The organism is Epibacterium ulvae (assembly GCF_900102795.1).
GTDB classification, from domain to species: domain Bacteria; phylum Pseudomonadota; class Alphaproteobacteria; order Rhodobacterales; family Rhodobacteraceae; genus Epibacterium; species Epibacterium ulvae.
On sequence record NZ_FMWG01000003.1, the window covers coordinates 1 to 115,343 of the forward strand.

Annotated in this window: 105 protein-coding genes, 2 tRNA genes, 2 pseudogenes and 1 riboswitch (1 of these 110 running past the window's edge); of the genes and pseudogenes, 59 read left to right on the forward strand and 50 right to left on the reverse strand. The window is 53.1% G+C overall.

The annotated features are described in order from the left end of the window. Positions 1-876 (forward strand): annotated as a pseudogene (locus tag BLP79_RS04985) (IS3 family transposase); the annotation flags it as partial. Positions 877-924: 48 nt separating this feature from the next. Here BLP79_RS04985 and BLP79_RS04990 read toward each other — a convergent pair. The 5 genes and pseudogenes from BLP79_RS04990 to BLP79_RS05010 all read right to left on the reverse strand — a co-directional run bounded on the left by BLP79_RS04990 (position 925) and on the right by BLP79_RS05010 (position 5,346). Then, positions 925-1,933, reverse strand: a pseudogene (locus tag BLP79_RS04990) (IS3 family transposase). Positions 1,934-2,664: 731 nt separating this feature from the next. Continuing rightward, on the reverse strand, positions 2,665-3,213 hold the full coding sequence (locus BLP79_RS04995) for a DUF1190 domain-containing protein (RefSeq protein ID WP_090216970.1): 549 nt from the start codon (positions 3,211-3,213) through the stop codon (positions 2,665-2,667). 10 nt (positions 3,214-3,223) lie between these two features. Then, on the reverse strand, positions 3,224-3,634 hold the full coding sequence (locus BLP79_RS05000; RefSeq protein ID WP_090216972.1) for a DUF350 domain-containing protein: 411 nt from the start codon (positions 3,632-3,634) through the stop codon (positions 3,224-3,226). 37 nt (positions 3,635-3,671) lie between these two features. Next, on the reverse strand, positions 3,672-4,316 hold the full coding sequence (locus BLP79_RS05005) for a DUF2491 family protein (RefSeq protein WP_090216973.1): 645 nt from the start codon (positions 4,314-4,316) through the stop codon (positions 3,672-3,674). Continuing rightward, positions 4,297-5,346, reverse strand: coding sequence for a potassium channel family protein (locus tag BLP79_RS05010; RefSeq protein WP_090216975.1), 1,050 nt, complete (start codon positions 5,344-5,346; stop codon positions 4,297-4,299). Before BLP79_RS05010 ends, BLP79_RS05005 begins: the two co-directional genes overlap by 20 nt. Before the next feature lie 180 nt (positions 5,347-5,526). On the opposite strand from BLP79_RS05010, the gene BLP79_RS05015 reads away from it, so the two are divergent. From BLP79_RS05015 to BLP79_RS05030, 4 genes are all read left to right on the forward strand, one after another. Then, positions 5,527-5,955: a DUF2170 family protein gene (locus BLP79_RS05015; protein WP_090216977.1), complete on the forward strand. Its 429-nt coding sequence runs from the start codon at positions 5,527-5,529 to the stop codon at positions 5,953-5,955. Then, on the forward strand, positions 5,952-6,623 hold the full coding sequence (locus BLP79_RS05020; RefSeq protein WP_090216979.1) for a PspA/IM30 family protein: 672 nt from the start codon (positions 5,952-5,954) through the stop codon (positions 6,621-6,623). Before BLP79_RS05015 ends, BLP79_RS05020 begins: the two co-directional genes overlap by 4 nt. 9 nt (positions 6,624-6,632) lie before the next feature. Beyond that, positions 6,633-7,796, forward strand: coding sequence for a glutathionylspermidine synthase family protein (locus BLP79_RS05025; RefSeq protein ID WP_090216981.1), 1,164 nt, complete (start codon positions 6,633-6,635; stop codon positions 7,794-7,796). Positions 7,797-8,029: 233 nt separating this feature from the next. Continuing rightward, entirely contained in the window at positions 8,030-8,326 is a 297-nt protein-coding gene (locus BLP79_RS05030; RefSeq protein ID WP_090216982.1) for a hypothetical protein, read from the forward strand. Positions 8,327-8,607: 281 nt separating this feature from the next. Here BLP79_RS05030 and BLP79_RS05040 read toward each other — a convergent pair whose 3' ends face one another. After that, entirely contained in the window at positions 8,608-9,048 is a 441-nt protein-coding gene (locus BLP79_RS05040; RefSeq protein WP_157843947.1) for a potassium channel family protein, read from the reverse strand. A gap of 72 nt (positions 9,049-9,120) precedes the next feature. Here BLP79_RS05040 and BLP79_RS05045 point away from each other — a divergent pair, with 72 nt between their 5' ends. Genes BLP79_RS05045 through BLP79_RS05055 form a run of 4 tightly spaced genes read left to right on the forward strand, consistent with a single transcriptional unit; the run spans position 9,121 to position 13,820 of the window. Next, positions 9,121-10,368: an efflux RND transporter periplasmic adaptor subunit gene (locus BLP79_RS05045; protein WP_090216987.1), complete on the forward strand. Its 1,248-nt coding sequence runs from the start codon at positions 9,121-9,123 to the stop codon at positions 10,366-10,368. Positions 10,369-10,372: 4 nt separating this feature from the next. Next, entirely contained in the window at positions 10,373-13,426 is a 3,054-nt protein-coding gene (locus BLP79_RS05050; protein WP_090216989.1) for an efflux RND transporter permease subunit, read from the forward strand. Positions 13,427-13,456: 30 nt separating this feature from the next. Beyond that, the gene (locus BLP79_RS19465) at positions 13,457-13,606 is read left to right on the forward strand and encodes a sodium/glutamate symporter (protein ID WP_198511970.1); all 150 of its coding nucleotides are present in this window, start codon (positions 13,457-13,459) and stop codon (positions 13,604-13,606) included. 1 nt (position 13,607) lies between these two features. Further along, positions 13,608-13,820 carry a sodium/glutamate symporter gene (locus tag BLP79_RS05055; RefSeq protein WP_090216990.1) on the forward strand — a complete coding sequence of 71 codons (213 nt, stop codon included), beginning with the start codon at positions 13,608-13,610 and terminating at the stop codon, positions 13,818-13,820. Positions 13,821-13,943: 123 nt separating this feature from the next. On the opposite strand, the gene BLP79_RS05060 is transcribed toward BLP79_RS05055, so the two are convergent. Continuing rightward, positions 13,944-15,185 (reverse strand): PfkB family carbohydrate kinase, encoded by a 1,242-nt coding sequence (locus BLP79_RS05060; RefSeq protein ID WP_090216992.1) that lies wholly within the window; start codon positions 15,183-15,185, stop codon positions 13,944-13,946. Further along, positions 15,182-16,054, reverse strand: coding sequence for an amidohydrolase family protein (locus BLP79_RS05065; RefSeq protein WP_090216994.1), 873 nt, complete (start codon positions 16,052-16,054; stop codon positions 15,182-15,184). Before BLP79_RS05065 ends, BLP79_RS05060 begins: the two co-directional genes overlap by 4 nt. A gap of 72 nt (positions 16,055-16,126) precedes the next feature. Here BLP79_RS05065 and BLP79_RS05070 point away from each other — a divergent pair, with 72 nt between their 5' ends. Both BLP79_RS05070 and BLP79_RS05075 read left to right on the forward strand, forming a co-directional pair. Continuing rightward, a complete protein-coding gene (locus BLP79_RS05070) occupies positions 16,127-17,242 on the forward strand; it encodes a mannitol dehydrogenase family protein (RefSeq protein ID WP_090216996.1) in 1,116 nt (371 codons plus the stop codon). A 17-nt stretch (positions 17,243-17,259) separates the two neighbouring features. Then, positions 17,260-18,216 carry an aldo/keto reductase gene (locus BLP79_RS05075; protein ID WP_232716218.1) on the forward strand — a complete coding sequence of 319 codons (957 nt, stop codon included), beginning with the start codon at positions 17,260-17,262 and terminating at the stop codon, positions 18,214-18,216. 1 nt (position 18,217) lies between these two features. Here the strand turns inward: BLP79_RS05075 and BLP79_RS05080 are convergent, their stop codons facing one another. Further along, complete coding sequence (locus BLP79_RS05080; RefSeq protein ID WP_090216997.1) at positions 18,218-19,126, reverse strand: GntR family transcriptional regulator; 909 nt, start codon at positions 19,124-19,126, stop codon at positions 18,218-18,220. Between the two features lie 154 nt (positions 19,127-19,280). On the opposite strand from BLP79_RS05080, the gene BLP79_RS05085 reads away from it, so the two are divergent. The 5 genes from BLP79_RS05085 (at position 19,281) to BLP79_RS05105 (ending at position 24,647) form a co-directional block, all read left to right on the forward strand. After that, positions 19,281-20,294, forward strand: coding sequence for an ABC transporter permease (locus tag BLP79_RS05085; RefSeq protein ID WP_090216999.1), 1,014 nt, complete (start codon positions 19,281-19,283; stop codon positions 20,292-20,294). Positions 20,295-20,324: 30 nt separating this feature from the next. Next, on the forward strand, positions 20,325-21,263 hold the full coding sequence (locus tag BLP79_RS05090; RefSeq protein WP_090217000.1) for an ABC transporter substrate-binding protein: 939 nt from the start codon (positions 20,325-20,327) through the stop codon (positions 21,261-21,263). Positions 21,264-21,343: 80 nt separating this feature from the next. After that, complete coding sequence (locus tag BLP79_RS05095) at positions 21,344-22,141, forward strand: ATP-binding cassette domain-containing protein (RefSeq protein ID WP_090217002.1); 798 nt, start codon at positions 21,344-21,346, stop codon at positions 22,139-22,141. Continuing rightward, positions 22,138-23,148: a zinc-binding alcohol dehydrogenase family protein gene (locus BLP79_RS05100; protein WP_090217004.1), complete on the forward strand. Its 1,011-nt coding sequence runs from the start codon at positions 22,138-22,140 to the stop codon at positions 23,146-23,148. The genes BLP79_RS05095 and BLP79_RS05100 overlap by 4 nt, the downstream gene beginning before the upstream one ends. 5 nt (positions 23,149-23,153) lie before the next feature. Further along, positions 23,154-24,647, forward strand: coding sequence for a UxaA family hydrolase (locus BLP79_RS05105; protein WP_090217005.1), 1,494 nt, complete (start codon positions 23,154-23,156; stop codon positions 24,645-24,647). Positions 24,648-25,660: 1,013 nt separating this feature from the next. Here BLP79_RS05105 and BLP79_RS05115 read toward each other — a convergent pair. The 4 genes from BLP79_RS05115 to BLP79_RS05135 form a co-directional block, all read right to left on the reverse strand. Further along, the gene (locus tag BLP79_RS05115) at positions 25,661-26,650 is read right to left on the reverse strand and encodes a zinc-dependent alcohol dehydrogenase family protein (RefSeq protein WP_090217008.1); all 990 of its coding nucleotides are present in this window, start codon (positions 26,648-26,650) and stop codon (positions 25,661-25,663) included. 81 nt (positions 26,651-26,731) lie between these two features. Next, on the reverse strand, positions 26,732-27,577 hold the full coding sequence (locus BLP79_RS05120; RefSeq protein ID WP_090217010.1) for an enoyl-CoA hydratase/isomerase family protein: 846 nt from the start codon (positions 27,575-27,577) through the stop codon (positions 26,732-26,734). A 93-nt stretch (positions 27,578-27,670) separates the two neighbouring features. Beyond that, positions 27,671-28,459 carry an SDR family NAD(P)-dependent oxidoreductase gene (locus BLP79_RS05125; protein WP_090217012.1) on the reverse strand — a complete coding sequence of 263 codons (789 nt, stop codon included), beginning with the start codon at positions 28,457-28,459 and terminating at the stop codon, positions 27,671-27,673. A gap of 299 nt (positions 28,460-28,758) precedes the next feature. Next, positions 28,759-29,535 carry a CmcJ/NvfI family oxidoreductase gene (locus BLP79_RS05135; protein ID WP_090217015.1) on the reverse strand — a complete coding sequence of 259 codons (777 nt, stop codon included), beginning with the start codon at positions 29,533-29,535 and terminating at the stop codon, positions 28,759-28,761. Between the two features lie 107 nt (positions 29,536-29,642). Between BLP79_RS05135 and BLP79_RS05140 the strand changes: the two genes are divergently transcribed. Next, positions 29,643-30,554 (forward strand): LysR family transcriptional regulator, encoded by a 912-nt coding sequence (locus BLP79_RS05140; protein ID WP_090217017.1) that lies wholly within the window; start codon positions 29,643-29,645, stop codon positions 30,552-30,554. A 192-nt stretch (positions 30,555-30,746) separates the two neighbouring features. Here BLP79_RS05140 and BLP79_RS05145 read toward each other — a convergent pair whose 3' ends face one another. Both BLP79_RS05145 and BLP79_RS05150 read right to left on the reverse strand, forming a co-directional pair. Further along, entirely contained in the window at positions 30,747-31,565 is an 819-nt protein-coding gene (locus tag BLP79_RS05145) for a PP2C family serine/threonine-protein phosphatase (RefSeq protein WP_090217018.1), read from the reverse strand. A 101-nt stretch (positions 31,566-31,666) separates the two neighbouring features. Next, positions 31,667-32,626 (reverse strand): vWA domain-containing protein, encoded by a 960-nt coding sequence (locus BLP79_RS05150; RefSeq protein ID WP_157843946.1) that lies wholly within the window; start codon positions 32,624-32,626, stop codon positions 31,667-31,669. 367 nt (positions 32,627-32,993) lie between these two features. Here BLP79_RS05150 and BLP79_RS05155 point away from each other — a divergent pair, with 367 nt between their 5' ends. Both BLP79_RS05155 and uvrA read left to right on the forward strand, forming a co-directional pair. Continuing rightward, the gene (locus BLP79_RS05155) at positions 32,994-34,181 is read left to right on the forward strand and encodes an MFS transporter (RefSeq protein WP_090217021.1); all 1,188 of its coding nucleotides are present in this window, start codon (positions 32,994-32,996) and stop codon (positions 34,179-34,181) included. A gap of 105 nt (positions 34,182-34,286) precedes the next feature. Beyond that, positions 34,287-37,145: an excinuclease ABC subunit UvrA gene (gene uvrA, locus BLP79_RS05160; protein WP_090217022.1), complete on the forward strand. Its 2,859-nt coding sequence runs from the start codon at positions 34,287-34,289 to the stop codon at positions 37,143-37,145. 56 nt (positions 37,146-37,201) lie between these two features. Here the strand turns inward: uvrA and BLP79_RS05165 are convergent, their stop codons facing one another. The 6 genes from BLP79_RS05165 to BLP79_RS05190 all read right to left on the reverse strand — a co-directional run bounded on the left by BLP79_RS05165 (position 37,202) and on the right by BLP79_RS05190 (position 43,198). Then, positions 37,202-37,558 carry a hypothetical protein gene (locus BLP79_RS05165; RefSeq protein ID WP_090217024.1) on the reverse strand — a complete coding sequence of 119 codons (357 nt, stop codon included), beginning with the start codon at positions 37,556-37,558 and terminating at the stop codon, positions 37,202-37,204. 86 nt (positions 37,559-37,644) lie between these two features. Further along, on the reverse strand, positions 37,645-38,517 hold the full coding sequence (gene mmsB, locus BLP79_RS05170; RefSeq protein ID WP_090217025.1) for a 3-hydroxyisobutyrate dehydrogenase: 873 nt from the start codon (positions 38,515-38,517) through the stop codon (positions 37,645-37,647). After that, on the reverse strand, positions 38,514-39,575 hold the full coding sequence (locus tag BLP79_RS05175; RefSeq protein ID WP_090217593.1) for an enoyl-CoA hydratase/isomerase family protein: 1,062 nt from the start codon (positions 39,573-39,575) through the stop codon (positions 38,514-38,516). The genes mmsB and BLP79_RS05175 overlap by 4 nt, the downstream gene beginning before the upstream one ends. 11 nt (positions 39,576-39,586) lie before the next feature. Next, on the reverse strand, positions 39,587-40,732 hold the full coding sequence (locus BLP79_RS05180) for an acyl-CoA dehydrogenase family protein (protein WP_090217027.1): 1,146 nt from the start codon (positions 40,730-40,732) through the stop codon (positions 39,587-39,589). A gap of 171 nt (positions 40,733-40,903) precedes the next feature. Further along, positions 40,904-41,506 carry a L,D-transpeptidase gene (locus BLP79_RS05185; protein ID WP_090217029.1) on the reverse strand — a complete coding sequence of 201 codons (603 nt, stop codon included), beginning with the start codon at positions 41,504-41,506 and terminating at the stop codon, positions 40,904-40,906. 192 nt (positions 41,507-41,698) lie between these two features. Next, positions 41,699-43,198 (reverse strand): CoA-acylating methylmalonate-semialdehyde dehydrogenase, encoded by a 1,500-nt coding sequence (locus BLP79_RS05190; RefSeq protein ID WP_090217031.1) that lies wholly within the window; start codon positions 43,196-43,198, stop codon positions 41,699-41,701. 144 nt (positions 43,199-43,342) lie between these two features. Here BLP79_RS05190 and BLP79_RS05195 point away from each other — a divergent pair, with 144 nt between their 5' ends. The 3 genes from BLP79_RS05195 (at position 43,343) to coaD (ending at position 45,421) form a co-directional block, all read left to right on the forward strand. Next, a complete protein-coding gene (locus tag BLP79_RS05195) occupies positions 43,343-44,239 on the forward strand; it encodes a LysR family transcriptional regulator (protein WP_090217032.1) in 897 nt (298 codons plus the stop codon). Positions 44,240-44,295: 56 nt separating this feature from the next. Further along, on the forward strand, positions 44,296-44,730 hold the full coding sequence (locus tag BLP79_RS05200; RefSeq protein ID WP_090217034.1) for a CBS domain-containing protein: 435 nt from the start codon (positions 44,296-44,298) through the stop codon (positions 44,728-44,730). A gap of 193 nt (positions 44,731-44,923) precedes the next feature. After that, complete coding sequence (gene coaD, locus BLP79_RS05205) at positions 44,924-45,421, forward strand: pantetheine-phosphate adenylyltransferase (protein WP_090217036.1); 498 nt, start codon at positions 44,924-44,926, stop codon at positions 45,419-45,421. Between the two features lie 18 nt (positions 45,422-45,439). On the opposite strand, the gene BLP79_RS19615 is transcribed toward coaD, so the two are convergent. Both BLP79_RS19615 and gap read right to left on the reverse strand, forming a co-directional pair. Further along, positions 45,440-45,583, reverse strand: coding sequence for a hypothetical protein (locus tag BLP79_RS19615; RefSeq protein WP_170830452.1), 144 nt, complete (start codon positions 45,581-45,583; stop codon positions 45,440-45,442). A 108-nt stretch (positions 45,584-45,691) separates the two neighbouring features. After that, the gene (gene gap, locus BLP79_RS05210) at positions 45,692-46,693 is read right to left on the reverse strand and encodes a type I glyceraldehyde-3-phosphate dehydrogenase (RefSeq protein WP_090217038.1); all 1,002 of its coding nucleotides are present in this window, start codon (positions 46,691-46,693) and stop codon (positions 45,692-45,694) included. 238 nt (positions 46,694-46,931) lie between these two features. Between gap and BLP79_RS05215 the strand changes: the two genes are divergently transcribed. Together BLP79_RS05215 and BLP79_RS05220 are read left to right on the forward strand one after the other, a co-directional pair. Then, the gene (locus tag BLP79_RS05215) at positions 46,932-47,870 is read left to right on the forward strand and encodes a DUF808 domain-containing protein (protein WP_090217039.1); all 939 of its coding nucleotides are present in this window, start codon (positions 46,932-46,934) and stop codon (positions 47,868-47,870) included. Between the two features lie 45 nt (positions 47,871-47,915). Beyond that, complete coding sequence (locus BLP79_RS05220) at positions 47,916-48,353, forward strand: hypothetical protein (RefSeq protein WP_090217041.1); 438 nt, start codon at positions 47,916-47,918, stop codon at positions 48,351-48,353. Between the two features lie 212 nt (positions 48,354-48,565). On the opposite strand, the gene tkt is transcribed toward BLP79_RS05220, so the two are convergent. Further along, positions 48,566-50,587 (reverse strand): transketolase, encoded by a 2,022-nt coding sequence (gene tkt, locus BLP79_RS05225; RefSeq protein ID WP_090217042.1) that lies wholly within the window; start codon positions 50,585-50,587, stop codon positions 48,566-48,568. Positions 50,588-50,833: 246 nt separating this feature from the next. Here tkt and BLP79_RS05230 point away from each other — a divergent pair, with 246 nt between their 5' ends. From BLP79_RS05230 to BLP79_RS05240, 3 genes are all read left to right on the forward strand, one after another. Then, positions 50,834-51,745: a hypothetical protein gene (locus BLP79_RS05230; protein ID WP_090217044.1), complete on the forward strand. Its 912-nt coding sequence runs from the start codon at positions 50,834-50,836 to the stop codon at positions 51,743-51,745. Continuing rightward, positions 51,745-52,227, forward strand: a complete 483-nt coding sequence (locus tag BLP79_RS05235) for a cell division protein ZapA (RefSeq protein WP_090217046.1) — start codon at positions 51,745-51,747, stop codon at positions 52,225-52,227. Before BLP79_RS05230 ends, BLP79_RS05235 begins: the two co-directional genes overlap by 1 nt. Positions 52,228-52,403: 176 nt before the next feature. Then, a complete protein-coding gene (locus BLP79_RS05240; RefSeq protein ID WP_090217048.1) occupies positions 52,404-53,282 on the forward strand; it encodes a calcium-binding protein in 879 nt (292 codons plus the stop codon). Positions 53,283-53,362: 80 nt separating this feature from the next. Here BLP79_RS05240 and grxD read toward each other — a convergent pair whose 3' ends face one another. The 5 genes from grxD to BLP79_RS05265 form a co-directional block, all read right to left on the reverse strand. After that, positions 53,363-53,725: a Grx4 family monothiol glutaredoxin gene (gene grxD, locus BLP79_RS05245; protein ID WP_090217049.1), complete on the reverse strand. Its 363-nt coding sequence runs from the start codon at positions 53,723-53,725 to the stop codon at positions 53,363-53,365. A 130-nt stretch (positions 53,726-53,855) separates the two neighbouring features. After that, on the reverse strand, positions 53,856-54,092 hold the full coding sequence (locus BLP79_RS05250) for a BolA/IbaG family iron-sulfur metabolism protein (RefSeq protein WP_090217051.1): 237 nt from the start codon (positions 54,090-54,092) through the stop codon (positions 53,856-53,858). Between the two features lie 62 nt (positions 54,093-54,154). Next, on the reverse strand, positions 54,155-54,673 hold the full coding sequence (locus BLP79_RS05255) for a hypothetical protein (protein ID WP_232716216.1): 519 nt from the start codon (positions 54,671-54,673) through the stop codon (positions 54,155-54,157). 91 nt (positions 54,674-54,764) lie between these two features. Beyond that, positions 54,765-56,924, reverse strand: coding sequence for a phosphoribosylformylglycinamidine synthase subunit PurL (gene purL, locus BLP79_RS05260; protein WP_090217053.1), 2,160 nt, complete (start codon positions 56,922-56,924; stop codon positions 54,765-54,767). Positions 56,925-57,386: 462 nt separating this feature from the next. Then, positions 57,387-58,292 carry a LysR family transcriptional regulator gene (locus BLP79_RS05265; protein ID WP_090217055.1) on the reverse strand — a complete coding sequence of 302 codons (906 nt, stop codon included), beginning with the start codon at positions 58,290-58,292 and terminating at the stop codon, positions 57,387-57,389. Between the two features lie 167 nt (positions 58,293-58,459). On the opposite strand from BLP79_RS05265, the gene BLP79_RS05270 reads away from it, so the two are divergent. The 11 genes from BLP79_RS05270 (at position 58,460) to BLP79_RS05320 (ending at position 70,932) form a co-directional block, all read left to right on the forward strand. Further along, positions 58,460-61,879: an indolepyruvate ferredoxin oxidoreductase family protein gene (locus BLP79_RS05270; protein ID WP_090217057.1), complete on the forward strand. Its 3,420-nt coding sequence runs from the start codon at positions 58,460-58,462 to the stop codon at positions 61,877-61,879. Between the two features lie 221 nt (positions 61,880-62,100). After that, the gene (locus BLP79_RS05275; RefSeq protein ID WP_090217058.1) at positions 62,101-62,979 is read left to right on the forward strand and encodes a lysophospholipid acyltransferase family protein; all 879 of its coding nucleotides are present in this window, start codon (positions 62,101-62,103) and stop codon (positions 62,977-62,979) included. Positions 62,980-63,024: 45 nt separating this feature from the next. Next, complete coding sequence (murI, locus tag BLP79_RS05280) at positions 63,025-63,834, forward strand: glutamate racemase (RefSeq protein ID WP_090217061.1); 810 nt, start codon at positions 63,025-63,027, stop codon at positions 63,832-63,834. 81 nt (positions 63,835-63,915) lie between these two features. Further along, the gene (gene argC / locus BLP79_RS05285; RefSeq protein ID WP_090217063.1) at positions 63,916-64,944 is read left to right on the forward strand and encodes an N-acetyl-gamma-glutamyl-phosphate reductase; all 1,029 of its coding nucleotides are present in this window, start codon (positions 63,916-63,918) and stop codon (positions 64,942-64,944) included. Positions 64,945-65,001: 57 nt separating this feature from the next. Beyond that, positions 65,002-65,445: a cytochrome c maturation protein CcmE gene (ccmE, locus tag BLP79_RS05290; protein WP_090217064.1), complete on the forward strand. Its 444-nt coding sequence runs from the start codon at positions 65,002-65,004 to the stop codon at positions 65,443-65,445. A 271-nt stretch (positions 65,446-65,716) separates the two neighbouring features. Further along, complete coding sequence (locus tag BLP79_RS05295) at positions 65,717-66,328, forward strand: holin-associated N-acetylmuramidase (RefSeq protein ID WP_090217065.1); 612 nt, start codon at positions 65,717-65,719, stop codon at positions 66,326-66,328. Then, the gene (locus tag BLP79_RS05300) at positions 66,325-66,888 is read left to right on the forward strand and encodes a holin family protein (RefSeq protein ID WP_090217067.1); all 564 of its coding nucleotides are present in this window, start codon (positions 66,325-66,327) and stop codon (positions 66,886-66,888) included. The genes BLP79_RS05295 and BLP79_RS05300 overlap by 4 nt, the downstream gene beginning before the upstream one ends. A gap of 85 nt (positions 66,889-66,973) precedes the next feature. Continuing rightward, a complete protein-coding gene (locus BLP79_RS05305; RefSeq protein WP_090217069.1) occupies positions 66,974-68,929 on the forward strand; it encodes a heme lyase CcmF/NrfE family subunit in 1,956 nt (651 codons plus the stop codon). Next, a complete protein-coding gene (locus BLP79_RS05310; protein ID WP_090217071.1) occupies positions 68,926-69,387 on the forward strand; it encodes a cytochrome c-type biogenesis protein in 462 nt (153 codons plus the stop codon). Before BLP79_RS05305 ends, BLP79_RS05310 begins: the two co-directional genes overlap by 4 nt. A 180-nt stretch (positions 69,388-69,567) precedes the next feature. Next, the gene (locus tag BLP79_RS05315; protein WP_090217073.1) at positions 69,568-70,080 is read left to right on the forward strand and encodes a DUF2087 domain-containing protein; all 513 of its coding nucleotides are present in this window, start codon (positions 69,568-69,570) and stop codon (positions 70,078-70,080) included. Positions 70,081-70,155: 75 nt separating this feature from the next. Further along, positions 70,156-70,932, forward strand: a complete 777-nt coding sequence (locus tag BLP79_RS05320) for an enoyl-CoA hydratase-related protein (RefSeq protein ID WP_090217074.1) — start codon at positions 70,156-70,158, stop codon at positions 70,930-70,932. A gap of 100 nt (positions 70,933-71,032) precedes the next feature. Here the strand turns inward: BLP79_RS05320 and gltA are convergent, their stop codons facing one another. Together gltA and gltX are read right to left on the reverse strand one after the other, a co-directional pair. After that, positions 71,033-72,328, reverse strand: a complete 1,296-nt coding sequence (gltA, locus tag BLP79_RS05325; protein WP_090217076.1) for a citrate synthase — start codon at positions 72,326-72,328, stop codon at positions 71,033-71,035. Between the two features lie 128 nt (positions 72,329-72,456). After that, entirely contained in the window at positions 72,457-73,857 is a 1,401-nt protein-coding gene (gene gltX / locus BLP79_RS05330) for a glutamate--tRNA ligase (protein ID WP_090217078.1), read from the reverse strand. 84 nt (positions 73,858-73,941) lie between these two features. Between gltX and BLP79_RS05335 the strand changes: the two genes are divergently transcribed. Beyond that, the gene (locus BLP79_RS05335; protein WP_090217596.1) at positions 73,942-75,999 is read left to right on the forward strand and encodes a ComEC/Rec2 family competence protein; all 2,058 of its coding nucleotides are present in this window, start codon (positions 73,942-73,944) and stop codon (positions 75,997-75,999) included. Positions 76,000-76,004: 5 nt separating this feature from the next. Here the strand turns inward: BLP79_RS05335 and lexA are convergent, their stop codons facing one another. The 7 genes from lexA to BLP79_RS05370 all read right to left on the reverse strand — a co-directional run bounded on the left by lexA (position 76,005) and on the right by BLP79_RS05370 (position 81,564). Beyond that, positions 76,005-76,691: a transcriptional repressor LexA gene (gene lexA / locus BLP79_RS05340; protein ID WP_090217598.1), complete on the reverse strand. Its 687-nt coding sequence runs from the start codon at positions 76,689-76,691 to the stop codon at positions 76,005-76,007. A gap of 152 nt (positions 76,692-76,843) precedes the next feature. After that, positions 76,844-78,013: a molybdopterin molybdotransferase MoeA gene (locus BLP79_RS05345; protein ID WP_090217080.1), complete on the reverse strand. Its 1,170-nt coding sequence runs from the start codon at positions 78,011-78,013 to the stop codon at positions 76,844-76,846. Further along, entirely contained in the window at positions 78,014-78,484 is a 471-nt protein-coding gene (gene moaC / locus BLP79_RS05350; protein ID WP_090217082.1) for a cyclic pyranopterin monophosphate synthase MoaC, read from the reverse strand. A 6-nt stretch (positions 78,485-78,490) separates the two neighbouring features. After that, positions 78,491-79,300 carry an indole-3-glycerol phosphate synthase TrpC gene (gene trpC, locus BLP79_RS05355; RefSeq protein WP_090217083.1) on the reverse strand — a complete coding sequence of 270 codons (810 nt, stop codon included), beginning with the start codon at positions 79,298-79,300 and terminating at the stop codon, positions 78,491-78,493. A gap of 13 nt (positions 79,301-79,313) precedes the next feature. Next, the gene (locus tag BLP79_RS05360) at positions 79,314-79,967 is read right to left on the reverse strand and encodes a uracil-DNA glycosylase (protein ID WP_090217085.1); all 654 of its coding nucleotides are present in this window, start codon (positions 79,965-79,967) and stop codon (positions 79,314-79,316) included. Continuing rightward, on the reverse strand, positions 79,964-80,986 hold the full coding sequence (gene trpD, locus BLP79_RS05365; protein ID WP_090217087.1) for an anthranilate phosphoribosyltransferase: 1,023 nt from the start codon (positions 80,984-80,986) through the stop codon (positions 79,964-79,966). Before trpD ends, BLP79_RS05360 begins: the two co-directional genes overlap by 4 nt. Beyond that, positions 80,983-81,564 (reverse strand): anthranilate synthase component II, encoded by a 582-nt coding sequence (locus BLP79_RS05370; RefSeq protein ID WP_090217088.1) that lies wholly within the window; start codon positions 81,562-81,564, stop codon positions 80,983-80,985. Before BLP79_RS05370 ends, trpD begins: the two co-directional genes overlap by 4 nt. A 176-nt stretch (positions 81,565-81,740) precedes the next feature. On the opposite strand from BLP79_RS05370, the gene BLP79_RS05375 reads away from it, so the two are divergent. The 6 genes from BLP79_RS05375 to BLP79_RS05400 all read left to right on the forward strand — a co-directional run bounded on the left by BLP79_RS05375 (position 81,741) and on the right by BLP79_RS05400 (position 88,471). Then, complete coding sequence (locus tag BLP79_RS05375) at positions 81,741-83,981, forward strand: divergent polysaccharide deacetylase family protein (protein WP_090217090.1); 2,241 nt, start codon at positions 81,741-81,743, stop codon at positions 83,979-83,981. Positions 83,982-84,276: 295 nt separating this feature from the next. Then, entirely contained in the window at positions 84,277-84,927 is a 651-nt protein-coding gene (locus BLP79_RS05380) for a DUF1826 domain-containing protein (RefSeq protein ID WP_157843945.1), read from the forward strand. Between the two features lie 45 nt (positions 84,928-84,972). Then, positions 84,973-85,182, forward strand: a riboswitch (cobalamin riboswitch). A 105-nt stretch (positions 85,183-85,287) separates the two neighbouring features. Further along, on the forward strand, positions 85,288-85,695 hold the full coding sequence (locus tag BLP79_RS05385; RefSeq protein WP_090217094.1) for a DUF1636 family protein: 408 nt from the start codon (positions 85,288-85,290) through the stop codon (positions 85,693-85,695). Further along, entirely contained in the window at positions 85,692-86,474 is a 783-nt protein-coding gene (locus BLP79_RS05390; RefSeq protein ID WP_090217096.1) for an ABC transporter ATP-binding protein, read from the forward strand. The genes BLP79_RS05385 and BLP79_RS05390 overlap by 4 nt, the downstream gene beginning before the upstream one ends. Before the next feature lie 11 nt (positions 86,475-86,485). Further along, positions 86,486-87,421 (forward strand): ABC transporter substrate-binding protein, encoded by a 936-nt coding sequence (locus BLP79_RS05395; protein ID WP_090217097.1) that lies wholly within the window; start codon positions 86,486-86,488, stop codon positions 87,419-87,421. A 3-nt stretch (positions 87,422-87,424) separates the two neighbouring features. Next, positions 87,425-88,471: a FecCD family ABC transporter permease gene (locus BLP79_RS05400; protein ID WP_090217099.1), complete on the forward strand. Its 1,047-nt coding sequence runs from the start codon at positions 87,425-87,427 to the stop codon at positions 88,469-88,471. 229 nt (positions 88,472-88,700) lie between these two features. Here BLP79_RS05400 and BLP79_RS05405 read toward each other — a convergent pair whose 3' ends face one another. The 7 genes from BLP79_RS05405 to fabI form a co-directional block, all read right to left on the reverse strand. Further along, entirely contained in the window at positions 88,701-89,576 is an 876-nt protein-coding gene (locus BLP79_RS05405) for a metallophosphoesterase (RefSeq protein ID WP_090217101.1), read from the reverse strand. A gap of 105 nt (positions 89,577-89,681) precedes the next feature. Next, a complete protein-coding gene (gene trpE, locus BLP79_RS05410) occupies positions 89,682-91,193 on the reverse strand; it encodes an anthranilate synthase component I (RefSeq protein WP_090217103.1) in 1,512 nt (503 codons plus the stop codon). A 21-nt stretch (positions 91,194-91,214) separates the two neighbouring features. Continuing rightward, complete coding sequence (locus BLP79_RS05415; RefSeq protein WP_090217105.1) at positions 91,215-93,044, reverse strand: peptidylprolyl isomerase; 1,830 nt, start codon at positions 93,042-93,044, stop codon at positions 91,215-91,217. A 164-nt stretch (positions 93,045-93,208) separates the two neighbouring features. After that, positions 93,209-94,390, reverse strand: coding sequence for an aminotransferase (locus tag BLP79_RS05420; RefSeq protein WP_090217107.1), 1,182 nt, complete (start codon positions 94,388-94,390; stop codon positions 93,209-93,211). Positions 94,391-94,497: 107 nt separating this feature from the next. After that, positions 94,498-95,004, reverse strand: coding sequence for a xanthine phosphoribosyltransferase (gene gpt / locus BLP79_RS05425; protein ID WP_090217108.1), 507 nt, complete (start codon positions 95,002-95,004; stop codon positions 94,498-94,500). Positions 95,005-95,026: 22 nt separating this feature from the next. Next, positions 95,027-95,641, reverse strand: a complete 615-nt coding sequence (locus BLP79_RS05430) for a LysE family translocator (RefSeq protein WP_090217110.1) — start codon at positions 95,639-95,641, stop codon at positions 95,027-95,029. A gap of 6 nt (positions 95,642-95,647) precedes the next feature. Beyond that, complete coding sequence (gene fabI, locus BLP79_RS05435; RefSeq protein WP_090217112.1) at positions 95,648-96,454, reverse strand: enoyl-ACP reductase FabI; 807 nt, start codon at positions 96,452-96,454, stop codon at positions 95,648-95,650. Between the two features lie 130 nt (positions 96,455-96,584). Between fabI and pdxH the strand changes: the two genes are divergently transcribed. The 7 genes from pdxH to BLP79_RS05470 all read left to right on the forward strand — a co-directional run bounded on the left by pdxH (position 96,585) and on the right by BLP79_RS05470 (position 103,718). Further along, on the forward strand, positions 96,585-97,190 hold the full coding sequence (gene pdxH, locus BLP79_RS05440) for a pyridoxamine 5'-phosphate oxidase (RefSeq protein ID WP_090217114.1): 606 nt from the start codon (positions 96,585-96,587) through the stop codon (positions 97,188-97,190). Positions 97,191-97,321: 131 nt separating this feature from the next. Next, on the forward strand, positions 97,322-97,834 hold the full coding sequence (locus BLP79_RS05445; protein ID WP_408607920.1) for a cold-shock protein: 513 nt from the start codon (positions 97,322-97,324) through the stop codon (positions 97,832-97,834). A 22-nt stretch (positions 97,835-97,856) separates the two neighbouring features. Then, positions 97,857-98,303, forward strand: coding sequence for a DUF192 domain-containing protein (locus tag BLP79_RS05450; protein WP_090217116.1), 447 nt, complete (start codon positions 97,857-97,859; stop codon positions 98,301-98,303). Positions 98,304-98,347: 44 nt separating this feature from the next. Then, a tRNA-Pro gene (locus tag BLP79_RS05455) sits at positions 98,348-98,424 on the forward strand. A gap of 123 nt (positions 98,425-98,547) precedes the next feature. Further along, positions 98,548-98,624: transfer RNA gene (locus BLP79_RS05460), tRNA-Pro, on the forward strand. A gap of 626 nt (positions 98,625-99,250) precedes the next feature. Next, positions 99,251-102,895: a vitamin B12-dependent ribonucleotide reductase gene (locus tag BLP79_RS05465; RefSeq protein ID WP_090217118.1), complete on the forward strand. Its 3,645-nt coding sequence runs from the start codon at positions 99,251-99,253 to the stop codon at positions 102,893-102,895. 403 nt (positions 102,896-103,298) lie between these two features. Beyond that, positions 103,299-103,718, forward strand: a complete 420-nt coding sequence (locus tag BLP79_RS05470) for a hypothetical protein (RefSeq protein WP_139163171.1) — start codon at positions 103,299-103,301, stop codon at positions 103,716-103,718. Between the two features lie 75 nt (positions 103,719-103,793). Here the strand turns inward: BLP79_RS05470 and BLP79_RS05475 are convergent, their stop codons facing one another. After that, positions 103,794-104,732, reverse strand: a complete 939-nt coding sequence (locus BLP79_RS05475) for an alpha/beta fold hydrolase (protein ID WP_090217122.1) — start codon at positions 104,730-104,732, stop codon at positions 103,794-103,796. A 96-nt stretch (positions 104,733-104,828) separates the two neighbouring features. On the opposite strand from BLP79_RS05475, the gene BLP79_RS05480 reads away from it, so the two are divergent. The 4 genes from BLP79_RS05480 (at position 104,829) to BLP79_RS05495 (ending at position 109,431) form a co-directional block, all read left to right on the forward strand. Then, positions 104,829-105,416, forward strand: a complete 588-nt coding sequence (locus BLP79_RS05480) for a CGNR zinc finger domain-containing protein (protein WP_090217123.1) — start codon at positions 104,829-104,831, stop codon at positions 105,414-105,416. Positions 105,417-105,636: 220 nt separating this feature from the next. Then, entirely contained in the window at positions 105,637-107,037 is a 1,401-nt protein-coding gene (gene cysS / locus BLP79_RS05485) for a cysteine--tRNA ligase (protein ID WP_090217125.1), read from the forward strand. Beyond that, the gene (cimA, locus tag BLP79_RS05490) at positions 107,037-108,653 is read left to right on the forward strand and encodes a citramalate synthase (RefSeq protein WP_090217127.1); all 1,617 of its coding nucleotides are present in this window, start codon (positions 107,037-107,039) and stop codon (positions 108,651-108,653) included. The genes cysS and cimA overlap by 1 nt, the downstream gene beginning before the upstream one ends. A gap of 10 nt (positions 108,654-108,663) precedes the next feature. Further along, complete coding sequence (locus tag BLP79_RS05495; protein ID WP_090217600.1) at positions 108,664-109,431, forward strand: squalene/phytoene synthase family protein; 768 nt, start codon at positions 108,664-108,666, stop codon at positions 109,429-109,431. A gap of 47 nt (positions 109,432-109,478) precedes the next feature. Here BLP79_RS05495 and BLP79_RS05500 read toward each other — a convergent pair whose 3' ends face one another. Both BLP79_RS05500 and BLP79_RS05505 read right to left on the reverse strand, forming a co-directional pair. Further along, entirely contained in the window at positions 109,479-110,024 is a 546-nt protein-coding gene (locus BLP79_RS05500; RefSeq protein WP_157843943.1) for a superoxide dismutase family protein, read from the reverse strand. A gap of 194 nt (positions 110,025-110,218) precedes the next feature. Continuing rightward, positions 110,219-111,436: an MFS transporter gene (locus BLP79_RS05505; protein WP_090217131.1), complete on the reverse strand. Its 1,218-nt coding sequence runs from the start codon at positions 111,434-111,436 to the stop codon at positions 110,219-110,221. 86 nt (positions 111,437-111,522) lie between these two features. On the opposite strand from BLP79_RS05505, the gene BLP79_RS05510 reads away from it, so the two are divergent. Continuing rightward, a complete protein-coding gene (locus tag BLP79_RS05510; protein WP_170830453.1) occupies positions 111,523-112,161 on the forward strand; it encodes a DNA-3-methyladenine glycosylase family protein in 639 nt (212 codons plus the stop codon). Continuing rightward, positions 112,158-112,823 (forward strand): alpha/beta hydrolase, encoded by a 666-nt coding sequence (locus tag BLP79_RS05515; protein ID WP_090217132.1) that lies wholly within the window; start codon positions 112,158-112,160, stop codon positions 112,821-112,823. The genes BLP79_RS05510 and BLP79_RS05515 overlap by 4 nt, the downstream gene beginning before the upstream one ends. Before the next feature lie 11 nt (positions 112,824-112,834). Here the strand turns inward: BLP79_RS05515 and BLP79_RS05520 are convergent, their stop codons facing one another. After that, positions 112,835-113,581, reverse strand: coding sequence for a pseudouridine synthase (locus BLP79_RS05520; protein ID WP_090217134.1), 747 nt, complete (start codon positions 113,579-113,581; stop codon positions 112,835-112,837). A gap of 215 nt (positions 113,582-113,796) precedes the next feature. Here BLP79_RS05520 and BLP79_RS05525 point away from each other — a divergent pair, with 215 nt between their 5' ends. Further along, positions 113,797-114,381: an HNH endonuclease gene (locus BLP79_RS05525; RefSeq protein WP_090217136.1), complete on the forward strand. Its 585-nt coding sequence runs from the start codon at positions 113,797-113,799 to the stop codon at positions 114,379-114,381. A gap of 82 nt (positions 114,382-114,463) precedes the next feature. On the opposite strand, the gene BLP79_RS05530 is transcribed toward BLP79_RS05525, so the two are convergent. After that, positions 114,464-115,343, reverse strand: partial view of an ornithine cyclodeaminase gene (locus BLP79_RS05530; RefSeq protein ID WP_090217137.1) — the 3' portion only. Its footprint extends 167 nt past the window's final position; the window shows 880 of its 1,047 coding nt (coding positions 168-1,047); the start codon falls outside the window, past its right edge; the stop codon is at positions 114,464-114,466.

Here is a 115,343-nt window from a genome sequence, read left to right on the forward strand (position 1 = left end):
TATGGGAACCAAGCAACTGAAGGAACTAAAGGGGCTTCAGAAAGAGAATGATCGGCTGCGTCGAGCCGTGTCGGACCTGACGCTGGACAAGCTCATTCTTTCGGAAGCTGCACGGGAAAACGACTGAGCCCTTCGCGTCGTCGTGCCTGTATCGAGCATGTTTGTAGCCAGTTCAGGGTATCGGAGCGGCGAGCCTGTCGTGTTCTGGGACAGCACCGGTCCACATAACGTCGTGCCGGTTGGCCGTGCTGACGAGGGGCGTCTAGTGGCTGATATGATCGAACTGGCTCGCCAGTATGGTCGGTATGGCTACCGCCGTATGCCAGCTTTGCTCAGAGACGCCGGATGGCTTGTGAACGACAAGCGTGTCGAACGTCTGTGGCGGCGTGAAGGGCTCAAAGTGCCAATGAAGCAGCCGAAGAAAGGGAGGCTCTGGCTCAACGATGGCTCGTGTGTTCGTTTGCGACCGGAGTACCGCAACCATGTATGGTCGTGTGACCCTCGCCATTGTCGCTCGAGCCAACGGCGCTATCAATGGCTCGATGCATCATCGAACCGATGACGGGAAAGCGTTCCGAACGCTCAATATCTTGGATGAACACAGCCGGGAATGCCCCTCTCTCGGCAGATTTGGCTTTGCCAAATCGCCTGCCGGGCAACGGGTCGATCCGGGTGAAACGGCAGCTGAACTCGACAGAGGTTATCGATGCGCTGACGGACTTGTTTATCTTGCGCGGCGTTCCTGCTTTCAGTCGGTCGGACAACGGCCCGCTCGCTATTGTCGCTCGGACCAATGGCGCACAAGCTGGCTTCATTGCTCAGGCCGTCCGCGATTGGATTGCAGCGGTCGGCGCTAAGACCGCCTACATTGAGCCGGTAACGAGGCTGGACCTGTTGCGTTTTAGTGTCGCCCCAAGTGCTCGTTTAGGCGACTTTCTTCTCGAAAGCGACTGGGCTTCTCCATCCCAATGCTGAGTGGTGCCGGCGTGGATTTTAGAACCCGTTTATGTAGTTGAAGATTGCCATCTCCGCTGCCCGTCGCGTTGGCCAGGACTGCCTCCAGATCAGTTCGGCCTTGATCGTTTTGAAGAACGTCTCGACGGCAGAGTTGTCATAACAATTTCCCTTGCCGCGCATCGATACCCTGAAGCCGTGCTGGCGCAGGAGTTTGAGATAATCATGGGAGCAGTATTGGCTTCCACGATCCGTATGATGGATGCAGCCCTTGGGCGGCTGTCGCAACGCGACCGCCATCTTCAACGCACGGATCGCCAGGTCGCGTTTCATGCGATTGCTCACGGCCCAGCCGATCACCCGCCGCGGAATGCAGGTCAAGGATCACGGCAAGGTAGAGCCATCCTTCTCGGGTCCACACATAGCTTATGTCACCGGCCCACTTCTGGTTCGGCTGATCCGAACGGAAGTCCTGGTTCAACAGGCTCGGCGCGATGTTGAAGGCGTGGTTGCTGTCGGTCGTTACCTTGTATTTCTTCGATCTCTCAACCCGTATTCCATTTTCCCGCATCAAACGCCCCGCCCGACGGTGGCCGACGTTCAGGCCAAGCTCCTTCAGCTCTTCGGTCATTCTGGGACGGCCATAGCTGCCCAAGCTGAGCCGGGATTGCTCCTTGATGTGGGCTAGAACAACCATGTCGGCCCGCTGTCTTTGGCGCGCGAAGAAGGCTGTGGCCTTTTTTAGGATGTCCCTCTCCTCCTTGCGAATACGGTTCTCACGACGAAGCCGTTCATTCTCACGGGCAAGGACAAGGTCCTTGTCCGAAACCACATCCGTATGGCGATGAGCCGTAACCCATTTGTTCAGCGTCGATAAGCCTACACCCAAATCCGATGCAACTTGCTTGCGTGTCAGACCGCTGGTCAGTGCAATCCGCACCGCATCAGCGCGGAATTCGTCCGTCCGTTTCGTTCCCATAGTTCGTCTCCTTTGCTGCAATAAATGCTATCAAAGGAGCGGCATCAAACCGCGACAGGTCCAGGCTTTACTTTTCAGAGGGGCGAGCTATCGGATTTAGTGCATCTGAGATGACAGAACATAGCCGGACAGCCAACGGGAGCGCCATGTGCTTAGATCGTGACTGGGTTGGATGTTCTGAGTACATGTCCCGGAATGAAGCAAGGTTGATGCATGAAAATGGGTATAAATTTTACAACATAAATAGCTCTGAAACGGCATCACTGAATAGTTTTAAATCAAAGCTTCGGCCCTACGAAAGAATTCGTCTAAGGACTTTTCGGTTGGCAGGCGCGTGACCAAATCAAAGGAAGTATGTCTACAATGTCTTCAGGTTCGGTCCTTCAGGTCACCCGAAGCATTTTGTAGATTGGGCTCTTTGCAGCCGAATGCTCGCGTTGTACTGCCGGTCCAGCGGGGTGAGTGAGACCGGCCATTCGCCATTCTCATCAACAACATGAATTTACAGCGTCTCTCGCGAGGTGCGGCCGTTCGATGCGAATGAACGAATGTTTAGGATTTAGACGGCGAAAGTTGAGTGTGAGCCCAAATTGACTGATGCTGCAAGGCGAGCGAGCGACCGTAATTTCCGGAAAGCGTACATCGCGGAGCGGTGTTGATCGCTAAAGTAGAAAAATTTGGATCTAAAGCGAGAAAACAGCTCTAAAGTCGCTTTGCAAAAACAAAGCCAATCAACTCCCGAACGAACCTGATCTGCTGCCAAATCCGTTTCGTGAAGCTACTGTGGTGCGCGTCTGAATCTTTGGTACGGCGCGGGGCGCATCTGCATTGAATTTCTTGCGCTCAGACGAACTGTATCTCACCGATCTCCCAGAACCGAAATGGATGTAACTGCCACCGGTCATATAGTAACTACGACGTTTCCTATCAGAATAAACCGGGCGCACGGCGTCGCTAAGCGCCATGTTCGCCAAGGATCCTGCAATCAGGTAACCATAGGGGCGCGGCGAGGCATAGTTCAGGTCGCTTTCACATTGCCCAAAACCGTGTTGATCTTCGCATAGGTTTCGCGTGGCGTACCGGGGCGCGGTGCTTTTGTGAATTTCCTCGCCCTTGGTAAAAAGCGGGGCGCAATCCGCGTCAGGGACAAAATCACCTTGAATACATTGGGCCTCGGATGTGTACACTTCCCCTTCGCTGTCCGGCGCGGGATCACAGGCGCTGAGGCTCACCGCAGCCCCTGCCATGGCGACCAGAGTGACCGATTTTGAACGTTTCATGTCAGCCTCCTCAATAAGTCATGCAAGCTGCATTAAGCAGCCCTACAGTGATAGACAAACCCGCCAGTTTGGTGCTGACAGCCATTTCGCCGCGTGAGATGCGTTCGGCAACCAGCGGATAGAAGCGACGGAAGATTTGATACACAAGAAGCTGAGCAATACCTGCAATAGCGCCCCACAACAGAAAATCGATAAAACTGACGGAGTTTGCCGTGGCACTGGCCAAGGGCAATGCAAAGCCGACAAAAGCCGCGCTGAACACCAGCGAGGCCGCGACATTGTTTTCGCGGATCTGGGTCACCTCATCGACCGGTGTCATGCGCATATAAAGCCACATGAACACCAGCAGCATGACGATGCTCGTCCCAAAGTAGATCAGGAAAGGCACCACACCAGAAAGATAATAAAGAAGGTCGGTCATTGGAAATCAAAGCTCCTTTGGGCCTTGCGAAGAGGTGTCAGGTCAACAGACTGTGTTGCGGCAGGCTGCGGCCAATCATGAAAGAAACGGCACGCTCACCATTTTCGGGCTCTTCCATATTGACTAACAGCATGTCGTCACGCCCATCAGATGCGATGCGCGCAAACAGCATGGCGGATTGGAAAATACGGGTCGGGTCGGATTGATCACGGGCCTCGCGCACATCTTCCCAATAGGTCACAGGAGCCTGGGCGGCAGGGCTGTCGTTGAACCATGCGCGTTCAAATTCAACAGTGCCGGTATCTGTGTGCAAGGGGTACTGCGGCTGGCGTAGGCGGCTCAGGTGATCTTTCCAAGCTTTATCACTGGTTGGGTATTGAACGTCATGAAAATACCACAGCATCAACTCGTCCACGCGGGTATCGGCATGACCGTCGCCGCCTTGCACCTGCAGCAGAAACCGGTCGTCATCCGGGTAAAACCGGTGCAGGAAAGACTGCTCGCCCAGATCACAGGCGCCTTGCGCGGTCACCATCAGATCCGTCTCAGGACCGACAAACAGACTGTCATCGGGAAGCAGGCGAAATTCCATTGTGTCCAACCGGATCACACGGCCAATGGTCAGGCCCAGAACCTCGGGGGTGGCGGGGGCTTTGTCGCGTTTAAGCCACGATCGAAACATCTCCACCTCCTGCGGCTGTCTGTATCACCTTGGCCGTCATCCGGGCTTTGGAAAGGTAATAAAACGCGCCACCCGCCCGCAGAAGTTCGGGATAGGGGCAGAAAGAATAGTCGCTTTCATCGGGTTGCGAGACCGCAATGAGGGTTGCATCTAGCGTCGTCAGCGCCTGCTGCAAGGTCGCAACCTCCAGCGGGTTCTGGGTTTGTGCCGAATAGATAGTCACCCCAACATTGGCGGCGGAGAGGGCCATCAGGATCTGCCCGGCTCCGGGATCTTGCGCGGCACGCACCAGCGCCTCGCTGGTGTTTGCGACCACGGTTTCCACGCCCGCAATCCGCGCCGCACGGTGTGCCGTGTCCCGGTCTTCAAAAAATGCCGCTACATGGACGCTTTCGTTTAACTCGCGAATGGCAAGGCAGGTGTTAAATGTTTCTGCGTCGCTGCCTGCGCACACAAGTGCCTTCTGTGCCTTGGGGATCCCGGCACGTTTCAGCGGTGCGAGCGCATCCAGCCGGTCCGATTTCACCAGATAGACCCCTTCCGGCACATCTGCGTCCGCCACCTTGGTCAGCAGAACGATTTTGTCGTCCCCATCGTCGCCGGCCACGAGGTTTTCGACCATCAGCGGTGTTTGTTCGCGATGATAGCCGACTATGACAGTCGCACCGATCATCCGTTCATAGTTGCCATGCCCGTCGGCCATGCGCCTAATCCTTTCGATCATCGACCCGGCCAGTCGTCCAAGCGCTGCCGAGAAAATCAACAAGGCTCCAGGAAAGAACCAGAAAGCCGCAACCAGTTTGCCTGCGTTTGTCTGCGGCGAGAAATCCCCGTACCCCACCGTCGACGCGGTGGTCGCCGCGAAATAGACATAGGTCACGAAATTAGCTGTCAAGGCTGTTTCCCCAGCCAGCCAGAAGAACCCCCACGACAAAGTAAAAAAGGCCAAGCACAGGAGCACCAATATCCAAACGCTCAGCTCAAGCAGCTCGTGGTAGAGTTTGAAAAACAGCCTAGACAATACCGGCAAAATGCACTTCCAAATAATCTAACAGCCTGGAAAAAGACTGGTTTTCGACGAACTTGCCATAAGGGGATTGCCGTTTCAACACTTGAATTGGACGCGTAGTGTGGCTAGCTGTTCTGGCATATTGCCACGCGCATTTGAGCCAGCCGTTTGGGCCGACGAATATGGAGACAAGAGGATAATATGACGCAGACTTGGACAGTCGACTCGCTGATGGGCGCGCTTCAGGCGGCCGACGGCTTTGAATGCACCCGATCAGAAACAGCCCCGGATGTTCTTGTGGCCACCGTTGAGGCCGAAGGGGATTTCCCGATCCATGTGTCCATTGGCTCCGGGCAGATCCTGTCCGCTGCGATCCTGTGGCCCCGCGACATGCAGGATGACTCGGAAGCGTTTGAAGCCATGATGCTGTGCTCTCACAAGGTTCTGCTGCCCCTATCGGCACTGTCCGTCGACACTATTGACGGCCGTGAATATTACGAGCTGTTTGGCAGCATCGCCCAAGGCAGCAGCCTTGATGATATTCTCACCGAAATAACCACACTTGCCCAAAACGCGCTGGAACTGGCGCGTGAACTCGGCCCCAAATCCTTATCGGGAGATGCACAATGAGTGTCTGGAGCAAACTGGTCACCGCCTTCAAAGGCAAAGCAAACTCTGCTGCCGAGGCCGCAGTGGACTCAAATCTGATGACCATTCTCGATCAGGAAATGCGCGAAGCAAAGCAGGCCATTTCCAAGGCCCGTGACGAAAAATCCCGCATGTCGGCAAACCGGGTTCTGAAGGAAAAATCCGTGGCGGAGCTGATGTCCGAGATCGAGCGCCGCACCGAGGCAGCCCGTAAGGCCAAGGGGCAGGGCGACGAAGCCCTCGCGGTTGAAATCATCGAAAGCGTTCTGAAACTGCGTGACAAAGCCGAAAGCGAACAAGCGCTTGCGGACCAGTATCGTCAGACCGAGGACGGGATGGATCAGGCCCTGCGCCAATCGCAGACGCGGGTTGAGACCCTGCAGCGGAAAATCGAAACGGCTAAGGCAAACGAGGCACTGATTGCCGCGCAGAAGGCCTCTTCGATCAATACCAACAGTTCTGACACAAAGCTCGCCAACGCCATGGACAGCCTCGAACGGCTAGAACAACGTCAGGCGCATCAGCAGGCCATGCTGCAAGCCGCAGACGAAGAGACCCGTCAGCTGGACGGCAGCGACCTAGAAGACAAGATCAAGGCGCTGGAAAACCCCAACCGGAATGATGTGCAAGCCATTTTGTCCAAACTCTGACCCGTCCGTATGAAACGTATCTTTCTGCCGGAGCGGCCGGACTGGAAACAGCAGGCCGAAGCCTTGGGCTTCGGCTTTCATAGCATGTATGGTGCCCCCTATTGGGATGAAAGCCGAGCCTATGCGTTCACCCTCAGAGAGATCGAGGACAACTTAGAAGATCCAAGCGAAGCCCTATGGAAGATGTGCCTGGAGCTCGTTGGGCATGTTGTTGCGGATCCTGCGCTTATGTCTCGCATGTCCATTCCCGAAGCCTATCACGACTGGATTACAGAAAGTTGGCGTCGCGGAGATCCGTCGCTTTATGGCCGGTTTGACTTTCACTACGATGGCACCGGCCCGGCAAAAATGCTAGAGTTCAATGCTGATACACCCACGGCCCTTTACGAAACCGGGTTCTTCCAGTGGCTGTGGCTAGAGCAGCAAATTCAGGCCGGTGTTCTGCCCGCAGACGCAGATCAGTTCAACGCCGTACAGGACCAGTTGATTGCACGCTTTCAGGCCCTATTTTCGCCCGGTTGCGACCTGCATTTTGCGTGCGTCAAAGGCAACGATGAAGAGCGCGCCACCGTACAATATCTTCAGGACTGCGCTCAGCAGGCCGATTTGCACCCTCACTTTGTCGCGGTCGAAGACATCGGTGTCGATGGCAAAGGGCAATTTGCCGACACTAACAATGTGCTGATCCAATCTCTTTTCAAACTGTACCCTTGGGAGGACATGCTGCGGGAACGTTTTGCCGTTCACCTACCGACCGCAGAGATGCAGTTTCTTGAGCCCCCCTGGAAAGCGATTTTGTCCAACAAAGCGTGTTTGCCGCTTTTGTGGGACATGTTTCCCGGGCACCCGAACCTGTTGCCCAGTTGGTTCGAAGAGGACGCCCCGACCGTCGCTCTGGAAGCCCCCCATGTGGTGAAGCCTTTCTTCAGCCGCGAGGGGGCAAATATCAGCCTGCGTGGAATTTCAGATGGCGACGTGACCACGGGTGGGCACTACGGGGCCGAAGGTCGGATTGTCCAGGCTTACACCCCGGCGGCAACGTTCGAAGACGATCACGCGATGATAGGATCATGGATTGTCGGAGACGTTGCCTGCGGAATTTGCATCCGGGAGGACAAAGCGTTGATCACACAGGATCTTTCACGTTTCGTACCTCATTTCATTGCGGAATAACGCATTGTTTTTGAGGTCGCATAGACACCATCAACCACTGTCCGTTTGATGAACTCATTCTTGAAGCTGACAGGAACGTTTTGATTTGGAATGACAGTGGCCTCAGTGTCTGTTTAGGCATAACTGCAGTCATTTATAGTCTAATTATGAAGGGCAGCTTTGTCCGCGCCTGAGTTGTTGAAAAGGGCGCGGCGAAAGTACGATCTCAAATCGAGGCTAGAGCAAATTCGTCAATGGCCGGTCTGATGTCTCACCGCCGCGTGCGCGAACAATTGCTGCGTCAGCAAAAGCCGAGTGTGCACGTGTCCAATTCGTCCGCAACCAAGTTTTACGTTCAGGCCACAGCGAAATTGCCGTTTGGTTTAGCGCTCCAAAACCGATTGGAATTGACCGCTATAGGTACCGTTTATGCCATAAATTGGCAATTATATGATGTGCGGCCTGAAATTTTAAAAATTTTTAAATCAAAATCAGTGCCTTACGGGTTGCTTGATTTGATGCAGATCGTAGTCGGCACTGTTATGCTGTAATGATAGCAAAGTTTGGCACTTTTCCGGACTGCGGACCTTCGTCCCCTGCGCGGCGAAATCTGAATCTGGGCTTAGTCCGTGAATTCGATTTTCTCGCTGCGTGTGCACTCAGCACGAAAATCGCTGCTGATTCTCGGTACAACACGGCAGAGATCGCGGCCATTGGTTCCTCGCGCAGCGATAACTTCGATCGCAATTCACAGGCTGCAGACATTGCGGACGTTGGGGCTCTTCTTATGAATGACCGCACGCTCTTAACCGCTGCCGTTGGCAGCACATTTTCAGTGATCACCAAATTTTTCTGGTAGGACTTTTGACAATACGCCGATCAAAAATGCGGTGCTGATGCCAAACGTCAGCAAACCAGTGATCGCGCAGAACGTTGCTACGATGCGAGAGCCTTCACCTAAGACAATATCCCCATATCCCAACGTCGTATAAGTGACGGTCGCGAAGTAAAAGCTTGTGCCAAAGTCTGGAAGATCAGCAATCAGTAAAAACACAGCTGCCCAAGTCCAGATTTGAACCGTATGTGCTGCGAGGATAACGCCCAGCGTCAGGAGTAAGAACACAATGCCCCGGCGAAGAGGGTGCCTATCATCCGGAATGAGGCCAGCCAACCATTTGAACAGCGGCAAGCTCAGCGCGACAGCCACAACATGGATCACTGCGCTTAAGGCGAGAAGGCCTGAGCCAAAGAGTATCTGTTGTAGGTTGCTCACAATGCGACTTCCAAATGTCCACGATTTCTTGCAGTGTTACTGCAAGTTGAGCCGGTTTGGGGAGCAGTTTCTATGAAGTCGTTTTGCAGTATGTTGGGCTTAGTCATCGCGTCCATGGTCGTTCCAACGGCGAGCAGTGCACAAGAGCAAACAATCCGACCGGCCAAAGTTGTGGATATCAGAGCCAGTGATACGATGGTTTCCAGGCGGTATCCGGCATCAGTTTTACCATCACGGGAGATCGAGCTGACGTTCAAGGTGCCTGGTCAGGTGATTGATTTACCTGTTCGGGCCGCGACCACTGTCAAGACGGGAGATGTCATTGCCCAAATCGACAAACGCGATTACGAAAATCAACTCGCCACGTTGCAAAGCCAGCGAGATCAAGCGAGCGCGGAGCTGGACGCACTGAAAGCAGGTGCCCGTGCGGAAGAAATCATCGCATTGGAAGCTGCAGTCGAGGCGGCTCAGGCACAAGTGGATCAAGCACGGGAAGCGCTCGTGCGGGCTGAGACGCTTCTGGATCGTGGCGTTGCCACACGCGTTCAACTGGAAGGCGCACAGGCAGAGTCTCGCGTTGCCGAAGCAAATCTTCGAGCTCAGCAAGAACAATTGCGTATCGGGAAATCAGGAGGTCGGCCAGAAGAAATCGCAGCGGCGGAAGCTGTCATTCGTGGTATCGATGCTCAGATAAAAGCCGCTCAAGATGCTTTGTCAGATACAACTTTGGTTGCCCCCTTTGACGGAATCATCGCGCGCCGGGACATAGAGAATTTTTCGAATGTTCAGGCCGGTCAGAGTATTGTGCTTGTGCAGGGGCTCGATGTTGTTCACCTTGCCTTTGACATTCCTGGCCCAGATGTGACGCAGCTAACCCGCAACGGACCTGACACCATCTCGAACATGGCTTTCTTCGATGCATTGCCGGGGCAAGAGTTTGAAGCGGAAATCGTTGAGTTTTCTGTTCAGGCAGATAGCGCGACCCAGACTTATCGTGGCCGCGTTGCGGTCGTTGTACCTGAAAATGCGGTGATCTTGCCCGGAATGGTTGCAAGTGTAGTGGCGTCGACTGAAGGCGCAGGCGCCCAAGTATTTGCTCCGTTGTCGTCGATCGCTTCGAAACCAAACGGTGACCCTTTTGTGTGGGTTGTGAATGGTGACGGCCTTGTCTCTGAGCAGACTGTCAAGCTTGGGGAAGCAAGTGGCGCAGATGTGGTGATCACGGATGGTCTGTCTGCAGGCGATGTCGTCATCGCTGCTGGCGTCAGTCAAATTGTTGACGGCATGACTGTTCGTCCCATCCGTCAAGTCGGGAACTAAGACAATGGACCTCGCTCGTTTCGCACTCGAAAAGCGGCTGATTTCTTATGTCGCAACACTCTTGATTCTCTTTGCAGGGTACTTCGCCTATACCGTTCTTCCGCGCTTTGAGGACCCGGAATTTGTGATCCGCCAAGCACAGATAGTTACACCCTATCCTGGTGCTTCAGCTGAAGAAGTGGTGGAAGAAGTCACCGAAGTCGTGGAGAACGCGCTTCAACAGCTACAAGGCGTCCTAGAGGTGCGCTCAGTTTCTTCGCCAGGGCTCAGCACAGTAACGGTCGAATTCACGATTGCCTCGACGCCAGACTACGCTGAACTGAACCAAAAGTTCTCGCAGATGCGCTCGAAGATTTTGGACGCGCAGTCTCAATTGCCGCCGAACGCATTGGCGAGCCAAGTGTATGACGACTTCGGAGATGTTTACGCCCAATATTACGCAATCACTGGCGAAGGCTTCACAATTTCAGACCTGTACGAATACGCAAAAGACTTGCAACGCGAATTGGTCACCGTTGATGGGGTGTCCAAAGTCGTCTTGAACGGGGTGCAGGACGAGGTGATCTATGTTGAGTATTCTCCTGCGAGCTTAACCGAATTGGGCCTTGCATCATCACAAATTCAACAACTGCTAGAGGGGCAAAATCTCGTTACACCTGCTGGGTCGGTAAAAGCTGGATCTGCCCGTTTGTTGGTCCGCCCGGAAACCGCAGTGGGGTCCATTGAAGCCATCGAGGCGCTGCTCATAACAAACGCTCAGACGAGGACGTCCTTCCGGCTTGGTGATATCGCGACGGTCTATCGTGGGCTCAAGGAACCTGCGTCGTCGTTGCTCTACCGTAACGGACAGCAAGCGATAGGATTGGGAATATCAAATACATTGGGCGGCAATGTTGTGAACATGGCCGAAGCTGTGAATGCGCGCATTGCAGAGCTTGAAGCTGAGCGGCCCATCGGTATCGACGTTGCTCCAATCTCGGATCAAGGCTCCAGCGTGAAGGCCTCTGTCGATGATTTTGTGGTCAATGTCGTGGTGGCTTTGGCGATTGTGGTTGGCACTCTGCTCGTCTTCATGGGCTTGCGTTCCGGCATCCTTATGGGCGGCATCCTACTTGTCACTGTGGCAGGCACGCTGTTTGGCATGTACCTTTACGGGCTAGATATGCAGCGCATCTCGCTTGGCGCATTGATCATTGCCCTGGGCATGTTGGTCGACAACGCCATCGTCGTTGTCGAGGGAACCCTTGTACGTGTTCAACGAGGAGAAGATGCATCGGAAGCTTCCCGCGCTGTGGTCAAACAAACAATGTGGCCGCTTCTCGGCGGTACGGTCGTGGGTATTCTTGCCTTCTCACCCATCGGGTTCTCGCCGGATAACACCGGCGAATACGCAGGCAGCTTGTTTTGGACAATTGCCATTGCGCTCTTGTTCTCGTGGCTCATCGCTATCTGGTTGACGCCGTATTACTGCGCGGTTCTGCTCAAGGCGGGCAAGGCCAACACGGATAAATCAGAGAATATCATGCTGCGCGGGTATCGTAGCCTCCTCGTATTCGCCATTCGTGTGCGGTGGCTTACTGTGGGTCTGGTTTTGGCGCTGTTTGCCTCAGCCATTGTGATGTTTAGCGCGGTGCCTGCCGGGTTTTTCCCATCATCAACACGTGCTCAGTTTGTGATTGATTACTTTCTGCCGCAAGGCACTGATATCAGTCGCACGGAAAGTGACGTCCTAGAAATCGCCGAGTTCGCGCGAGGGCTTGAAGGTGTCACAGGCACCAACACCGTCGTCGGTGGCGGGCATTTGCGCTTCATGCTGATCTACGAGTCCGAGAACAACAATGCGGCCTACGGTCAGGTTCTTGTCGACGTCGAAGACTTCTCGGCCATCGATGGGCTGCGGACAACGTTACAATCTCACATTGACGGGAACTATCTGGAATCTAATGCCAAGGTCTGGAAGTTTGTGCTTGGGCCGGGAGGTGGTTCGAAAGTTGAAGCACAGTTTGTTGGTCCAGATGCAGAGGTCCTGAGGGACCTTGCTGGACAAGCTAAAAGCATCATGTCAAATGCTGGTGCAGTTGCGGTCAAAGACGACTGGCGAGAGCAGTTGCAAGTCGTTCGGCCTGTCATCAACAATGAAAATGCGCGCAGGCTTGGGCTGACCCAAGGCGAGATATCCAACGCGATCTATGGTCACCTCACAGGTACAACGCTGGGTGTCTACCGCGAGGGTGATGAGTTGCGCAATGTGGTCATGCGACCCGTGGAGGCTGCGCGAAACGACGTGGCTGAGATGCGCAATATTCAGGTCTTCAGTTCTGCAGCCGGCGGCTATATCCCTATCAGCCAAGTCGTTGACCGCTTCGATATTGTATTCGAGGCCGGAAACCTGAGACGCATCGACCGGGCGCTGACCATCACTGCGCAAGCCGACAATGCACCAGGCGTTCTATCTGGCGATTTGTTCGATGCCGTAAAGGCACCGATCGAAGCGATCCCATTACCACCGGGCTACAGCTTTGAATGGAAGGGAGAGTTCGGCAACAGTGCGGAAGCGAATGCGGGCCTTGCATCCACCATGCCCATTGGGTTTGGAGCTATGTTCTTTGTCGTCCTGTTCCTCTTCAATGCATGGCGTCAGACTATCATCATCTGGCTGGTCGTACCTTTGGCGCTCATCGGCGTGATCTATGGCCTTGCCGGAACGCAAACGCCGTTGGAGTTCATGGCCATTCTTGGTGTGCTGTCATTGACTGGCATGTTGATCAAGAACGCCATTGTGCTGATTGACGAAACGGACAGTCAGATCGAAGCAGGCAAGGCACGCATGTCCGCTGTGGTGGATGCTGCCGTCAGCCGCGTGCGACCAGTCTCTCTGGGTGTTCTGACCACGGTGCTTGGAGTTGTGCCACTACTATGGGACCCGTTTTTTACATCGTTGGCGATCGTCATCATCTGCGGCCTGAGCTTTGCGACCATCCTGACGCTCATCATCGTGCCAACACTCTATTCGATCTTTTTCAATGTGAGGCAGAGCGAGGCCGATACACCTGTTTGAATGCTCATATTTGAATGAAGGCTGGGTTCGGTGAGCGAAATCGCCATACCGGCCTTTATTTTCGTTGCGCTTGGGGTTGTCGTTTTCTTTCTGGGTGCGTTTCTAACCCGCAAAGTGTCTTTCTTGGGCGACTACAATATCCCTGAACCTGTGTCCGGTGGCCTAGGATCACTCTTTTGACTTGGATATTTTTGCCTTGACCGGCACTCAGATTGGGTTCGATTTTGAGGTCCGCGACTATCTCTTGGTCGTACACATCGCGATTCTGACTGGCTATTTTCTGCGCCTCGTCATTCTTGAAGATGGTCTAAAACTGCCGCTCTTTGTGCCTTGCCTTTTGGTTTTAATCGCAATGCCCAATACCGTTCGTTGCCTCTTTCTGTGGATCACATAGCTTGCCCGCACAAAATCCCTTGCGAAAGCAGACCTTGCAAAGTTTGACACATGATCTTCGCGCAGATTTCTAGGAACGACGAACGAAAACCTAACGTTCGCTAAAAGAACTCCGGATTTGCAGCTATTTCATACTGAACACTTGCTTCATTTCGGCCCACCACTCGCCGTCTTTGCGAGTTTCGAACGGGTCTTGCATCGGTCCACAAACTGCCCACCATTTCTGTGTTGTAGGATCTGCAGCGATCGCGGCCATGTCGGTCGCTAAATCTGTTCCGGTGTATTCAAAATATGCAAACATTAGATGCTCGGGTTCTTTAAGGAAAATTGAATAGTTAGAGATATTTGATGCTTTTATACGGTCTAGTACACCCGGCCAGACATCGGCATGTAGTTCAATGTAACGTTGAGCATTTTCCGGTCTTAGGCGGATCGTGCTACCAACGCGTAAAAGTTCATTCGGTGCATTGAACGGTAAAATAGCGCCTTTGTGACCAATAACCTCTCGGGCAATTTCGTGGGCACTTGAGAGACAAGAGCTTTCGGATTCTCCTTTTATATAAGCCGCAAGAAAGCCGCCATTGAAACTATCCCCTGCGCCGGTTGTATCTTTAACAACGTCCGCGGCTGGATACTGGGTCTCGTAGCTCACTCCGCTTAACGGGACTGGGCCAGCTGCTCCCATTTTCAGTGCGCCTTGTTTGACGCCGATACGATTGAGGCGTTCGATCAGAACCTGATGTGACACATCATCAAATAATGCAATCTCATCTTCGATGGTCGGAAGGCCGATATCTGTAATCTCCCAGAATGCTTTGACCCAGCGGCGCGCTGTTTCTGTATCTTCCCACAGTGAGGTACGGAAATTTGAATCGAAAGCGATTTTCCGATTGGTGGATCGTTTGGATTTTAGAGTGTTGAAAAGGCGCGCGCGGCCTTCTTCAGACATGATCGCAAGCGTGATACCCGACAAATAAACGAGGTTTGCTGATGAGATTGCTAAGGCTTCGAGGCGATCTTCTTGATCAAAAAGTAAACGCGCCGCAGCCCTATCGCGCCAATAGTGAAAGCGGCGCTCCCCGTTTGCATCGTTTTGAAGCGCGTATATGCCCATATTGCGACTGGGGTGGTGCCGGACATATTCGGTTGAGATGCCTTCGCGTTGCATCAGGTCCAAGACCCCTTCAGAGGCGGCGTCTTCGCCCAGAACCGTTACGTAATCGACTTGGATATCTTGATCTGTTGTCTCACGTGCCAAGTAAATTGCCGTGTTCAAAGTGTCACCACCGAACGCGATTTGCATGCCTTGTGGTCCGTTTGAAATTTCTGCGAGTGGTTCACCGATGCAGGCGACACGATACGTCATGAGCGTTGTTCCAAACCGTAGAAGTGCTGTGCCGTTCCGCCGAAGATGGCAATTTTTTCGTCAGGTGTAAGTTGGCTGAGCAGCTGTTCAGCAACTGTGTGCCAACCTTCATAGTGGCCCGCTAAATTGAGAACTGGCCAATCGCTGCCCCACATCAACCGGGTTGGTCCAAAGACCTGAAGCACGTGGTCAACCGTAGGTTTGAGTTGACCAACATTCCAATCAGGACCGGCCTCATTTGCAAGGCCCGAGATTTTGCACATGACATTTGGGCATTTTGCCAGTCGCGCCATTTCATTGCGCCAGACGGTTCCCGGTTCCTTTGTGCTCGCAATTTCGGGCTTGGCACAATGATCGATGACTATTGGCAGATCTGGCAACGCTTGCGCAATTTCTGCGACGACATCAAGATGGCGAGGTGTAATGAGGGCATCCAATCTAAGCCCCATTTCAGTAACCTGTTCTAAAGCCTCGATAACTTTTGGTCGTGCAATCCATCGGGTCTCTTCGATGTCCTGCAGCATGGGGCGGATGCCTTTAAACCATGGGTTTTGCGACAGGCGAGATAGCGTTTCAAGGACAGTATCTGCTTCCAAGTCAACCCAACCTACGACGCCTTTGATAAACGGTGTCGCCTCGGCCAAAGACAGCAAAAACTCGGTTTCAGACACCGTATCAGCGGCTTGCACTACGATGGTGCCATCTATGCCTTGAGCTTTTATGAGGGGCGCCAAGTCAGCAGGAAGGGTGTCGTGGCGAATGTCTGCCACCTCTTCAGTCATCCACGCGTAATCCCCGCGCGAAATCTGCCAAAAATGTTGATGCGCATCAATTTTCTGAGTGGATGACAAAGTGGTCTCCTCAAACATCGTGCTTGCTATTTGGTTTTATATAATTAAAAACCATTTTGTAAAGCACCTTCACACAGGGAAGGAAACTTGATGGTGGTGACCCCAATTTTGCAATTCGGCACTAGTCGTTTTTTGCAGGCTCATGCCGATCTATTTGTGTCAGAAGCTCGTGAAAATGGGCAGAAGGCAGGGCCGATCACTGTTGTGCAAAGTTCGGATGACCCGGCAAGGCGCGCGCGTCTTGAGGCGCTGGAAAAAGGATTTCCCGTGCGCATCGAGGGGATCAGTGATCGAGAGCCCGTGCAAGAAACCGTGCAGGTGACGAGCGTCAAGCGGGCTCTATCGACAGCCATCGACTGGTCAGAAGTTACCCGCGTTTTTGTAGACGAGACAGAAATTGTGTTGTCCAACACTGGGGACACAGGTTTTGAACCCTCTGAAGCTGACACTGGCCGTCAGTTTGACCAATCGATGTCTTATCCGGCGAAGCTAAAGTTGTTGCTTCAGTCGAGGTTCGCCGCCTCAAAGTGTGGTATCCAAATCATGCCGATGGAACTGATTATCGACAACGGTCACGTTTTAAGAGATCGCGTTTTGGAGCTGGCACAAAATGACTCCGATGCGTTTCGGACTTACTTGCAAAGAGATGTTGTGTGGGTCAATTCACTGGTTGACCGCATTGTCTCTCAGCCATTGCGGCCAGCAGGTGCGGTGGCAGAACCTTATGCGCTTTGGGCGATCGAAGATCAGCCGGGACTTAAGCTTCCGTGCAGCCATCCATCTGTTCAAGTGGTGCCTTCATTAGCCCAAATCGAAGCTTTGAAGCTCTTTGTTTTGAATCTTGGCCATACTGTATTGGCCGATCATTGGCTGCAGTCTCGGGGATGCAAGGGCACGAAGGTGCGTGAGATGATGGCGGAGCCGAAAACGCGCCATCATCTTGAGCAGGTTTATCAACTCGAAGTGAGGCCCGCGTTTTCCGCAGCAGGTATTGCGCAAGAGTTCGATGACTATGTGCAGACCACGTTCGAGCGATTTGAAAACCCATTTCTGGATCATCGTATTGCCGATATCGCCCAAAACCATAATCAGAAGATTGAGCGGCGGATCAAAGCCATGTTGGACTTCGCGATTGAACACAACGACCGTAGCCCCAAACCGGTATTAACGGGGATCGTGGGCCGTCAAACGCGAGACGCATCATGAAGATGGAATTGAGACCCGTGGGACAAACAGATTTATCCGTAACCTCATTGTCCTTTGGTGCATCAAGTATTGGGAATATGGGGCAAGTGGTGTCAGAGCAAGCGACAACCGATGTGCTGGCGCATGCGTGGCGGGCCGGTATTCGGTATTTTGACACAGCGCCTCATTATGGGAGGGGCTTGTCCGAAACACGTTTAGGCAGATATCTGTCAACGAAACCAAGAGATGAATTTGTGCTGTCTACCAAGGTGGGGCGTGTTTTATTTCCGGGCCCTGCGCTTGAGGAGGCTGATGGGTTTATGAACCCTCTGCCGAATGCAGTGCGATACGACTACTCCGCTGACGGCATCATGGAAAGCTTTGAGGGCAGCTGTAAACGGCTCGGTACCTCAAATGTCGAAATCCTTTTTGTTCACGACATCGGAGATATTACACACGGCGCAGAAGAAGGGCATCGTCATTTCGAAGACCTGATGGGGTCGGGATTTCAAGCCCTAAAAGACCTCAAACAATCCGGACGGGTGCAGGCCATTGGGCTTGGTGTGAATGAAACGCAGGTCTGCTTAGATGTCATGGAGCAGGAAACGCTTGATGTAATTCTGCTCGCAGGCCGATTGACTCTTCTTGATCGGCAGGCTGAGGAGAACTTGCTGGCGAAGTGCAAGGATCAAGGCACCAGCTTGGTCCTAGGTGGAATATTCAATTCCGGCATTCTTGCGACGGGTCCAAAACCGGGAGCTTGGTTCGACTACGCGCCCGCATCTGAGGCGGTGCTGGAGAAAGTTCGGGCGCTCGAAGAACGTGCGCAGAACAGCGGCCTTTCTCTCGCCGAAGCCTCGGTGCAATTTGCGCTCCTTCACCCCGCTGCGTGTTCCGTCTTGCTGGGCACCGGAAAGGTCAGCTCATTACAGCGCAATATGGATGCCGCAGTTCTGGATTTAGATGGCCCAGCACTAGAATTCGTGACGACTTGAATTACCCGTCCGCGTGGTCATGCGCCCTAAGTGAATTCAGCAATGTCTGTGTCGAGGTCGCCAGATGAACTCTTGCGGCGGCCTCTGCTTTGACCGGATCACGGCTGCGGAGTGCGTCCAGATAAGCCAGATGTTCATGTATCGCGCTTTCGTTGCGGATGCGCTCGTCTGATTTGTTCCATTGAAAATGGTAGTGGAAAATCAGCGAGATGATCTTCTGAAATTCTTTCACAAACCGGTTGTCAACCACGGAGTTGATCGCAGTGTGGAAGCGTTGATCCAGCCGAGAGAAGTCATGAAACTTCTCGTCGATCTCCGTTAACAGCGTCCGGTGTTCTGTTTCCAATGTTTGAAGGCGAGCCCAGATCGGGTGTTCTTTGGGAAGTGTTATCAGCTGCCGCACCGCGTTGAGTTCCAGGACGGAACGGAATTCTGAAAGCTCAAGCGCAAAGGACGTTGTGAAACCTTCCAATAGCCACCCTCCTTTTGGGCGGCGCGCAACAATGCCGTAGCGGCTGAGGGATGACAGAAATTCTTGTAGCGTATGAGTTGCTACGCCGAACTCCTTTGCAAGCTGCGCGACGTTCAACACGGTACCGGCGGGAACATCCATGTGCAGAACCCACTCAAAGAATCGGTTCTCCAGTTCATCCAGCCCTTGCGGCGCGGGCGGCCTCTCCATTTTGTCGTCCTCATTGGAGCGCCGTAGGATCGCTTTGTGGCGTCCATTCAAGGCGACAATACCCGCTTTTGTCAGGCGCTCCAGTGCGCTACGCACCACCGTTCGACTGACGCCAAGGTCCAACGCCAAGGCATTTTCTGACGCAAGAGAGCTTCCAATTTCTTCATTATCACAAATGGTTAGGAGCTTGTTGTATGCTTCAACCAGTCGAATGTTTGTGCGTGCCATGTCACCTGCCTATCAACAATTCATTTCAGCTATAATGGTTCTCTTGGCATTGTACAAAAATAATTAAAAACACTTGACCGGTAATGGGGAAGTTGAAATGTTCAAAATAATTAAAAACCAAATTTGGATTTGGTTAGGGAGGAATACAGTGACAATGACTGCCCCAGCAGAGGCCCGCCGGTTGCGGTTCTTACCGTCTGGCACTTCGATTCATAAGCTATCAGCGGTGCTGACACTCTGTCTGCTGATTACCGTTTTTTCGTTCACCAGTTCGGCGTTCTTCAGCGTCAACAACGGGCTGACTGTCCTGTTGCAGACATCCGTTATCGGATTGCTCGCCATTGGGATGACCCTTGTGATCATCACAGGGGGGATCGACCTTAGCGTCGGGTCGGTGCTCGCCCTTTCGGGAGTTGTGGCCGGGTTGTTCATCAAGGCGGGGCTACCGGTTGTGCCTGCAATGGGTGTCGGTGTGCTTGCAGGGGCCGCCTGTGGGTTTGTGAATGGATTTGTCATCACCAAGATGCGTATCACACCCTTTGTCGCGACGCTTGGCATGATGTTGATTGCACGCGGTATCGCCTTGCAGCTGACAGGTGCAGCGCCGATCAGTCGTCTTGGAGAAGCCTTCGGCGAACTCGGGAACGGTACATTGTTCCGCATCGTAGACATGCAAGCCAACGGATTTCCAAAGGTGATCTTTCCCGGCATCCCTTATCCGGTGATCTTGCTTGCCGTGATCGCCATTCTTGGGGCGTATCTGCTGCAAAAGCGTCAGTTCGGTCGCCACATCTTCTCCGCTGGCTCCAACGAAGAGGCTGCGCGTCTGTCCGGCGTGAATGTCGACCGCACAAAAATCTGGACCTACGCGCTGTCTGGGGGATTGGCTGGCTTGTCTGGCATGGTTCTGATGTCTCGTCTTGTGACTGTGCAGCCAAATGAAGGTGTGATGTACGAACTCGATGCCATTGCAGCATCAGTTATTGGCGGTGCGTCTTTGATGGGCGGAGTAGGCAGCATTTCTGGCAGCATGATCGGTGCCTTCATCATTGGTGTTCTGCGTAACGGCCTGAATATGGCCGGCACTTCGGCCTTTGTTCAAATGATCATCATTGGTGTGGTCGTGATTGGCGCCGTCTACATCGATCAGATCCGCAACAAAACCTAAGAACCAAACATCTTCAAACGGGAGGAAACCATGAAGAGACTACTGACGACAACGATCGTATCGGGGGTACTGGCTGCAGCGGCTACCATTGCGAGCGCTGGCGAGATCGCGGTGATCGTGAAAACCACGAACTCCAACTTCTGGCAAAACGTGAACAAAGGCGCGAGCGCCGCTATCGAAAACCACTCTGGCCACACAATGACCTTCAATGGACCGGCGTCGGAATCCGCAATTGCGGACCAAGTTGCTCTGGTTGAGAATGCGGTTAACCGTGGCGTTGCAGGCATTGTTCTGGCACCGTCTGACCCAGAAGCGCTGGCCCCTGTGGTAAAACGCGCGTTTGAATCCGGTATCCCTGTTGCGATCATCGACAGCGGCCTCGCAGAAGGGAACGAGCAGTATTACCAAGCCTTCCTGTCCACCGACAACTGCGCAGCGGGTCAACAAGCCGCCGCAATGATGATCGACGAAGCGGGCACTTCCGGCAAGGTCGCAGTCATGTCCTACGTGGCAGGCGTTGGCTCTGAAATCGGCCGTGTTGGCTGCTTTGTCGAACATATCGAAGGCAACTCCGACATCGAGATCGTGGGCCCATTCTACTCGCAGTCTCAGATGGCAACCGCGCTGAACCAAACTACCGACATTCTGGCCGCCAATGACTTGGTGGGCATCTTCGGCGCAAACGAACCTACAGCCATCGGCATGGGCCGTGCGCTGGAGCAGTCTGGTAAGGCAGGCACCATCACAGCCATCGGTTTTGACGGCAATGCCGATCTGCAGGACATGGTGAAATCGGGAACCTTGGTGGCCACTGCAGTTCAGGGGTCTTTCCAAATGGGTGAGCTGGGCGTGAACGCCGTTGCAGAAATCTTGGCTGGCAAGTCTGTAGAAGGCTTTATCGATACGGGGGTTGTTCTGGTGACCCAAGACAACATCGACGAGCCGAAGGCGCAGAACGTTCTGTACTGATCGCTTAAGGGTGGCGTGTTGCGCGCGCCACTCATTTCGACCTGCAAAGGTTGCCTTATAAGAACCGACAAGGAATTCGCATGTTGGATGTTTCTTCTTCCAATACACCGCTGGTCCAGATGGTGGATATCTACAAGCAATTTGGAGGAATTCATGCTGTCGAAGGCGTATCGACGGATCTCTACCCAGGCGAAGTGATGGGGGTGCTTGGTCACAACGGCGCGGGTAAATCCTGTTTGATGCGCATGTTGTCCGGTGCGATGACACCAACACGCGGCGACATTTTTGTGAATGGTCAAAAGGCTGCGCTAAAATCTCCTCAAGATGCGCGTGGCTTTGGCATCGAGACGATTTATCAAACGCTTGCCTTGGCAAATCACCTTGATGCGCCTGCGAACTTGTTTATGGGGCGCGAACTCAAAACGCGATTTGGCAATCTTGATGAAAAACGCATGCTGGCAGAGGCAACTGATGCTCTGCGACAGCTCAACCCAAATTTCAAAAACCTACGCGATCCAGTCGCACGGCTGTCCGGTGGTCAAAGACAAGTAATCGCAATTGCACGGGCGATCTATTTCCAAGCCAAAATTTTAATCATGGATGAGCCCACCGCGGCACTCGGCCCTTCGGAAACCGCCATGGTTGCAGACCTGACAAAGCGGCTGAAAAATGAAGGTATCGGCATCTTTCTGATCAGCCATGACATGGAAGATGTGTTCGAGCTTTGCGACCGCGTGATGGTGATGAACAAAGGCCGAAATGTCGGCACATTCCGCATTGGGGACGTCAATAAAGACGACATCCTTAGTTTGATCATCAAAGGCACCCTGCCTGACGATTGGGAACCACGCGGCGCGAACAAAGAGTCTTCCAAATGAATAATATGAGCGCGCCGTTTGGCGTTATTGAAGAACCCGGCAAGTTTTCAATCCAACAGCGCCCAGAGCCCGTTGCGGCCCCTGATGGCTGGGTTCTGGTCGATATCTGTGCGGTTGGCCTGTGCGGCACCGACTATCATATCTTCGAAGGTAAACATCCTTTCCTGCAGTATCCGCGTGTGATCGGTCACGAATTGAGCGGTCGCATTGCTGAAGATACAGCCGGGTGGCGCAAGGGTGATCTTGTTGTGATCAACCCTTATTTGGCGTGCGGCGCATGTCATGCATGTCGTAGAGGTAAACCAAATTGCTGTGAAAATATCGAGGTGCTTGGTGTGCATCGTGATGGCGGGCTGACAACGCGGTTGTCTGTGCCAGGTGGGAACTTGATCGCGGCTGAAGGGTTGAGCGCTCAGCAGGCTGCCATGGTCGAATTTTTGGCAATTGGTGCCCATGCTGTTCAACGGTCTGGGGTCACCGCAGAAGACAAAGTCCTTGTGACCGGGGCAGGTCCAATCGGCCTAGGTGCGGCCCTGTTTGCGCGATTAAAAGGGGCAGGGGTCTCTCTGCTTGATCTGGATTCAAAGCGGCTGAATCTCGCCAAAGAGCGGTTTGGATTGACGGATTGCTATTCTGATATCGCAACAGCTTTGGAAGACAATGAAGGCTACGACGCTGTCTTTGATGCGACAGGCCATAAGGGTGCGATCGAAGCAGGTTTTTGCCTTGTAGCACACGGTGGCAGCTACGTTCTGGTAAGCGTCGTGAAAGAGGATATCACCTTCAGCGATCCGGAATTCCACAAACGCGAAATGCGCTTGATTGGCAGCCGCAATGCGTTGAGCGGTGACTTTGATTGGGTTATGAGTGCCATCCGCGATGGTTCAATAGATACAGATGCTCTGTGCTCCGAAGTGCTCCGATTGAAGGATTTGCCTGACCGTTTCGCCGGCCTCTCGGCTGATCGCAGCGGGATAATCAAAGTGATTGTCGAACTCGAGACCTAAGTCAGATGACCTCAAGAACGCTGAAACTTCATGTCGACGATAATGTGTCGATTGCTTTGGAACCGCTTGGACTGGGCGAAGAAGGTGCTGTTGAAGCGATCCCGAAATCTCACAAAATCGCAACGCGGGATATCTCTGTTGGGGAAAATATTCTGCGCTATGGGCAAGTGATCGGGAAAGCAGATCACAGCATTCGCGCCGGTGAGCATGTGCACGATCACAACATGAGCATGCAGGCGCGCAGGGCTGAAAATCGGATTGCAGAAAACAGTATCCCTCTACCAGCGATGCAGCCCGCAGTTTTTCAGGGCTACCACCGAATAGATGGTCGCGTTGGGACACGCAATTACATAGGCATTCTGACCACGGTAAACTGCTCTGGTTCCGTCGCTCAGTTTATCGCGCGCGAAGCAGAGAAATTGGGCCTTCTGGAGCGCTTTCCAAATGTGGACGGAATTGTTCCAATTGCGCATGGGACCGGGTGCGGCATGAGCAATCGAGGCGAAGGCTACGAACTACTTCAGCGCACTTTGTCTGGCTATGCACGACATCCGAACTTTGGCGGCGTACTTCTGATCGGACTTGGGTGCGAAGTCATGCAGCTTGCCGATTTGGTTGAGGGTAAATCGATTACTTCGGACGGGCTTCTACGATACATGACTATCCAACACGCTGGTGGAACGCGCAGAACCGTTGAGGCAGGGTTGAAGCAAGTTCAGTCTCTTGCTGAACAAGTCGACGCTTTTAAGCGCGCACCCGCACCCGCCTCTGAACTTGTTCTGGGAATGCAGTGCGGAGGGTCGGATGGCTATTCCGGATTCACGGCTAACCCGGCACTCGGGGTCGCCTCTGATTTGCTGGTACGCCAAGGCGGTACATCCATTTTATCTGAAACCTCCGAAATTTATGGCGCAGAACACCTTCTGATAAACCGTGCTGCGTCTCGGGAGGTTGGCCAAGCTCTGCTCGATAAGCTCAAATGGTGGGAAGAATACTGCGCCAAACACGGAGCGGAACTGGACAACAACCCAAGCCCCGGCAACAAGCGGGGCGGTTTAACGACCATCCTAGAAAAGTCGCTTGGGGCGGTCGCAAAGGCAGGGCAAGCGCCGCTATCGGGCGTTTTCGATTACGCAGCGAAAATAGATGCAAAGGGTTTAGTGTTCATGGATAGCCCTGGATACGATCCCTGTTCCGTGACAGGACAAGTCGCATCTGGTGCCACGCTGATTGCTTTCACCACCGGTCGCGGATCCGTATCAGGTTATTTTCCTACGCCGTGCATCAAGTTGGCTTCAAATTCTGACTTGTTTGAGCGGATGAGTGACGACATGGACGTTAACTGCGGGGACATCGTTGATGGTGTGACTTTGGATGAAAAGGGCAAGGAGGTTCTCGCAAAAATCTTGAGCGTCGCGAGCGGAGAGAAGACAAAGAGTGAAGCACAAGGGTACGGTAATGTTGAGTTCGTTCCGTGGCTGCTGGGAGCAATTTTGTAGAGATAAAACTTTGCTTATTTTGGGCGAACATTAGTTGAGTAGCAACTAAGGGCCGATAGACAACCTTATTTGTTCGAGACAACCGTCGCACGGTGTATCGCGGAAGGTCTGGCGAGTAGACAGCGTTTAAGCGCCGCTGAAATCGAGGTTGTGCAGGGTCTTTATCCCAACCCAAAAGCCATTCTAGTTACGGGGGCTATTGAGGAAGGTGACGACAACCGGTTTTTGAAATTGCCGAGGAGACCCCTCGCGCAATAGTGTTTTATGAGTCGCCGAGAGGGCTGGTTTTGACCGGTATTTTCATAGCCGTCGAAACCACTGAAACCGGAATGGCAAATGCTCAAATAGGAGCATTTCTGAATGAGGTCGGACTCAGCGCCGATGCAATCCGTTACTTTACTTTCGTGGGCTCTAGCGAAGAACTCTTAGATATCATGCCAGAAATCGCATAGGCCTTAAGCATCGGTGTCTATATTTAGAAGCCGAATGGTTTCGTTTCGCCAAGTGAACACCCAACACTTCGCCGTATCACGCGCCAAGTATTCCCAATACTCTGCCTTAGCAGGAAATTGTAAGAAGCTTTTTGCGGTAGACGGTACCATCAGGAAAAAACAGGCACGGGCGGTCTTGGATCCTGGACATCAAATCTTTGGTGGTGAAGTTTTTGGGCCTTTGCTGAGAGAGTACGTCGCAGTCACCAAAGTAGATAGACAGACAAGGTTCTCGGAATTCCCTAATGCGGTATCAGCTGTTACCCAGTCGGGATTCAGATCCAGACGTTCTTCTGTCTGACCATTCACCTTGCGCATGACACCGACCTCCGCCCGGGGGCGAGTGGCTGACATCCATATCCACTGTGCTTCCTGTCTTTGGATCCATCATAGCTAATAATCCTTCCGTTCAGTGCCGAAATCTACACGAACGTCGGTGGAGCGCTGAGGGGCGACATCAATTGCAGTCCAAGTTAAATTGGTGCGCAAGGTCGTTTTGTGCGCACCAATCCCAGTGGAAACTTATTGTAGTTCCACCACGACTTTTCCGGCCGCAGATCCATTTTTCAGGTGTGCATAGGCTGCACCGACATCGGCCCAGCCGAACGTCTGTTCGTCAACGACCGGTTTGAGCACGCCATTGTCCGCCAGTTCTGCCAGTGCCTGCAAAATGTTGCCATGGGTTTGCCGCCCGACATCGTGCATCATCGGAATCAGCATGAAAACAACATGTAGCGACAAGCCTTTGAAATGCGCGGGCGTCAGATCAATCTCGACCATTGCGACGGTCGAAGCGACATGGCCATTGAGCTTAGCTGCCGCAAACGAGTTTGTCATATTTGCCCCACCTACGCTGTCGAACACCACGTCAAAGCCTACGCCATCGGTATGCTCTGCAACGTAGTCCTCGACCTTTTGCTTTGTGAAGTCTAACGGACGTGCGCCGAGGCTCTCGATCAGAGACATCTGATCTGCCCCGCGGCCTGTTGCCGACACTTTTGCACCAAAGTGGCGGGCGATTTGAACCGCAACATGACCCACACCACCGGCGCCACCTTGAACCAACACGGTTTGGCCATCGCCGACACCAGCGCGGGTGAGCCCTTCGTAGGCGGTAATACCGACGAGAGGCAAAGCAGCAGATTCCCGCATGCTAAGGCTCTTGGGTTTGTGTGCGATCAGACGAGAATCCGCGTTGATGTATTCCGCAAGAGAGCCGGGCAGGTCCATCAAACCCCCAGCGCAGCCATACACTTCATCGCCGATGGCAAAGTCAGTCACGCCTTCACCAATGGCGGTGACCGTGCCTGCAAAGTCCATGCCAAGCACGGCTGGAAGGTTGGGGGACAGCGGCAAGTCCGGCCCCATATTGTGGATCATAGTGTCAACGGTATTGACGCTGACAGCCGCCACTTTGACGACCACATGGCCGGGTGTCGCGACCGGATCAGGCAGTTCGGCGAGCTCGAACGGCGCGTCGGGGCCGTATGAATTTAGAACCATTGCTTTCATTGTTGTATTCCTTCTTATGGTGCCACGTCGGGCGCACGTCACAATGAAGCGCACCTGACAAGATTATTGCGTAGGGGGAGGTCAGTTGATGTCTTGCACCTGCATTACGAGGTCGCCCCATTTGCGCTGGTTTTCGATATCGTGTTCCAAGCCTTGTTCGTCCGCGATGGTGAACCGTTTGACCGCCGGAGTTTTGCTGGTCGCCTGATACAGCCAATAGGCTTCGGCCTTCAGCGCCTCATCAATCGGTTTGTCGATCGATTCATAAACCATCTGCTTGCAGGCATTGATCGACTCTGCCGGGAATTGTGCGATCCTCTTGGCCAACGCGGTCACGTAGGGGCCAATTTCATCCGGTTCCAAAGCCTTGTTGATGGTGCCCAAGCGTTCTGCATCATCTGCATCATAATCCTGTGCGCTCAGAATGATCTCAAGCGCTTTGCCAAGACCGGTCTGACGCGCCATGCGTGAGGCACCGCCACCGCAGGGCAGGATGCCCATTCCAACCTCCATCTGCATGAACTTGAACTTGCCGCGCGCCGCGAATCGCATGTCCAGCGCTAGTGCCAACTCGTGCCCTCCACCGCGTGCAAACCCTTCTAATTTTGCAATGGTCGCCTGTGGCACCTTGCTGATGCGTTCGCATACCGATTGTAGATCCAAAAGCTGTGCATCCTCTCGGGACACCGCCTCGGTCGACATGTCCTTGAGCAGTTCGGTGTCGTAGTGGCAGACCCAGATTTCTGGATTGGCCGATTGAAAGATCACGACCTTGGTGTCGCGATCCCGCTCCAACCGCATGGCCAGACTGTTCAGATCGGCTAGCATTTCCTGGCCTTGAACATTCACAGAGCCAAAGTTGAATGTCACCGTGGCGATGCCATTTTCAACGATAACGCCGAAGGTTTGAAAGTTCTCGTATTTCATAAGGCAGTCCTTTTGAGGGCCTCGACGCGGCATGCGCGAGGGGGAAGAGAGTGTTAAATGGGGGAAATGCGTGGCGTATTAGCGCTGCGCGAGTCAGTTGGTCTGTTTAAGCAATTGTTTGATAGTGTTCATGACATCTGCAGCGTGACCTTTGTCGAGTGCTGCAGCATGCGGATCAGAGAAAGCTCCGCTGTCATTGTCAAAATATGCGCCGGACGCGTCAGCGAAACGCTCACCAAATGCCGCATCAATCAGGATATCCGCACCGATGTTCATATCGTTTCCGGCTATGCCAAAGCCCGCTTTCACCATTTTTGAAGCCAAAAGTGATCCGGGATTTACCGCTACCATGACAGGCGCATCTGTTAGCGATTTGGCCCATTCGCGTGTCCAGATGGTGATCGCCAACTTGCTTTGAGCGTAGGCTTCCATATCCGTCAACGGCACATTGCCTTGCATGGCCTTGATGTTCACCGGGGCCTGTGCGGCCGATGACAGGTTCACCACGCGCCCATCGGTGGGAATAATTGGCAGCAGCAATTCGGTCAGCAGATACGGTGCAAGAGTATTAACGACAAATCGAATATCCTGCCCGTTCTCAAGCACACTTTGCGAGGCTTTCAGCACACCCGCATTGTTGATCAACACATCCAATCTGTCATGTTTTGCCCGCACATTCTTAGCCAGTTCACGCACTGCGGATAGATCGCTCAGATCAGCGGCATAGATTTCGACATCGCTACCGACTGCATCAGCTGCGCTTTCTAGTTTAGATATACTGCGGCCATGCAAAAGCACGTTGTGCCCTTCGGCGGCCAGCTTCTTGGCTGTCAGCAATCCAATGCCGTCAGTTGAACCTGTAATAAGAATGGTCTTGGTCATCGGATTGATCCTTTACGAAAAGTCATGCAGCACAGCGTCTGCTATGTGTTTAAGGGGGGCGATAGGCGTTTGATTGAACCTGAGGTTCAGTGCGATATGATTGATCCCGGGCGCTTCAATGTCGCGCAGGTGATTGCACAGAAAATCGGTGCCAGATTGAAATCAAAGGTAGATCGGGGGCGGTGGGGCGGCAAAACAAGACCAACGCGCAACCGCCCGGGGCTGAATACCCGGTTGTAGGCTATGTTGATCTGGGATAACTCAGCCGGCTGCATTTCATCTAACATGCCTAGCCTCGTCTAGTAGCGCACCAAGGTGCGGCTCTCGATGCTTTTGCGAATGGTTGTGACGCCCGCGTCCTCGACTAGGTCGAGCGCGCTATGGGCAATCGATGGCAGGCCTTTGTTGTCATAGATGTTGAAGATCGCGATCTCATCCGGCGTCATCTTGGAGTGATAGACCCATTCATGCTGGGGATTTCCCACCAGCCCCATGATTTGCCCTGTGCGGTCAGGATAGATCAGATCCAGCAGAATCCAGTCGGATGGATCAACAGATGACGGAAGAACAAAGCCCAGCGGCGCCGAATTGATAGGCTTCTGCACAGGACGCCACACATTTACAAAAGCGTAGTGACACAACGCCCACTGCGCAGCAGTCTGGGTGCCTAACAGATCAACAAGCCTCTGCTCGGCTCCTTCCTGGCTGTAGTCACTATGGACGTTGCGCGCAGGTTTTCGCGTCGCATCCGGGTCATCTGTCCGAACCGTGTGATCGAACACCAAGACCTCGCGCGCACCAAGTTTTTCTCGCAGCATCCCCGTCAATTCCGCGTCATAGGTTTGTTTCCAAGCGCTGCCGGAAAAATCCTGAACCTGCGTTTCCAACTGCGTGAATTCAACAGCATCAGAGGAAAACGCAACAGAGGTGGCCGCCGCACGCATATCAGTCAACGTCACAGATGTTGGGGCCAATTCAGGCGAAATCAGGTTGCCTGCAATCCCACCTGCATCCAGCTCAAAAGCTTGCCGATAGGGTTTGTGAACATGGTAGTTTACTGTGGCTTTCCGTGTCATTTACGCCTCCGGCCTATGCGGTTCTGCATCCATGAAGGGTATTTAACATTGGGACATTTGCATATAAACTGACAATTATTGGATTGATAATTCGGGTTTTTTGCATAATGGGACTTGATACAGACGCGCTCCGGCTGTTCGTAAGAGCGGCTGAAATGTTGAACATCAGCGCCGCAGGGCGCGGATTGGGCATGGCCCCGGCTGTTTCAAGCGCAAAGCTTGCCAAGCTGGAACAAAGCCTAGGGGCTGAGCTGTTGCATCGCACAACTCGCAAAGTATCACTTTCCCTCGAAGGAGCCGATTTTCTACCTTTCGCCCGCGAAATTATCGCACAGGAAGAGGCAGCACTTACGGCGCTGGGTAAGCAGGCAGCGACCCTAAAAGGCACTTTGCGCTTTGCGGCACCCAGCAGTTTTGCGCAACTTTACATCGCGCCGATCTTACCGAAGTTTCTTCAACGGCACCCCGAGCTCACGCTCGACCTGCATTTGTCGGATGTGCAATTCGATTTGATCCAAGGCAGTTATGATCTGGCTCTTAGAAACGCGCCGCTTGTCGATACCAGCCTGAAAGGCCGTAAACTGGCCGATGACCGGCGTATCCTCTGTGCTGCGCCGGGCTATCTCAACACGCACGGCACCCCCAAGATTCCAAGCGATCTGACGAATAATCATTTGATCGCTTTCCAAAACCGTCAGCCGCGGCTGTTGACTGGGCCGACAGGTGAAAAGGCCGTTTTCGATCCCGCATCGGCTAAAGGCCAATTGATCATCGACGACGGCCAAAGTCAGGTCCGGGCTACGCTCGCCGGGGCGGGTATTTCCCTGAATGCCATGTGGAGTGTGCATGAACACCTGAAGTCTGGTCGTTTGATACAGGTCCTTCCGGGTTTTGAGGCAGCGGAAGACAACGTCTTGTGGCTGATTTATCCCAAATCCAACGTACTGTCTCCCAAAGTGCGGGTTTTCATGGATTTTTTGATCGCTGAGATTGGCGCCAAGCCTCCTTGGGAAATCTGAGCATAAATTCAGTTGAGCGCGCTCTGAGGCATCCTGATGTCGATGTCTGAGAGTGGATTGAATGGACATACCCTGTCCAATCGCCAAAGTCTGATTTGTCCGCATTTTACCAGTTCGAACAATGCATAGTGAATGATCAATTCACCCCTTGTTTATTAGGCGTTCCTCATAAAATCTTTAGGGGCGTTTGACTTAGATTCTAAGCCAGAGCGCGGTTGCGTCATCGCTGATTTTGAACCGGGGAAACCGCTGGCAGGTTGCGTCTTTTTGTTCGATGATGCGAATTTCTTCCACAAGCGAGGGCAGACCTTTTTCGCGCAGGGCCTGCGCCAGGGACTGTGCTGTATACCGCTGATAGTCGCTGATAAGGCTTGAAAACCCATCGGTCATCAACAGCAGTTCATCCCCCGGAACGACCTGCAGTTCCGCGTAGTGTAGGGCCTGTTGCGCGGCGCTCGCATTTGGGTTGAGGGTGGTAAAATCACTCTTTTCTCGCTGGGCGCGACGATCAGCAAGAACATGTTCTGCAAATATGCCATCTGTTCCGGCCCCAGCACCAAGGGCGCGGGCCTCTGCGCTTTCGACACGGGTATCTGGCGCGCCTGTGCACCACTGAGTGCCGGTTTTGGTGATCAATAAAACGGGACAATCAGAGGCCCAAGCGACGGAAAGGGTGGTGTCATTCAGCTGTGCGAGCGCAAAAGCGGCTTTGGGCAGCTCCCAGGCGGCGGCGAGTTCGCGGGTTTTTTGGGCTTCAAATCGCGCTTCGATCTGGCTTAGCGCGGCATGGCAGGTAGTGCGGATATCAGTCTCGGGCAGGCTGGCAAAGAGGGTGCTGGCCGTTGTGGCCAACCATGCCGCGCCACCCTGTGCCCCAAGCAGGCCGGGTGGCCCCATATCTGTGGCGCCATCAATCACCCACGCACGGGTGTGTGTTGCCCCCACACGATCATCATTTGCTTTATGTCGCGTGCCATTGGCGCTGATGGATTGCAGGATTTCAAAATGCACTGTGCTTTAGACCGTTGATCGAAATTGAGACATTCAATTTCTAGACCCGTGATATCACAAGGATAAGACAGGTTTCGGTTTGACCGGAAAAAAAGCGGTGATCAGCGTGGCGGGAACAGAAGTGTGATTTGTAGCGTGCCGCCATCCCTGATTTTGAGTTCACGCATTTCCACATGCCCGGTTTCCGGATCTGTGGCTTTCAGCTGGTAGACACCGGGAACCAGCACGATTTCGCCGCCAGCATTTTGAAAGCCAGACAGGATCGGGCTATTGTCTGCATCGCGAATTTCCCAATGGGCAGGAATATGGCGCAGTTCTCCCGCGACTTTTCCTTCTGCGCTGTAGTAAAGCGCGCCCGATGTGCTGACCAAGGGCAACCCAGTTTGTGATGCGCTGCCAGAGGCCCCACCACTGGTGAGCGCCGCTGTTTCCGCAAGCGCTGCGCCAAGATCAAGGGCACTGTTGACTGCGGTATAACGACCGCCTGTGGCTTCTGCCATACAGGTGAATTGTGTATGGGCTTCCTCTTCTTCGTCGACGTCAAAGCCAATCACATGAGCAGTAAAGTCGACACCGCTGGCCTCAAGGTCGCGGGCCACGGCGCAGACATCGGGCGCGCAGGTTTCAATCCCATCAGAGATGAGAATAACTGTGGCGGGCACCTCGTCATGGCGCATCGATCGGGCGGCTTTGACCACAGCAGAGGCAAGGGGGGTTTTCCCCTTGGGCTTTAACCCGGCAACGGCTGTGCGGATATCGTCGCGGCTGTTAGCAGATGGCGAGACCAGCACCTCTACGTCGCCGCAATCGCCTTTGCGACGGTGGCCATAGGCGGCCAGTCCAAGATGAACATCATCTGAGAGATCTTGCAGCAGCTCATCAATCACGTCGCGCGCGATGACAATTTTGCTACGCCCTTCGATCTGGCCCCACATGGAGCCGGATCCATCCAGAACCAGCATTGCATTGCTTTGGGCAAAAACGTGATCCGCAGGTACCGTAAGGGCGGAGATAACCGCAAAGGTAATCATCTGGAGCGTCTGTTTAAGGCCTTTGATCATGATACATCTGTCCATTCAAAGAGGAGCAATGCGAGCCACTGTCTCGCCTGAATGGACATCTAATGCAGAACCACTTATAATTCATTGATACTTAACATTTTTAATTACTTTGATGGGCGAGGCTGTATGCTAAGGTAGTATGTTTTATTGAATATTCAGTATGTTACTTTGATTGCTCGTCTTTAGTGATGGTTTGTTAACTTTTGATTTTATCTAATTGATATTAATTAGAAAAATTCTATTTTCGGCGTCTATTTGTACGCAATGCAACGTAGAGTTAGCCAGACGGCTTTAATGGGTATATGACGGGCACAGAGGTTGTGTTCGGTACAGCCAAGAATGAGATTTCCACATGTGAGGCAACGGCATGGACATGCAAAGCGGGACACGCTGGGGCACGATTGGGATTGTCTGGGCTTCTGGCCTTGGGGCGGCGGCGCAATACGGCAAGCTGAGCGTCACTTTTGATCGTTTGCCTGAACTTTATCCTGATGTCGGCACCGCAGCGAGCTTTGCGGTCTCGCTGGTTGGGGTGATGGGGATTTTGTTGGGTGTGGTGGCTGGAATGTCCGTTGCCGCCTTTGGATTTCGGCGTACTTTAGTGGGGTCCATGTGGCTGGGCGCGGCGATGTCGGCGCTGCAGGTTTTCCACTTGCCGTTTGGCGCTTTTCTGGCCACGCGCATTGTCGAAGGGATTTCACATCTCGGCGTTGTCGTTGCAGCGCCCACGCTGATCGCGCTGATGTCTGATGCGCGGGGCAGAGGGCTTGCTATGACGCTTTGGGGCAGCTTTTTTGGTGTAGCTTTTGCGCTGTTGTCCTGGCTGGGGGTGCCCTTTGCTGAGGCCTATGGTGTTCTTGCGCTTTATGCTGCGCATGCCGTGTTTATGGCAGGTCTGGCCCTGATCCTTGGCTGGGTGCTTGCTGATACGGATGTGCCCGCACGCACGCCCATGCCAGCGGTCCACACATGGATCGCGCTGCATCTGTCGATCTACCGCAATCCATGGAAGATGAGCGCGGCCAGTGGTTGGGCCTTTTATGCCCTGTGCTTTGTGGCGCTTATGACCGTTCTGCCGCCTTATATTGCCGAAGACGTGCGCCAGGCTGTGATGACGGCCTTTCCTTTGGTGAGTATCGCATCCTCATTAACGCTGGGCGTCTTTCTGTTGCGTTATATTTCTGCGGTTCTTGTGGTGCAGATTGGGTTTGGGGCAAGCGCTGTGATGGCGCTTTGGCTGGTGCTTATGCCCGGCGATCCGCTGGCCTGCATGGCTTTGGCCGCGACGCTGGGGTTGGTGCAGGGAGCAAGTTTTGCGGTGACGCCCCAACTGTTGAAGACACCTGCAGATCAGGCCGAGGCAAATGGAGCCCTTGCCCAGGCTGGAAATCTTGGCAATACAATCGGGACTCCGCTGATGGTTCTGATCGGGGCGGGCGCGGGCTATGGAGGCATAATGCTGTTGTGTGCGGCGGTTTTGATTGCGGGTGTGCTGGTCCATTCGGCGCTGCATATGCTGCGCAAGCAACAACGCACACACGGTGATCTCGCATAAAGGTTGGTCGTTCATCCTTTGTTCGCATTTTTCAGTTGGAGATTGCTGCGTAATTGCCTATCTGTACCTCAACCGCGCCTGCGGTGATTTGGAATTGAGGGCATCATGGCTGAATTGAAATCCATCGAAGTGCGCGGCGCGCGTGAACATAACCTGAAGGGCATCGATGTTGATATCCCACGGGATGAATTGGTGGTGATCACGGGCCTGTCTGGATCAGGTAAATCATCGCTGGCCTTTGATACGATCTATGCCGAAGGGCAGCGGCGCTATGTGGAAAGCCTGTCGGCTTATGCCCGCCAGTTCCTTGATATGATGGAAAAACCGGATGTGGATCACATCAGCGGGTTGAGCCCTGCGATTTCCATCGAACAAAAGACCACATCAAAAAACCCGCGCTCGACCGTGGGCACCGTCACAGAGATTTACGACTATCTGCGCTTGTTGTTTGCCCGTGCAGGTACGCCCTATAGCCCTGCCACGGGCAAGCCGATTGAGGCCCAGCAGGTGCAGGATATGGTTGACCGGATCATGACGCTGGAGAAGGGCACGCGGGGCTATCTGCTTGCGCCGATCGTGCGGGACCGAAAAGGCGAATATAAGAAAGAGTTCCTTGAGCTGCGCAAGCAGGGCTTTCAGCGGGTGAAAGTCGATGGTGAATTCTACGAGTTGGACACGCCACCCACATTGGACAAGAAATACCGCCATGACATTGATGTTGTTGTGGATCGTCTGGTGGTAAAAACTGGCCTTGAAACCCGTCTGGCCGACAGTCTACGCACCGCACTGGATCTGGCCGATGGCATTGCCATTCTGGAAACCGTCCCCCGTGACAGTGATCCCGAACGAATTACGTTCAGTGAAAACTTTGCCTGCCCGGTCAGCGGCTTCACCATCCCCGAGATCGAGCCGCGTTTGTTTTCGTTTAACGCACCCTTCGGAGCCTGCCCGGATTGCGATGGTCTGGGGGTTGAGCTGTTCTTTGATGAACGTCTTGTGGTGCCTGATGCAACCTTGCAGGTCTATGACGGCGCGCTGGCGCCATGGCGCAAAGGCAAATCTCCTTACTTCCTGCAAACCATTGAAGCGATTGCCAAACATTATGAGTTTGACAAAAGCACCCCGTGGAAAGATCTGCCCAAAAAGGTGCAAAAGGTCTTTCTTTACGGATCCGGCAAGGAAGAGATCGAATTCCGCTATGACGAAGGAGGGCGCGTTTACAATGTGACCCGCGTCTTTGAAGGCGTTATCCCGAATATGGAGCGGCGCTACCGCGAGACGGATTCAAATTGGATCCGGGAAGAATTTGAACGCTATCAGAACAATCGCTCTTGCGGCACCTGTGGTGGCTATCGTCTGCGCGAAGAAGCGCTGGCGGTTAAGATCGCTGGTGAACACGTGGGGCAGGTGGTCCAGAAATCCATCCGTGAAGCGCTGGCTTGGATTGAAGATGTACCCAATCATCTAACGCCACAAAAGCAGGAAATCGCTCGCGCCATTGTAAAAGAGATCCGCGAACGTCTGGGGTTCTTGAACAACGTGGGTCTTGAGTACCTGACGCTGAGCCGCAACAGCGGCACGCTGTCTGGCGGGGAAAGCCAGCGTATTCGTCTGGCTTCGCAAATCGGGTCAGGGTTGACTGGCGTGTTGTATGTGCTGGACGAGCCTTCGATCGGGCTGCATCAGCGTGACAACGACCGCTTGATCACCACTTTGAAAAACCTGCGCGATCAGGGCAATACAGTAATTGTCGTCGAACATGACGAAGACATGATCCGTCAGGCGGATTATGTTTTTGATATTGGCCCCGGCGCTGGGGTCCATGGGGGGCAGGTGGTCAGCCATGGCACGCCAGAAGCGATTACGGCAGACAGTGTTTCCATGACCGGGCAATATCTGGCCGGCACGCGGGAAATCACCGTGCCGAGCGAGCGACGGGCCGGAAATGGCAAATCGATCAAGGTGGTAAAGGCCACGGGCAACAACCTCAAAGATGTCACGGCTGAATTTCCTTTAGGTAAATTTGTCTGTGTGACCGGTGTTTCAGGTGGGGGCAAATCCACGCTGACCATTGAAACCCTGTTTAAAACGGCTTCGATGCGCCTGAACGGTGCGCGTCAGACACCAGCCCCCTGTGAAACCATCAAAGGGCTGGAGCATCTGGATAAGGTCATCGACATCGACCAGCGCCCCATTGGCCGCACGCCCCGATCAAACCCTGCAACCTATACCGGAGCATTTACGCCCATTCGGGAGTGGTTTGCTGGCCTGCCTGAAGCAAAGACGCGAGGCTACAAGCCTGGTCGCTTTTCTTTCAATGTCAAAGGCGGGCGCTGTGAGGCCTGCCAGGGTGATGGGGTTTTGAAAGTGGAAATGCACTTTCTTCCAGATGTCTATGTCACCTGCGAAACCTGTCAGGGCGCACGCTACAATCGCGAAACGCTTGAGATCAAATTCAAAGGCAAATCCATTGCGGATGTCTTGCATATGACCGTCGAAGACGCGCAAGAGTTCTTTCAGGCGGTGCCCTCCATCCGCGATAAAATGGACGCGCTGATGCGGGTGGGCCTTGGCTATATAAAGGTGGGCCAGCAAGCCACAACACTTTCAGGCGGTGAAGCGCAGCGGGTGAAACTGTCAAAAGAACTGGCCAAACGTTCGACTGGGCGCACGCTTTATATTCTGGATGAGCCGACCACCGGGCTTCATTTTGAAGATGTGCGTAAACTGTTGGAAGTGCTGCATGAACTGGTCGAGCAGGGCAATAGTGTTGTGGTGATTGAACACAATCTGGATGTGGTGAAAACTGCGGATTGGGTGATTGATATTGGCCCAGAAGGTGGTGATGGCGGTGGTGAAATCGTGGCAACAGGTACGCCAGAAGACATTGCAACAGAGCCGCGCAGCCATACCGGGCGCTATCTGAAACCGCTGCTGGAAGCGCAGAAAGTGGCGGCAGAATAAAGGTTTTGCAGTTGGCAGGTCGGCGCTATCGCGCCGGCCTGTCTAAGATTCATGGATCACTGAATTTTCCATTTCACGGGATTGCCGTTAAAGCCAGAAATGGTCATGCTGTCACGGGTCAGCTCCATGTTGCTGCAGCGGGTGCCTGCAAAAGCAACCGGGCGTTTGACCGTGCCACAGAATTTCCCATCTTTGATTTCCCACGCACCATCAAGCCGCCATGCCCCCTGTGGGCCGACCTTACCTGTCATGCGACCATCTCTTGCAGTTTTGATTGCGGCCTTTCGGTAGATCAGGGTTTTATCAGCAAGCGCGGCAGCGAGCTGCGCATCAGAAGCCGCAAGAGATGTGGGAACTGAAATGCTGGCGACAAAAGCACACACAGCAGATGATGGAATAAGCGCCGTCTTCATCGATCTTCCTCCGTTTCCTAAAAATGGAACTAATTCACAATAGAAGAAGATCAACGCAGGGTGATCACATAGGGTGCTTTCCTGCTCTAGGAGCGGTTACGGGCTTCAAATCGTGGAAGCATTGCAGAAAAGTCTCTCCCTCGGCCGTCTTCCTCTTCAACAAAACGGGCATAAAGATCCCGCGCCAAAGCACCCATGGGGGTATCTGCATTCACGGTTTGGGCTGCGTGCTGGCTGAGCTGGAGATCTTTGAGCATCAATTCAGCTGCAAACCCCGGTTGATATCCATTCTCCGCAGGGCTTTGAGGACCAACGCCGGGTGCGGGGCAATAGGCATTCATGCTCCAGCTGTATCCCGAAGATGTTGAAACTACATCATACATCTTTTGACGATCCAGATCAAGTTTGTCAGCCAACGCAAAGGCTTCACAGGTGGCGATCATCGTTGCCCCTAAGATCATGTTATTGCATATCTTTGCGGCCTGTCCTGCACCTGCATCGCCGCAATGGACGGCTTTTTGCCCCATGATGTCAAACAAGGGGCGCACCCGTTCAACGGCTTTCATAGGGCCACCCACCATAAAGGTGAGCGTGCCTGCAGCCGCACCAGTGATGCCGCCTGAAACCGGCGCATCCAGCGCAAGAAGAGCGGATTGGCTGGCCAGATCTGCAACCGCACGACTGCTGTCGACATCAACTGTAGAGCAATCCAGAAAGCTTGCCCCCGGCTGCATCACCGGCAGTACATCATGCGCGACAGACCGTAAGATTTCACCATTCGGCAACATAGTGATGACCACATCCGCCTGTTTGGCCGCATCACGGGCACTTGGTGTTATGGAGACGCCCGGCACGGTGACGTCAACCTGATCAAAGCCCCAGACCTCATGCCCTGCCGCTGCAAGGTTGGCCGCCATTGGCGCGCCCATATTGCCCAAGCCGATAAATCCAATTTTCATATGCTCTCCTCCGGTGAAAGGTGGCTGGTGTCTGATATCACCAACTCATTTGAGCCCAGAGGCGTAAGCATGTGCAAGATCTCTGATCGCGTCAGCGAAGACAGGGTATGGCGCCAATGGGGCTTGCGGTCTTTGTCGATGATCAAAGCGCGAATACCTTCCAGAAAATCGCCATGTTCCTGTGCGCGAAAGGTTGCGCGAAATTCAAGCTCTAAGGCGGTTGTGATAGACAAAGGGCCTTTGCGCAGGAGGTGGAGCATCCGCAGCAGCGTGCCCATGGCCAGAGGGGAGTGACGCAGCATGGCGTCTTTTGCCTTGTTGGCAAAATCATCACCGCTGCTGTCCAGCCTATTTATGATCTCTGCCAGATTGTCTGCTGCAAAGATGTGATCAATCTGTGCCAGATCCCATTGCGGGGCTGGCACAGAAAGTGCAGCGTTTTTTATGGGCTTCAGATCGCCAGATATCACGAGCTGAGAGATCAGATCAGACCAGCGCGCGCGCGGGATAAAGTGGTCTGCAAAACCTGCAACAATAGCCTCTGCACCTGTCATCCGAGCAGCCGTCAGTCCAAGATATGCACCCAGATGCCCCGGCGCGCGCGCCAAGAGGTATGAGCCGCCCACATCAGGCACCAGTCCCACGGCAACTTCGGGCATGGATATGCGGCTTGTGCCCTCAACAATCCGGTGACTGGCATGGCAGCCAACCCCGACGCCGCCCCCCATAACATATCCCTGCAGAAAGCTGACTACAGGCTTGGGATAGTGCGCGATCCGTGCGTTCATCTGGTATTCGTCGCGCCAGAACTGTTGCGCATAAGCGTAATCGCCTGTGCTGCCACGGGCGTAAATTTCGGCCAGATCACCACCGGCGCAAAATGCCTTGTCACCTTCCGCATCAAGGATAATGAGGGACACCTCGGGCATGTCCTGCCAGGTTTGCAAAGCCTGATCTATCGCGCGGCACATGTCATAACTTAGCGCGTTCAAAGCACTGGACCGGGTGAGGGTGATACGGCCTGCACAGCCTTGAATGCGAATAGAAATATCAGCCATTGCGCCCTCGTTCATCGCTGGTCTGACAACAGATGACGCGCTGTGATCACGCGCATGATTTCGTTGGTGCCTTCCAAAATCTGATGGACCCGCAGATCGCGCGCAAGCTTTTCAATACCATAATCCGCAAGATAACCATAGCCGCCATGTAATTGCAGACAGTGATCCACGATCTTTGATCCTGCTTCGGTGACAAATTTCTTTGCCATAGCGCAATGTGTGCTGGCGTCGGGCGTGTCATGGTCCAGTTTCCAGGCCGCTTGCCGCAAAAAGACACGGGCGGCTTGCAACTCGATTTCCATATCCGCGAGGCGGAATTGCAGCGCCTGAAACTGATCAATGGATTTACCAAAGGCTTTGCGTTCTGACATGTAGCGCAGCGTTTGATTGAGGGCTGTCTGGGCGGCCCCCAGTGAACAGGCCGCTATGTTCAAACGTCCGCCATCCAGTCCGGCCATCGCATAAGAAAAGCCTGCGCCTTCTTCGCCCAAAAGGTTGTTCGTAGGAATCGTGCAATCGTCAAATTGCACCTGTGTTGTTGGCTGGCTGCGCCACCCCATTTTCTGTTCTGGTGCACCAAAGCTCAGTCCGGGTGTGCCATCAGGTACGTAGACGGCTGAAATCCCTTTGGGGCCGGCGTCGCCTGTGCGCACCATTACAATATAGCCGTCAGAATAGCTGCCCCCCGAAATGAACGCCTTGCTGCCGTTCAAAACGAACCCTGTGCTGGATTTTGTCGCTTTGGTTTTTAACGCCGCCGCATCAGAGCCGGAGCCGGGTTCCGTCAGGCAATAAGACAGAAAACACCGCATCGAAAGCACATCAGGCAAAAGCCTCGCCTTCATCTCGGCGCTGCCGTAGGTGTCGATCATTTTGGCGCACATATTGTGGATGGATAAAAAAGCCGCGACCGATGGGCAGGCCATCGAGAGGGCTTCAAACACCAGTGTGGCATCCAACCGCGTTAACCCAGAGCCGCCGGCCTGTTCTGAAACGTAGAGCCCACCAAATCCAAGCGCGCCAACCTTGTGCCAAAGGTCTTTTGGTATGGTGCCGTCAGCCTCCCATGAGCGGGCATGGGGCGCGATTTCCTCTTGGCCGAACATGTGCGCCATATCAAAGATCGCCTGTTGTTCTGCGCTTAGCGAAAAATCCACTACGCTCCTCCTTGCATCTTGAAATGAACATTTGTTCTTTTATAGCAAGATTAACCATCTCCAACAAGCTGGCGTCAGACATATGCCCCGACGGAACAAGATTTAGATGAGATCACATGACACAAAAAAGGCGCCCAAAGGCGCCTGAATTGATCTCACTGTTCTTGTGCGTTATAGCAAACGCACCTGCGTGCCAACTTTGACCAGCGCGTAAAGTTCTTCAACATGTTGATTGTAAAGCCCAATGCACCCGGATGAGCTTTGGCGGCCGATTTTGCGGGTGTCATGCGTGCCGTGAACCAGATAGGCGGGCCATGTCAGATACATTGCGCGGGTGCCAAGGGGGTTGCCATGGGAGCCGCCTTCCATGCGGATCGGCAACGAGGGGTCACGTTCGCGCATAGAGGCTGTGGGGGTCCAGCTGGGATTTTCGCGCTTGCGCACAATTTCGGTATAACCGCGTTTTGTCAGCTCTTCGGTCAGCGGTACGGAAGAGGGGAACAGGCGATAGGTTTCACCGTCTTCGCCCCAATAATGCAGGGCACGTGATGAGATATCAGCCAGAATGCACCCAACCCCCAATTTGTCAAAGTGATCCTGCCAGCGTTGTTGCGCAAATGATGAAACATTGCGCTGAACGGGGATCTCTGTGCGGATCTGGGGTTCGTTTTGTGGGAATGCGTCAGATGACTGCGCGCGCAGCAGGCTTGGCGTTGCCAAAGTCGCGCCCAATCCAAGCAGGGTGCCGCGCCGGGTAAAAGTAGAGCTGGACATGATCGGCCTCGTTCTCAGAACTCGTTTGCACTTGTAATACTGCGTTTATAGGCAACTGGCAAAGGAGCTGAGATCACAATCCTGTAAAGCTTGGTTAACTTATGGCAAAGAATTGCCGAACCGAAAGCTGCAGGTATCCCGGAAACGGGCGCCACACGGCGCCCGGATCTGTTTTGTATCAATCCGTGGATTTTAATCCATCGCTTTAAAGTTCAGCTCGTGGCCGTCTTTGATCCCTGAGAACCAGCGCGAGGTAACGGTTTTGGTCTTGGTGTAGAACTTAAACGCATCTGGGCCATATTGGTTCAGATCGCCAAAGGCTGATTTTTTCCAGCCACCAAAGCTGTAATAGCTGAGCGGTACAGGAATGGGGAAGTTCACCCCAACCATGCCAACATTCACACGGCTGGCATAGTCACGCGCGGTATCGCCGTCAGCGGTAAAGATTGCGGTGCCATTGCCGTAGTCATTTTCCATCACCAGATTGAGCGCGTCTTCGTATGTGTCAGTGCGCACTTGGCTTAGGACCGGGCCAAAAATCTCTTGCTGATAGATGTCCATGTCTGGGGTCACATTATCAAACAGGGTAGGGCCGACGTAAAACCCGTCTTCATAACCTTGCAGGTTCAATCCACGGCCGTCTGTGACAAGGGTTGCCCCTTGTTCAACGCCGGAATTGATCAGGCCTTCGATGCGGTCTTTGGCGGCTGCGGTGATGACGGGACCGTAATCCACATCGTCACCAGCTGTATAGGGGCCTACTTTCAACGCTTCGATCTTGGGTGTTAGTTTTTCGACCAGACGATCTGCGGTTTCCTGCCCAACCGGCACCGCTACAGAAATCGCCATGCAGCGTTCACCAGCGGCGCCAAAACTGGAGCCAACCAAAGCATCAGCCGCTTTGTCCAGGTCCGCATCCGGCATGATCACCATGTGGTTTTTCGCACCACCAAAACACTGCGCGCGTTTGCCATTGGTGGCCGCACGGCCATAGATATATTGTGCAATCGGGGTAGAGCCTACAAAGCCAACCGCCTGAATGGTGTTATTGTCCAAAAGCGCATCAACCGCGTCTTTGTCTCCATTGATAACTTGAAGCACGCCTTTGGGCAGGCCCGCTTCATACAGCAGTTCTGCCAGAAGGAAAGCGCAGGTGGGCGTGCGTTCAGATGGTTTCAGAACCATCGCGTTGCCTGCAACAATCGCGGGTGCCATTTTCCACAAGGGGATCATCGCCGGAAAGTTGAAAGGTGTAATGCCTGCAACAACGCCCAAGGGCTGGCGCATCGCGTATATATCGATGTCGGGGCCCGCGTTATCGGTGTATTCACCTTTCAGCAGCGAGGGGGCGCCCATGCAGACCTCAACCACCTCTAGGCCGCGTTGAATGTCGCCACGTGCATCTGGCAGAGTTTTACCGTGTTCACGGCTGATAGATTCCGCCAGACGATCCATGTTGTCATTGATAAGCTGTCCAAATTTCATAAAGACCCGGGCACGGCGCTGCGGGTTCACTTTGGCCCAGGCTTTTTGCGCTTCTGCGGCGCGTGCGACGGCTTCATCGACCTCATCACGCGTGGCCAATTGTACTTTCAGCTGCAGTTCACCGGTTGCCGGGTTGAAAACATCAGCAAAACGACCAGATGTGCCGTCGATATATTCACCGTCAATATAATGGCTAAGCTGTTGCATATGCGCCTCCTGAGATCAACTTAGTTGTATCTTAGGCTTGCAAAAATGAGCATAAAAGACGAAAGATATCAAATAGAATTTTGCAAAAACGCAAAGCGTTAACACTTGGTAAAACCGAGGGTAAGGACAGGAGGCAGAAGTCGGATGGGACCTCTTTGGGACGATATGAAGGTGTTTCTGGCGGTTGCCCGCGAAGCAAGCCTTTCGGGGGCAGGGCGGGTGCTGAAAATGGATCCAGCCACCGTAGGGCGTCGGATCAGCCGGTTTGAAGAAGCTATGGATGCAGCCCTGTTTGTCAAAACGCCACAAGGTTATGCATTGAATGCGGCAGGGGATCGGTTGCTTGCCCATGCCGAAACCGCAGAACAGGCGATGCGTTCTGGTCAGGAAGCGCTGTCTGGTCCGTCTGATACCTTGTCAGGGCAAATTCGTCTTGGCGCGCCAGATGGGTGTGCCAATTATGTCTTGCCACAGGTCTGTGCGCGCATTTCAAAAGATCATCCGGATCTCGATATTCAGATCGTGGCTTTGCCGCGCGGAGTGAACCTTTCGCGACGTGAGGCTGATATGGCGGTTACGGTCAGTGCGCCGACCTCTGGGCAGCTCTTGGTTCAAAAGATTTGCGACTACAAACTTCATCTGGTGGCCTCGCGCCATTATTTGCGGGATGCAGCACCAATCGAAAATCTGGAAGATCTGAAAGATCACAAGATGATCGGCTATATTCCTGACATGATTTTTGATCGTGAGTTGGATTATTTGAATGAACTGGGGGTGGAGCGCGTGGCCCTGGCCTCCACGTCGGTTTCTGTGCAAATTAAACTGGCGGCGCAGGGCGGGGCGCTATGCGTTGCGCATGATTTCTGTCTGCCGTCGCACCGGATGCTACGCAAGATATTGAATGACAAGATCAGCCTTACGCGCAGTTTCCATCTGGTTCGCCATCAAGGGGATCAGCGCAGTGAAAGAATAAATCGCTTTGCAGATGCGTTGCAAAAAGGAATTCGCGATGAAGTTGAAACACTAGAAGCCTTGACTTGATCACTTATTACGGCAACGCTTGGAAATACGACAAAAAAATGCGAATGGGAACGTGAATGCTGGTTCAACAAATTCTTCAGTCCAAGGCAAACGCTGATATCCTAACTGTATCACCCGATGCAACGATTTCAGAAGCCGCACAGATTCTGGCCAAGCATCGGATCGGTACCGTTATGGTCTCTGGGGATGGGCATTCTGCGGATGGCATTCTCTCGGAACGTGATATCGTGCGAGAGCTGGCAAACAGCGGATCTCCCTGCCTGGAGGAATCTGTTAGCAAATATATGACCAAAAAGCTCGTCACATGTGCTCGGAATTCCAACGTCGAAGATGTGCTACGTCAGATGACCGAAGGCCGGTTCCGCCATATGCCTGTCCTGGAAGACGATAAGCTGATTGGCATCATCACCCTTGGGGATGTGGTGAAAGCACAGCTTGCAGAAGTCGCCATGGAAAAAGATGCCCTGGAAGGCATGATCCGCGGCATGTAGTAGAATGTCTGGTCAAGGGCGGCGTAGGTCGCCCTTAAATCTATGACGTGGCACGTGTTCTCGGGGATTTTTGCCATAAACTCTGAAATTTTTGCCATTTCATAGAAAACACCGGGTTCAGACCTTGAAGTTTGCCCGCGAAATATTATTGCTGACAGAAAGGTTTCGCAGGGTTCGCAAGGAGGAGCGCGATATGCGAGTAGGTCTGTATCCGGGTACATTTGATCCCATCACTTTGGGGCATATCGACATCATCCGCCGCGCCGCAGCTTTGGTGGACAAGTTGGTCATTGGCGTTGCGATCAATCGTGACAAAGGACCGTTGTTCACATTGGAAGAACGCGTGGCGATGATCGAAGCCGAGTGTGAAAAGCTGTCTGAGCAAACAGGCACTGAGATTGTCGCGCATCCTTTTGAAAATCTTCTGATTGACTGTGCTCGCGATGTTGGTGCACAGATCATCGTCCGCGGCCTGCGGGCAGTTGCTGATTTTGAATACGAATATCAGATGGTCGGTATGAACCGCGCGCTAGATGCTTCGGTTGAAACGGTTTTTCTGATGGCCGAAGCCCGCCATCAGGCGATTGCATCAAAGCTGGTAAAAGAAATTTGCCGCCTTGGCGGGGATGTCTCTAAATTTGTGACGCCACAGGTGGAAGAGGCTTTGCAACAGCGCTTGCGGGATAAATAGTCCTGCGGCGCGTCTGGCTTACCGCCAGAAGGCTACCCAGTGGATGAGTTCAAAGATCTTTTTGCCCAGAAAGATAAGGTGTTCTGGGCCGAACATCAGCCAATCAATCCCCGCTGCTACAATCAGGGTGAGACCTAGCCAGACTGCAATTTTATGCGTCATTGCAATACCTTCTCTGATTGAACACATGCCCGGTCAGATATGACGGACCGGGCATGAAAGCTCAAGCGATTGAGAGGAAATGACGGATTTCAAGCGCAACTGTGGCCTTTAGCCCAGATGCCCCATGGCCACCGCAACATCCGCCATCCGGCAGGAAAAGCCCCATTCGTTATCATACCACGCCAGAACGCGCACCATGCGCTTCCCAACCACGCGGGTTTGATCCGGTGCAAAGATTGAACTTTCGGATGAGTGATTGAAATCAACGGAAACCAGCGGCGCAGGTTCATACCCCAAAACGCCTTTCATCTGGCCTTGTGAGGCGTCTTGCATGATCGAATTGATTTGATCTTCGGTCACATCTTGGCTGGCCTGAAAGGTAAGATCCACGGCAGAGACATTTGGCGTTGGAACCCGCATGGCTGAGCCGTCCAACTTGCCTTTCATCGCGGGCAAGACCTCTCCCAGCGCTTTCGCAGCCCCGGTAGAGGTTGGGATCATCGCCATCGCAGCAGAGCGTGCACGGTACAGGTCGCTGTGGCGGCGGTCCAATGTTGGCTGATCGCCGGTGTAAGCATGGATCGTGGTCATGATGCCGCTTTCAATACCCACAGTCTGATCCAGAACCTTGGCAAGCGGAGCAAGACAATTGGTGGTGCACGACCCGTTTGAGATCATCGTATCGCTGGCCAGCATCTGCTGATCATTGACCCCAAAAACAACGGTGCGATCAACGTTTTTGCCGGGGGCAGACAACAGCACACGTTTGGCGCCACGCTCGATATGTTTGTTGGCTTTGGTGCCGTCGTTGAACTGGCCAGTGCATTCCAGCACAACATCGCAACCGTCCCAGTCCAGCTCATCCATATCGTAGGTGGAGTACATCTGCATGTCGCCCCGCCCAAGGTTCATGGTGTTTTCGCCCAAAGTGACGTCGCCCGGAAAGCGTCCATGAACGCTGTCGTATTTGATAAGATGGGCTGCGGTCTCAAGAGGGCCGGTTGCATTGACTTTGATCACCTCGATATCGTCGCGCCCGGAGGCTGCGATATGGGACAGGGTGCAACGGCCAATGCGGCCAAATCCGTTAATGCCAACTTTGATGGTCATACTGTCTCTCTCCAGGCGGCTGATCTTGTTTGTCGATATAGAGAGATTTCTCGAACGGCCAAGAAAAAAGACACTTAATCACAGCATGTTAGCGCAATAAACTGCCGTTGGCGATAACGATATGCACCGGTTGCGATAACGGTTTTGCTGAGATTGCGCTAACGCTTGTCTGAGGTCACAAATCCGCTACTGTGCCCAGAAAGGCTCCCCCATGGGACCAACGGAAAGGACATGACACATGAGCGGAGTTCTGGCTCTTTTGGATGATGTGGCGGCCATCGCAAAGCTGGCAGCTGCTTCGGTGGATGATATTGCAGCGCACACGGCCAAGGCGGGATCAAAAGCGGCCGGCATTGTGATTGACGATGCCGCAGTGACGCCAAAATACGTAACGGGGTTCAAACCGGAACGCGAACTGCCGATGATCTGGCGCATTGCCAAAGGGTCTTTCATCAACAAATTGGTGTTCCTGCTGCCCGTGGCGCTGCTGATGTCGCTGTTTGCACCCTGGCTGGTGCCACCTTTGTTGATCATGGGAGGTTGTTACCTGTGTTTTGAAGGCGCAGAAAAAATCCTGCATGTGCTGCAGCCCCATGCCCATCATGAAGACAGCAAAGAAGAGCAGGGCAGCGCGGCTGAATTGGAAGAGGAAAAGGTCAAAGGCGCAATCAAGACGGATTTCATTCTGTCAGCTGAAATCATGACCATTGCCTTGTCCACCATCGAAAGCGATAGCATCTGGATGCAGGCCGTGGTTCTGGCGGTGGTGGGCATCGCCATTACAATTGCGGTTTATGGTGTGGTTGCGATCATCGTCAAGATGGATGATCTGGGCCTCTGGATGGCGCGTGTGGGCAAAACATCTACGGTGCAATCACTGGGCCGCGCGATTGTGGCGGTGATGCCGTGGTTCCTGAAATTCCTAACAATTGTGGGTACTGCGGCCATGCTGTGGGTCGGCGGATCAATCATCGTGCATTCCCTGCACCAGATGGGCTGGCATTTCCCGGAAGAAACCATCCATCACTGGGCCCATGCGGTTGGCCACGGAGATGCGGCGATTGAATGGATCACCAAGGCGGTAATTGATGGGGTTTTAGGAGTTCTGGTTGGTCTGGCGCTGGTGCCTGTGGTGACGAAGGTGGTTGCGCACACCGTGCAGGTGACACAGAAATAGCTCAGCTCGACACAAGTGACTCGACATAACCTCTCAAGGAGTTTCATGAAACGACAACGCTGGACGGCGGGGGCGGTGGTTCGAATACCGCTCTCGAATGGAAAATTTGGGTTTGGGGTCTTACTCAAACAACCGATGGTCGCATTTTTGAACTTTTCCGGTGAAACCGAAGCATTCGAAGGTAAAGTCTCTGACGACCATATTCTGTTCAAAGCCGATATCGATGCTTACATCATAGCTAAAGGGCATTGGCTGAAAACCAGCAAGGCAGATTTGAATAACTTCGATTCAAGCGAACCGATAAGGTACATGTACGATGTCATTGGTGACAGTTATTCACTCTATAACGGCAGCTGGATCGACACTTTCTATAGAAAGCCCTGCACCAAAACGCAGGCGCTAATCTATGAACGTTTCGAAATTTGGACGCTGTGGGAAATCACAGAACGCTTGGAAAAGGCGCTGGCAAACACTATTGAATGACCGAAAGCGATAGAAAAGGAGCTGGTAGAGTAAGGTTGTACCTTTAGACGACATGAACCAAACTTTTTTTCGCTCTTGTCGCCACGATAGATCCTATAACTACCCGTGCACTTGCTCTTACTTCCTTTGAAGCCAATAAACACTCGTACCTGAAATAACTAAAGGGAGCCGTTGGGCTCCCTTTAGAAACATTAACTGAATTCTACGGGCAGTCAGCCGATCAGCTCTTTCGCTTTTGCAGTTGCTGCGTCTGCCGTGATGCCGAACTTTTCGAACAGTTCACCAGCAGGAGCAGATGCACCAAAGGAAGTCATGCCGACAAAGCCCGATTTCTTTTCTTGGCCGCGTTCACCCATCAGCAGGCGGTCCCAGCCGCCATCACGCATGGCGGCCTCGATGCCCACGCGCACGGGGCCTGCGGGCAGGACTTTGCGGCGGTAGGCTTCATCTTGGGCAAGAAACAGCTCCATACAGGGCATTGAGACAACGCGAGTGCCGATGCCTTCGGCTTCCAGCTTGGCCTTGGCTTCCATCGCCAAAGAGACCTCAGAACCCGTAGCGATCAGGATGACCTGACGTTTGTTTTCGGCCTCTGCCAGGACGTAACCACCCTGCGCGGTGAGGTTGTTCATCTTGTGTTCGGTGCGCACGGTCGGCAGGCCCTGACGGGTCAGCGCGATCACAGAAGGCGTTTCCTTGGACGACAGCGCGATTTCCCAGGCTTCTGCGGTTTCCACTACATCTGCGGGGCGGAACACATAGGTGTTAGGGGTCGCGCGGCAGATTGCGAGGTGTTCCACCGGCTGGTGGGTTGGGCCATCTTCGCCGACACCGATGGAATCGTGGGTCATCACGAAAACGGTTGGGATCTTGGATAGGGCCGCCAGACGCATGGAGGGGCGCGCATAATCGGTAAAGCAGAAGAAGGTACCACCGTAAGGGCGGATACCACCGTGCAGCGCCATGCCGTTCATCGCTGCGGCCATGCCGTGCTCACGGATGCCCCAATAGACGTAACGACCCTTGCGGTTGTTGGTGTCAAACATGCCCAGATCATCCGTCTTGGTGTTGTTTGAACCGGTCAGATCCGCTGAACCACCGACAGTTTCGGGCATCACAGGGTTGATCACCGACAGGGCCATTTCAGACGCCTTGCGGGTTGCGACCTTGGGCTGCTCTTCTGAGGCTTGCTTTTTCAGGGCGCGCACAACAGAAGCGAGTTTCTTTGGTGCTTCAAAGGCATAGGCGCGGTTGAATCGGTCTTGTTTCTGTTGGGAGACGTCCGCAAAACGGCCTTCCCACGCGGTGCGATCTGCGCCACCCCGACGCCCGATTGCTTCCCATGCGGATTTAACATCTGCGGGCACCGCAAAGGCTTCAGCAGGGCAGCCATAGGCCTCTTTTGCGGCTTTCAGCTGATCCGCATCGGTTAGCGCACCGTGGCCTTTGGAGGTGTCCTGTGCCGCATGCCCCAGCGCGATGTGGGTTTTGCAGGCAATCATAGAAGGTTTCTTGGACTTCTTCGCAGCTTCAATCGCGGCATCGATTGCCATTGGATCATGGCCGTCAATTTCCTGAACATGCCAGCCTGAGGCTTTGAAACGCTGCACTTGATTGGTTTTGTCAGACAGTTCAACGGTGCCATCGATGGTGATGTTGTTGTCATCCCACAGAACGATCAGCTTGCCCAGCGAGTGACGTCCCGCGATGCCGATGGCCTCTTGTGAAATCCCTTCCATCAGGCAGCCGTCACCGGCAATCACATAGGTGTTGTGATCCACGATCTTGCGACCGTATTGCGCGCGCTGGATTTCTTCGGCCATGGCAAAACCCACAGCGTTTGAAATTCCCTGACCCAGAGGACCGGATGTATTTTCAACGGCATCCAGCAGGAAGTTTTCAGGATGCCCTGCAGTGAGCGCGCCCATTTGGCGGAAGTTCTTGATCTGTGCCTCAGTCACCTGCGCATCACCCATGAGATAGAGCAGGGAGTAGATCAGCATAGAGCCGTGGCCGGCAGACAAAATGAAACGGTCGCGATCCGGCCATTGCGGCGCGGTCACGTCAAATTTCATGTGTTTTTCAAACAGAACAGTTGCAACATCAGCCATGCCAATGGGCATGCCCGAATGGCCTGAGTTGGCGGCAGCAACGGCATCAAGCGTCAGACCACGGATGGCGGCGGCTTTGGCCCAGTGTTCGGGGTTGGCAGAGCGCAGAGCAGTAAGATCCACAGGACTTTCCTTTGGCTGTCAGTCGGTTTCTCTGCTCAATAGCAGTCAATGGCTAAAGTGCAAGCGCCATGGTACGATGTTACGCGCATTTCATGAAGAACTCGCCTCAAGTGCTTGAAAGCGCACGGGGGGTGATTTACTCCTTTAAAGTGAAAGAACCACCGCCGCTGGACGGAGGCTTTGCGATTCGCGCAAGGTTTCTGGTGTATACGTGGCAATGGATTGGTCGAATGAGGACAGGCTCGGATGGATACAGGCCAGACAGAGACACATGAGGCAGACGCAGGACTTGCGCAGTTGGAGGCCTTGCAGGCGCGGATCACGACCGCGCTGGCGCGGATTGGTTCCGGTGTTGAAGGGTTAGAGAATGCGGCGGTTGCAGCTGCGGCCTCAGCCCAGAACACGGAACTTGAACAAGCGCTTGACGAAGAGAAAATGGCAAATGCGCAGCTGGAAGAGCGCTTGAAAACCCTTCGAGGACGTTTGACCGCGGCAGAAAGTGCGGCAGCGCCGACGCCTGTAAGTGATCCCAAAAAGGATGAAGAGATCGCGGCCCTGCAAGCTGAAGTGCAATTGCTGCGCAATGAAATTGGCAATGCTGCGAATTCTTCGGCGCAAGAGGCGCTGACGGAAGAAGTTAAACGTCTGAAGATCGAACTGGAAGGCGCGCGCAACGGGGCTGCCAGCCAGAAAGATCAGATTGTTTCGCTGGAAGGTGAGATCGCCAGCCTTGTAAGGCAGCTTGAGGAACTTGAGCAAGCGGAAGCAGAAGACACCAGCGCCGCCGTTGATCTGGCTGCTTTGGAAGCGGAAAACACGCGTCTAAAATCTGAGGCTGAAGCATTGCAGCATGCGTTGGCGGCCGCGCAAAGCGAGGTTGCAGCGATGCCGGATCTGACAGCGCTGGATGCACAGCTGCAGAGCCTGCGGGCCATAAATGAACAGTTGGTGCAATCAAATGCAGCATTGCGCGCGGCAAATGCCGAAGGCGTGGCTGATACGGATCTGATCAACAAATCAATGGAAGCCGAGTTGGAAGGCCAACGCGCGGCCCGGGCAACAGATAAGGTGGAAATGGAAGCGGTTCTTGCCCGTCTTGAACCGCTGCTGACTGGTGCGAGTCCAGTAGCAACAGCCCCCCAGCAGGAGGTGGTTTAATGCCGGAAGTAACCATTCATATTGGCGGGCGTGGATTTGAAGTGTCTTGTCAGGACGGCGAACAAAGCTATCTTCATTCCGCCGCAAAGATGCTGGACGACGAAGCGCAGGTTCTGTCAGACCAGATCGGGCGTATGCCCGAAGCACGGATGTTGCTGATGGCAGGTCTTTTGTTGGCGGATAAAACCGCAGCTGTTGAAGATAAAATCAAAGTGGTTGAAGCACAACTGGCTGAAAAAGATGCCGAGATCGGCGCGCAGGTGGCCGAGCAAGAGGCACAGGTCGCGGCGCAACTGGCTGAAAAAGATGCCCAGATGGCTGCATTGCAGGCTGAACTGGCAGAGCTGAAAGCCGCGCCCCCGCCAGAGCCTGAGCGGATCGAAATCCCATTTGTACCACCGCAGGTTTCTGAGGCGCTGACAGATCTTGCTGCAAAGACGGAAACCCTGGCACAGGAAATCGAAACCAAGATCGCTGGTTAACACTTTGAAGATAAATTAGAAAAACCTACAACCACCTCTGCTCTGAGGTGGTTGTTTTATATTTGGAAACTCTGTGTTCTTTCGCATGAAGATGTAAAATATCGGTTTTCTTTTGCGATTTTTTTACGAACCGCTTAGTGCTTTTATAAATTGTACTTAAATTTGGAATACAACTTATGATAGGCTTATTTGCACTTGGCACTTTGGTGCTTGCCGGTTTTGCGATTGCTGATTTTGGTTCTAGTAGCAACGATGATGACGAACGTGAATTCGAGATTGGCGGTGATGAGGAAGCCAATCTGGGCGACGGTGATGATCTTTTAGATTTCGAACGGTTCAATTCAAGTTCTGACAATACGGTCATGGCTGGCGACGGTGATGACACTGTTCTTGGCGGAGGGGGGGATGATGTTCTGTTCGGCGAAGCGGGGGAAGATCTTCTAGACGGTGGTGATGATACTGACCTGATTTATGGCGGCGAAGACGAAGACACTCTAATCGGCGGGGAGGAGGCTGATCTTTTGTCGGGTGGAGAAGACGATGACACCCTTTCTGGCGATGAGGGAAATGATATTTTGATCGGTGGTGAAGGGAGCGACCGATTGGAAGGCGGTGAGGACGATGACTTTCTGGTTGGCGGCGCGTTCAATCAAGAACTAACACCAGATGTTCTGATCGAAATAGGTAGAACGGGCCAAACGCCTGCGGACCTTGAACTGGACGATGCATTTGACGGTAGCGATACGTTAGATGGCGGCGAAGGCGATGATACGCTTGTGCTTTCATCCGGGGATGTAGCAGAAGGTGGTGCGGGAGATGATGTTTTCCTCATTGATGCAACATCCGAGGGCGATGATCCTGCAATCATCAACGATTATAACCCTGCTGAAGATCAGATTACTGTCGAGTTTGAAGGTCGCTTGGTCGATACTGATATCGAAGTCTTCAGCGTCGGCGATGACGCGTTGATCTTTGAAAGCGGGCGGCTTGTTGCCGAAGTGCGCGGTGCAGCTGGCCAGTTGAGACTGTCTGATATCAATATTTCGGCAATCTAGTCCAATTCAATTCAACCCACAGAAACGAAAAATGCCCGCTGGTTTCAGCGGGCCTTTTTGTTTGCTTGAAAAGAATACGTTTACGCGTTGGCTTCGCGGATCTTGTCAGAGGCGGCTTTATCAAATGTCACACCATTGGTTTCCAGCATGGTGTCCAGCTCTCCTGACAGGGTCATCTCGACGATGATATCACAGCCGCCAACGAACTCACCCTTGACATAAAGCTGGGGAATTGTGGGCCAGTCAGAGTAGTCTTTGATACCCTGGCGGATCTCTTCATCTGCCAAAACATTTACATCGGTGTAGTCTACACCAATATAGTTCAGCACGCCTGCCACGCGGGAGGAGAAGCCACATTGTGGCATGTCCTTGGTGCCTTTCATAAACAGCACAACATCGGTGCCTTTGACGGTTTCATCAATGCGGGTGTTTGCGTCAGTCATTTGTCTATGTCCTCTCGGGCTTGCAGCCGGTCTTGGTTGACCCGGATATAGGGGAGTATTTTTAAAAAAGTAAGGCCCGCGATCAAAGGAATTCCTGTGAGAGCAGGCCAAACATGTCCGAGGCTTGCGATCACTCAGGCGCTTTGGTGGTTAAGGCCAGCGCGTGGAGTTCGCCATCGGGGCCGTCCATCTTGCCTCTTAAGGCCGCGTAAACTGCGCGTTGTTGTTGCACGCGGTTCTTGCCCCGAAAGCTTTCATCGACCACCATCGCGGACATGTGCACGCCATCATGGCCGCCAACCTGGATCTCGGCCTTTGGAAAGGCCTCGCGCAAAAGTTCTTCGATTTCATGAGCCTGCATCGGCATGGGCACGGTCCTTGTTCTATTTTCTAAAATGTAGGGCTGGGGCTATGGCTCTGCAAGCAAGATTAATCTGATCGTGGCACAAAGGGGGCAAGTTCTGGTATGAATTCCGGTACAGCCGCCAATGCGTCTTGCACTTCGGCCTCTTCGAAGTCCCAGATAGAGGTCGCGTCTTGTGGGCATAGCGCCTGTATCAAAGCGTCACAGCGGCGCGCGTATTCTGCAGAGAGCGGGAGCGTTCGGGCCTCTTTCAGGATGAGCAATGCTTCATGGATTGGGCGGATGATGCGCAGCGCGTAGGTCATATGGGGCAAAAGGTCGGGATCATCACGCCAGGTTTCGCCATCAAACAGCTCTTGTGTGATCCGCTGGCCTGCACCAGCGCAGGAATAGGCGACACAGCCGCCAAAGCCTTTGCATGTGAGATCCGCATGAATGCTGCAGCGGAAATCATCCGCTAAATTGGGGCAGGGCGTGTCTGTTTCTTTTACAATTGCAAACTCTTCGGACGCATCAAACGGGTAGGCCACACAGCACAAGGCTGCGCATTGGCTACAGTCGGCTTTAAGGTCCGGCATGGTCATCAGGAGGCCTTTCTGGCTGCAGCCCAGTTCCACAAAAAAGGCGAGAGAGCTTTTGCCCTCTCGCCTGATATTTACTCAGATGCACATGTGTTTAAGCAACCGCAGCTGCAAACCCTGCGCGGAACTGGCTGGCCAAATCCGCAAGCGGCGCTTCTGATGCACCGAATTTCACGCTGTCGCCGCCAAATTTACCGACGGTTTCAACCGTAACCCCGGCTTGTCCAGCTGCCAGCATCAGGGCTTCGGCCTGATCAAAGTTACAGGCCACCAGATACCGTGCCTGATCTTCTCCAAAGAGAACAGCCGTATCAGCACTGTCCAATTGAACACCAACGCCTGCTTCTTCGGCCAGCTCAAAGGCAGCCAGTGCAAGTCCCCCATCCGCAAGGTCGGTGCAGGCTTTGATCAAATCACGGTTGGCCCGGATAAATTCACCATTGCGCTGCTCCGCTGCCAGATCCACATGGGGCGCGTCGCCGTCTTCACGGTTAAACACCTCTGCAAGCAGCGCAGATTGACCCAGATGCGCGCCCGCGTCCCCAATTAGGATGGCCACGTGACCTTCGCGTGCTTCGCCAATGATAGGCTCTTCGTCGGCAGCAATCAGACCAACCGCACCAATGGTTGGCGTGGGCAGGATCGCCTGACCGTCGGTTTCGTTGTACAATGACACGTTGCCAGAGACGATGGGCATATCAAGCGCGGCCACCGCTTCGCCGATGCCTTTCAGCGCGCCCACAAATTGGCCCATGATTTCGGGCTTTTCTGGGTTGCCAAAGTTCAGGTTGTCGGTGGTTGCCAACGGCTTTGCACCAACGGCTGTCAGATTGCGGTAGGCTTCGGCCACTGCCTGTTTGCCACCCTCGGTTGGGTTCGCTTTCACATAGCGGGGGGTCACATCCGAGGTGAACGCCAGTTTTTTATCGGTGCCATGCACACGGATGATGCCAGATCCCGCACCGGGACGGCGCGCGGTGTCGCCCATGACGGTGGTATCATATTGTTCATAGACCCACTGTTTGCCCGCATAGTTGGGCGAGTTGATCAGCGCCTTCAGGCCATCAATCGGGTCAACGCTGGGCACGTCCGCCAGCTCTTCTGCGGCAGGCGTTGGCACCCACGGGCGATCATATTCAGGCGCGGTCGAGGCCAGTTTGGACAGCACCAGATCGGCCTTTACCTCACCATTGTGCAGGATCAAGAAGCGATCTTCGGCGATGGTTTCACCCACGATGGCAAAATCCAGATCCCATTTTACAAAGACTGCGCGCGCTTCTTCTTCCAGTTCAGGTTTCAGAACCATCAGCATGCGTTCCTGGGATTCTGACAGCATCATTTCATAAGCTGTCATGTCCTCTTCGCGCTGTGGCACGTCTTCCAGATTGAGTTTCACACCCAATCCGCCCTTATCGCCCATTTCAACAGCCGAGCAGGTCAGGCCCGCGGCGCCCATATCCTGGATCGAAATCACCGCACCGGTCTGCATCAGCTCCAGCGTGGCTTCCATCAGGCGTTTTTCGGTGAAAGGATCCCCCACCTGTACGGTTGGGCGTTTCTCTTCGATGGTGTCATCAAATTCGGCAGATGCCATGGTTGCGCCACCTACGCCGTCACGGCCGGTTTTTGCCCCCAAGTATACAACAGGCATACCAACGCCTGACGCGGCTGAATAGAAAATGCTATCGGTCTTGGCCAGCCCCGCCGCAAAAGCGTTCACAAGGCAGTTGCCGTTGTAAGCCGGGTGAAAGCGGACCTCACCACCGGCGCAAGGCACGCCAAAGCAGTTGCCATAACCGCCAATGCCTTCGACAACGCCATTGACCAGTTGGCGGGTCTTGTGGTGCGCAGGTTCACCAAAGGATAGCGAATTCATCGAGGCGATGGGGCGGGCCCCCATGGTGAAAACATCGCGCAAAATACCGCCAACACCAGTTGCTGCGCCCTGATAGGGTTCAATGTACGACGGGTGGTTGTGGCTCTCCATTTTGAAAACCACAGCGTCGCCATCGCCAATATCCACGATGCCTGCGTTCTCACCGGGTCCACAGATGACTTGTGGGCCTTCGGTTGGCAAGGTGCGCAGCCATTTCTTAGATGACTTGTAGGAACAATGCTCGTTCCACATGGCTGAGAAAATCCCCAGCTCGGTGAATGTCGGCTCGCGCCCGATGATCTCAAGGATCAGATCATATTCCTCAGGCTTGAGCCCGTGGCTTTCAATCAGTTCAGGCGTGATTGCTGGTTCCTGCATGCTGGTCTTCCCGGTGGCTGAGTTTGGCCGCCTTTTAGGACAAGCAAGCGCATTGGGGAAGTCTAAAGACGCAAACTAGGCGTGGTTATTGAATTTGCGCGCCGTTTGGAGGCATAGGTCACGGGGACGCAGGTCATAAAAGGGCGCAGGTTCATCTTTGCACTGCATAGAGTTTGAGCACTTAAGACCTAAAAGGCAATAAAACCCGATCAAAATCTAGACACGTCAGGTTTTGACAGTTTTTTCAGGATATTTTTTGACATTTCTTATGGAGTTGCAGAGAAAAAGCGCCGATTAAATCAAAAAAAAGGCCGAGCAAAAAGCTCGGCCAGTCCAACAGGGAGGTATGAAGTACGGCGTGTGCCGTCGTCTTCATACTTTTCATTTAGGCAGGGCTTGCTTCCCGTTCAAGAGTATTTCCACGTTATTAACAACAAGCCTGCTATGCGGTTTTCGCATAGCTTATAGTTTACCCATCTCTTTCATATGTTTGCGGTGTTCCATGATCTCGCTTTGCACGAAGTCACGAAATGCTGCAATGCGGCGTGAGTGGCGTAATTCTTCAGGATAGGCGAGGTAAACAGGAACTGCGCTGGTGTCTTCTTCCAGAAGCACCGGTACAAGGCCGGGAAAGTCCTCAACCACATAATCGGGCAGAATACCAATGCCAAGATCATGCACCACGGCCTGCAACACACCGAAATAATTATTCACGCTCAGGATCGAGCCGGGCTGGTTGCCCATCAATTTCTTCACCAAAAGCGCCGCAGAGCCTACCTGAGGCGTACTGGTATTCTGACAAATCAGCCTGTGATCTTTGATATCAACAATCGTAGAAGGGGTGCCGTGTTTTTCCAGATAGGCCTGCGACGCATAAAGCCGCATCTGAACGGTCATCAGGCGTTTGCGGATCAGATCCGCTTGGCTGGGCTCTTTCATACGAATGGCAACATCCGCTTCGCGCATGGGAAGGTCCAAAACGCGTTCTTCCAGCATCAGGTCGATATTGAGGTTGGGGTAAATCTCATACAATTTTGTCAGGCGCGGGGCCAGAAACAATGTGCCAAGCCCAACTGTCGTGGTGACGCGCAGCTCGCCAAAGACTTCTTCTTCGCTGTCGCGGATCCGGGCAGAGGCCGCTTCAAGGCGCTGGCTCATGGCTTGCGTGGCGTCAAACAACAGTTCGCCCTGTTCGGTCAGAATCAGACCACGTGCATGGCGGTGAAACAGGGTGGTGTTTAACCGCTCTTCCAATGCACGGACCTGCCGACTGACCGCAGATTGCGACAAGTTCAATTTATCACCCGCGTGGGTCAGGCTACCTGCATCGGCCACGGCGTGAAAGATTCTAAGCTTATCCCAATCCATGTTCAGCGCTCTCTTTTGTTTGATGTTTATTATAGCGGAGAAGGCCTTCTTTTCCATTTCCGTCCCGTCACTTCAACACGAAGTGACGAAAAAACATCTATTCAGGTCAGTGTTTATGACCTACTTTGAAGAAAGGAAGAGCAAGCTGATCTGGTGAGGAGGCCGCGATGAGCACGCAGAAAATCTCTCTGAACGATAAATATGATCTGAAAAAGTCACCTATCCTGTTAAATGGCACACAAGCGCTGGTGCGCTTGATGCTGATCCAGCAGGCACGTGATAGGGCTGCAGGCCTGAACACCGCAGGTTTGGTGACGGGGTATCGTGGATCGCCTTTGGGGGCGGTGGACCTGCAGATGGCGCGGGCTGAAAAACAGCTGAAAGCTGCCGATATAACCTTTCAATACGGATTAAACGAAGACCTTGCAGTGACCCAGCTTTGGGGGGCGCAGCAGGCAGAAATCCGGGGCGAAGGAAAATATGATGGTGTCTTTGGCCTTTGGTACGGAAAAGGCCCCGGCGTTGATCGCTCCGGCGATGCTTTGCGTCATGCTAATATGGCGGGCACGTCAAAATTTGGCGGTGTCCTTGCGGCAATGGGCGATGATCACACCGGCGAAAGTTCAACCGTGCTGCATCAATCAGAATGGTCCTTGCTGGATTGTTACCTGCCCATCCTTAGTCCGGCTGGCGTTCAGGAAATCCTGGACTACGGTGTCTACGGTTATGCCCTTAGCCGGTTTTCAGGGCTTTGGGTTGGCCTGAAAACCATGAAAGACACGATCGAAGTCACTTCGGTTGTGGATGGCGCTGCAGATCGGATGCAACTCGTCACGCCTGAATTCGATGTCCCCCCGGATGGTTTGAATATTCGTCTTGATGATGATCGTTTCCGGCAAGAAACCCGCATTATTGATTACAAGCGTTTTGCGGCTGAAGCCTTTAGCCACGCCAATAAGATGGACAAACGGATCTGGGGCAAACCCGGTGCAAAAATCGGATTTGTCGCTGCCGGCAAGAACTGGTTGGATCTGGTGCATGCCCTGAAACTTTTGAACATTGATGAAACCATGGCGGAGCGCCTTGGGATTACCACCTATAAGGTGGGCCAGACCTGGCCGATGGATATCAAGGGTTTTAACGATTGGGCTGAAGGGCTGGATCTGATTGTTGTTGTGGAAGAAAAGCGCAAACTGATCGAAATCCAGATCAAGGAAGCGATCTTTGATGATCGGCGCGGGCGCCGGGTTTATGGTTGGTACAAGGGCGGGGCAGGGACACTGCATCGCGAGGAGCTGTTTCCTACCAAATTTGCGCTTGATCCTATCATGATTGCAGAAAAATTGGGTGAAATCCTGTGCGAAGAGGGGCGCGATACAGAAGCCATCCAAGCGGGGCTTGCTGCGTTGGTGGATGCAAAACGCGCTGATAATGCCGAAGAAATCACGACCCGCATGCCGCATTTCTGTTCAGGCTGTCCGCATAATTCATCTACCCGCCTGCCTGAAGGTGCGCGCGCCTATGCTGGCATCGGCTGTCACTTTATGGTGCAATGGATGGACCGCGAAACCGTTGGGTCCACCCAGATGGGCGGTGAGGGGGCAAATTGGATCGGCGAAGCGCCGTTTTCAACGCGCAACCATGTGTTCCAGAACCTTGGTGATGGCACTTACAATCATTCCGGCGTCCAGGCCATTCGCGCAGCTTTGGCCGAAGGCACAAATATCACGTATAAGATCCTCTATAACGATGCGGTTGCCATGACCGGCGGGCAACAGGCGGAAGGCGGATTAACGGCTCCACAAATTGCGCATGAACTGACCGCGATGGGCGTGAAATCCATTGCCGTTGTTTATGACGATAAAGAAGATGTTGATGCCAGCCAGTTTCCCGGCGCAACCCTGATGCATAAACGCGCTGACATGCTGAACGTGCAGCGTGATTTTGAACAGATCGAAGGTGTGTCGGCAATTATCTATGTGCAGACCTGTGCCGCCGAAAAACGACGCCGGCGCAAGAAAGGCACCTTCCCGGATCCCGACAAACGGGTTTTCATCAGTTCGGATATCTGTGAGGGCTGTGGCGATTGTGGGGTGCAATCCAATTGCATTTCCATTGTGCCAAAAGAAACAGAACTTGGCCGCAAGCGGGCGATTGATCAGTCCAGCTGCAACAAGGATTTTTCCTGTGTAAACGGGTTTTGCCCCTCTTTCGTGACCATCAAGGGCGCAAAAATTCGCAAACAGGCCACCGCATCGCTGGATTTACCAGACTTGCCCGCGCCGACATTACCTGAGATCAAAGGCACCCATAATATTGTGATTACCGGCGTTGGGGGCACGGGTGTCGTCACTATCGGCGCGGTCCTGGCACAAGCGGCACAGCTGGATGGAAAAGGTGCCGGCATGATGGAGATGGCAGGCCTTGCCCAAAAAGGAGGCGCGGTCCACATTCATTGCCGCCTGGCCAATCACCCGGATGACATAAGCGCCATACGTGTTGCAACAGGTGAAGCCCATGCATTGATCGGAGGCGATCTGGTGGTGAGCGCGGGCGCCAAGACATTGGGGCTGACACAAACGGGTAAAACCGGCGCGGTGATCAATTCACATGAGATTATCACCGGCGAATTTACCCGTGATACCGAATTCACCATTCCTGGCGACCGCCTGCAACTGGCGCTTGAAGCGCGCCTGCGCGCGGGGCTGGATCTGTTTGATGCAACCGAACTGGCACAGGCCACCATGGGCGACAGTATCTACTCCAATATGATGATCTTTGGTGCAGCCTGGCAACGTGGTCTGGTGCCTGTGTCATTTGAGGCACTTATGCAGGCCATAGAGTTGAACGGTGCGGCGGTAGAGCGCAACAAACGCGCTTTTGCGATTGGCCGCTGGGCGGTTCTGCATGCCAAAGAAGCCGCAAAGCTGGCCGCTCCCAATGTGACGGCCTTGCCACAGACTCCAGATGCAGCAATCGCGTTTCGGATCGACCATCTGATTGCCTATCAGGGCAAATCTCTGGCACAGCGATATCAGCAGCGTCTGGATAGTATTTCCGATCCTGCGTTAAAACTTGCGGTTGCCAAGGGCTACCACAAGCTGTTGGCCTATAAAGATGAATATGAGGTCGCACGGCTGTTGCAAAAGACCCGCGAACAGGCTGAAGCGCAGTTTGAGGGCGATCTGGAGCTGACCTATAATCTGGCTCCGCCCATCTTGTGGGGAAAAGACAGCGAGGGGAGACCCCAAAAACGTGCATTTGGCAGCTGGCTTGAACGTTTTCTACCTATGCTTGCAAGTTTGAAAGCTCTGCGCGGTACACCCTTGGATCTTTTTGGCTATACAGCAGAACGGCGCATGGAGCGTGCGTTGATAAAACAATACGAGCGCGATCTGGACCAATGGTTTCCTAAGGCGCAGGAGGTGTCCCAGGATGCACTGCTTGCGTTGGCAGAGCTGCCTCTGTCGATCCGTGGCTTTGGTCCCGTGAAGCTGAAAAATGAAGCGCGTGCGGCCAAGCGTCGAGAAGAAATTTTGGCCCAATTGCGTGCGGGGCATGCCCAATTCAAGAAGGCTGCAGAGTAGTCTTTGTCAGGCAGACGGGGGGGGGCTCCCGCCTGTTTGGCGCACATTAAAATGTGCACGGCACAGTTGGGCCAGGCGCGGCCCCTTCGGGACCGCGCCCTTGTTGCAACCGCTGGGAAAAAGATCGCGCCTACGTGAGACAAGCAGGCTGGCGCATTGCCGTGCGACATCGTATTTTACACCTGAGCACCTTTAGTAAGAACAGCGATAAGAGATACGACATGTCCAGCCAACGACAGATTGTGCGTGATATATCTTATGCGCATTCTGCACAAACCCGATCGGGCCGGGCGATGATCCGAGTGATGGAGAATTCCACCGGGCGTCTACGGTTGATCCGCAGAGCCAAAGGATATGAGAATGACGTCGCCAATGGGCACAGCTTTTGGCAGGTGATGGTTGAACGCTACGGGTTGAGCCTGGACATTGTCGCAGGAACGCTTGCAAATATTCCTCAAGATCGCCCAGTTTTGTTAATTGCAAATCACCCCTATGGTATTTTGGACGGTTTGATGATGGGCCATATCCTGTCGCGGGTACGCGGCGACTTTCGCATTTTGGCGCATCAGGTTTTCAAACGCGCAGAAGAGGTCAATAAGGTCATTTTACCTGTTGATTTTGCTGAAACGAAAGAAGCGTTGCGCACGAATTTGATGACCCGGAAAGAGGCCTTGCAGTATCTTTCAAACGGTGGCGCAATCGGTATTTTTCCGGGAGGCACTGTGAGCACAGCAGTCACCCCCTTTGCGTATCCAATGGATCCGGGATGGCGCAGTTTTACCGCCCGTATGATCGCAAAGTCAGATACGGTTGTGGTGCCGCTGTTCTTTGAAGGGCATACCTCGCGTCTTTTTCAGATCGCGAGCCACTTGCATGCCACTCTGCGCATGGGGTTACTGATCAACGAATTTCGTAAGCGTGTAGATACTCCTGTCAAAGTTGTCATTGGAAACCCTATTGACCGTGATAGGCTGACACCTTTGGCCACAGACGCAAAAGCAATGATGGATTTCCTGCGTAAAGCGACGTATGAGCTGTCTCCAACACCTCTTAGATCCACAGAATACGGGTTTGAGTTTGAGGAAAAACACCGGGCTTAAGAAAAACAACACTTAATGTCTGGTTGAGACAAAGATGAGGGTCGTGTGGCTGTAGGTATATTTGATTCCGGTTTGGGCGGTTTGACCGTATTGAATGCGGCGCAAAATCGCTTACCCGATGTAGAATTTCTGTATTACGGCGATAATGCATGCGCGCCTTACGGTGTGCGGGATGCAGAAGATGTGTACCAGCTCACCAAAGCAGCCGTCGAAGATATGTGGTCCAAAGGATGTGATCTGGTTATCCTCGCCTGTAACACTGCATCGGCAGCAGCGTTGCGCCGATTGCAAGAAAACGGTCTGCCCGAAGGCAAGCGGGTGTTGGGGGTTTTTGTTCCGCTGATCGAAGCCTTGACCGAACGCCAATGGGGGGACAATTCCCCTCCACGTGAGGTCGCCGTTAAACATGTAGCCTTGTTTGCAACCCCTGCCACTGTCGCCAGTCGCGCCTTTCAGCGCGAGCTCGCGTTTCGCGCGATTGGTGTCGATGTGGAAGCGCAATCATGCGGCGGCATTGTTGATGCAATTGAAGAAGGCGATTTTGTACTTGCCGAAGCAATGGTGCGCAGCCATGTGGATGCGCTGTTGCGCAAAATGCCAAAACCCGAAGCCGCAATTTTAGGCTGCACGCATTACCCGTTGATGGCGGATGCCTTTCAGGCCGCTTTGGGCGAGCATGTGAAAGTGTTCAGTCAGGGGGATCTGGTTGCCGAAAGCCTTGCAGATTATCTGGAGCGGCATCCTGAGATGCTTGGGCAGGGTTCGGGGGGGTATTTCACCACCGGTGATCCAGACCGCGTTAGCAGTCGTGCGACGCAATTCTTGCGACGAGAAATGCGATTTGAAGCAGCGTAATACCTCTACGCCTGACTTTTGTGTCCATTGCCCAATTGAACGCGCCCAAAAGAGCGCAAAGACTGACCGACGAGATCTGACATGACCCATAAAATCGCTATTCTTGGTGCCTCTGGTTATACTGGCGCTGAATTGGTACGGCTGATTGATCAACACCCGAATATGGAGATCACAGCCCTGAGCGCTGAGCGCAAAGCCGGGCGCACCATGGCAGACGTATTCCCGCATCTGCGCCATATTTCTCTTCCAACGCTTTGTAAGATATCAGAGATTGATTTTTCTCAAGTGGATCTGTGCTTTTGTGCGCTGCCACATAAGACCAGTCAGGAAGTGATCAGCGCACTGCCCAAAAATCTGAAGATTGTCGACCTTTCAGCCGATTTTCGACTGCGGGATCCAGAGGCTTATGAACATTGGTATGGCAATCCTCATACGGCAGTTGAGATGCAAGAAGAGGCGGTTTACGGGTTGTCAGAATTTTATCGCAACGACATCAAATCAGCACGTCTTGTTGCGGGGACAGGGTGTAATGCCGCGACGGGCCAATTTGCGTTGCGCCCTTTAATTTCAGCGGGCGTGATTGATCTGGATGACATCATTCTGGATCTTAAATGCGCGGTATCAGGCGCAGGTCGCGCGCTCAAAGAAAACTTGCTGCATGCAGAATTGAGCGAAGGCTATAACGCCTATGCGATCGGCGGGACGCATCGCCATCTGGGAGAGTTTGATCAGGAGTTTTCAAAACTCGCAGGGCGGCCCGTAAAGGTCCAGTTCACACCACACCTTTTGCCTGCAAATCGCGGAATTCTGGCAACCGTCTATGTGAAAGGCGACGCAGAAAAGATCTATCAGACCTTTGCAGCAGCCTATGCAGATGAGACATTTATCGAGCTGCTGCCTTTTGGAGACGCGCCTTCAACCCATCATGTGCGCGGTTCTAACTTTTGCCACATCGGGGTGACCTCTGATCGAATTGCGGGGCGTGCGATTGTGATTGCGGCACTGGATAACTTGACAAAAGGTAGCAGCGGTCAGGCCTTGCAGAATGCCAATCTCATGCTAGGTGAAGAAGAAACAGCTGGGCTGATGATGGCGCCCCTGTTCCCATAGCCTTGCAAGAGGCGATCATGATAAGGCAAAGGCGCTGAGGTCTTTGAAAATAGAGCGATGAAAACGTTAAAGAAACAGCGTCGTATTCAAGTTGTAGCAGTGGCAGCCATTGCTTTAACGCTGGCCACAGCGCTTATCGGATATGCCATGCGGGATGGGATCAACTTTTTTCGCTCTCCCAGTCAGGTCGCTGAGGAAGCACCGGATTCTTCTGAGGTTTTTCGATTGGGCGGCCTTGTGGAAACCGGGAGCATCCAGCGCGGTGAAAACGGCGTAATCCGTTTTGTGGTCACAGATGGGGGCGCGTCGGTTCCGGTGATGTTTAACGGTGTGGTTCCAGATCTATTTGCGGAAGATCAAGGCATGATCGGAACCGGCCGTTATGTGAATGGTGTTTTTGAAGCATCTGAAATCCTTGCCAAACACGATGAGACTTACATGCCTAAAGAGGTTGTCGACGCGCTGAAAGAGCAAGGCGTTTACAAAGAGACTGACAGCTAAGATCTATTTTGGATTACAGGGAGGGCTCCCGCCTGAACTGCGCCTCCCTTTTTAACAAAAGAGAGACGATTTCAGTTGGGCGTGGCACCGCGCGCGGTGCCACGCCCAACACTGCCAGGGGGTCTTGCCATTTATGGCAAACACCCGCAGGGGCGGGAGCCCTTCTTTTTCTTGTATGTTCTGGCGTTGCGCCATGGCCGGGCGCTGCAGAATTCTAGAATTAAGATCTTTCACACATCCTCTTACCGTAGCCCCAGGTAGGAGTTTAAATATGCGACATATAAAAGACATTGCCGAGGATATCGTGGCCCGAGAGGGCGGCTATGTAAACGATCCTGATGATCCGGGTGGCGCGACCAAATACGGGGTGACACTCCACAGCTTACAGGCGCTTGCCCAGGACATAAACGGCGATGGTCAGATTGATCTGACGGACCTCCACGCCCTGCGCAAAGAAGATGCAGCGCAGATTTTCCTACAACATTATTTCTTTCACCCGCAGATTGATCATCTCCCCAAATCTTTGCAGGCGACTGTCTTTGATATGCAGGTGAATGCTGGGCGCAATGCGGTGAAGATTCTGCAGCGTCTTTTAAATCAGATGGGGCACACACTGGCGGTGGATGGGGCGATCGGAGCACAAACAGTTGCAGCTGCACAACGCGCTGCTGAGGTCGATGCCGAGGCTTTGACAGACGCCTATGGTATCGCGCGCCGCATCTACTATTTTAGACTTGCGGATCGTCGCCCAGCCAGTCGCAAATTTGCACGCACGCGGGACGGGGGCAAAGGCGGGTGGATCAAGCGCGCTGAAGAATTCATTTCAAAAGCATATCACCTCACGCCGACAGAATTTCAGCAACGCGTGGCGCATTGGTCATGATTCCCGCGCTTTTTCAGATCCTCTTTGGCAATCAACGAAACCTGCTCAAAGAAACGGCCGAGGTCTTTCGTAAAAACGCAGAGGAAGAAGGGCAACGCGCCCATGACTTCCAATTGGCGACCCTCGCGCAGCTTTCAGCGGAATTTCAACGTGCGGACAGCCATCTGTTTGATCGACTGATTGATGGTGTCAATCGTCTGCCGCGCCCTTTGTTGGCGCTTGGGACATTTGGGTTATTGATTTCTGCGATGTTTGACCCGGTTTGGTTTGCAGCACGAATGCAGGGGCTTGCCCTGGTGCCAGATCCATTGTGGTGGCTATTGGGCGTTATCGTCACCTTTTATTTCGGGGCGCGACATCAGATGAAAGGACAAGCGCATCAGACGCAGATTGCACAGGCCCTGGCACATTTACCACAAGTCATTGAAACACTTTCAGTAACTGACCAGCCCCGCACTGCGCAACATGAAGAAGAGCAGCCAGATCCAACTGTCAGCGATCTTTCGTTGGATCAAAACCCGGCTTTGATGCGTTGGCATCAAAGCAATGCGCAAGCGTAAGCTGCCTTCAGAAAAACGCCCCTGCGGCTCCACGACGCGGCCAATTTCCATTGGCCCGTCCCCCGGTCCAAAGTATAGAAAGGCTATGATTACAGAACTTGGCCACTTTGCCCTGATCCTCGCCTTTCTTATTGCCATTGTTCAGATGGTGGTGCCCCTTGTGGGCGCACATAAACGCTGGCCCGGCTGGATGGCCCTTGCAGAACCTGCTGCACAGGCACAATTTGCCTTTACGGCATTTGCCTTTGCAGCCTTGATGTGGGCTTTTATCACCTCTGATTTCTCTTTGCTTGTGGTGGTGCAAAACAGCCATTCGGCAAAGCCAATGCTCTATAAAATTGCGGGTACTTGGGGCAATCACGAAGGGTCGATGCTGCTTTGGGTGTTGATTGTGGCCTTGTTTGGCGCGCTGGCCTCGGTGTTTGGCGAAGGATTGCCGCCGACACTTAAGGCACGGGTTCTGTCCGTACAGGCGGCGATTGGCGTTGCCTTCTTTGCCTTTATCCTGTTCACATCCAACCCGTTTTTACGTCTTGCTGTACCGCCGATGGATGGCCAGGATCTGAATCCACTGTTGCAGGACCCCGGTCTCGCCTTTCATCCACCGTTCCTGTATCTTGGGTATGTTGGGCTTTCGATGGCGTTTTCTTTTGCTGTTGCTGCCCTGATCGAAGGACGTGTTGATGCGGCATGGGGGCGTTGGGTCCGTCCATGGACGCTGGCCGCTTGGGTGTTTCTCACCATTGGGATCGGTCTTGGATCTTGGTGGGCCTATTATGAGCTGGGCTGGGGCGGGTTTTGGTTCTGGGATCCGGTGGAAAACGCATCTTTCATGCCCTGGCTTTTGGCAGCCGCGCTGCTGCATTCTGCCATTGTGGTGGAAAAGCGCGAGGCTTTGAAAAGCTGGACAATCCTTCTCGCGATCCTTGCCTTCGGGTTTTCATTGATCGGTACTTTCATCGTGCGTTCCGGGCTTTTGACGTCGGTCCATGCTTTTGCCAATGATCCTGAACGCGGCGTGTTTATCCTGTTGATCTTAGGGGTCTTTACGGGGGGAGCACTGTTGCTATTTGCGCTGCGTGCTCAGACGATGGAGGCAAAAGGGGTCTTTTCCCTGATCAGCCGCGAGTCCGGTCTGGTCGTGAACAATGTTTTGCTAGCCGTGTCCTGTTTCGTTGTGTTTTTCGGCACGCTTTGGCCAGTGGTGGCTGAAATGGCATTTGATCGGAAACTGAGCGTTGGTCCGCCTTTCTTTGATCTGGCGTTTTCTCCATTCATGGTTCTACTTGGATTGGTGTTACCAGTGGGCGCGATGCTGCCTTGGAAACGTGGACGCGTAAAACGTACCCTGTGGCAATTGCGATATGTATTTGTGCTGTCACTTGCGCTGGCTGCACTGGCTTATGCGCTACAAAGCGGACGTTCAGCGCTTGGACCTGTTGGACTGTTTTTGGGCGCATGGGTGGTAACGGGCGCATTTACAGATCTGTGGCTGCGTACAGGCAAAGGCGGGGTTTCCCGCCTGATACGTCTGCCGCGCGCAGATTGGGGCAAAGCGGTCGCACATGCTGGCCTTGGCGTTACAATCTTTGCCATCGCAGGGCTGACCGCCTGGGAGGTTGAAGACATCCGCGTTGCTGAAGTCAACAAACCTTTCAAAGTGGCCAACTATGAGCTGATCCTAAAAGGCGTCCGGCGCGAGCAGGGGCCAAATTATTTCGCAACAGTTGCTGATATTGACGTGCGCCACAAAGGAGCCGCGCTGACACGACTGACGCCTGAAAAGCGCGATTATCCCGTTGCGCAGATGCCGACAACTGAAGCCTCGATCGACTATCGTCTCACCCGTGACCTTTATGTTGTGATAGGGGATCAGCAATCTAACGGCGGCTGGACGGTGCGCACCTACATCAAGCCTTTGGCCAATTGGATCTGGGGGGGCTCTATTCTAATGGCGCTGGGGGGCTTGCTCAGCTTGTCAGACCGTCGTTTCCGTGTGGCTGCCGGTGCACGCAAACCACAAGGAGTGCCCGCGGAATGAAACGCAACCTGATTACTTTACTGGCCTTTGTGACCTTTGCCGCGCCTGTGCTTGCCGTACAACCTGATGAAATCCTCACAGATCCAGCCTTGGAAGCGCGCGCGCGGGATCTGTCCAAAGATCTGCGTTGCCTCGTATGCCGCAATGAAAGCATCGATGAATCCAACGCAGAACTGGCCCGTGATCTGCGCCTTTTGGTGCGCGAGCGCTTGGTGGCCGGAGATACGGATGACGAAGCGATTTCCTATATCGTCAATCGATATGGTGAATATGTTTTACTGCGGCCAACCACATCTGGCGCGAATTGGCTGCTGTGGGCTGCAGGGCCTGTCATGCTTTTGATCGGGGCGGGCGTTGGTGGTGGATTCTTGCGCAACCGCGCAAAGGCAACATCGCAGGGTGAAACTGACCTGAGCGCGGATGAAAAGCAACGTTTGGCTGAAATCCTGAAGGATTGATTGTAGATTTCGGAGTAGACTGCTATACGAGCCTTGGTCAGCAGTTCACCAAGGCTCCGCCAGTTGCTAAACCTGCTTTGTTAGACTTTGTGATCCTGCGATGATCTTTTAGGATACCCACGGACAACGGCGGACCTCCATGCGTTTCATAACGTGCGTGGTATCCTCAGGAGAGAACGCATGCCGCGAGATATTATACGCGTGACCATCGAAGATCTGTCACAATTTGCGAAAACGCTTAGATCTGATCTTCCCAACCCACCGAGCCATGTTGAAACACTGTCGCTGATTGCGCGTGCTGCAGGGTATCGCAACTTTCAGCACCTGCGTGAGAAAAATACGCCCCTGCCTCAGGCGAATGATAAACAGGTGCGCCGTGCATTGCGCTATTTTGATGAGACAGGTGTGATGGTTGAATGGCCTATACGGCGCGGGGTGAGAGAGCTGTGTGTCTGGGCAATTTGGGCTAATTTACCCAGTCGGCAGAAATTGCATGAACGTGAGATCAGCGCATTAATCGACACTTACACCCAGTTTCGGGATGCAGCCCAAATTCGCCGAACGTTGGTCGATATGGGGCTTTTGGTGCGTGAGAGTGATGGAAGTAATTATCAAAGGTTGCACAAACGCCCATCAGCCGAAGCGCAAGTTCTGATACAGCGGATCGCCGCACGTCAGAAAGAACGCAGCTGACGCGGGGTTTGGCTTTTCCCTGCCGTCTCTCTAGGCCACAGTGCAAGAGCAGAGAGAAACGGCGGGGAGCCGACGATGGACTACAGCGAAATTCAATTTTCTATTCAGGATAATCTGGCGCTTTTGACGTTGAACAGACCGGCAAAGCGGAATGCTTTGACGGCACAGATGCGATTGGAAATCACTCATGCTATTCGGCACGCCAGTGATCATGCCCGTTGTCTGGTCATAACCGGGGCAGGCGATGCCTTTTGTTCTGGACAGGATCTGAGCACCGCAGACAGCCGCGGCCGGATGGATCTGGAACGCGTGTTACGCGATGAATACACACCCATGTTAGAAGCATTGGCCCAATGTCCTGTGCCGACGCTTGCCGCTGTGAACGGCGCAGCTGCCGGGGCAGGGGCTAATCTGGCACTGGCTTGTGATGTCGTAGTGGCAAGTGAGGCGGCATATTTCACACAGGCCTTCACCAAAATTGGCCTGATGCCAGATGCAGGCGGCACCTGGACCCTGCCGCGCCAGATCGGTCAGGCCAAGGCGATGGGCGCGGCCTTGTTTGCAGAACCAATCAGCGCCACTGATGCCAGTGCGATGGGGATGATCTGGGAGGCTGTAGCAGAACGCGACTTTGTGGATCAATGGCGCGCGCGGGCGAAGCATCTCAGCGAGGGGCCGACGCGCGCCTATAGTGCGATTAAAACAGCATTGCGAAAGTCGCAGCAAAATAGCTTTGACGCGCAAATGGATTATGAAGCAACCCTGCAGGGCCAGTTGGGGCATACGCGTGATTTTCTGGAAGGGGTGACAGCGTTTCAGGAAAAACGCCCTGCCAAATTTGAAGGTCGTTAAAACCTTTGTCGCCACGCATCTTTGGCAAATGAAATAGAAGACAATAAAAAACCGCCCCTAAGTGAAGGGGCGGTTTTTTTAATTTCAGTTGATCACCGGATTACCGGTTTTCGATGTCTACGTAATCACGCAGCCCTTCGCCGGTGTAAAGCTGGCGCGGGCGACCGATTTTCATCGCTGGATCTGAGATCATCTCTTTCCACTGCGAAATCCAGCCAACGGTGCGCGACAGCGCAAAGATTGGTGTGAACATCGACGTGGGGAAGCCCATTGCTTCGAGGATGATGCCAGAATAGAAGTCAACATTCGGGAACAGTTTCTTCTCAACGAAATAAGGATCGTTCAGCGCGGTTTGTTCCAGCTCTTTTGCGACTTGCAGCAGCGGGTTGTCTTCGACACCCAACAGTTCAAGCACTTCGTCCGCAGATTGCTTCAGCACTTTGGCGCGTGGATCGGTGTTTTTGTAAACACGGTGGCCAAAGCCCATCAGACGGAACGGATCGTTCTTGTCTTTGGCACGGGCGATGAATTCAGGAATGCGGTCAACAGTGCCGATTTCCTTGAGCATTTCCAGACATGCTTGGTTTGCACCACCATGGGCAGGACCCCAAAGACATGCGATGCCTGCAGCAATACAGGCAAATGGGTTTGCACCAGAAGATGACGCCAGACGCACGGTTGAGGTAGACGCGTTTTGTTCGTGATCTGCGTGCAGGGTAAAGATGCGATCCATTGCGCGGCTCAGGATCGGGTTTACATTGTACTGTTCTGCAGGCACCGAGAAGCACATGTGCAGGAAGTTTGATGCATAATCCAGATCATTGCGTGGATACACGAACGGCTGGCCGATCGAATATTTATACGCCATCGCGGCAATGGTTGGCAGTTTTGCAATCAGACGGATTGCTGCAACTTCACGCTGCCAAGGGTCTGCAATATCAGTGGAGTCGTGATAGAAGGCAGACATTGCGCCCACAACACCCACCAATGTTGCCATTGGGTGTGCATCGCGACGGAAACCACGGAAGAAGTTGTGCATTTGCTCATGAACCATCGTGTGGTTGGTCACGCGGTTTTCAAAGTCTTCCAGCTGTGTGGCAGATGGCAGTTCACCGTAAAGCAGCAGATAACAAACTTCGAGGTAATGAGATTTTGCAGCCAGCTGATCGATAGGATAGCCACGGTGTAGAAGTTCACCTTTGCCGCCATCAATGAATGTGATGGTGCTGTCGCAAGACGCTGTAGAGGTAAAGCCAGGATCATAGGTGAAAACACCTGCCTGAGCATAAAGCTTGCGGATATCGAGAACGTCGGGTCCGGCCGTTGGCGAGAAAATGGGCAGCTCATATTCATTGCCATCTAGGCTGAGCTTTGCGGTTTTCTGTGTCTCGGTCATAAATGTCCCTTCCTTTTACGGGGCATGGATAGAATTTAAACTTCAATCCATGCGAGGCACGCCTGCACGTGTACTCGCACAGGCGTGGTTGTAGAGAAGCAGACTTAACCGAAAGTTAAACCAAATGGTTAGTCTGCTGCGTCGCTGATCCGCGCCAGAGATTCATCCTTCCCCAGCACCATCATCATATCAAATACCGAAGGCGTTACTGCCCGTCCTGCCAAAGCGGCACGGAGCGGTGCTGCCAGCTTTCCGAACTTAGTCTCATGCGCGGTTGCAAACGCATTGAGCGCCTCTTCAAGATCGTCACGCGTCCAGCTAACATTTTGCAAATGCGGCGTCAATTCATTCAGTATACCGTCGGATACATTTGTAAGCGCTTTTGCCGCTTTTTCATCGGGTTGAATGGGGCGGTCAGCCAGCACAAATTCAGCTTTTTGAAGGAGTTCAGGGAAAGTCTTAGCCCGATCCTTCAGGCAGAACATGGCCTCTTCAAGTTTCGTTGACTTCGTGTCACTCAGCGCCGTTTCTCCTGCAGCTTCAAGATATGAGGTCAGTTCTTGCCGCAGTGCAGCGTCCTCGGAGATCGCGATATGCTGGCCGCACAGGTTTTCCAGTTTCTTGGTATCAAAACGTGCAGGGCTTTTCCCGATCCCGTCCAGATTAAACCAGTCTTGCGCCTGAGCGTCCGTAAAAAATTCGTCATCTCCATGGCTCCAGCCCAAACGGGCCAGATAATTGCGCATACCAGCGGCCGGATAGCCCATCACCTGATACTCTTGTGCGCCCAAAGCACCATGGCGTTTTGACAGCTTTTTACCATCCGATCCGTGGATCAATGGGATATGTGCATAGATGGGCAGATCCCAGCCCATCGCAGAGTAGATCATCATCTGGCGCGCTGCGTTGTTCAGGTGATCATCGCCCCGGATTACATGAGTCACCCCCATGTCGTAGTCATCAACAACAACTGCCAGCATATAAACCGGGGTGCCGTCTGAACGCAGCAGGATCATATCATCCAGCTGGGTGTTCTTGATGGTGACGTCGCCCTGAACCTCATCGCGAATAATGGTTTCCCCTTCACGCGGAGCCTTAATGCGCACCACATAAGGCGCATCAGGGTAGGTCTCTTGTGCGGCGTCACGCCAAGGCGATTGATACAGCGTTGATTTGCCGTCTGCTTTGGCCTGTTCCCGGAAAGCTGCAATTTCATCTTGGGTGGCAAAACACTTATACGCTTTGCCTTCCGCCAAAAGCTGATGCGCAACCTCTGCGTGGCGGTCAGCGCGTTCAAACTGGGAAATCACATCGCCATCATGATTCAAACCCAGCCAGGCCATGCCCTGCAGAATTGCAGCAGTTGCTTCAGGGGTGGAACGCTCGCGATCGGTGTCTTCGATGCGCAGCAGGAATTTACCGCCGCGACCGCGCGCATAAAGCCAGTTGAACAAAGCAGTGCGCGCACCGCCAATATGCAAATAGCCGGTGGGAGAAGGAGCGAAGCGGGTGACGACCGGTTTGGACATGTGTTGATTTACCTTTTGGAAACCATTGCAGGCGTAGATTTTCCGCCTGTCTACCGAGCCAGAAGGCAAGGAGCAAGCACAGGGATGCGTGTAGGACCTCTGCAACACGTTGTGGCAAAGATTGATGAGATCTTTGATGCCCAGCAAGGACATTTGTTTCCCTGGGCGGCGGTTTGTTTTGGCTTTGGCATTTCACTGTTTTTCGCGCTCAGATTTGAACCGGGCCTGTTTTCGTTTCTAGGCGCGGGTACCCTAGCAGGGGGCGGATATTGGCTATCACGTCATTCCATGGGACGCCGAGCGGTGGGCTGGTTTATTCTGTGCGCAGCACTTGGGTTTTCTGTGGCGGGGTATCGTGCCCATAGCGTTGCAGCGCCTGTTCTGAAATATCGCTATTATGGCCCGGTCGAAGGACGGTTGATTTCGGTAGATCGCTCCCAAAGCGATGCTTTGCGCCTGACATTGGATCAAGTTTATCTGCCAAAGCTTGATCCAGAAGACTGGCCCGCAAAGCTACGAATTTCAGCGCGCGCTCTCGATATTGCGCCGCCCATCGGGGCACGGGTGATGACCACAGCCCATCTTTCACCACCACAAGGCCCGGTTGAACCCGGAGGATTTGATTTTCGTCGCCACGTCTGGTTTCAGAAAATCGGCGCGGTTGGCTATACGCGCGTGCCCGTCCTGCTTGCTGCAAGGCCAAGCCGGGATCTGTGGATCAATCGTTTGCGCGCTAAGATTTCAGGCAATCTACAACACCGCTATCCGGGGCAGACCGGTGCAGTTGCCACAGCAATTTTGACGGGAGATCGCAGTGGGATCAATCAAGAGACCTTGAACAGCCTGCGGGCCAGCAACCTTGCGCATCTTCTGGCCATTTCTGGGCTTCATATGGGATTGCTTTCGGGCATTATATTTACGGGCGCGCGGTTTGGGCTGGTGGCCTTGAACCTGATGTTGCACCTGTCTTTGAATGCCAAATCGATTGCCGCCGCCTTAGCGCTTGTTGCGGCAACGGGATATCTTTTGATTTCAGGCGGCAATGTTGCCACAGAACGGGCCTATATTATGACGGCTGTGATTTTGATCGCGGTGCTGTTGCAAAGTCGTGCACTCACGCTCAGAGCGGTTGCGATTGCAGCGTTGATTGTTTTGGCTCATCGACCCGAAAGCCTGCTAAGCCCCGGGTTTCAGATGAGCTTTGCCGCAACCACTGCCCTGGTTGCGGTTTTTGCGGCCCTGCGTCATCTGCCGCGTTGGCATTGGCCCAATTGGCTCCGGCCTGTGGTGGCGCTTGTGATCTCATCAGCGATTGCGGGTCTTGCGACGGCACCGATTGGGGCTGCGCATTTTAACACGCTCTCACAAGTCGGGTTGGTCGCAAATCTTCTTGCTGTTCCTGTCATGGGCAGTCTGGTGATGCCTGCAGCCGCACTTGCCGCTGTTTTGACACCACTTGGATTGGAGCACTGGCCGCTTGACGTGATGAGCTGGGGGCTCAATTGGATATTAAACGTCGCCGAGACCATTGCGGAAATTCCTTTTGCACAACGAACAATTCTACAGCCGCCAAACATGGTCCTTCCCATAATCTGCATGGGCGCGTTGTTTGTCATACTTTGGCAGGGCAGGGCGCGTTGGTTCGGGCTAGCCGGGGTTATTATCGGTCTCACACTCTGGAGCGCGGCCGCGCGGCCGGCTTTATTGATCGCAAGCGATGGCGCTTTGATTGGTTTGCAAACGCCAGAAGGTCGCGCTCTGTCGCGGGCGCGCGGGGCCGGATTTACCGCCCGTGTTTGGCTTGAAAACGATGGTGCCCCCCAAACGCAAGCCTTTGCCGCAGCGCGTTGGCCGCAAGAGGCTGTCCAGTTGGGCGGTGTCACAGTGATATCTGTGGCGGGGAAGCGGGCTGCTGCTGAAATTCAGTCCTGTGATCCAAATGAGGTTATCATCGCCAACTTACACACCGTAGTAAATGGCGGTTGTTTGATTTTAGATCCCAAAACGCTTGCCCCGCACGGGGCTGTTTCTGTCACAAAAAAGGGCGCTGTGCAGACTGCACGCGCCCAAACCGGTCTTAGATTGTGGTCTCCACCAGCCTGGCAAAAAACCGTGTCTTTGCAATGGCCAGAGCCGCGCTAAACCTATTAATAACTGCGGATCAATCCAACCAATTTTCCCTGAACCTGAACCAGGCTTGCCGGATATTCACGCGGTTCATAATTGGGGTTTTCAGCCTCTAGTGTGATCCGGTTGCCGGATTTATAGATACGTTTCAACGTGGCTTCTTGCCCTTCGACCAGGGCCACAACAATTTCGCCATTGTCTGCGGTTGCGCATTCACGGATTACAACAACATCGCCGTCATTGATGCCCGCGTTGATCATTGAATCGCCTTTGACCTCAAGCGCGAAATGCTGCCCGGCAGACGACAGCATTGCGGTTGGCACTGCCACCTGATGCGACACCTGGCTGATCGCTTCGATTGGCACACCAGCTGCAATCCGCCCCATAACCGGAAGCTCCATCGCGCCGATCATTTCCACTGGTGGCGCAGATTTCTTACCCCCTTGGATCACTTCGGGAGAGAAATCGGGTTGATCAGACGCCGCCATCATATTTTCAGGCAAGCGGACAATTTCGATCGCACGCGCACGATGGGCAAGACGGCGGATAAAGCCGCGCTCTTCCAAAGCGGTGATCAACCGGTGAATGCCAGATTTTGACCGCAAATCCAGCGCGGTCTTCATTTCATCAAAGCTGGGTGGAACCCCATCCTGCTGCAGACGCTTGTGAATGAATTCCAACAATGCCAACTGCTTTTTCGTAAGCATATCTGCCTCTCTTTTGGGGTCGTTTTCTTTTGTTCTAGACATGTTCCCGTTTTGTGTCAATCCGCGTGTTGGCCAGAACAAAAGGCGATTCAAAATGCAACATACACTTTGAACAGATCATGAACAGCTTACCAAGGTGTAAACAAATCGTGCTAAAGTTGAATAAAATCCACACTTTCATCAGAGTCGCGAGCGTGGTCATTTGGGGGGCGGATCAATAGGGCATTTGCCTGCGCCAGAACCGATAACAGCGAACTGTCCTGCCGTTCAAAAGCGGTAATTTGGCCATCTTCAAAGCGTGCGCGCATATAATGCATGCGTGGTCCATTGGCAGATAAAGGTGCTGCAAGCCTGGCCTGTTGTACTGCAGGTTTATGGGAAAGCCCCAGCATTATGCGCACCATTGGTGCAAGAAATACATGCCCGCACACCATCGCCGAGACAGGATTACCCGGCAGGCCAACCATTGCAGAAGCGCCCATACGACCCGCCATCAAAGGTTTGCCGGGGCGCATTGCGACTTTGTAGAATGATTGCTCCATGCCCATTTTCGCGGCTACCGGCGCGACAAGATCGTGATCGCCAACCGAGGCCCCTCCGATTGTAACAATCAAATCAGCCCCTTTTGCGAGATCAAAAGCGGCTGTAAGCGCGGGTATTGTGTCGCGCGCAATTGGAAGAATCCGGGCTTTGGCACCGAGATCGTCCAGAAGGGCTTTCAAACCAAAGGTGTTTGACGCGATGATTTGATCTGGACCCGGCGTGTCGCCGGGCATCACCAGTTCATCTCCGGTGGAAATAAGGGCGATATCCGGGCGTTTACGAACGGGCACTGTCGCAATGTTCATGGATGCCAACAGCGCAATATCCGCCGAGCCCAACACACGCGGCGCAGTCACAACTTCACCGGCGATGAAATCACCACCAGCAGGGCGAATATTGTCGTTATCACCGGGCGGATCAGTGATTGTAATCAGATCACCGGAGCGGCTGACATCTTCCTGAATGACAACAAAGCTTGCGCCCTCAGGAACGGGAGCACCGGTGAAAATACGCACTGCCTGACCGGCGCCCACACGTCCCTGAAAGCCGTGACCTGCAGCTGATTCACCGATGACCTTGAACATCGCGTGGCGTTCGACCTCTGCTTTGTTTACGGCATAGCCATCCATGGCTGACGCTGAAAATGGGGGCTGAGTACGACGCGCTTTTAAATCACGTGCAAGCACACGCCCCGCGGCCTGAACCAAAGGAACCTCTTCGATCTCCGTGGTTGAGATCAAAGAAAGGAGATTATCAAGCGCTTCAGAAACTGGGATCATTTACGCCTCGTAGCGGCCAGATTTCCCGCCATCTTTCAAAATGACGCGGATGCCACCAATCTCCATCGCCTTATCAACCGCTTTGGCCATGTCATAAACGGTCAGAGCTGCGGTAGAGACCGCGGTGAGCGCTTCCATCTCTACCCCTGTTTGACCCGTTGTTTTAACCGTCGCTTCAATGTTCACACCGGGCAGATCAGGATCAAGTGTGAGTTCAACCGCAACCTTTGTCACCGGGAGAGGGTGGCACAGCGGAATAAGGTCTGGCGTTTTTTTAGCTCCCATAATTCCAGCCAACCGCGCGATGCCAAGAACATCACCTTTTTTGGCGCGACCTTCTGAAATGATTTCAAAGGTTTCCGCAGCCATTTTGATATGGCCTGCGGCGGTTGCGATCCGTGACGTGACAGCTTTTTCCGACACATCGACCATATGGGCATCGCCCTTTTTATCAAAATGGCTGAGGCTCATGGGGTATCAGACTCCGGGACGTGCGGGGTTGGCCAAAAGGGTTTTTGTCGCAGCAGCCACGTCTTGCTGACGCATCAGGCTTTCCCCGATCAGGAAGGTGCGTGCGCCGTACCTCGACATATCGGCCAGATCCTCGGGGGTAAACAAGCCGCTTTCACAGACAATCGTGCGATCTGCAGGAACATTTTTAGACAGGATGCGCGTGGTATCCAGCGTGGTGTCAAAGGTTTTCAGATTGCGATTGTTGATACCCATCAGGGGCGATTTCAACAGACAGGCGCGCTCTAGCTCTTCGGCGTCGTGCACCTCCAGCAAAACATCCATGCCCCAATCAAACGCACATTGTTCAAGTTCTGCCGCCTGTGCATCCGAAACAGACGCCAGAATGATCAGAATACAGTCAGCCCCCAAAGCCCGTGCTTCGGCCACCTGATAGGGATCATACATAAAATCCTTGCGCAAAGCGGGCAGATCGCAGGCCTCACGGGCTTCGGTCAGGAAGGATTTTGCGCCCTGAAAACTGGGTGTGTCTGTGAGAACAGACAGGCACGTCGCGCCCCCAGCCCGATAGGCACGGGCAAGATCGCCGGGATGAAAGTCTTCCCGGATCAGGCCTTTGGAGGGGCTGGCTTTTTTGATTTCTGCAATCAAACCATAGCCTTCGCGGTTGGCCTTCATCAGATTGTCTGCAAATCCACGCACAGGCGATGCAGCGCGTGCTTCAGCCTCAACCTCAGACAGGGGTTTGGCGGCCTTATCAGCGGCGACCTCTTCCAGTTTATAGGCTTTGATTTTGTCGAGCACGTTTTGCGTCATCTCTGCGCTTTCTTTATCTGATCCAATCGATGGGCGGTTCGCCCATGTGGGTAAGCCAGTCGTTCACCTTTGAAAAGGGGCGTGAGCCGAAAAAGCCACGACGCGCAGAGAGAGGTGAGGGATGCGCTGACTTTAGGATGAGGTGATCTGCGGGCTGGATGTGCTTTTCAAGTGCTTGCGCAGCATTGCCCCAAAGCACAAAAGCCGTTGGGGTTTCTGAGACTTCCGTAAGCACCTGATGCACCAGTTTGGACCAGCCAAGCGATTTATGCGCATTTGCCTCACCCTCAGGAACCGAAAGCGATGTATTGAGCAGCAACACGCCTTGCCGCGCCCAATTTCGCAGATCCCCTGTCGCAGGTGTTTCACCCAGGTCGTCTTGTAACTCTTTGAAAATATTATTTAACGATCGTGGCAAAGGGCGCACATCCGGTTCAACAGAAAAGGCAAGCCCATGTGCATGGCCCGGTGTTGGATAGGGGTCTTGCCCCAAGATCACAACGCGCGTCTGAGCCGGCGCTGTAAAAGATAGGGCTGCAAATCTCTGCTCTGCTGGTGGCAAGATCTGACGTTCTTCAGCACTCAGACGGGCCGCGATCTGCGGCCAATCTGTTTGAAAGAATGATAAATGCGCCCAGGCCTGAGGAGGAGAAATTTCAGACGTCATGCCGCAGCTGAAGTGAGCTGCGCAAGCCCCGAAAGCTTACTTTGCGCCGCCCCGCTATCGATACTTTCCCTTGCCATTTCAACGCCTTCGGTCAGTGTGTTGACCTTATCTGCAATCATAAGGGCAGCCGCTGAATTTAAAAGAACCGCGTCACGATAGGCCCCTTGTGCACCATCTAATAGTGCGCGCAGTGCAGCTGCGTTATATTCTGGCGTACCGCCAACCGTTTCTTCGAAGGGGTGGACAGGCAAGCCTGCGTCTTCGGGGTGCACTTCAAATTCATGTACTGTACCATCCGTTTCAAGTGCGGCAACAAAGCTGGACCCGGTGATGGTCAACTCGTCCGTTCCATCAGAACCATGAACAAGCCAAGCGCGTTCTGATCCAAGCTTACCCAAGGTTTCAGCCATAGGGCGGATTAAATCGCGCGAAAACGCGCCGGTAATCTGACGTTTTGCGCCGGCGGGGTTCGTCAATGGCCCAAGGATATTGAAAATGGTGCGTGTGCCAAGTTCCAGCCGCGTTGGCATCACGTGTTTAATCGCTGGATGGTGCATTGGTGCCATCATAAAACCTACGCCGCAGGTTTCTAACGCTTGCTCAACGACCTCTGCGCCGACCATCACATTAATACCCAGCTCGCTCTGCACATCCGCAGTACCAGATTTAGAGCTGGCTTTGCGATTGCCATGTTTCGCAACGGGGACGCCTGCGCCGGCAACCGTGAAAATTGATGCGGTTGAAATATTCAGCGTGTGCTTGCCGGATCCACCGGTGCCGACAATATCGATCACGCCTTCAGGTGCTTTCACAGGCACACATTTTGCGCGCATCACTGCAGCGGCCGCAGCGTATTCATCAACGGTTTCACCCCGCACCCGCAGCGCCATGAGAAACCCGCCAATCTGGCTAGGCGTGGCGTTGCCCTCGAACAACTCGTTAAAGGCGCTTTCGGCTTCTTCACGGGTAAGAGGGCGTTCAGCAGAAATCCCGATGAGTGGCTTTAAAATTTCGCTCATGCCGGGACTTTCATTTCATTCAGGAAATTCTGCAGCAGGGCATGGCCATGTTCTGAGGCGATGGATTCCGGATGAAACTGCACGCCATGAATGGGCAGCTCACGGTGTTGCAGCCCCATGATGGTGCCATCTTCCAGCTCCGCTGTGATTTCCAGACATTCTGGAAGGGTCTCACGTTCAACAACCAGCGAATGATATCGTGTGGCTTCAAATGGGGTCGGAAGACCCGCAAACAGGCCTTTGTCTTTGTGATGCATTGTCCCCATTTTGCCGTGCACGATCTCGTGGCAGCGAATGACCTTCCCGCCAAATGCCTGACCAATGCTTTGATGTCCAAGACACACGCCCATCAAGGGTGTTCGCGTTTCGCGGGCTGCTTCAACCATCGCAAGGCAGATACCGGCATCATCTGGGGTACAAGGCCCGGGTGACAGCAGAATGCCGGCAGGGTTCATCGCCATCGCGTCTTGCACGTTCAGGGCATCATTACGATGCACTTCAATATCCGCGCCAAGTGAGCCCAGATAGTGCACCAGATTATAAGTAAAGCTATCATAGTTGTCGATTAGCAGCAGCATGGTTTGCAGTCTCGTTTTGGACTGGCGGGGCAGGGGCCCGCCACGGTATAGTGGTTGCAACATACATGTTCAGGGATGTGGGGCAGCGTCAAGAGGGGTTTGCCACAGGCAAACAACGACTTGCCTAATTCGGCACTTTGAACAAAGAAGATGGTACAAAGAGAGGCACGACAGCTATGCGAGGGTTTCTAAGTGGCGTGAGCATTGGCGCAGTGGTTGCCGCCATTGGCGCAACAGCGGTGTCACTTTGGGTGCCATTGCCATTGAAGTTGCAAGTCCCGCCGCCTCCGGCCGGTGTACCGGCATCCAGTCAGACCAGTTCCACAGCTGAACAACCCAATACGCCTCCACGTGAAGAGCCCGCGATCACACCACGCGAAACTGTTATTGCACCCGAAAGCCTTGCAGCACCGGATGCGCAAGACAGTGCGCAAACTTTGGACGCCCCCGATGATATTGCCCAGATCACTCCAGAAACGCCTGACCCAAGCGCGACTGACCGTATAAATCAAGGCGAACAAGAACCAAAACAGTTGCAAGCTACGCAACCGGTTCCCGCGCTGGAAATCGCAAATGACAGTGCCTTGCCGCCAACCGAATTGCCCATTGCTATTGAACCCGGTGGTCCTGTTGACGAGAATGCTCCTATCCCCGAATTTGTAGGCAGCCCAGATCTTGCCGATCTTCCGGCCAAAGCTGCAGAGCCACAGAATTCTGTATCTGCGCCAGATTTAGAAGCTGAATTAACCGCATCACAAGATGCGCCAGCGCGCCCTCCTAAGGTCGGAGAACCTGTTCTTGAAAACATCGCGGAAGGTCGTTTGCCAGATGTTTCAAGTTCAGTTGTCTCTCCTGTAGGACACACAGATGACGCACAACCAGCGCAATTATCTGTGCCAGCGCCTGCGCAAACGGCTGAACTTTCAACCGAAAGTGCTGTACCACCGCCAGCAGCACCCGCTGTCCCGGATGAAATTGCGCTTGTCGCGCCTGCCGAGGGGCAGGAACCGCAGCTCTCACGGGATGCACAAAGTGCAGCGCCCGTCGAGAACGCTCGCCCCAGTCAGCTTGAACCTATCGTACAAGGTGAACCCGCAGCTGTTGTGTCTAAAAGCGCCGCACCGCCACCAGCGGCCCCCGCCGTTCCTACTGAACGTGCTCTTGTAACACCAACAGAGGGGCAGGAGCCATTATTTGCTCAAGAAAGCGATGTAGCAAGCCCCCTGAAAAATACGCTGCCTGCGCAACTTGAACCTGTCACGCAAGGTACGCCTGCAACGGTCGTTTCAGAAACGGCCGCGCCGCCGTCAACACAACCAGAGACTGCACCAGAACCCGAGCTGAGATCCGACATTGCAGAAATCAAGCCAAACCTGGAATCCTCTACAGATCCCTCGACGGCAGAAATTGATGTGACGCAGCCATCCCCCGTCGCACCAGCGCAATCAGACGTGCCCAACCAAAACGGTTTGATTTCAAACGCCGCTCCAAATGTCACCCCAGTGGTGCGCGAAGCCGTCGCGCCAGAGGCAGTCGGCACACCGCCCTCGCTTCCCTCTGAAGGGGTCACACCGCCTGTACGCAATCGCCCGTCTTTGGTGGAACGGGATTTTGCCTCAGCCAACATCCAAGAGGGCAGCACAGGCATTGGGCGCCCCGGCCTGACTTTGATCACGCAAGGTGATCCGCAAGCCGTAGAGAATGAAAGCGACGCAGAACCCGTTGCACCTATCGATCTGCCGCCGTTTAAAGCCAATGCAGAAGACTTCAAGCTGGTCGATAATCGTCCCCTGATGTCGATTGTCTTGATTGATGATGAAAATGCTTTTGGTGCGGAAGCATTGGCGGATTTCCCGTATCCGCTCAGCTTTGCCATCAACCCAGAAGATCCCAAGGCCACGCAAAAGGCCGCCGAACGGCGCGCTGCTGGTTTTGAAGTACTGATGCTGGTTGATCTGCCACAAGAGGCAACCCCACAGGATGCCGAGACCGCATTAGAGGTCTGGGGTAATGAGATCCCGAATGCGCTCGGCGTGCTTGAAGGGGTAACGACCGGATTTCAGGGCAATCGCCCGCTGGCAGATCAGATTTCAGCTGTTGTCGAAGCCCGCGGTCTTGGCATGGTGATGCAGAACAATGGGCTGAACACAGTGCAAAAACTGGCCGCACGTAATGGCGTTCCTGCAAGCGTTGTCTTTAGGGATTTTGATGGCGCGGGGCAGGATCCACGTGCGATCCGACGTTTTCTTGATCAAGCAGCATTCCGCGCAAGCCAAGAGGGCGCTGTGATCATGCTTGGACGTTTACGAGCCGATACGATTTCTGCCTTGCTGTTGTGGGGTCTGCAAGACCGCGCCTCTCGCGTGCAATTGGCCCCTGTTTCTGCAAGTTTATCAGCCCAACAAGCTGAGAATTAATCCCGGATCATTCGACAGAAACGCGCACGCAGCATTTGTCTTATTCTCATAGCGCTTGTGTAGATGCCTTGCGGTTTTATCAACGCATCGGCGCATAACGTTCCTATGAAAAGCAATCAGTTCCAGAGCGAGCTGCAGTACTCACGGAACACCAAGCCTTTTAGCTTACCTGTTGTCAGGTATAGAAAGTTTTTGTAGTAAAGTGTTATGGTATAACATGCCGGTCTTTCAAATCCGACTTCGGTTCAGCACTGCAGGGGGCTCCGAATTGCGATCTGTGACAAGGATTATTGACGTGAAAGACCTAGAGAACCAAATTCCTCCTGCAAGTGTTCTGGATTTGGCCAGCGTTTACCGCACCGCTGAGACCTCAGGGATATACAAACTCGGGAATGTCGGTTGTGGCGCTGTTGTTGTCGAGCGAGCGCCAAACGCTGCGTTGAAATCTTGGATCGAAGCACTTGATCCTGAATTGCTGCCGAACGCACGGGGCATATTGCGTCCTGACGGCGTCTTAAAGGCGGTGCATCAGGTGTGTGATCAATCCGGGATACCGGAGGGAGCTGAACGCGACGCATTTGCCGAGGACATCACAGACCTTTCAACACATTTCGCGGCTTTTATGAATGCACCATATCTGCGTTTGCGTTTGGATGTGATCACAACAAATGCCTGCCGCAAATTTCATATCGATGCAGTGACAGCGCGTCTTGTTTGCACCTACCGTGGCCAGGCCACTCAGCTTGCTGAAATCGATGCAAGTGGTGAACCGGGTCAAATCATGTCGGTCTCGCAAGGTTGCCCCGTGGTCATGCGCGGAACAAATTGGGCGGGCGATTCTCCGACAAGATTGCGCCACCGCTCTCCTCCTATTGAAGGGACCGGAGAAACCCGCCTCTTGCTGGTTTTGGATCCGATTTATGATTTGGAGAACGACACGTACTGATTACTGCGGACTATGGTGAGTGACTTGACAGAATCTTGAATAGCATGCACCAACCCCATTGATGGTTCCCGTCCGACGTTGTCAAACCGGGATGAAAAGGGAACGCTGTGCAGCACGGTTCACGTGCTAAATCAGCGACTGCCCCCGCAACTGTGAGCGGTATGTGCTCTGTCAAAACCACTGGTCTGAAAGGCTGGGAAGGGACAGAACATCAAAGCCGTAAGTCAGGAGACCTGCCATCAAAACTGTAACTTAACCCGAGCGGGGTGGCTCGGAAGGTGGCTTATATGACTGATTATTCGGCACGCGCCGTTCACATTGTTGGCTTCTCTTGCACCTCGCATCATTGCAGAGGGCGAAATGGGCCGTATCAAATCCCATCGAATTTCAGTTTGCATCAGTTGTAAACACAAGGGCACATCCTGCAAGCCGGGATATGACATGATTGAAAAGCTGCGCGCTGCTATTGACGCGGCGGGCGACGCTATTGGCGAAAGTTTTGAGATTTCCGGCGTGGCCTGCATGGCGGGTTGTGATCGACCCTGCACGGTCGCCTATTATGGGTCACGCAAGGCGACGTATCTTTTTGGCGATATCGACCCAGAAACCGACATCGAAGACCTTGTCGCCTTTGCCCGCCAATATGCCTATTTGCACGATGGCTGGTGTTCTTCTGTGGACCGGCCGGGCAAGCTGAGAAAGTCGACTTTGGCGCGCGTTCCATCAAGCTTTATTGCTTTGGAACCGACCGAGGAGTTTACGCAATGAGCCACGCGAGACTAGAGGTCGACACTCTAAGCTGGCGGCCGTCTGCGAAAGAACCGCTTATTCTGCACCCGACAAGTTTTGTGCTCGACTGTGGCCGCATCTTGGGAGTCGTTGGCCCAAATGGCGCAGGTAAATCCACCTTGTTGCGATCCCTGTATCGCTATCAGACCCCATCCACCGGAACCATAAAAGTAGATGGTCAGGACATCTGGAGCATGCCGCCTAAAGCTGCCGCGCGGATTGTGGCCGCAGTTTTACAAGAGCAACCAAATGACTTTGCATTGACGGTGCGCGATATTGTGACACTTGGACGATTGCCTCACCGGCGGGGATTTGCATCGCCCGGACAAAACTGTGCTGATATCATCGAAAGCGTTCTGGAAAAGGCAGATCTACTTGATTTCGCGGATCGTCCTTTAGGCACTTTGTCAGGAGGAGAACGCCAGCGGGTCATGATGGCGCGCGCGCTTGCGCAAGACCCCCGGTTATTGGTGCTTGATGAACCGACAAACCATCTGGACATCCAACATCAGCTTGAACTCCTTCAGCTTGTGAAAGACATGGACGTCACTGTTGTTGTGTCGCTGCACGATCTCAACATGGCCGCCGCGTTTTGTGACGACATTTTGGTGATGGAAAACGGTCAGATGATCGCTTTCGGACCTCCTGAACACGTCCTGACCGAGCCATTGGTTTCTGGCGCTTTCCGCGTTCAAGCACAGCTAGAAACGCTGAGCAAAAGCCAATCCAACCATTTTTCTTTTCAACTTAACTCATGAAAGGATTTCTCATGAAATCTCTCCCACTGGCTCTCGGGTTCTCCTGCGTTGCGTCCATGGCAATTGCGGATACCACCGTGCAAAGCTGCAACCGTGATGTGACGTTTGACACGGTTCCAACCGCTGCAATTTCGAATGATGTGAACCTCACGGAAATGATGCTGGTTCTTGGTCTGGCCGATAAAATGGTAGGCTACACAGGCATTTCCGGCTGGAAAACGCTCGACGAAGAGATGCGCGCTGGTGTTGAGCAACTGCCGGAACTTTCTGCGAAATATCCAAGCAAAGAAGTCCTGATCGGTGCCAACGCAGACTTTTTCTTTGCTGGTTGGAACTACGGTATGAAAGTCGGCGGTGAAGTGACCCCAGAGACTTTGTCTCCATTTGATATCAAGGTTTATGAACTGACCGAGAGCTGCATTCACATCGGTGAAAAAGACAAGGTCAGCATGGATGACATGTACAATGACCTTCTTAATCTCGGCGTGATCTTTGACGTTTCAGACAAAGCTGAGGAGTTGGTCACTGGGTACAAAGCCGATTTGGCCAACTTCACCGCAAGCTTGAATACGGGCGACGAAGCATTGCGCGTTTTTGTTTACGACAGTGGTGAAGATACGCCATTTACAGCAGGCCGTTACGCGATGCCAACCGCGCTGATCGAAGCTGCTGGCGGTAAAAACGTTCTGGACGATTTTGAAAAGAGCTGGGCGACTGTGACTTGGGAAGAAGTTGTGGAACGCAACCCCGAGGTTATCGTGATCGTGAACTACGGCAATGTAACCGCAGAAGAAAAACGCGCCTTCATGATGTCGAACCCAGCCTTTGCAGATATCGACGCGGTGAAGAACGACCGTTTTGTCACGCTGGAATATGTCGAAGCAACGCCAGGGCCGCGCAACATCGCTGCAATCAAAAAGCTGTCTTCTGCCTTCTGGGGCGAATAACCCATGGCCACCGAAGTACGCAAATTTCCCTCCTCTTTTGGGACCGTTCGTCTGTCAAGAAACATCATTCTGGCGGCACTTTTGGTGCTTGCTTCGGTGACGGTAGCTGTGAGCGTAGGGGCGGTGCCCGTCCCTGCGACAACGGTTTGGGGAGTTGTTTTGAACAAACTTTCACCCGACCTTATTGAAACAACATGGTCGAAAGGGCGGTCAGCAATTGTATGGGATATCCGTTTCCCTCGCGTTTTGTTGGCTTTGATGGTGGGCGCAGGCTTGGCGGCCGTCGGGGCGTCTCTCCAGGCGGTCACGCGCAACCCCTTGGCAGACCCCCATCTTTTAGGGATTTCAGCAGGTGGCGCCTTTGGTGCGATCCTTGCCTTGTTACACACCGGGCTATTCTTGGGGCTTCTCACGGTGCCGCTTTTGGCTTTCGCAGGCGCGCTTGTGGCAACTGGATTGGTGTTGGCAGTATCGAATTTCGCGCAGGCAACCAGCGCGGATCGGCTGATCCTGACCGGTGTTGCGATCTACTTTATCATCATGGCCGCAGCAAATATTCTGATCTTTCTTGGTGATCCCCGCGCTACGCATACCGTTGTTTTCTGGATGCTTGGTGGGTTGGGCCTCGCCCAATGGTCCCACCTTATCTATCCGTTGATTGTCCTCGTACCTTGCCTGGGATGGCTCTATTTAAGATCAGCAGACCTGAACGCGATGACCATTGGCGATGAAACAGCTGCAACGCTTGGATTGAATGTGGTGCGTTTTCGACTTTCCATATTTGTTATCGGGGCGATGATTACGGGCGTTATGGTGGCGTTTTCGGGCATCATTGGCTTTGTCGGATTGATGGTACCGCACATTGCTAGAACTTTGGTCGGCGGAGATTATCAAAGACTCGTACCGGTTTCAGCGCTCTTTGGTGGGGTGTTTGTCTTATGGGCTGATGTCATTGCCCGTACCATCATGGCCCCTGAAGACATGCCGATCGGCATCGTCACAGGATTGGTTGGTGGCTGTTCTTTTGTATGGCTCTTGCGAAGGCGGTAAAACCGCTTCCACAAAATTGTTGAATTTGACAGGGGAACTACGTTCGAAGGGGACTTGTCGTTGCAAACCTCTTTGCTGCGGCAATCATGCCCAGGCTAGTTTTTGCTGATGTCTTAAAGGCCGCGAGCCGTCACGAGCGATCCAATAGTGCACGTCTGCTAGTTTAGGGCAGGGCGGCAGTAACATACTATTCCAGCCGTCAACGCCCCTTTTTCTAAGACAGGCAAAGCTAAATCATGGGTTCGAACGTCTGGTCTTTTTTCTTGGGAAACAGTGCATGATCCATCGCCTGTTGTGCGCCAATATACGTTTCAAAATGAACCGCGCAATCGGCACCATTTGAAACGACAACACCATATTCTGCTGACGACGCATAACATTCCTGTTGTCCAGTACGCCGTCGCAGGAAGGGTTCCACACTATGATGGTTTCCAGCGATCGTCGCACAAGGGATACCGGACCAGCTGCCCGCACTTGAGATGTGACAATGACCTGAGACAATTTGCATGATATTCGCACCACTTTCCAACAAAGCGGCTTTCAGAACGTCAGGCTCGTCCAATCGATAGGCATCAACAGGCATTTGCAGCGCAGAAGGGTTGTGATGAAGGATCACGATAACAGGTAAATCTAAATCCTTTGCGTCAGAGAGCTGTGCGTGGATCCAGTCACGCTTTTGCTTGGAAAAACCTCCTCGTGCACGGCCCGGTTCAGAGCTATCGAGTACAAGAATACAATGCCCCTTTATATCGCGTCGGCATTGAATATATCCGTTTGGATCCATTTCAAAGTTTGTCGCAGCGGATGTGTAAACTGTTCGATCGTCATGATTTCCAAGTGTCACACATTGAGGGACTTCGTATTGGCAGCGTAACCTGTCAAAAACCGCATAGGCTCCGGCATCACCTTTATCGGCGATATCACCAGCGAATACACAAAGGTCTGCATCGCTATGGCGCTGAACTGCGTGTTGAAGCGCCAGATCAAAACGTTCGGTTGTGTCCATATTTGGACTTGGGCTTCCCGGTGAAACCAAATGCAGATCGTTCATCACGACGATCTTTAACATATCATCGCAGTCTGCGTTGGGCTCCAAACACGTCATAGGGTATCCAATAGTATAAAAATAATTCACAAAGCGTTCGGAATATTGACAGCCATTTGTTTGTATCTGAAGTGGGCAGCGCAATGTGTGTGCTGCCCAGTCTGATTAGCTATTACCTGTTCCGGTAAAACGTGCAGCATCTGCAGCGGCACGGCGGATGGCGTTGGATTTATGGACGGTTTCCATATATTCGGCTTCAGGATCACTGTCGTAAACGACACCGCCGCCGGCCTGAATGTAAAGTTTTTCATCCTGAACGATTGCAGTGCGCAGCGCGATGCACATGTCCATGTCACCCCCGGCAGAGAAATATCCCACACCGCCACCATAAACACCGCGTTTTTCAGGCTCCAGCTCGTCGATGATTTCCATCGCGCGCACTTTGGGGGCACCAGAAACAGTTCCTGCCGGCATGCCCGCAAAAAACGCATCCAGCGCGTCTTTGTCTTCATGCAATTCGCCGACGACGTTTGAAACAATATGCATGACGTGGCTGTAGCGTTCGATGATGAACTCTTCAGTTGGGCGCACAGTACCGATTTTGGCAACGCGCCCCACATCATTCCGGCCCAGATCCAAAAGCATCAGATGCTCAGCCAGTTCTTTTTTATCGGCGAGCAGGCTTTCCTCATGTGCTTTGTCTTCCTCGGGCGTGGCACCACGGGGGCGGGTGCCTGCAATGGGACGAATTGTGACCTCATCGCCAAAGACGCGGACCAGAATTTCGGGGCTCGCTCCGATCACCTGAAAGCCACCGAAGTTAAAATAAAACATAAAGGGAGATGGATTGGTGCGACGCAGAGAACGGTACAGCGCGAATGGGGGCAGGGGGAAATCCTGCGTCCAGCGCTGCGCCGGCACCACCTGAAAGATATCGCCGGCCTTGATATACTCTTTGGCTTTTTCAACGGCCTGTTTGTAGCCTTCATGGGTGAAGTTGCTAACAGGTGGGGAGATTTCACGAGCATCGCCAAGGTCGCGCGTGGCGGCAGGCATCGCGCGTTCTAGATCACGCACTGCGTCCATCACGCGTTCTGCGGCCTGTGCATAGGCTGCGCGTGCGGATTGCCCATCACCAGCCCATGCCGGTGAGACAACGGTTACCTCTCCTTTGACGCCATCAAGAACTGCAATCACCGAGGGGCGCATCATCACAGCATCCGGCAAGCCCAGCGGATCAGGATTGACGTTGGGCAGATATTCGACATGACGGATCATATCATAGCCCAGGTACCCAAAGAGACCTGCAGCAGCCTGTGGTAGATCATCAGGCAAATCGATTTTGCTTTCTGCGATCAAAGCGCGCAGGTTATCAAGCGGATTTCCGTCCTGTGCGGTAAAGCTGTCTTCATCAAATCGTGCCTGACGGTTCAACTCTGAGTGGGTGCCACGACTGCGCCAGATCAGATCAGGTTTCATACCGATAATGGAATACCGGCCGCGTATTTCACCACCTGTGACAGATTCGAGGATGAACGCATCTTTTTGCGCGCCGGTCAGTTTCAGCATCAAAGAGACAGGCGTGTCCAGATCTGCTGCAAGGCGCGTGTAAACAACCTGATGTTCACCCGCATCATAAGCTTGGGCAAAACGATCGTATTCAGGGATCAAAGCCATTTTCTATTCTATCCGCCTTGATTAGTGAAAATTTGCCAGAACGGCATTCACCGCATGCTGGTCAATCTGAGGGCGCGCGCGCACTTGCGCATCTTCGACAAATGCACGGAACAATGCCTGCGCCAAAGACTGGTTGAGCTGCTCATCAATTGCATTTGCCATCAACGTCAACTCTGCGCTGTCCGCAGGTTCCAGAATCTCATCCAGACGCACAACGACAGTGCTGTCATCTCCCTGAACAACAGCCAATTCGCCAAGTTCGAGTTCAAAGATACGGTTCAACATGTCGGCAGGTGTGGTGTCGATATAGGCTGTGCGTGTCAGGCCTGTTTCAATCAATACATTGGCTGCTTCCGGAAAATCACCCTGCTCCTGTACTGTTTTCAACAGATCATCGGCCTGTGCTCTCAAAGCTTGCTCGCGTTGGTTTTCCAGCCATGCGGTTTCAACTGCAGCCTGTGCATCCGCAAAGGGTTCGGGACGTGGGGCGAGGACCTCATCAAGGCGTAAGGCGTAAAGGCTGCCGTCTTCAAGGAAATCAACCGATGGGAAATCTTCAGCCTGGACAGCGGCCGCTTTGGCGCGAAAACCTGCATAGGCAGCAATTTCACCATCAAATTCGGCGTGCCAGTCGATTTGCGCCAGAGACATACCTTCGTCTTGTGCAAGCTCTTCAAGGGTCGCACCACCTGCAAGAAGGTCTTCAATCTCTTCGCCTCGCTGCTCGATCACGCGACGTGCACGTCCAATGGCAAGTTCATTTTGCAACTCGTCCCGGACATCTTCAAAAATGGTCGTGCGTGCAGCCAAAGTGCCATTTACTCGGTAAAGGGCAGGGCCCAGATCCGTTGAAAAAGGGCCAACCACGGCACCAATTTCTGCCGCAAACAGCGGGTCTCCCGCCTCACCCAAAGCCTCTTTGGTGAGATCGCCCAGATCGACATCCTGCAAGGTTAACCCACGATCAATCACCAGCGTTTCAAAGGAAGTGCCGCCAAGATCTAGCTGCGCTTTAGCAGTCTCTGCTGCGTCTTGATTGGCAAAAACCAAACGTTCCACAAGACGGCGCTCGGGCTGCTGATAGAAATCTGCGCGCTGTTCAAAGAGGTCTCGCAGCGCGGTTTCATCTACATCGACCTCACCCACCAGTGCTTCTGGTGTCAGCTGCACATAGGTGATGACCTTGGTTTCCGGCAGGGTGAACGCATCGATATTTTCGTCATAAAAGGCACGCAATGTGGTCTCGTCTGGGGCCTCAGATTTAAGCGCCAGATCGGCGCCTGTCAGCGCCACATATGAAAAACTGCGACGTGCACCGATATAGGCGGTAAGCGTATCACCCAGAATTTCAGGCATTTGCACGCCGCCCATAATTGCGCCCTGCAACAGGGTGCGCGCAGTGCCTTTTCGGATATTGGCTTCGAACTCGCGCTCATTCAGGCCGGCGTTCTGCAGAGAAAATGCATAGGTTTCGCGATCAAACTGACCATCGATTCCCTGAAACGCCGGGATCTCCAGGATCTCGCGTTGCAAGTTTTCATCGCCCGTTGACACCCCCAAGGCGCGCGTTTCGTTGTCGATGGCTGCAACTGAAATCAGTTGAGCCAGCACATTCCGATCCAACCCAAGCGCCGCCATTTGTGAGATGGGCAGGGTCTGACCTGTTTGTGCCTGCAGTGCGCGTTGCTCTTGCTGCAATTCGCGGGCAAAATCCTGCACGGTGACATTTTCATCTCCGACGCGGGCAACGCTTGAGGCAGAGCCTGTAAAGCTGACGGCGCCAAAGCCCATTAATCCGACAATAAGCATCCCCATAAGGATCCAGACGAAGGTTTTCGAAAGTTGTTTCATCGTTGTTGCCCTGCTGGCCAAAATCCTGTTTCCACACTCATCGTGATTGACTGACCTCGCGCCAGTCTTTGAATGCAAAACGTTTCGCTGTTCTGAATACGCCGCCCCCTGCAAAGGAGCAAGACACAGCCGCTTGTAAGACAGGCTGTTTCGACGCTCGCACGTTACTTTTCCGGGGTGAACGCTGCAATTCGATCAAACAACTGCGCAATCCCTGCGCTGTCCGCGTTTGCAAATGCAATCCGAAACTGACGCGCGCCAGCTGGATCATCCGCAGGGCAAAACATTGTCCCCGGCAACATCAAAAGCGAAGATTGTTCAACAAATTGCCGCGCAAGCACAGTCGAGGATTGCGTATAAGGATGTTCAACATAGGCAAAATACGCCCCCAAGCCCAAAAGCTTCCAACCTTTCTGCGCGATTTGTCCAAACCCATCTGCAATGGCCTGACGGCGGCGCAGAATCTCATCACGCTCCCCGGCAAGCCAGTCTTGCAAATGTTTGATCCCCCAATGGGCGGCAACTTGCCCCAGCTGATTGGGGCAAATCGTCATTGTATCCAGAAATTTTTCAATCTCTGCCAGCCGATCTTGCCCCGCTATAATTGCGCCAACGCGATGTCCTGTCAGCCGATAGGCCTTGGAAAATGAATAAAGCTGAACAAAGTGTTTTTGCCAGTTAGGTTCTGAAAACAGCTGATGTGGCGCGCCTGTGCGGCTGTCAAAATCACGGTACGTTTCATCAACGATCAACACCAGATTATGGGCAACCGCCAGATCATAAAATGCTTTGAGCAGACCCTCGGGGTATTCAACGCCACAAGGATTATTTGGCGTTATCAATACAATAGCGCGCGTACGAGAGGTAATTTTCGTTGCCGCTTCCGTAACCGAAGGCATCATCTGCGCGCCAACGGGCAGGGGGATTGTCTTTACCCCAGCCATGTCCAGATACATTTTATGATTAAAATACCAGGGCGTGGGCAGGATAACTTCATCCCCTTCACCACAAAGACTGGCAATTGTCGCGGCAAATGCCTGATTGCAGCCCGAGGTGATACCGATCTCATTTGATGTCACATCTGCATCATAGTGCACACAGGTTTGCACGGCGAGCGCATCGCGCAATTCAGATCGGCCAAGGACAGCCCCATAAAGATGGACACTGTCGTCTTGGAGCGCAGCTGACGCCATCGCATCGCGAAGCGCTGCCGGCGGTGGGTCAGTCGGGGCGGCCTGGCTGAGGTTCAGCAACGGTTGTTCAGCGGGAAAATCACGCCCGCGGATCCAGTTGCTGGATTCCACAATCGGTGAGACAAAGGTTGATTGCGTGCGCGACTGCTGCATGACGGCTCCTTACATTCCATTAGGGCAAGGTGTTCATAAACCACAGTCTGGCGCAAGAAAAAGCGCGCCCAAAGGCGCGCGTTTTAACTTAATCTATCGGCTTGGCCTTAGTCCGTGCCGCGATAAGGTTCTACATATTGCAACGCCATATCCCATGGGAAAAAGATCCAGGTGTCCTGACTGACTTCTGTAATGAATGTGTCCACCTGTGGCCGTCCCTGCGGTTTCGCATAAACCGTTGCAAAATGCGCTTTTGGGAACATCTCACGCACCAGCTCAAGGGTTTTGCCGCTGTCGACAAGATCATCAATGATCAAAACACCTTCGCCCTGATCTCCCATCACGTCGGCTGCGGGCGCTTTGAGCACTTCAGCCTGACCACGGTCCTGATGGTGATAGGAGCGCACAGAAATTGTATCAACGGTGCGAATGTCCAACTCGCGGCTGACAATCATTGCCGGCGCCATGCCTCCACGCGTGATCGCAACAACAGCGCGCCATGCGCCCTCATCCGGGCCCTGGCCATCCAGACGCCACGCCAACGCGCGGCTATCGCGGTGGATTTGATCCCAGCTGATGTGGAAGCCTTTTTCATGCGGGAGACGATCAGTCATTTTTTGCTCCTAAATTGCGCGCCTATAGCGCTGCGAGCTTGACACCCAAAGCAGCCAAAAGGCCACCAAATATACGGTCAATTACGGTTTTCAAGCTGATATAGCGCTGCCGCGTTTTCTCCATCGAAAACAAGCGCGCAACCAGCGTATTCCATGCCATTTCACCCAGAAAGATACAAAATAGCAAAAGCACAAGGCTGAGGATACTGCTTTCTGGTGGGACGGTCCCTGCAAAGACAGCTCCAAAAAACACGGCAGCCTTTGGATTTGAGAACTGCGTGAACAACCCTAAACGAAAAGCACCAAAAGCGCTTTTGGGAAGAGAGCGTAGCTCTCCCTCATCGAGAGGTTGATTGGCGCTGCGCCAAATGTTCCAAGCCATCCAAATCAGGTAACAAGCACCAAAGATCCGCAGCGCCGTGAGCGCAAATGGCGCGTAGTCAAACAACAATGTCAGACCACAAAGCGCCGCAAGTGCCCAAGTGATTGCGCCCATGCCAATTCCCACCGCAAGTGCAAAGCCGCTGCGCAACCCGTGTTTCAGACCAATACGTGCCGCCATCAAGACCGCAGGCCCTGGACTAATTGCAGCCATCAGGCACAAGGATATTGAGGCCACGAAAGCTGCAATCGTCATTTATATTTAACCTTTTGCCATATCAGGCGCATCAACGGCCTTCATGCCAACCACATGGTATCCTGCGTCCACGTGTAGGTTTTCACCTGTTACGCCTGAACCAAGATCGGACAGCAGATATAGTGCAGAGTTTCCAACATCATCAATGGTTACATTGCGGCGCAGCGGCGAGTTATACTCATTCCATTTCATGATGTATCTGAAATCACCAATCCCGCTGGCTGCAAGCGTTTTGATCGGGCCTGCTGAGATCGCATTTACCCGAATGCCGTCTTTGCCAAGATCTTCTGCCAGATATTTAACGGAAGCTTCCAGAGCAGCCTTTGCGACGCCCATGACATTATAATGTGGCATCACCTGTTCTGCACCATAATAGGTAAGCGTCACAGCACTGCCGCCATCTTTCATCATTTTTTCCGCTCTCTGCATCACGGCAGTGAAGGAATAAACAGAGATATCCATGGTCAGTTGGAAGTTCGCGCGTGACGTATCGACGTAACGACCACGAAGTTCGTTTTTGTCTGAAAATCCAATCGCGTGGACAATAAAGTCCAGCTTTCCCCATTTTTCCTCAAGCGCAGAAAACAGAGCGTCGATTGAGCTTTCATCCGCAACATCACATGGCAGTACAATGTCGGTGCCCAATTTTTCAGCCAGAGGCGCGACCCGTTTTTTAAGCGCCTCCCCCTGATAGGAAAACGCAAGCTCTGCACCTGCGTCGGCGCATGCTTTTGCAATACCCCATGCAATTGATTTATCGTTGGCAAGGCCCATGATGAGGCCACGTTTACCAGCCATCAGTTGACTAGACATTCAGGTACTCCGCCCATGATCACGTGATTAGCCGGTGTTTAATATGACATGCACGGTTCATCAAGGGTTGTCACCCTTGCCTGTGTCGCTTTCCCTTTTTAGGGTGTGATAAATTCAAAACGAGGGTCCCATGTCAGATCGTAGCGGAATTTTTGCAGGCAATGATCCATTTTCTATTGCCCGAACCTGGCTTGCAGCCGCAGAAGAAAAAGAAATCAATGATCCCAATGCGATCGCACTATCAACGGTTGATGAAGATGGCATGCCTAACGCGCGCATGGTGTTACTGAAGGAAATTGAAAACAACGCATTCGTGTTTTACACCAATTACGACAGCACCAAAGCGCATGAAATCGAACATTGCGGCAAAGCAGCCTTTGTCATGCACTGGAAGACCTTGCGTCGGCAAATCCGGGTTCGCGGCACTGTGACTCGCGAAGATGGCATTCAGGCAGATGCATATTACAATTCGCGCTCTCTAAAGAGCCGCTTAGGGGCTTGGGCTTCAAAACAGTCCAAACCGCTTGAAAGTCGCGGCGCATTGGTTGCAAAAGTGGCTAAAATCACTGCAACAAAAGGACTTTCACCTGAAAGGCCCCCATTTTGGGGCGGCTACCGCATCGTTCCAACAGAGATCGAATTCTGGGCCGATGGAGATTATCGACTTCATGATCGCTTTCAATGGCGGAGAGATACCGCCACCCACGAGTGGGCGGTTCTCCGCCTCAATCCCTAAATTTGAGCAAAATTTCCATTTTATAACATCCTGAACAACTTTGACCTTGCAAATAGTTAGGGAATAGGCGCATTTGCATTTTGTAAAAGAACCATAAATGTAATGGAAACTCAGTGGTTGATGACAGAGGCATGAATGCGGCACTGCGCGTTCGCGGAATAGTAAAGTGGTTTGACCCTACCAAAGGCTATGGATTTATCCTATCGGACGCAGGTGGTCCTGATATTCTATTGCATATTAACGTTCTGCGTAACTTTGGACAAAGTTCAATCGCGGATGGTACCATTGTTGAACTCGCAATCCAAAATACTGAGCGCGGCGTTCAGGCCACGGAAATCCTCGAGATTCTCCCACCTTTACGTGATGAAACGCCTGTCTTAAGTGATTTTGCTGAGCTTGACATGAGCGAGCTGCATGCCAAACCTTTAAGAGCAGCCCGAGTCAAATGGTTTGACAAGGGCAAAGGATTTGGATTTGCGAATGTTTTTGGCTGCCCAGAAGATATCTTTCTCCATGTTGAAGTGCTCCGTCAATCGGGCCTCTCAGATTTGCAACCGGGCGAAGCCCTCGCAATTCGTGTCATCAACGGCAAACGCGGGCGAATGGCTGTTGAAGTCATGCCTTGGGAAGCGGCCAACGATTAATACACGAAAAGGTGTATTTTGGATGTGTGCGGCGGTGCTTTTTCAAAGCACTGCCGTTTTTGCATCTTGCCGGTCAGATCATGTTGACCTGCGGGGCGACTGGGGGCAGGTCGGCTTTTCCATTGAACTGGCCGACACTTTTGAAGAGCGCGCACGTGGATTGATGTTTCGCGAGAGCCTGCCGCGCGGTTCGGGCATGCTCTTTGTGTACGAAGCGCCTCGCAACGCGCAGTTCTGGATGAAGAACACCTTGATTCCACTCGATATGATTTTCGTGGATATTCACGGAACGGTTCAACACGTGCATGAAAATGCTGTCCCTGGCGACCTTACCGCAATCGATGGTGGCGATGACATCTATGCTGTTCTTGAAATCAACGGCGGGCTTGCCCGGACATATGGGATTTCCAAAGGCACCGAAATACGTCACGAAGTTTTTTCAAAAAACACACCTCAATGGGCATGTTAGGGCTTTTCAATTCCAATCGTTCCGTTTAGGAAGCGCAACACGGTCGGGGCGTGGCGCAGTCTGGTAGCGCACCTGTTTTGGGTACAGGGGGTCGTGAGTTCGAATCTCGCCGCCCCGACCAATTTCTCCTATAAATGCACCCTAAGATCTTTGTGGTAGAGATTTTTTTTGTAAAAAATCATCACCGAACAGCGAATTTAGGCTTTTCAAATCAGATCGTTAAGTTTAGGAACTGCAGCACGGTCGGGGCGTGGCGCAGTCTGGTAGCGCACCTGTTTTGGGTACAGGGGGTCGTGAGTTCGAATCTCGCCGCCCCGACCAATTTTCTTAATAGCTGGAAAAAACAACGATAGATCGCCGTCTTTATGACGACGATTTTATACGTGATACGCCGGATTGGAATTCGATCTCAGATGTTGCAGCTTCATTTTAGCGCAAAAAATATGACGCGTAACAATGTCGTTTTTTTACGTAGATGGAATATTCAGCGACCCAGCTGCGATGATTGATCCTCGATCCGCCTGATCTTGCCAGTATTGAAATTAGACTGACTGGCGCAAGCCATTTAAGCTATTGATGTTTTTTTCCACGGTCGCATCATGGTTAATTTTTCCTTAACGGTGATGTATATTTTTGCCAAAATTATCGCCCATCACCCACCTTCAGTGTGATTTGGACGTCAAGTGAAAATAGCACTCTCAACAGGTAAATTTACCGTTGACGGCTTATGTGTAAATACGCCAATTTGTGTCTCACAAAGGGCCCCCTACAACATGTAGGTGACACAGACGCTCTTACCACAAGGACTAATGATCTCTAATAACGGGGCCATTTATGGGTCTAAGACGCTGGTTTTTGCCATCGTCCAAGGAGAAATTTGTCTCATGTGGTTTTGTCGATATGGCGCGTGATATTAGTTTGAACTGCAAAAGATAAAGGCAGAAGACATGAAAATCGAACGGAAGTTTACCACCGAAGGGCAGGACGCTTACGCTGGCCTAGAGTTTACATCAGCGACTTCCGAAATCCGCAATCCAGATGGCACTATTGTATTTCGTCTGGACAATATCGAAGTGCCCTCGGCTTGGAGCCAAGTTGCCAGCGATGTCATCGCACAGAAGTATTTTCGCAAAGCAGGTGTGCCGAGCGAGCTGAAGAAGGTTCGTGAAAAAGATGTGCCCGAATTCCTGTGGCGGTCCATGCCCGCAGGTAAAGATACGCCGTTAGAAGGCGAAACCTCATCAAAACAGGTGTTTGATCGTCTCGCGGGTGCATGGACTTATTGGGGCTGGAAGGGCGGCTATTTTTCCAGCGAAGAAGATGCCCGCGCATATTTTGACGAGATGCGCCACATGTTGGCCACGCAACGTGCCGCGCCCAATTCGCCGCAATGGTTTAACACCGGTCTGCATTGGGCTTATGGCATCGACGGCCCCGCGCAGGGGCACCACTATGTGGATTTCAAAACCGGCAAACTGGTAAAATCCAACAGCGCTTATGAACACCCGCAGCCGCATGCTTGCTTTATCCAGTCTGTTCAGGATGATCTGGTCAATGAAGGTGGCATCATGGATCTTTGGGTCCGCGAGGCGCGTCTGTTCAAATATGGATCTGGTACAGGCACCAATTTCTCTCATCTGCGGGGGGCAGGTGAGGCGCTTTCTGGCGGTGGCCAGTCGTCTGGCCTTATGGGCTTCCTAAAAATTGGTGACCGCGCTGCAGGTGCGATCAAATCCGGTGGCACCACGCGGCGCGCTGCAAAGATGGTGATCGTAGATGCCGATCATCCGGATATTGAGGACTTCATTCAGTGGAAGGTCCTTGAAGAGCAGAAAGTCGCCTCCATTGTGGCCGGATCTAAAATGCATGAGAAGATGTTGAATGACATCTTCATTGCGATCCGCAGCTGGGATGGCGCTGAATCCGATGCAACTGATCCAACAGTGAATTCGGGACTTAAGAAAGCACTTCGAGACGCGAAAAAAGTTGCAATCCCCGAAACATATATCAAACGTGTTCTGGATTACGCAAAGCAAGGCTACACCAGTATTGAATTCCCCACTTACGATACGGATTGGGATTCCGAGGCCTATAATTCCGTTTCTGGTCAGAACTCTAACAATTCTATCCGGGTCACAAACACCTTTCTGAAAGCGGTTGAAAAGGATGCAGACTGGCAGCTGATCAATCGTGTTGATGGCTCTGTCGCAAAGACCGTAAAAGCGCGGGATTTATGGGAAAAAGTAGGCCATGCAGCCTGGGCCTGCGCAGATCCAGGCATTCAGTTTCATGACACCGTGAACGAGTGGCACACTTGCCCAGAAGATGGTGAAATCCGGGGTTCAAACCCTTGTTCTGAATACATGTTCCTGGATGATACGGCCTGCAACCTAGCATCGATCAACCTGCTGACCTTTTTGCAGGACGGTAAGTTTCAGGTTGATGATTACATGCATGCCTGCCGTCTTTGGACGCTGACGCTGGAAATATCAGTGACAATGGCGCAGTTCCCGTCCAAGGAAATTGCACAGCGCTCTTATGATTTCCGCACCTTGGGTTTGGGCTATGCCAATATTGGCGGCCTATTGATGAACCTTGGCTATAGCTATGACAGTGACGAGGGGCGCGCGCTGTGTGGCGCCTTAACTGCGATCCTGACAGGCGTGTCCTACTCCACATCTGCAGAAATGGCGGGCGAGCTGGGCGCTTTCCCGGGCTATGCGAAAAACGCAGATCACATGCTGCGGGTTATCCGCAATCACCGCACAGCCGCGCGTGGTATGACCGAAGGATACGAAGGGCTTTCTGTGAAACCTGTTCCGCTTGATCTGGCAAATTGCCCAGATGCGCGGCTTACGGATCTCGCGATGAGCGCTTGGGACGAAGCGTTAGAGCTGGGCGAAAAGCATGGCTATCGCAACGCGCAGACCTCAGTCATCGCACCCACCGGTACCATCGGACTGGTCATGGACTGTGACACCACCGGCATTGAGCCAGATTTTGCATTGGTCAAATTCAAAAAGCTTGCTGGAGGCGGGTATTTCAAAATCATCAACCGTTCAGTGCCGGCGGCCCTAGAAGGGCTGGGCTACAGTTCTGCCCAGATTGAAGAGATTGTTGCCTATGCCGTTGGGCATGGATCTATCGGGAATGCACCAGCAATCAATCACATGTCGTTGCAGGGGCACGGATTTGGCCCGGTGGAAATCGCCAAAATTGATGCAGCTCTTGAAAGCGCGTTTGACGTGCGCTTTGTCTTCAACCAGTGGACACTGGGTGAAGATTTCTGCACCGGCGTTTTAGGCATTCCATCTGCAACCTTGAATGACCCGACATTTGATCTGCTCAAGCACCTTGGTTTCACCAAGGCAGACGTCAACGCGACCAATGATCATGTTTGTGGAACCATGACGTTGGAAGGCGCACCACATCTATTGCCAGAACACTATTCTGTCTTTGACTGCGCCAACCCATGCGGCAAAAAGGGTGAGCGTTATCTGAATGTTGATAGCCATATTAAAATGATGGCAGCGGCGCAGTCTTTTATTTCTGGCGCGATCTCAAAGACCATCAACATGCCAAACTCAGCCACGATTGAGGATTGCCAACAAGCTTACGAGTTGTCTTGGTCGCTCGGCATTAAGGCCAATGCGCTCTATCGGGATGGTTCAAAACTTAGCCAACCTCTTGCCGCAGCTTTGGTCGAAGATGATGACGAAGCCGCAGAGATTTTAGAAACGGGCAAGCCACAAGAAAAGGCAGCAGTGCTCGCTGAAAAAATCATCGAAAAAGTGGTAATTAAAGAGGTGATGAAATCCCATCGCACCAAGATGCCGCAGCGCCGGAAAGGCTACACACAAAAAGCAATTGTAGGTGGTCACAAGGTTTATCTGCGCACTGGCGAATATGAAAACGGCTCACTGGGTGAAATCTTTATCGATATGCACAAAGAAGGGGCCGGTTTCCGGGCAATGATGAACAACTTTGCCATCGCAGTGTCGGTTGGCCTGCAATATGGTGTACCGTTGGAAGAATTCGTGGATGCCTTCACCTTCACCAAATTTGAACCGGCTGGCATGGTGCAGGGCAACGACAGCATCAAAAACGCAACTTCTATTCTGGATTATGTCTTCCGCGAACTGGCAGTCAGCTATCTGGACCGCACGGATCTTGCCCATGTCAAACCCGAAGGCGCAACCTTTGATGATCTGGGACGGGGAGAGGAAGAGGGCGTCTCTAACCTTTCTGAAATCAGCGAAAGCGCGGCAAGCCGTTCACTGGAAGTCTTGAAACAGATTTCCTCTACCGGCTATCTGCGCAAGCGTCTTCCACAGGATCTGGTTGCCCTGCGTGGAGGCCAAGAGGGGGATGCAACCTCTTTTGACAATTCTGCTGCGCCGACGGAGGCCCTGCAAACCCTTGCTCCTGAAGCCACCTCAACCTCTGCGCCAGTTGGTATGGATGCCCGCACAAAGGCAAAGATGCAGGGCTATGAAGGGGACCCGTGCGGCGACTGCGGGAATTATACCTTGGTGCGCAACGGCACGTGCATGAAATGCAACACCTGTGGTGCTACATCGGGCTGCAGTTAACAGAACAGGGGGCGGGTGCGCTCGCCCTGTACATCCACAAAACCGCAGGCAAAACCATAGATCGAGCGGTGTAAAAAGCTGAGTTTTGTGGATGAAACTTGCCTCCTCATTACTTTGAGGAGGCATATTTTTGTCTTTTCAACGGCTTCTGAGAAAACTTCAGCATTAAATGTGGTAAATTTTATTTCTATTTTAACCATTAATTTTCAATAGATTATTTGCTGCCGTTAACCTTCATCCCTAAGGAAACGTGAAGTTAACCTATTTTCCGCACAATCATCAGTAACAATCAAAGGCGCCTAAACTGGCGCTCATGCTGTCATCTGTGCAGAAAGCAACCCTTATGTTCCGGCTTCGCTCACCCTTATTTATCGCCAAACTCTGCATCTGTTGCAGCGGTGCAATGGCGATATCGTCGCTGTCTTTAGCGGAAGAGACCAGTGGATTTTTTCTGGGTGCTGCGTCTAGCGAAAACCCAACAGGGCTTGGGTTTTGGTCGACACTACCGCGTGAACGCTTACCGCGGACCAACTTTAATTCAACCGTGGAAAATCAATCGTCACAACAAAACACAGATGACATCTTTGATGACCTGCAATTGCGTGCTGGCTATGATTTTGGCACAGCGTTGGGTTTCCTAAGCCTGCAACAAGGCGAAATGGGTGAAAAGAAAACGCCCGAAATTGGCATTGGTTTGATTTTCCCATTGGGGAACAATCTACAGATCAGCGGGCAGGTTTCGCGCACGGGTTTGCTTGAAGATGGGCAATCACGCCGAGATGGCGATAGTGCATTTTCTGTTGGCGCAACTTTTCAATTTTAAATCAAAAACTTATTAGGTCATTCTAATCCATAAGGTGCGCGACTATCGCGCACCTTTACCTGATTTCCTAAGGTCTTACTCCGCGTGAAGTTTTCCAAGGAAACCACGCATCTTCTCCGCGATAAGCGCGCCATCCTCTTCGAGGGCAAAGTGGCCAGTATCAAGAATGTTATAATCAACATCCTTCAAATCGCGCAGATACCCTTCGGCACCCGGAACCGGGAAGAATGCATCGTTCTTCGCCCATACCACCAGTGCAGGGGGTTGATGCTCGCGCAGGTATGCTTGCCATTCAGGGTATTTCGCAACATTGTTGCGGTAATCGTAAAATAGCCCAATCTGCACATCATGCATTCCAGGACGGCTCAGGAATTGATGATCCAACAGCCAGTTGTCAGGCAAGATCGCATCAGGATTACGCGTGCCGTGGGTATACTGCCAGCGCAGGCCCTCAACACTAAACACGTTGTCGATGATGAACTGATCGTGCTTGTCCTCACGGCCATTTTCCCACAGATGAATGATCGGCTCCCAAGTGTCTGGGTTTACGCCCTCTTCATAGGCATTCCCGTTCTGAATAATTAAACCTTCAATCTTTTCAGGGTGTTCCACTGCAATACGAAACCCAACAGGTGCTCCGTAGTCCTGAATAAACATCGAAAATTGATCAATTCCTTTTTGTTCCAAAAAAGCATCAACCGTTTCTGCGATATTGTCGAAGGAATATTCATAAACGTCAGGTGACGGGAAACTGCTTGCACCAAAGCTCGGATAATCGGGCGCGATCAGATAGTATTCATCAGACAAGTCATCGATAAGATTTCTGTATTGATGCGATGAACTTGGAAAACCATGCAGCAGAACCACAGCTGGGTTTTCAGGGTTTCCAGCTTCGCGGAAGAAAATTTCGACACCGTCAACAGTTTCGTAACCGTAGGAGGTTTCTGCCGCAGACAGGCTTGTGGTGGTTGCCAATAGGGCTGCGGGCAGGGTGAGGCTGAGCAATTTGTACATATCAGTTCTCCTTTGTGTAACTGTTATAAATTATTTCACTGGTTACACTAAAAGCACAGCCTTGCCTAACCAGTCAAGTGCCATTATAACGGTTACATGAAAAATTCTTCTGCTCCTTTTCAGTTTGTCGGAAATGATCTGGTTCTTGACTTTGTGAACACACGCCCCGTTCTGGACGGGGTTGAACATGATTTGATCACGACGCCACAGAACTTAGCTCAATGGCTGCATGAAAGCAGTGCACCGCCGACTTCAACGCATTGGAATGAAAGTGATTTTATGAGTGCACTGCATTTAAGAGATGCGCTCTCGTTGGTCCTCGCCGCACTTGCGGCTCAGTCGGTTCCTCCGCCACAAGCAGTGCAGGATGTGAATGCGTATCTTGTTGACTTTACGCTTAATATCCAATTGAATCACAGCGAAGCAGGATACCATATCCAGCCTATTCAGACAGAAATGTCACCACGCGCCTTTCTTGCATTTCTGGCGAAACAAGCAATTGATCTTGTGACAGCACAGGACGCGAATCGTGTTCGCAAATGCGCTGATCTCTCTTGTGTTTTAATGTTCAAAGATACGTCTAAGTCTGGTCGCAGACGGTGGTGCAGTATGGAAACCTGTGGCAACCGTAACAAAGTCGCCGCGTTTCGCAGCCAGTCGAAACAGGCGAGCGGTCTCGCATAAATTCGACCAAGGCCCGTCTTGGCAAGCGTGCGCAGACATGATACCGCGCCTTATGGATAACCGGCGACCCAACACGTTTGTTTGTCGAATCTCGCGCTGATTGAGCTGCGGGCTGGTTTCGTCGTTTTCTTCTTTATGACAACTTGCTATGCCCACGCTGTGCGCTTTTCAGCGCGCCTCGATACGCCTCGCAAGCAACGTGCCCGCCACAGGAGCTGTCATGACGACGATCAAATTGCACAACAGTAAGACCCGCAAGAAAGAGGTCTTTTCGCCCATCGATCCAAATAATGTGCGGGTCTATGTCTGTGGGCCGACTGTGTATGATCGGGCGCATCTGGGTAACGCGCGTCCCGTTGTCGTGTTTGATGTTTTGAACCGCCTCTTGCGCCATACATATGGCGAGGGGGCCGTGACCTATGTGCGAAACTTCACGGACGTTGACGATAAGATTAATGCAACGGCCCGCGCCCGAAAAGAAGCAGGGGCAGCCGGATCATTGGAAGATCTGGTACAAGAACGCACTGAAGAAACCATTGACTGGTATCTGAAAGATATGGGCGCGCTTGGGGCAAGCGAGCCTGACCACATGCCACGCGCAACCGCATATATTGCCCAAATGATCGTTATGATCAAAGATCTAATCACCAAAGGGCATGCCTATGCGGATGGAGCAGGGCATGTGTTATTTTCTGTAAAGAGTTACGAAGATTACGGCGCATTATCAGGTCGTTCTGTCGATGACATGATCGCAGGCGCACGCGTTGAAGTGGCAGATAATAAACGGGATCCGATGGATTTTGTTTTGTGGAAACCGTCCACGGATGAGCTGCCCGGATGGGACAGCCCCTGGGGGCGCGGGCGTCCCGGCTGGCATATCGAATGCTCTGCCATGGCGCGTGATCTATTGGGCGCAAGTTTTGATATTCATGGCGGGGGCAATGATCTGATGTTCCCCCATCATGAAAATGAAATTGCCCAAAGTTGCTGCACAAACCCGGATGGCGATTTTGCGCGCTACTGGCTGCACAATGAGATGTTGCAGGTCGAAGGAAAGAAGATGTCCAAATCTCTGGGCAATTTCTTTACCGTGCGCGATCTTTTAGATCAGGGTGTCCCGGGAGAGGTGATCCGTTTTGTTTTCTTACAAACCCATTACCGCAAACCCATGGATTGGACTGCGAAAAAAGCCGCAGATGCAGAAGCAACCTTGCGCAAGTGGCGGGCGCTGACTGCAGGCATCGAGCCCGCCGCCAGCGCTGCTGCCGCGGTCATGGACGCCATTGGTGATGATCTCAACACCGCTGGCGCATTGGCAGAACTGCATAAATTGGCCAGCGCAGGCGCCTGCGCAGATTTACTAGCTTCGGCACAGGCTCTGGGCTTGTTGACAGACGAAATGGGGGACTGGGCGGCCGTATCACAGGCACCGGATCTGTCGACTTATGAGACCCAAATGTTTGAAGCGCGCCAATCCGCAATGGAAAACAAAGACTTTGGCGAAGTGGATCGTTTGAAAGCCGCCTTTATCGCGGCAGGTCTTGAAGTGCGCATGTCTAAAACAGGAGTTGAGCTTATTCCGACAAATGGTTTTGACGCGTCAAAACTGGAGGATCTTTGATGCCAACCGAGCGTCTCTATCTATACGACACCACTCTGCGGGATGGTCAACAAACCCAAGGCGTACAATTTTCCACTGAAGAAAAGAAACAGATCGCCACCGCGCTGGACCACTTAGGTGTTGATTACATCGAAGGGGGCTGGCCTGGTGCAAACCCCACGGATAGTGCGTTTTTTGAAGAGGCTCCGGCGACCACGGCGCGGATGACGGCGTTTGGCATGACGAAACGAGCCGGCCGGTCCGCTGAAAATGACGATGTGCTTGCGGCCGTGTTGAACGCAGGCACCGCCGCAGTCTGCCTTGTGGGGAAAAGCCATGACTATCATGTGACGCAGGCCTTGGGGATAAATCTCGACGAGAATATCGAGAATATCAAAGCGTCAATCATGCATATAAAAGCGCAAGGACGTGAAGCGCTGTTTGATGCAGAACATTTCTTTGATGGCTATCACGACAACGCAGACTACGCACTGCGCTGCTGCAAAGCAGCTTATGACGCTGGCGCACGCTGGGTGGTCTTGTGCGATACAAACGGCGGCGCACAGCCTTCGACCATCTCTCATGTGGTAAAAGAGGTGATCGCCGCAGGTATACCCGGCAGCCATCTTGGTATTCACACCCACAATGACACGGAACAGGCGGTTGCCTGTTCGTTGGCGGCCGTTGAAGCGGGAGTGCGGCAAGTACAGGGCACATTGAATGGCTTGGGAGAGCGTTGTGGGAACGCAAATCTGGTTTCCCTGATCCCAACGCTATTGCTGAAAGACCCCTACGCCAGCCTTGTGCACACAGGCGTGAGTGACACAGCGCTTGCGGATCTGACCAAAGTCAGCCGTATGTTGGACGATATATTAAACCGTGTGCCAAGCAAGCAATCGCCTTATGTCGGAGCCTCTGCCTTTGCTCACAAAGCCGGGCTTCATGCAAGCGCGATCCTGAAAGACCCATCGACATACGAACATGTAGACCCTGCCGTGGTTGGCAACGCGCGGATTATTCCGATGTCCAATCAAGCTGGACAGTCCAACCTGCGCAAACGCCTGTCTGATGCGGGCCTTGTGGTTGAAAAAGGTGATCCACGTCTGGCGCAGATCCTTGACCGGATCAAAGAGCGCGAGGCGAAAGGCTATTCTTATGATACGGCGCAGGCCTCTTTTGAATTGCTTGCGCGGGCCGAACTTGGCGACATGCCTGAATTTTTTGAGGTAAAGCGCTACAAAGTGACCGTAGAACGCCGCAAAAACAAATATAACCAGATGATCAGCCTGTCAGAAGCTGTTGTGGTGGTCAAAGTTGATGGTGAAAAACGTTTATCAGTCAGTGAATCATTAGATGACGATGGTGGTGATCGCGGGCCAGTAAATGCGTTGGCCAAAGCACTGCGCAAGGATCTGGGGCGCTATTCTGCACCGCTGGATGATATGCATCTGGTGGATTTCAAGGTTCGTATCACCCAAGGCGGCACAGCTGCAGCCACACGCGTGATCATTGATTACGAAGACGGGCAGGGGCGGCGCTGGTCTACTGTAGGGGTAAGTCCAAATATCATTGATGCCTCATTCGAAGCCCTGCTGGATGGGATCAACTGGAAACTTTTACACGACGGCACAGATTGAAAAGGCGGTCTTGATGTTTGACGAAGACCTCACAGCCTGTGCTGAACTGGTGCAAAAGGGTGATCCTGATCGGTTCATGGCAGTCATGGCAGCGCCAGTGGCGGCCCGTCCTGCGTTGTTTGCGCTTTATGCTTTTAACGTCGAACTGTCCCGTGCCCCCTGGGCAAGCCAGGAAAGCATGATTGCTGAGATGCGGGTACAATGGTGGCGCGATGTGGGCACGGCGATTGCGACGGGCGCACCGGTTCGACGCCATTTCGTGGCGACGCCTCTTGCGCGTCTGCTACCGACAGATCTGGCTGTGCACATAGATGCCATGGCAGAAGCACGGCGTTGGGATATCTACAAAGACCCATTTGAAGATGAAGCCGCTTTTGATACGTATATACAGAACACATCTGGATCGCTGCTTTGGATGGCGGCTCGTATGCTGGGCGATGCAGATGAAAAACCTGTGCGCAACCTTGGCTATGCCATGGGGCTCGCCAATTTCCTGCGTGCTATTCCTGACTTGGAAAAACAAAAACGTATTCCGCTTTTGAACGGGACAGCGGAAGGCGTGCAACGCCTTGCCCAAACGGGTCTGGAAGCATTGCAAAATGCCCGTTCTGGCCAAATCAGCAAAGCGGCGCGCCCAGCCTTATTGGCAGCATGGCAAAGCAAAGTGATTTTGAAACAAGCTGCGCGTGAACCCCATCGCGTCGCCGAAGGCGCGCTGGGGCAAAGTGAATTTGCCAAACGCGCGGGGCTGTTCTGGCGGTCGATCCGCACCTCTTAACGACGCGCGGATCTGTAGCGTGATGTGTTTAGTCAGACATATTTCGGTTAAGATTGCGTTTCAAGCAGGCCACAGATAAGACGCGGCCCTGCACCGCCGATGGGCTGGGTGATCTGATCGTCTTTATTCGCATGGATGACAATGGCGGTTCCATCTGCATCCAGCAAAGGCAAATCGCCTCCGTTCAGATAAACACCAGTTTTGAAAAATTGCATCTCACCAATGCCATCCTGAGCAACATAGATATTGCCAAGATCGCCCTTGCCGGGGCCTGCAGCGTTCAGTAGGCCGTGCTCGCCTTCTCCCTCGCCGTGATGCCCATGTGAGGATTTAAACCCTGTGTCGGCCGCGCAATGTGCCTTTGAGTGAAAATGTACGCCCTTGGGGCCCGGGGGCTGATCTGAGACTTTGATATGAACCAAAACACCATGCGGCGTCTGAGTGATATGCCCGGCGCCTACTTTTGATCCGTTCAGATCATATAAGTCCGCAACAGCGGAGGGTGTATGATCGGCAGTGGCGCTTTGGGGCAATGTGGCAAACGCCGAAGAGGCTGTTAAGCCAAGAAGCAGTGCTTGTACGGTCTGTTTCACTAAAGTGATCCCTCTATCAAATGAGTTACACACCGAAAACACCGGATCTCACATACTTATTCGATAAGCATTATGGCCAATTTGTCGCAGCCTAAAACCGCAAACCAGCATGAGATATGCCCTGAAAGTATAGCGGGTATAGAACTAGAACCCTCGTAGGCAGGTGCTCCGCAACAGTCAGCAGTTTTAATTCTTCAAACCTCCTTTGGTCGCATCATCATCCAGATCAGCGTACCGCCTGCCAATGCAAGAAACGGAGCCATCGCCATGTTGACCGCGCTCCAGCCCTCTACGGGGCTACCGCCGGAACAATTCATCAAACCACCCGATGCGACTGAAGCCATTGTGACGCCGCCAAAAACCAGAAAATCGTTCAGACCCTGCATGCGACCACGTTCAGAAGCATCATGTGCCTCAGCCAGCATGGCAGTTGCGCCGATAAAGCCAAAGTTCCAACCTAGGCCCAACAGAATGAGAGCAAGATAAAAGTTCTCAATTTCAACGCCTTGCAACGCCACCAGGCCAGCACCCGCTAAAATCACCAGACCTGCCGCCACGATACGCCGCACGCCAAAACGTGCAATCAAATGGCCCGTAAAAAAGGACGGAATATACATCGCCAGAACATGGCTCATCACCACATTGGCGGCACTTTCTTGGCCAAAACCACAGCCCACAACCGCAAGCGGTGTGGAGGTCATAACAAGGTTCATCAGCGCATAAGATACGACGGCGCAGATCACTGCTGTCAGGATCACAGGATCGCGCAGCAGCTCAGCCCGGCTGCGCCCTTTGGGGGCATCCGCTTTAGGGCGTTCAGGGCGCGGAATTTTCAGGAAGAAAAATAACACCGACCCAACAAGGTTGAGCACAATAATCGCCATATAAGTGCCCATAAAGGGAACCACAAAGGCCTCGCTGGTTTCCACAACCAGATGTTTCCCAAGGATCGCCGCCAGCAGACCACCAGCCATCACATAAGATATCGCCTTGGGGCGAAACGCATCAGAGGCCGTGTCTGCCGCAGCAAAACGATAAAACCCATGCGCGCTCATATAGGTGCCTGTCAGAAAGCTACCCAACAAAAACAGCGGAAAGGAGCCCAGATAAAGACCATAAGCCCCAATCGCTGCACCAACTGCGCCGAATGTCGTGCCCACCAAAAAGCCGGTCGCGCGCCCCCAGCGCTGCATGATTGCAGAGATCGGCGTGGCCGAAATCATAGATCCCGCAACAATCAACGAAATCGGCAATGTCGCGAAACAGGCGTTTGTGGCCAGAGATTGTCCGGCCAGGCCACCAATGGTGAAAATCATCGGCATCTGAGCGCCCAAAATTGCCTGAGCAAGCACCAAAATGGCTACGTTGCGCTTGGCTGTGCGATCGTCGGGGGTGGTCATGCTGAGTTCCATGAACTTGTGGTAATCCCGTGTCAGATCCCGCACAAGATGTGTATTTGTACTGCGTACAATTCGCCGCAGCAGTAAATGAGGTTCCTGTGAGACATGATATCGGTAAGATCATTAAAACGCAGGCTTGCGTTGAAGAGGGGGCAGCGTGGCTTGCGGCACAAGATCCACGGTTTGCACAGGCGCTTGCACAAACCGGGCCACTTCCGTTGCGCCGCAAACCAGATGGATTTGCCCAGCTGTTGAGCGCAATTGTCAGCCAGCAGGTTTCCGTTGCATCAGCAAATGCCATCTGGGGGCGGATGAACGCAGCCGGGTTGACAGGACCACGTAAAATCAAATGGGCAAGCGATGACGATTTGCGCGCAGCTGGGCTGAGCCGACAGAAAATCAGATATGCCCGCGCGTTGTCTGACGCTGGCATCAACTACAAAGCCCTTCGTGACACTCCAACACAGGAGGTCATTGCCACCTTAACGCAAGTGTCAGGAATCGGTGTCTGGACAGCTGAAATTTACGCGATGTTTTCACTGGGACGGGCCGATGTTTTTGCACCGGGTGATTTGGCCCTGCAAGAAGCTGCCCGTATCTTGTTTGATATGGAGGCACGCCCAAAGGAAAAACAACTGCGCAAAATGGCTGAGGACTGGTCCCCGTGGCGATCGGTTGCAGCGCGGCTCTTGTGGGCCTATTACCATGTGGCAAAAGACAGGGAAGGGATCCGATGACACGCGTACTAACTGCCGGGCGCAAAGAACCGCTTTCGGAGGACACCCGATCCATTGTTGTATTTGTTCATGGCTACGGTGCCAATGGTGCAGACTTACTTGGGCTTGCTGATCCGTTGGCAGAACATCTGCCCGACACCCTGTTTGTGGCGCCAGATGCACCAGAAGCCTGTGCAGGCGCGCCAATGGGCTTTCAGTGGTTTCCGATCCCTTGGATTGATGGCTCCTCAGAAGAAGAATCTGAACGTGGGATGCATGCCGCTGTTGAAGATCTGAATGCCTTCCTGGATGCGCTGATGGTCGATGAAGACGTCTTGCCAGAGCAGGTCGTTCTATTTGGTTTTAGTCAGGGCACAATGATGAGCCTGCATGTGGCGCCTCGGCGCGAAGATGCAGTTGCCGGATTGGTTGGCTTTTCTGGTCGCCTGTTGCGCCCCGAACTCCTGAAAGACGAAGCCGTCAGCCGGATGCCTGTTTTGCTGGTCCATGGTGATCAGGATGATGTGGTTCCAGTGCAATCCCTGCCCGAAGCGGCACAAGCACTGCAAGATGCCGAATTTAAAGATGTTTATGCCCATGTCATGAAGGGGACTGGACACGGTATCGACCCTGACGGTTTGGGTGTTGCACTTGCCTTTATGCGGGACGTTTTAAGCCTGTAACGTTTTAAAAACTAAGATGGGCTGCGCCGCGATTTGTGGCGCGGCTTTTTAGCCTTTAAACGACCTTCAGTCGGGCCGGGTTTTTGCCCGCGATATGCAGCGTGCTCTGGCGTCAAAGGCCCGCTCTTTTTCCGCGCACGCGACTTTGCAACAGCTGTATTGCCACGAGCTGGCTTAAACGAAGGTTTGGCGGGGCCAGGAACATGCGGCACTTCAAGATCATCCCATTTGGCCTGTGACAGGCCATCAAGGGTCCAAATCCCAATACTATAGCGGATCAAACGCAGGGTGGGATGACCGATTGCGGCGGTCATCCGGCGCACCTGCCGATTGCGGCCTTCGGTTATGGTCAGCGCAATCCAGCTGTCTGGTATGGATTTGCGCACCCGAATAGGGGGCGTGCGCGCCCAAAGATCTGCAGGTTCATCCATTAGGTCGGCTTTGGCTGGACGCGTCATACCATCCTTTAGCGCAACCCCGTTACGCAACGCTTGCAACGCCGCGGCATCTGGTTCGCCTTCCACCTGAACCCAATAGGTTTTGGGCATCTTATGCGCTGGGTCACTGATCCATGCCTGCAAACGCCCCGTGTCGGTTAACAACATCAAACCTTCGCTGTCACGATCCAATCGTCCTGCTGGATAAACGTCAGGGCAGTCTATAAAATCGCTCAGCGTTTTGCGGGGAGTCTCCTGACCGCGATCTGTAAATTGCGGCAGAACATCAAAAGGTTTGTTAAAGCGAATGAGACGGGCCATGGCGAGGCAATACGCCGCTGAGCCTGCGCTGACAAGGTCCGGATTTCTATCGATAGCCGTCATGTGACTGTCACGGAATCACCCTAGACCAAACGTCGCATCGTGGGATCTAGGGGCTTGTCAGCTTTAAACCACGATATATAGTCATAGAAGACAGGGGCGGGTTCCCCGCCTTGAGGCCAGAACAGGCAGAGATAACAAGGACGTCATTCCCAATGGATGGTGATTTTAGGACTGAATTTGTACGTGAACCCGGTGCGTTGAAACATCACCCAGCTTTGGTGTTAAACGCAGACTACAGGCCGTTGTCTTATTATCCGCTTTCGCTTTGGCCATGGCAAGACGCTGTAAAAGCCGCATGGATGGAGCGCGTTGATATCGTTGCGGAATATGACATCACCGTGCGCAGTCCAAGTACCGAAATTCGAATACCTTCGGTTGTTGTCCTGAAAGATTTTGTAACTCCTAGAAAGCGCGTGGCCTTCACGCGCTTTAATTTATTTTTGCGGGATGAATTTCGCTGCCAGTACTGCGGTGCCAAAGGAGATCTGACGTTTGATCATGTGGTGCCACGCGCGGCCGGCGGTATCACCAGCTGGGAAAACGTGGTTGCGGCCTGTAGTTCATGCAATCTGAAGAAGGGTTCAAAATCCCTGCACCGGGTCGGCATGTCGCTGCGCAAGCCACCACGACAGCCAAATGCTGAAGAATTACGCAATATGGGGCGAAAGTTTCCACCTAACCATCTGCATGACAGCTGGATGGACTTTCTTTACTGGGATACCGAACTCGACGCTTAGCCTGTTCTAAATGGGGCAGCCGCAGGCCCATAGGCCTGCGGCAGGTTTGTGTGTGTCAGTCACAAAAATTATGACTGAGCGTTTACGCGTTTGAGCGTTGCACCATTCCAAACAAATCGCGCGGATCGTCTGGATCCGCAAGCATGTCCAGCTCTTCGCAAAAATCAGAGCCGGTGACCCGATCACGAATATAGCGCAGCGCCGAGAAATCCTCGGTGGCAAAGCCGACGCCATCAAACAGGGTGATCTGTTTGTCATCCCGGCGACCCGGTTTCTGGCCCAGGATAACCTCCCACATTTCAGTGACCGGGAAATCATCCGCCATCTGTTGGATTTCTCCTTCAATGCGGGTTTGTTCCGGAAATTCCACGAAAACATCCGCGCGTTCCAGAATACCTGCAGCAAGCTCTGTCTTGCCGGGACAATCGCCACCGATGGCATTGATGTGCACGCCCGCGCCCACCATGTTGTCGCTTAGAATTGTTGCACTCTTTTTGTCAGCCGTACAGGTTGTCAGAATTTGCGCACCTTGGATGGCTTCTTCAGGTGTGGCGCATTTCGTCACGTTCACACCCATTTTAGACAGGTTGCGCGCGCATTTCTCAGTCGCGGCCGGATCAATATCGTAAAGACGCACATTTTCCAGACCAATGATCGCTTTCATCGCCAAGGTCTGAAATTCAGACTGGGCCCCATTGCCGATCATCGCCATGGTTTTTGATCCCTTCGGAGCCAGATGTTTGGCCACCATCGCCGAGGTCGCCGCCGTGCGCAGCGCCGTCAACAGGGTCATTTCCGACAGCAAAACCGGATAACCTGTATATACATCTGCAAGCAACCCAAAGGCCGTGACAGTCTGCAGCCCTTCTTTGGTATTTTTAGGGTGACCGTTGACGTATTTAAAGCCATAGGCCTCACCATCTGAGGTTGGCATCAGTTCGATGACGCCCACGTCCGAATGG

Coding starts and splice junctions, on each gene's coding strand:
- BLP79_RS05100 (WP_090217004.1), top strand. CDS start 22,138: ATGAATAATATGAGCGCGCCGTTTGGCGTTATTGAAGAACCCGGCAAG.
- BLP79_RS05230 (WP_090217044.1), top strand. CDS start 50,834: ATGGATACAGGCCAGACAGAGACACATGAGGCAGACGCAGGACTTGCG.
- BLP79_RS05265 (WP_090217055.1), bottom strand. CDS start 58,292: ATGGATTGGGATAAGCTTAGAATCTTTCACGCCGTGGCCGATGCAGGT.
- BLP79_RS05525 (WP_090217136.1), top strand. CDS start 113,797: ATGGATGGTGATTTTAGGACTGAATTTGTACGTGAACCCGGTGCGTTG.
- BLP79_RS05015 (WP_090216977.1), top strand. CDS start 5,527: ATGACGCAGACTTGGACAGTCGACTCGCTGATGGGCGCGCTTCAGGCG.
- BLP79_RS05300 (WP_090217067.1), top strand. CDS start 66,325: ATGATTCCCGCGCTTTTTCAGATCCTCTTTGGCAATCAACGAAACCTG.
- BLP79_RS05385 (WP_090217094.1), top strand. CDS start 85,288: ATGGGCCGTATCAAATCCCATCGAATTTCAGTTTGCATCAGTTGTAAA.
- BLP79_RS05140 (WP_090217017.1), top strand. CDS start 29,643: ATGGGACTTGATACAGACGCGCTCCGGCTGTTCGTAAGAGCGGCTGAA.
- cimA (WP_090217127.1), top strand. CDS start 107,037: ATGCCAACCGAGCGTCTCTATCTATACGACACCACTCTGCGGGATGGT.
- BLP79_RS05070 (WP_090216996.1), top strand. CDS start 16,127: ATGGTGGTGACCCCAATTTTGCAATTCGGCACTAGTCGTTTTTTGCAG.
- uvrA (WP_090217022.1), top strand. CDS start 34,287: ATGGCTGAATTGAAATCCATCGAAGTGCGCGGCGCGCGTGAACATAAC.
- BLP79_RS04995 (WP_090216970.1), bottom strand. CDS start 3,213: ATGAAACGTTCAAAATCGGTCACTCTGGTCGCCATGGCAGGGGCTGCG.
- BLP79_RS05370 (WP_090217088.1), bottom strand. CDS start 81,564: ATGCTGCTGCTAATCGACAACTATGATAGCTTTACTTATAATCTGGTG.
- BLP79_RS05345 (WP_090217080.1), bottom strand. CDS start 78,013: ATGATCCCAGTTTCTGAAGCGCTTGATAATCTCCTTTCTTTGATCTCA.
- BLP79_RS05335 (WP_090217596.1), top strand. CDS start 73,942: ATGCGTGTAGGACCTCTGCAACACGTTGTGGCAAAGATTGATGAGATC.
- BLP79_RS05415 (WP_090217105.1), bottom strand. CDS start 93,044: ATGAAACAACTTTCGAAAACCTTCGTCTGGATCCTTATGGGGATGCTT.
- BLP79_RS05400 (WP_090217099.1), top strand. CDS start 87,425: ATGGCCACCGAAGTACGCAAATTTCCCTCCTCTTTTGGGACCGTTCGT.
- BLP79_RS05050 (WP_090216989.1), top strand. CDS start 10,373: ATGGACCTCGCTCGTTTCGCACTCGAAAAGCGGCTGATTTCTTATGTC.
- trpC (WP_090217083.1), bottom strand. CDS start 79,300: ATGACGCAAAACGTGCTCGACAAAATCAAAGCCTATAAACTGGAAGAG.
- BLP79_RS05445 (WP_408607920.1), top strand. CDS start 97,322: ATGAATGCGGCACTGCGCGTTCGCGGAATAGTAAAGTGGTTTGACCCT.
- lexA (WP_090217598.1), bottom strand. CDS start 76,691: ATGCTTACGAAAAAGCAGTTGGCATTGTTGGAATTCATTCACAAGCGT.
- BLP79_RS05305 (WP_090217069.1), top strand. CDS start 66,974: ATGATTACAGAACTTGGCCACTTTGCCCTGATCCTCGCCTTTCTTATT.
- gltA (WP_090217076.1), bottom strand. CDS start 72,328: ATGACCGAGACACAGAAAACCGCAAAGCTCAGCCTAGATGGCAATGAA.
- grxD (WP_090217049.1), bottom strand. CDS start 53,725: ATGACTGACGCAAACACCCGCATTGATGAAACCGTCAAAGGCACCGAT.
- BLP79_RS05085 (WP_090216999.1), top strand. CDS start 19,281: ATGACTGCCCCAGCAGAGGCCCGCCGGTTGCGGTTCTTACCGTCTGGC.
- pdxH (WP_090217114.1), top strand. CDS start 96,585: ATGTCAGATCGTAGCGGAATTTTTGCAGGCAATGATCCATTTTCTATT.
- BLP79_RS05465 (WP_090217118.1), top strand. CDS start 99,251: ATGAAAATCGAACGGAAGTTTACCACCGAAGGGCAGGACGCTTACGCT.
- mmsB (WP_090217025.1), bottom strand. CDS start 38,517: ATGAAAATTGGATTTATCGGCTTGGGCAATATGGGCGCGCCAATGGCG.
- BLP79_RS05220 (WP_090217041.1), top strand. CDS start 47,916: ATGAAACGACAACGCTGGACGGCGGGGGCGGTGGTTCGAATACCGCTC.
- BLP79_RS05065 (WP_090216994.1), bottom strand. CDS start 16,054: ATGTTTGAGGAGACCACTTTGTCATCCACTCAGAAAATTGATGCGCAT.
- BLP79_RS05005 (WP_090216973.1), bottom strand. CDS start 4,316: ATGTTTCGATCGTGGCTTAAACGCGACAAAGCCCCCGCCACCCCCGAG.
- BLP79_RS05120 (WP_090217010.1), bottom strand. CDS start 27,577: ATGAAATACGAGAACTTTCAAACCTTCGGCGTTATCGTTGAAAATGGC.
- BLP79_RS05270 (WP_090217057.1), top strand. CDS start 58,460: ATGAGCACGCAGAAAATCTCTCTGAACGATAAATATGATCTGAAAAAG.
- BLP79_RS05295 (WP_090217065.1), top strand. CDS start 65,717: ATGCGACATATAAAAGACATTGCCGAGGATATCGTGGCCCGAGAGGGC.
- BLP79_RS05115 (WP_090217008.1), bottom strand. CDS start 26,650: ATGAAAGCAATGGTTCTAAATTCATACGGCCCCGACGCGCCGTTCGAG.
- BLP79_RS05375 (WP_090217090.1), top strand. CDS start 81,741: ATGCGAGGGTTTCTAAGTGGCGTGAGCATTGGCGCAGTGGTTGCCGCC.
- BLP79_RS05470 (WP_139163171.1), top strand. CDS start 103,299: ATGGCGATATCGTCGCTGTCTTTAGCGGAAGAGACCAGTGGATTTTTT.
- BLP79_RS05405 (WP_090217101.1), bottom strand. CDS start 89,576: ATGACGTGTTTGGAGCCCAACGCAGACTGCGATGATATGTTAAAGATC.
- BLP79_RS05255 (WP_232716216.1), bottom strand. CDS start 54,673: ATGACCATGCCGGACCTTAAAGCCGACTGTAGCCAATGCGCAGCCTTG.
- BLP79_RS05515 (WP_090217132.1), top strand. CDS start 112,158: ATGACACGCGTACTAACTGCCGGGCGCAAAGAACCGCTTTCGGAGGAC.
- BLP79_RS05060 (WP_090216992.1), bottom strand. CDS start 15,185: ATGACGTATCGTGTCGCCTGCATCGGTGAACCACTCGCAGAAATTTCA.
- BLP79_RS05185 (WP_090217029.1), bottom strand. CDS start 41,506: ATGTCCAGCTCTACTTTTACCCGGCGCGGCACCCTGCTTGGATTGGGC.
- gpt (WP_090217108.1), bottom strand. CDS start 95,004: ATGACTGATCGTCTCCCGCATGAAAAAGGCTTCCACATCAGCTGGGAT.
- BLP79_RS05165 (WP_090217024.1), bottom strand. CDS start 37,558: ATGAAGACGGCGCTTATTCCATCATCTGCTGTGTGTGCTTTTGTCGCC.
- BLP79_RS05000 (WP_090216972.1), bottom strand. CDS start 3,634: ATGACCGACCTTCTTTATTATCTTTCTGGTGTGGTGCCTTTCCTGATC.
- BLP79_RS05175 (WP_090217593.1), bottom strand. CDS start 39,575: ATGGCTGATATTTCTATTCGCATTCAAGGCTGTGCAGGCCGTATCACC.
- BLP79_RS05475 (WP_090217122.1), bottom strand. CDS start 104,732: ATGTACAAATTGCTCAGCCTCACCCTGCCCGCAGCCCTATTGGCAACC.
- BLP79_RS19615 (WP_170830452.1), bottom strand. CDS start 45,583: ATGACGCATAAAATTGCAGTCTGGCTAGGTCTCACCCTGATTGTAGCA.
- BLP79_RS05520 (WP_090217134.1), bottom strand. CDS start 113,581: ATGGCCCGTCTCATTCGCTTTAACAAACCTTTTGATGTTCTGCCGCAA.
- BLP79_RS05195 (WP_090217032.1), top strand. CDS start 43,343: ATGGGACCTCTTTGGGACGATATGAAGGTGTTTCTGGCGGTTGCCCGC.
- BLP79_RS05395 (WP_090217097.1), top strand. CDS start 86,486: ATGAAATCTCTCCCACTGGCTCTCGGGTTCTCCTGCGTTGCGTCCATG.
- BLP79_RS05310 (WP_090217071.1), top strand. CDS start 68,926: ATGAAACGCAACCTGATTACTTTACTGGCCTTTGTGACCTTTGCCGCG.
- BLP79_RS05190 (WP_090217031.1), bottom strand. CDS start 43,198: ATGCAACAGCTTAGCCATTATATTGACGGTGAATATATCGACGGCACA.
- BLP79_RS05150 (WP_157843946.1), bottom strand. CDS start 32,626: ATGATCAAAGGCCTTAAACAGACGCTCCAGATGATTACCTTTGCGGTT.
- BLP79_RS05275 (WP_090217058.1), top strand. CDS start 62,101: ATGTCCAGCCAACGACAGATTGTGCGTGATATATCTTATGCGCATTCT.
- BLP79_RS05360 (WP_090217085.1), bottom strand. CDS start 79,967: ATGACGTCTGAAATTTCTCCTCCTCAGGCCTGGGCGCATTTATCATTC.
- BLP79_RS05125 (WP_090217012.1), bottom strand. CDS start 28,459: ATGACCAAGACCATTCTTATTACAGGTTCAACTGACGGCATTGGATTG.
- coaD (WP_090217036.1), top strand. CDS start 44,924: ATGCGAGTAGGTCTGTATCCGGGTACATTTGATCCCATCACTTTGGGG.
- BLP79_RS05090 (WP_090217000.1), top strand. CDS start 20,325: ATGAAGAGACTACTGACGACAACGATCGTATCGGGGGTACTGGCTGCA.
- BLP79_RS05420 (WP_090217107.1), bottom strand. CDS start 94,390: ATGCAGCAGTCGCGCACGCAATCAACCTTTGTCTCACCGATTGTGGAA.
- BLP79_RS05080 (WP_090216997.1), bottom strand. CDS start 19,126: ATGGCACGCACAAACATTCGACTGGTTGAAGCATACAACAAGCTCCTA.
- BLP79_RS05025 (WP_090216981.1), top strand. CDS start 6,633: ATGAAACGTATCTTTCTGCCGGAGCGGCCGGACTGGAAACAGCAGGCC.
- BLP79_RS05030 (WP_090216982.1), top strand. CDS start 8,030: ATGGCCGGTCTGATGTCTCACCGCCGCGTGCGCGAACAATTGCTGCGT.
- fabI (WP_090217112.1), bottom strand. CDS start 96,454: ATGTCTAGTCAACTGATGGCTGGTAAACGTGGCCTCATCATGGGCCTT.
- trpE (WP_090217103.1), bottom strand. CDS start 91,193: ATGGCTTTGATCCCTGAATACGATCGTTTTGCCCAAGCTTATGATGCG.
- purL (WP_090217053.1), bottom strand. CDS start 56,924: ATGCAGGAACCAGCAATCACGCCTGAACTGATTGAAAGCCACGGGCTC.
- BLP79_RS05430 (WP_090217110.1), bottom strand. CDS start 95,641: ATGACGATTGCAGCTTTCGTGGCCTCAATATCCTTGTGCCTGATGGCT.
- cysS (WP_090217125.1), top strand. CDS start 105,637: ATGACGACGATCAAATTGCACAACAGTAAGACCCGCAAGAAAGAGGTC.
- BLP79_RS05390 (WP_090217096.1), top strand. CDS start 85,692: ATGAGCCACGCGAGACTAGAGGTCGACACTCTAAGCTGGCGGCCGTCT.
- BLP79_RS05235 (WP_090217046.1), top strand. CDS start 51,745: ATGCCGGAAGTAACCATTCATATTGGCGGGCGTGGATTTGAAGTGTCT.
- BLP79_RS05155 (WP_090217021.1), top strand. CDS start 32,994: ATGGACATGCAAAGCGGGACACGCTGGGGCACGATTGGGATTGTCTGG.
- ccmE (WP_090217064.1), top strand. CDS start 65,002: ATGAAAACGTTAAAGAAACAGCGTCGTATTCAAGTTGTAGCAGTGGCA.
- BLP79_RS05200 (WP_090217034.1), top strand. CDS start 44,296: ATGCTGGTTCAACAAATTCTTCAGTCCAAGGCAAACGCTGATATCCTA.
- gltX (WP_090217078.1), bottom strand. CDS start 73,857: ATGTCCAAACCGGTCGTCACCCGCTTCGCTCCTTCTCCCACCGGCTAT.
- BLP79_RS05045 (WP_090216987.1), top strand. CDS start 9,121: ATGAAGTCGTTTTGCAGTATGTTGGGCTTAGTCATCGCGTCCATGGTC.
- BLP79_RS05450 (WP_090217116.1), top strand. CDS start 97,857: ATGTGTGCGGCGGTGCTTTTTCAAAGCACTGCCGTTTTTGCATCTTGC.
- moaC (WP_090217082.1), bottom strand. CDS start 78,484: ATGAGCCTCAGCCATTTTGATAAAAAGGGCGATGCCCATATGGTCGAT.
- BLP79_RS05020 (WP_090216979.1), top strand. CDS start 5,952: ATGAGTGTCTGGAGCAAACTGGTCACCGCCTTCAAAGGCAAAGCAAAC.
- BLP79_RS05250 (WP_090217051.1), bottom strand. CDS start 54,092: ATGCCGATGCAGGCTCATGAAATCGAAGAACTTTTGCGCGAGGCCTTT.
- BLP79_RS05095 (WP_090217002.1), top strand. CDS start 21,344: ATGTTGGATGTTTCTTCTTCCAATACACCGCTGGTCCAGATGGTGGAT.
- BLP79_RS05105 (WP_090217005.1), top strand. CDS start 23,154: ATGACCTCAAGAACGCTGAAACTTCATGTCGACGATAATGTGTCGATT.
- BLP79_RS05215 (WP_090217039.1), top strand. CDS start 46,932: ATGAGCGGAGTTCTGGCTCTTTTGGATGATGTGGCGGCCATCGCAAAG.
- trpD (WP_090217087.1), bottom strand. CDS start 80,986: ATGAGCGAAATTTTAAAGCCACTCATCGGGATTTCTGCTGAACGCCCT.
- gap (WP_090217038.1), bottom strand. CDS start 46,693: ATGACCATCAAAGTTGGCATTAACGGATTTGGCCGCATTGGCCGTTGC.
- BLP79_RS05135 (WP_090217015.1), bottom strand. CDS start 29,535: ATGACACGGAAAGCCACAGTAAACTACCATGTTCACAAACCCTATCGG.
- BLP79_RS05480 (WP_090217123.1), top strand. CDS start 104,829: ATGAAAAATTCTTCTGCTCCTTTTCAGTTTGTCGGAAATGATCTGGTT.
- BLP79_RS05320 (WP_090217074.1), top strand. CDS start 70,156: ATGGACTACAGCGAAATTCAATTTTCTATTCAGGATAATCTGGCGCTT.
- BLP79_RS05315 (WP_090217073.1), top strand. CDS start 69,568: ATGCCGCGAGATATTATACGCGTGACCATCGAAGATCTGTCACAATTT.
- BLP79_RS05505 (WP_090217131.1), bottom strand. CDS start 111,436: ATGGAACTCAGCATGACCACCCCCGACGATCGCACAGCCAAGCGCAAC.
- argC (WP_090217063.1), top strand. CDS start 63,916: ATGACCCATAAAATCGCTATTCTTGGTGCCTCTGGTTATACTGGCGCT.
- BLP79_RS05240 (WP_090217048.1), top strand. CDS start 52,404: ATGATAGGCTTATTTGCACTTGGCACTTTGGTGCTTGCCGGTTTTGCG.